We start from the raw sequence: 115343 nt of genomic DNA, 5'->3' as shown, positions 1-115343 counted from the left end.
AGTTTAGCTTTCTCAAGCGGCCGTTGTTTTTGCTTCGGTGCTTTGGCAACCACAGGACGCTTGCGTGCCTCCGCCTTTTTCGACGGTCCTGCATTCGCTGCCTCCGCTCCCTGCCTTTGGCGACCTTGGCGACCAGCTCGTCGAGCCGTTTCAGCTCTTCCTCGTCGAGATTTTCGATGCGATGAAACGGTTCTCGGCATGGATGCCCAGGCTCTTTTGGCTGAAGCCCACCCGGAGATCAGAAAAGCGTGGTTCTGGCCGACCGCTTGGAAAGAAGTAAGTCAGCACGGTCCCACAGCATCGTCACTGTTTTTGGCGGGAGTGGCGCAAAGCAAAAGACTTTAGCCCTGCAAAGGACGCTGCGATCAATCTGAAAAGCATTCCTTCTTCGATCGACGTCGCTTATCCTTCCTCGCGGACGCTGCTGCCGACTTTAATGGTCCTGCCTATGCTCGAGAAGAATACCGAGATCGCCGTTCCACTTTTTGTTCCTGCTTCTTTGCGTGGTTGCGCAACCTTTCAATGTCCCGCCTGATTTGCATAATGAAATGGTTGCACTCGCGGCTGACACATTTCTTTTTGGTCCGATGTTCCGAAGCCTTCGTTCGCTTCGGCAATGGATTACTCACACCACTGTCGAATGGCGTGTCTATTGGGGGAAAAGCGTGAATAAAATTCATTTAGCAAGAAGATCAATAATAATATTGTCTGTCGCTTATTTTATTTCTTTTTACTGCCTTCACAGGCAAGCAGCATATTACGAAAGCGTAAACGAAGAACTTTCCGATATTATTCGGTTTCGTGGCCCTTTGGCAGGAATGCTATTGATATCTCCACAGGTTTATCCGCTGATGATACTTGCTGGATTCTTGCTTCTCTTGAGGAATAGGGATGATGTAGTAAAGCAGCTAATGTGTATCTGGTCGGTAGTATTTGTACTTGGCTCAGCGTGGACCGCTCTGGTCATCTATTTAATTGAAAACGGCTAAATTTCAAAGGAGATATACCATGGCAGACCCGACATCGCTGTTCACACGGGAAACGACAGACTTTATCGTACGGAATGCATCTGAAGCCAATACCGCAGCTTTGTCCGTCAGCGTCGAGGTCAAGACCGGCAGCCGGCGTATCCTTGATTAACTCTATTCGCCGTTGGCCGAGATCGTATCTGAAGCGATGCAGGAGCGATGAGGCCTGTGTCCGACGAGTTCACGGTTCGCTGACCGGATTCAGCCGCTGACGCAGTGACGCCTGCCGCCCAAAATACGAGATCAACAATGACAACAGAGGTTCTAGTGAAGAAAGCATTTATTCTGTCGGTTGCCACGATGTGCGTCAGTGCAGCGTTGGCCAGTTGCACGACCACCGGTCCGGATGGATTGTCGCGTCATCAAAAAAATATCACCGTGGCAAGCGGTGAGCGCACCAAGCTTGGTGTCGCCTTCAGCCTCAATCCTGACTGCAGCGCCAAAGCAGTACCAGAGGTCCGCATCCGCGAGGCCCCGAAGCATGGCAAAGTGGAGAGCCTGCGCGAACTCGCGTTCCCCAATGGCAAGGGCGAATATAAGAAGTGCAATGGCACAAAGGTACTTTCGACGGTAGGGTACTACACGTCTGACAGGGGCTTTGTCGGCAAGGACAGAATTGTTGTTCGCACATCCGATAAAAACGGCCATGTCGATGAAGGTGTGCTGAATATCACTGTTGTGGAATAGTCATGCTGCGATGGTAGCCGGCATCGTGATCTCATGACGCCGCCTGGCCAATAACCAAACTTCGATACTGTGAGAACTCCCGTGAACATGCGACACGGGATTTTCATTGTTCGGCCCTCCTTCTCCTTGCTGGGGGACATGCCCAAGCTCATCAAGAGGGAGAATACCTCCGCATTGTGATCGCAGGCAGTCGGTAAGCCCATAAAAAATAACCGACCGATCTCTATCTCTGCTTCACCGGCTTGGCCGAAACCCGTCGTTTGCGCGCCTCCGCCTTTTTCGACGGCGCCGCATTTGCTGCTTCGGTTGACTCCTCTGTCCTGCAAGCCTCGCTCTCGCCCCTGCCCTTTGCGGCCTTGGCGACCAGCTGGTCGAGACGTTTCAGCTCCTCCTCGTCGAGATTCTCGATGCCGATGAAACGGTTCTCGGCATGGCTGGTCAGGATGATTTCGTTGAGCTTGGCCTGAATCGCCCGTGTGTCGCGCGTCTGGGCGTTCTGCAGCACGAAGACCATCAGGAAAGTGACGATCGTCGTGCCGGTATTGATGACCAGCTGCCAGGTTTCCGAATAATCGAAGAAGGGGCCGAGTGCCGCCCAGATGACGACGGCGATCAGCGCCAGGATGAAGATGACGGGTTTGCCCGCCCATTCCGATACTTTTGTTGCGAAGTGGGCAAACAGATGCTTCATCATCACCTCAAAGATCCTCCCGCAAAGTCCCGAGAGCATAATGTCGACGACATCATGCTCTCGGCTAAACAAACTCCGAGGCAAGTTCGAGGTTCCCAGGGATCTCAGATTCCCCCAGGGATCCGAGATTCCCGGGGGCGGGATTCCCCGCAGGCAGGGCCGTGGTTACACGGTGGCTTCCCGCGCAATAAGCTTGCGATAGAGATGCCAGGTCGCATGACCGAGGATCGGGATGACGAGCGCAAGCCCGGCAAAGACCGGGATCGTGCCGATGACGAGCAGCGCGGCGACGATCAGGCCCCAGAGCAGCACCGGCACCGGATTGAGAATAGTCGCGCGGATCGACGCCGTGACGGCAGCGACCGCCCCGACATCGCGGTCGAGCAGCAGCGGAAAGGTGATGACGGTCATCGCCAGCACGACGAGAGCAAAGACGAAGCCGATGAGATTGCCCCAGATGATCAACTGCATGCCCTCTGACGTGCCGAAGACCTGGCGGAAAAAGTCCGCCATGCTGCGCGGAAAGACCTCGCCGAGCAGATTGCTGTAGAGCGTCTGCGCCGTCACCAGCCAGACGACGAAGAGGCCGCAGAGCATCAGTCCGACCGCCACGATCGCTGGCAGCGCCGGCGAATGGCGCACGTCGAGCGCATGCTTCCATGAGGTGTCGAGGCCGGCCTCGCGCCGGCGACTGATCTCATAGAGGCCAATCGCCGCGATCGGGCCAATCAGCACGAAACCTGCCATCAGCGGGAAGACCATCGGCAAAAGATTGGCGCCCGAGGTCCACAGCGTCAGGAAGACGCCGGCGATCGGGTACATCAGGCACAGGAACACATAGTGGGACGGTTTCTCCATGAAATCGTCGTATCCGCGCTTCAGCGCGTCGAAGACGTCGGCGATACCGATGCGATTGACGACGGGCCGCGCTAAGCTTTCGCCAGCACCCGTCATGACGTGAAATGCCGCCATGGCTTTCTCCTCCTCAGCCGAGACCTGATCGGCGGCGGACAGCATCGGCGGACAAGCCGATACGAATTCCGCAACCGGCACTGGAGGAATATAGCAACTTTCAGGGCCTGTGTCGCTCCCTCCCTTGACATCCCCCTCTTGACATCTTGGACCAGCTTTCTCACATCGGCGGCATCATGAAAGCCTCAGACGCAGATATCCTCATCATCCCCGGTTACACCAACTCCGGCCCGAGCCATTGGCAGAGCCGCTGGGAGGCAAAACTCAGCACGGCGCGCCGCGTCGAACAGGCCGAATGGACAAAGCCGGTCCGCGAGGATTGGATCGCCCGCATCGCCGAGGAAGTGAACGCCTCGACCCGCCCGGTCGTTCTCGTCGCCCATTCGCTGGGCGTGCCCTCGGTGATCCATGCCATCCCGCATTTCCGCAACCGGGTGGCGGGCGCTTTCCTCGTCGCCCCGCCCGATGTCGCCAATCCCGACATCCGCCCGAAACACCTGATGACCTTCGGCCCCTATCCGCGCGATCCGCTGCCCTTCCCGTCGATAACCGTGGCCAGCCGCAACGATCCGTTCGGCACCTACGAGCATGCCGACGATGTCGCCAGCAGCTGGGGCTCCTTCCTCGTCGATGCCGGCGAGGCCGGCCATATCAATGCCGATTCCGGTCACGGCCCCTGGCCCGAAGGCACCATGGTCCTTGCCCAGTTCCTCGGCCGGCTCTCCGCCTGATTGCGGAAAAGACGCCGCCTCGCTTGTTGAGCAGGTGCTTTCTAAGTCTTTCTTAATGGAATGACAGCAGACTGCGCCGAGGTGAGATAAGCGAGAATGCCCGTGAAGAAAGCCCATACAGAGGCCGGCGATCCGCATGGCGATGCCGCAGCGGTTGAGGCAGGCATCGGCAATGGGGCAACCGACGATTCCGACCTGGCCGAGCGGGAGAGCCGCTGGAACCATGCGCTCGTCGGCTCGGGCCTCGGCGTATGGGATCACAACTACCGTCTCGACCGGAAATATTACTCGCCGACGTGGAAAACCATGCGCGGCATGGCGCCCGACGAGGAAGCCGCTGGCGATTACGACGCCTGGCTGCAGCTCGTCCATCCCGACGATCGCGATTTCGTCGTCCATGCAATCGACCGGCAGAACGCCGGCGATCCAAACTTCCAGATCTTCGAATATCGCGAGCGCCATAAGGATGGCCACTGGGTCTGGATCGAGTGTCGCGGCGCCTGCGTCGAATGGGACGAGAACGGCGTGCCGACGCGTATCATCGGCACGGATACGGATATCACCGCCCGCAAGGAAGCAGAGGAGACGCTGTCGCGTTTGTCGCGCCGGCTCGATCTGGCGCTGGAGATTTCCCGCATCGGCGTTTTCGAGGCCGATATCGAGCATGATGTCGTCGAATGGGACGACCGCCTCATTGCCATTTACGGACTGCAGGGCGCCTCGCGCCAGATTGCCAGCGACGCCTGGGCGAAAAGCCTGCATCCCGACGACCGCGAGCGCGTGCTTGGCTTGTCCGACCGCAGCGTCGAGAGTGGAAGCGATTTCCAGCAGGAATACCGCATCATTCGCGGCGACGGAGCCGAACGCGTCATCCGCGCCCGCTCGGCCTTCTTCGTCGACGGCAACGGCCACCGCAAGCTGATCGGCGCCAACTGGGACGTCACCGAGGAAGTCGCGCTCCGCAACGAGCTGCGGCGCGCCAAGGATCTGGCGGAAGCCCGCAACCGCGAGCTCGAAGCCGCCAAGGAGAGTATCGAGCACCTGGCGCTGCACGATTATCTCACCGGCCTGCCGAACCGCCGCTATCTCGACAAGATGCTGGGCGAGCGCTCGGCCGAATGCCGGGCAAAGGGCCTGGCGCTGGCGATCCTGCATATCGATCTCGACCGCTTCAAGCAGATCAACGACACGCTCGGCCACCGGGCTGGCGACGCCATGCTGCAGCATGCCGCAAGCGTGCTGAGGAATTCCGTCCGCGCCGCCGATTTCGTCGCCCGCATCGGCGGCGATGAATTCGTCATCCTCTGCGCCGTCGATCCAGCGTCGAAGAAGATCGCCGGCCTTGCCGAACGTGTTATCCGCGAATTGCGCAAACCCGTCAGATATGAGGGGCACGATTGCCGTTTCGGCGCCAGCATCGGCATCGCCATCGATAGCGGACCGACGCTCGACGCCAAGCAGATGCTGCTCGACGCCGATATCGCGCTGTATCGGGCCAAGGGCCTGGGTCGCAACCGCTTCGAATTCTTCTCGGCCGCTGCCCGCCGCGACATCATCTCCGCCAAGCACCTTGCCGACGAGATCCTGATCGGCCTCGAACGCAATGAATTCGTGCCCTTCTATCAGCTGCAGTTCGATGCCCGCACGCTCGATGTCGCAGGTGTCGAAACGCTTGCACGCTGGCAGCATCCGGTGCACGGGCTGCTGACGCCCGATCGCTTCCTCGATATCGCCGAGGATCTCGACGTCGTCTCGACCATCGACGCCCTCATCTTGGAGCGCGCCATTGCCGACCGTAAGACGTGGGTGAAGGACGGGCTGCCGATCCCGAAGGTATCGGTCAACGTCTCCGCCAGGCGGCTCGCCGATCCCGATCTCGGCAAGAAGCTCCGCGCCTTGAAGATCGAGCCCGGCACGTTCTCCTTCGAGCTGCTGGAATCGATCTCGCTCGACGATTGCGACGAGGCGGTGGTCGCCAACCTGAAAAAGCTGCGCAAGCTCGGCATCGACATTCAGATCGACGATTTCGGCACCGGCCATGCCTCGATCGTAAGCCTGCTGCGCTTGAGCCCGAAGACGCTGAAGATCGACCGCGAGCTGATCCGCATGCTGCCGCAATCGGCCGAGCAGCGCAAACTCGTCGGCTCGATCATCGATATCGGTCGCTCGCTGAACATCCTGGTCATCGCCGAGGGCGTCGAGACGGCGGAGCATATCCGCATCCTCGAAGAACTCGACTGTGACACGCTGCAGGGCTTCGCGCTCGCCCGGCCGATGCCGGCCATGCAGATCCCCTCCTTCATCCGCTCCGGCAGCTGGCGCCACGGGCAAATCGCCGCTCGCGCCTTGCAGGCGCAGCTTCGTCGCGCGCTGCGAAGCAGAGCCGCCAAATAAAAACCTGCATAAGCGGCTCGCCATTTCGCCTTCATTCCACCGTAGAGGAAAAAGCGCTAAACTCGTCTTGCGAATTCATTCGATTCTCTTGGCGGTATTCCGTAAAATCGGAAACCGGGCCGCGAAATCCGGAAACCAGGGAAGGAGCGACAGGCGGATTGTGAAACCCTCTCTTTTCCTTTAAGGGGACGCCACGAGATCGATCCACTCGCGCTATCCCAAGAGCGCCAACAACAGAGAATGACCACGATGAACCGTCGCCGCCGTATTTACGAGGGCAAGGCAAAGATTCTGTATGAGGGCCCGGAACCGGGCACTTTGATCCAGTTCTTCAAGGACGATGCCACTGCCTTCAACAAGAAGAAGCACGAAGTCATCGATGGCAAGGGCGTCCTCAACAACCGCATCTGCGAATATATTTTCAGCCATCTGAACAAGATCGGCATCCCCACTCATTTCATCCGCCGGCTGAACATGCGCGAGCAGTTGATCAAGGAAGTGGAGATGATCCCGCTGGAGATCGTCGTGCGCAATGTCGCGGCCGGTTCTCTCGCCAAGCGCCTCGGCATCGACGAAGGCGTCGTGCTGCCGCGCTCGATCATCGAATTCTACTACAAGTCCGACGCGCTCGACGATCCGATGGTCTCCGAAGAGCACATCACCGCCTTCGGCTGGGCAAACCCCGCCGAACTCGATGACATCATGGCGCTTGCCATCCGCGTCAACGACTTCATGACCGGCCTCTTCCTCGGCGTCGGCATCCAGCTCGTCGATTTCAAGATCGAATGCGGCCGCCTCTTCGAAGGCGATATGATGCGCATCATCCTCGCCGACGAAATCTCGCCGGACAGCTGCCGGCTCTGGGATATCGAAACCCACGAGAAGATGGACAAGGACCGCTTCCGCCGTGACCTCGGCGGATTGCTCGAAGCCTATTCCGAAGTCGCGCGCCGTCTCGGCATCATCAATGAAAACGAGCCCGTGCGCGGCACCGGCCCGGTTCTCGTCAAGTAAGGTAGGAAAGACAAAGTGATCAAGGCTCGTGTCACCGTCACGCTGAAAAACGGCGTTCTCGATCCGCAGGGCAAGGCTATCGAGGGTGCGCTTGGCGCCCTCGGCTTCTCGGGCGTCGGCCATATAAGACAGGGCAAGGTCTTCGACCTGGAGCTGGAAGGCGCCGATAAGGGCAAGGCCGAGGCCGACCTCAAGGCCATGTGCGAAAAACTGCTCGCCAACACGGTGATCGAGAATTACGCAATCGCGATCGACTGATGATCACAGACCCGTCGTCTGGCGGACTTTGAGGATTTGGCGTCATGATGAAAGCAAAGCTGGAGACGGAAGTCTCGAAATATATGAGCTATGTTTTGCGTCATGCGCCGGAAGCTGCGGGCTTGACGCTTGATAGCGAGGGTTGGGTCTCGTTCGACGAGCTCGAAAAAGCGTTGGCGTCGAAATATGACGTTTCCCGCGCCGAGATCATCGAGATTGTCGAAAACAATCCAAAGAAGCGCTTCACGCTCTCCGATAACAGAATTCGCGCAAACCAAGGTCATAGCATCGACGTCGATCTCGCATTGAATCCGGTCGAGCCGCCAGCGGCTCTTTTTCACGGCACGTCTTTGACGAGCTGGCAGTCGATCGAGCGCGAAGGCTTGAAGAAGATGCAACGGCACCACGTTCATCTGTCGGCAGATGTCGAAACGGCGAAAATCGTCGCAGTGCGCCGCAAGGGTGAACATATCATTCTGCGTGTCGACGCGGCTCGCATGTTTTCAGAGGGTCATTCTTTCTTTGTCTCCGACAATGGAGTATGGCTCGCAGAAAGCGTTCCAGTTCAATATCTTTCGCGAAACGCAGGGACCCCATGAAATCAGCCGTCGTTCAACTTCCGGGCCTCAACCGCGACCGCGACATGATCGCCGCCTTGACCAAGATCTCCGGCCAGCCGCCGGTGACGATCTGGCAGACGGAAACCGAGATCCCCGATGTCGACCTGATCGTCATTCCCGGCGGCTTTTCCTATGGCGACTATCTGCGCTGCGGCGCGATCGCAGCCCGCATGCCGGTCATGCAGGCGATCATCGACAAGGCTTCAAAGGGCGTGAAAGTCCTCGGCGTTTGCAACGGCTTCCAGATCCTCGTCGAGGCCGGCCTGCTGCCCGGCGCGCTGATGCGCAATTCCTCGCTGAAATTCGTCTGCCGCGAGATCAGGCTCGAAGTCGTCAATGCCGAGACGGATTTCACCCGCGCCTATGCGCAGGGCCAGGTCATTCGCTGCCCGGTCGCCCATCATGACGGCAATTATTTCGCCGACGAAGGAACGCTGGCCGCGATCGAAGGCAATGGCCAGGTGGTGTTCCGTTATGCCGAGGGCACCAACCCGAACGGCTCGATCAATGATATCGCCGCCGTCGTGAACGAAAAGGGCAACGTGCTCGGCATGATGCCGCATCCCGAGAACCTGATCGAGGCCGCCCATGGCGGATCGGACGGCCGTGGCCTGTTTGCCTCGGCGCTCGACGTCATCGCCGCCTGAGCCCTGCACGTCGTCCAAAACCGCGCGGCGGTCTTGGGCAACGGCATGCACCCGAAAATCCTTCCGTCCGGATCTGGAGCAAGATTGATGCGCCTTCGCCTCGCAAACGCCGCCCTGTTGACCGCTCTCGCAGCCATGCTCGCAGCTTGCCAGACGCCGGCACCGACGGCAGGCCCGAACCGCGGCGCGCTGCCGACGATGGAACGGGTGGCGCTCGGCGCCAATGCCTGCTGGTTCAAATCGGGTGATCCGGCCTTTGCTGCTTACAAGCTCGCGCCGGAGCTCAATTCCTTCTCCGGCCGGCCGCGGATCCTGCTGGTCCACAAGGGCAGCCCGGAAAGCCGGCCGCTGCTCGTCGTTCAGGCCGAGGGAAGCCCGTCGCGCCTGCAGGCCTTCGGGCCGATGATGCAGGAGCCCGTCGCCGGCCGCATCACCACCGACGTCAATCGCTGGTCGGCAGGCAACAAGGCCTGCAGCTGATCGACCCGGTCAGTTTCGAAGGCACGTTTCAGTCCCAAAAGAACGACTTGCTGACTTCGCGCGCCGCGTCGGACTGTGACACTCCGATATCCTTGAGTTCGGTCGCCGTCAGGCCTCTCAGCGCGCGCCGGCCTTCCCGCTTTTGATGCCAGAGAAGAATGGCCGCCCAGATTCGCTCCAAACGCGTCGTCGCCACGGCGGGTGCGTCGGGGAGGATGATCTGCCTTCTATCTTCAAAGGAGACAATCGGTACAATCGGCATTTTGATCTCAGGTAAGGCAGACATTCCAGGAATCCTCTCGGCTTGCCATTGGAATTGACTCATACGCTTGACCGATACAATGTGCCAATATATACAATTGTCACCATGACAAATTGGCTTCCCGATATTTCCCGCGGTTCTGGGCCGGTCTATCTCCGGCTTGCCGACAGCATCGAATCCGCCATAGCAAGCGGCGCCCTTCCCGCCGGCAGCAAGCTGCCGCCGCAGCGCAACCTTGCTTACGATATTGGCGTGACGATCGGCACGATCGGCCGCGCCTATGCGCTGGTGCATGAGCGCGGCCTGGTCGCCGGCGAAGTGGGGCGCGGCACCTATGTGCTGAACCGTTCCGAAACGCCGCCCGGGGAACAGATCGATCCGCTGACCGTCTCGCTCGGCGGCACTCGCGTCCAGGATGCGCCTGCCAACAAGATCCGTTTCGACACCACAGCCGCGCCCGATCTCGGCCAGGGCAAGATCATCGCTGGCATCCTCGCCGAGATCGGCGAGCAGCATCTCTCGGAAATCTCCTCCTATTCCCGAAGTTTCCCGCGCAACTGGTTCGAGGCCGGCCGCCGCTGGCTTGCCCGTAGCGGCTGGACGCCGGAGGTCGAAAACATCGTGCCGACGCTCGGCGCCCATGCGGCAGCAATCGCCGTCATCGCCGCCGTCTCGGCGCCGGGCGACAAGATCGTCTTCGAGGATCTCACCTATACCCAGGTCAGCCGCAGCGCCCGCCTTCTCGGCCGCCGCACGCTGACCGTCGATTCCGATGAGCTGGGCGTGATCCCCGAGGATTTCGAGCGGCTCTGCCAGCAGCAGCATCCGAAGATCGCCTTCCTGATGCCGACCGTCCACAATCCGACGCTGGCAATCATGCCCTATGAGCGGCGCGCGGCAATCGCCGCAATCGCCAGGAAACACAGCGTCTGGCTGATCGAGGACGACCTCTACGGCGGCATGGCCGACGACGATACGCCGCTGCTCGCCTCGATCGCGCCCGACCGCACCTTCCTCGTCAACGGCCTGTCGAAATCGGTCGCCGCCGGCGTGCGCGGCGGCTGGGTCGCCTGCCCGCCGCATTTTGCCCAGCGCATCAGGGTGACGCATAGGATGATCACCGGCGGCCTGCCCTTCATCCTGGCGGAGACCTGTGCGCGCCTCGTCGAAAGCGGCACGGCGCACGAGATCCGCAAAGAGAGCGTCAAAGAACTTTCCAGGCGCGTCCAGCTCGCCCGCGAGCAGTTGCAGGGTTTCGATTTCGAATCGCACCTCCACGCGCCCTTCCTCTGGCTGAAACTGCCGGAGCCCTGGATGTCAGGCACCTTCAAGAACGCCGCCTACCGCGACGGTGTGCTCGTCGACGATGAGGACGAGTTCAAGGCGGCCCGCGGCGAGAAAGCCTATCACCGCGTTCGCATCGGTTTGTCCTCGCCGAAGACGGGGCAGGAACTGATCTCGGGCCTGATGATCCTGCGCCGGCTGCTGGAAAATGGCGGATCCGCCTATGACGGCGAAATATGACGTGTTGCAAATACACGTCATAATTCGGAAAAAACGCCGGAGTCTATTCGGAGCGCTTTAGCGACTCAACCTCCGTGTTACCTCTTTGTTGTTCCCGTCTGATGCGAATCAAAGGACAGCAAATGAGGGTCGACTTCGGAAGGATCGCGTTGCGTTTTTTGAGTATAGCATCAGTGGCAGCGGCAGCCGCCGTCTCGGTTGCGGGCTCTGCAATTGCCGGCGAGCAGATATTCGATGAATTGCGGTTCGGCGTCTCGACCTCGGTGCAGTCGGGCCATTCCAGGGAAGACGGCGTCTTTCCGGAGATTACCGCTCTCTTCGATCCCTTCGGCTACGACACGGCGGTCGGCTGGCAGCAACAGCTGCTGCACCCACGTGTCCATCTCGGCACCTCGATCGGCACGTTGGGCGAGGCTACCCAGTTCTTCACCGGCTTCACCTGGACGGTCGATTTCACGAGAAGCTCTTTGCCGAAGCCAGCTTCGGTGGCGTCATCCATACCGGCGATCTCGAAGGCGATGATGACGGTCCGGAACTCGGCTGTCGTGTTCTCTTCCACGAATATGTGGGGGCCGGCTATCGTTTCAACGCCCACTGGAATGTCATGGCCCAGATCGCCCATTCCTCGCATGCCAATCTCTGCGACGGGCCGAACGACGGCATGACACGCGCCGGTCTGCAGATCGGCTACAAATTCTAGCCGCGACCACTTTTCATCGTGAGGAAGAAGTTGGCTGCCCGCTGTTGACGGCGGGCATTTTCCTGTCGCGCGCCGTCCCTACATAGGCTAAAGAGCGGAAAACGCGCAACGGCAGGGACTTTCGAGAGCTCATGACCATTCCAAACACCATCCCGATCACGCCGGAACTCATCGCGGGCCATGGCCTGAAGCCCGACGAGTACCAGCGTATTCTGGATCTGATCGGCCGCGAACCGACCTTCACCGAGCTCGGTATCTTCTCGGCCATGTGGAACGAGCACTGCTCCTACAAATCCTCGAAGAAATGGTTGCGCACCCTGCCGACCAAGGGGCCGCGTGTCATCCAGGGCCCGGGCGAAAATGCCGGCGTCGTTGACATCGATGACGGCGATTGCGCCGTCTTCAAGATGGAGAGCCACAACCACCCCTCCTATATCGAGCCTTATCAGGGCGCTGCGACCGGCGTCGGCGGCATCCTGCGCGACGTCTTCACCATGGGTGCGCGCCCGATCGCCGCAATGAACGCGCTGCGCTTCGGCGAGCCGGATCATCCGAAGACCCGCCATCTCGTCTCCGGCGTCGTTTCCGGCGTCGGCGGCTACGGCAATTCCTTCGGCGTGCCGACGGTCGGCGGCGAAGTCGAGTTCGACGCTCGCTACAACGGCAACATCCTCGTCAACGCCTTTGCCGCCGGTGTTGCGAAGTCCAACGCCATCTTCCTGTCCGAAGCCAAGGGCGTCGGTCTTCCGGTCGTCTATCTCGGCGCCAAGACCGGCCGCGACGGCGTCGGCGGCGCGACGATGGCATCGGCCGAATTCGACGAATCGATCGAAGAGAAGCGCCCGACCGTTCAAGTCGGCGACCCCTTCACCGAGAAGTGCCTGTTGGAAGCCTGCCTCGAGCTGATGCAGACCGGTGCCGTCATCGCCATTCAGGATATGGGTGCGGCCGGCCTCACCTGCTCGGCCGTCGAAATGGGCGCCAAGGGCGATCTCGGTATCCTGCTCGAGCTCGACAAGGTGCCGGTGCGCGAAGAGAGAATGACGGCCTACGAAATGATGCTGTCGGAAAGCCAGGAGCGCATGCTCATGGTGCTGCAGCCGGAGAAGGAAGAGGAAGCCAAGGCGATCTTCGTCAAGTGGGGCCTCGATTTTGCCATCGTCGGCTGGACGACCGACGATCTGCGCTTCCGCGTCATGCATCAGGGCGAGGAAGTCGCCAACCTGCCGATCAAGGATCTCGGCGACCAGGCGCCGGAATATGACCGCCCCTGGCGCGAATCCGGCAAGCACGCCCCCCTGCCCGCCAATCTCGTCGCCGCACCCGAAGATTACGGCCAGGCGCTGCTGCAACTCGTCGGCTCCGCCAACCAGTCGAGCCGCCGCTGGGTCTATGAGCAATACGACACGCTGATCCAGGGCAATTCGCTGCAGCTTCCGGGCGGCGATGCCGGCGTCGTGCGTGTCGACGGCCATCCCTCCAAGGCGCTCGCCTTCTCCTCCGACGTCACTCCGCGTTATGTCGAGGCGGATCCCTTCGAAGGCGGCAAGCAGGCGGTCGCCGAATGCTGGCGCAACATCACCGCGACAGGCGCCGAACCGCTCGCCGCCACCGACAATCTGAACTTCGGCAATCCCGAAAAGCCCGAGATCATGGGCCAGTTCGTTCAGGCGGTGAAGGGCATCGGCGAAGCCTGCCGCGCGCTCGACTTCCCGATCGTCTCCGGCAACGTTTCGCTCTACAACGAGACAAACGGCGTCGCCATCCTGCCGACCCCGACGATCGCAGGCGTCGGCCTGCTGCCGGACTGGCGCAAGATGGCCCGCATCGGCGCTGCCAATGATGGCGATAAGGTGATCATGATCGGCGTCGACGGCAGCCATCTCGGCCAGTCCGTCTATCTCCGTGACGTGCTCGGCAGTGCCGAAGGCCCGGCGCCGGAGGTCGATCTGTTCGCCGAGCGCCGCAACGGCGATTTCGTCCGCTCCGTCATACGCAACGGCCAGGCGACGGCCTGCCACGACATTTCCTCAGGCGGCCTTGCGGTGGCGCTCGCCGAAATGGCGATGGCCTCGGGCAAAGGCCTGACGATCGATCTGAGCGAAGGCAAGGGTGCACCGCATGCGCTGCTCTTCGGCGAGGATCAGGCGCGCTACGTCCTGACGTTGCCTGCCGATGTTGCCGATTTCGTCTGCGTCAATGCAGAAGGTGGCGGCGTTCCCTTCCGCCGTCTCGGCACGGTCTGGGGAACGGCGCTCGTCGTCGGCGATCTCATCTCGCTGCCGATTCAGCAATTGCGCGATGCCCATGAATCGTGGTTCCCTGATTTTATGGAAGGCCGCGGCGAACTTGCTGCGGAATGATGCGCAAGGAGTAACGATCATGGCCATGAAACCCGGCGATATCGAAGACATGATCAAGGCTGGGATTCCCGGTGCCAAGGTGACGATCCGCGATCTGGCAGGCGACGGCGATCACTACGCCGCCGAAGTCGTCGCCGAAGCCTTCCGCGGCAAGAGCCGCGTGCAGCAGCACCAGATGGTCTACGAGGCGCTGAAGGGCAATATGGGCGGCGTACTGCATGCTCTGGCCCTGCAGACCTCCGCGCCGGAATAGAGCCCGACGCAATCCGGATGACGATGCCCGGCCCTCAGCCGGGCATTCTCTTTTCGTCGGGATCGGCAAAGACCGAGGCCGGCATCGGCCCGGATGTCAGCAGCGTGAAGTCGAAGGGCGCCTGCAGATCGAGCCCAAGGACATATTGCCGGTGGACGCGCAGCTGGTCCTTGCGGATCTTGCGGTAGTGCTCTCGCGTCAGCATCTGCTTGACGCGGATCAGGATCATCTTCGCTTGAGGCGCATCCGCATGGCCGGAGACGGCAACGACCGGCACCTTGTAGAAATTGATCGAATCCGTCAGGCACTGCACGTCGAGCCAGGAAATCTCGGGACAGCGGGCGATCAGCCCGACGCGGGCGCGAAGCAGCGTTGCCGATGACATGAGCGCACATTGCAGGATGGCGCTGCCGAGCGTGGCGAAGACCACGCGCTTGCCCTTGAATATCTGCGGCTCCCTTTCCAGCAATATGCCGATGACATGGGCGGCGACGCTCGATCCCATGCTGTGCGAGGAGATCACATATTCGTCCGCCTCTTCCTCAAGCGCCTTACGCACGGCAATGGCCTGGTCTTCCAGCCAGTCGTTGAAATCGGCCCGGTCCATGCGGCCGAGCGCCACGGCCATTTCCCAATCGGCAAAGAGATGCAGCGTATGGAAGCGTTCGGAAAACGGCAGGAAGGCGAAGATGAAGAAACAGAGCGCCAGCGGTCCGCTCCAGAGCATGTGCCACGGCGAAAAGCTAAGAGCATAGGGCAGGATGGCGATCTGCGCCGTCAGCGCGATTGCCAGTGCCGTCAGCAGGAACGGGAAGAGGAAGAACAGGCCGAAGCGCCAGGCATGGCGGAAATATCCCCGCGTCCCGCCTTCCAGCATGATCTCGGCGCAGCTTCGGAAGCCTGCCATGATCTGGCTCAGCGTGTTCCCGGCACGCAGCCTGCGCACCAGTGTATCGTGATCGACCATATGGATCCGGCTCTTCGTCTGCCAGCCGGGGGAACCGGTCCCTGCCTCGGGCGCCGCTACCCTCTCAGCCGTCCTGACCTCGAAACTGACCGGATTGCTCCCCTCGTCCACTGGCCCCGTCTCGACCGAATAGCCCCAGACGGCGGCACTCTGCCTGGCCGAACGCTCGTAGCGTGCCCTGTGGGCAACGCCGTCAAGCGGCTCGAAGCCCGGGAAATGCAGGACGACCCGCTTCTCGATCAATTCCATTCCACTCTTCCGGCCGGGCGAATGGCCGGCATGTTGCTGCGATCCGGCTGCTGCGCCGCTGATATCGGCAAAAAGCAGCTATGGTCTCGAAGCCGTCTTGCTAACCGAACTCTTCCGGAATTCAATAGCATCCATGTCGTTTCCATCACGAACGGAGGGGTTTTGTGGCCGACCTAGTCAAAGAATTGATATCAGGCGTCGTCAACACCGTGCTGCAGGAGATCCTGAAGAAAACCACCGGCCGCGCCACGACGAAGCGCAAGAGGCGCAAGACACGCCCCGCCGCGACGACGACAGCTGCGCGCAAGGCGACCTCGGCCAAGCCCAAGCCCGCCCGCAAACAGGTCAGCAAGCGCCGCACCGCCGCCGGCCGCAGCCGCCAGCGTCGCAGCTGAGACGAGCGGCAAAGTCTCCGACCGTAACGCGACGGCAACAATCCTCAGCGAGGCCCTGCCCGAATTGGTCTTTTTTTGGTTCGGGCGGCTGGAATTCCTGGTGTCGCATGCTATCTAAAGGCAACGATTGAAACGGTGGGCCTTTAACCCGCCTGTTGAAAGGATTAGGTCCCATGAGCGGCATTCACGAATTCATCGACAACGAAATCAAGACCAACGACGTCGTCCTCTTCATGAAGGGCACGCCGCAGTTTCCGCAGTGCGGTTTCTCCGGCCAGGTCGTGCAGATTCTCGATTACATCGGCGTCGACTACAAGGGCGTCAACGTGCTCGCCGATTCGGAAATCCGCCAGGGCATCAAGGAATATTCCAACTGGCCGACGATCCCGCAGCTCTATGTAAAGGGCGAGTTCGTCGGCGGTTGCGACATCGTCCGGGAAATGTTCCAGGCTGGTGAACTGCAGCAGCATCTCCAGGAAAACGGCATCGCGGTGCGCGCCGCCTCCTGACCGGTCACCGGACGTCCGCCCGGTTTCCAAATCTGTTTCTTGAGTTCGAGGCGCTGCGGCCAGCAGCGCCTTGACCTGTTTATGGGAATTTCATTGTGACAGATTCTTCACAAGCCGTGTCCGCGGGCCGCCTGCCCATGGGCAGGCGAGAATTCATCGCGCTCGCGGCCTTCCTGATGGCCATTAACTCGCTGGCGATCGATATCATGCTCCCGGCCCTGCAGCAGATCGGCGCGAGCCTCGGCGTCGAGAGCGAGAACCACCGGCAATTCGTCGTCTCCTCTTATCTGCTCGGCTTCGGCTGCGCGCAGCTTTTCTACGGACCGCTTTCCGATCGCTTCGGCCGCCGCACACCGCTGTTGTTCGGCCTCGTCGTCTATATCGTTTCGGCCATCGGCATCGTCTTCGTTCCCTCCTTCGCCGGCCTGCTGGTGCTGCGATTCGTCCAGGGCATCGGCTCGGCGGCCACCCGCGTTATCACCATCTCCATCGTCCGCGATATCTATGGCGGACGGCAGATGGCCGAAGTCATGTCGCTGATCATGATGGTCTTCATGATCGTGCCGGTTATTGCGCCCGGCGCCGGCCAGATCGTCATTTTCTTCGGCAACTGGCACCTGATCTTCCTCTTCATCGCCACCATGGCGACTGGTATCGCCGTCTGGGCCTATCTACGCCTGCCGGAAACCCTGCATCCCGCCAATGTCAGGCCCTTCACCGCCCGCTCGATCTTCGGCGCCTTCAAGCTGGTGCTGACCAACCGCGTCGCGCTCTGCTACACCATTGCCAGCACCTTCATCTTCGGCGCGCTGTTCGGCTTCATCAATTCGGCCCAGCAGGTCTATGTCGGCATTTACGATCTCGGCGTCTATTTCCCCTTCGCCTTCGCCGGCGTGGCGATCTTCATGTCGCTGTCGTCCTTCTTCAATTCGCGCTTCGTCGGCAAGCTCGGCATGCGCCGCCTGTCGCATGGCTCGCTGCTCGGCTTCATCGCCATCAACACCATCTGGCTGATCGTCCAGATGGCCAGCACCGAGCCGATGCCCTTCGCTCTGTTCATCTCCTTCTTCGGCCTTTCCATGTTCCAGTTCGGCTGGATCGGCTCGAACTTCAATTCGCTCGCCATGGAGCCGCTCGGCCACGTCGCCGGCACCGCCTCCTCGGTCCTCGGCTTCATGAGCACGGTCGGCGGCGCCCTCATCGGCGCCGGCATCGGCCAAGCTTTCGACGGCACAGCACTGCCGATGGTCGCCGGTTATTTCGTCGTATCGATCATCGGGCTCGTCTTCGTGCTGATCGCCGAAAAGGGGCGCCTCTTCCAATCGCAGAACCCGGCCGTCTGAACGGCCAACCTCCTCCGCATCCGGGATTTCCATCACATGACGCCGCCGCATAAACCGCACCAGGAAAACCAGGGCTCCCGCCGCATCGGCATGGGCTTTGGCGAATTCGTCGTCACCATTGCCATCATGACTGCCAGCGTCGCCATGGCGATCGACAGCATGCTGCCGGCATTGCCCAATATCGGCCATTCCCTCGGCGTCACCAATACCAACGACGCGCAGCTGATCATCGGCGTGTTCTTCTTAGGATTCGGCGTCTCGCAGATATTCTTCGGCAGCCTTTCGGATACGTTCGGCCGCCGCAACATCCTGCTCGGCGGATTGGCCTGCTACATTGTCGGGATGTTTGCTGCAGCCGCAACCGGCAGCTTCGAAATGCTGCTCGTCATGCGTTTCGTTCAGGGTGTGGGCGGTGCTGCGGTGCGCATCACCACCATGGCCATGGTACGCGACTGCTTCGGTGGCCGCGAAATGGCCCGTGTCATGTCCTATGTGATGATCGTCTTCATGATCGTGCCGATCGTTGCCCCTTCCGTCGGCCAACTCATCATCCTCTATGCCAACTGGCACTGGATCTTCATCCTGCTCGGGATCATCGCTACCATCCTATTCGTCTGGGCTTTCCTCCGGCTGAAGGAATCGCTGCCGCCGGAAGAGCGGCTGCCGCTGTCGGTCGCCTCCGTCGTGGACGGCTTCAAGACCGTGCTCACCAACCGCATCACCTGCGGCTACATGATCGGCCTCACCATGTTCACCGGCGTCATCAGCGCCTATGTGATCTCCGTGCAGCAGGTCTTCGGCGAGGTCTACGGCCTTGGCGACTGGCTGCCGATCGCCTTTGCGGCCACCGCCGGCGGCATCGCCGTCGCCAATTTCGCCAATGGATTCTTCGTGCGCAAATTCGGCATGCGCCGCATCTCGCACGCTGCCCTGCTGATCTTCACGGCGCTGTCGGCTGTCGGCTTTTTCTATTCGCTGGCCGGCAAACCTGATTTCGCCATCGCCTACGGCATCTTCACCATCGTGCTGATGATGTTTGCCCTGATCGCTACCAACTTCACCGCGATCAGCCTCGAGCCGATGGGCAATCTCGCCGGCACGGCGACCGCCATCACCGGCTTCGTCTCGACGACGGCCGGCGCCATCCTCGGCGGCCTGGTCGGCCAGATGTTCAATGGCACGGTGCAGCCGCTCTTCGGCGGCTTCGCGTTTTTCGGCGCGGTGACGATCGCAGCCACCCTTTGGGCCGAAAACGGCAAGCTCTTCACCCACCCCGGCGACAGCCCGCAGCTCGATCCGGGTGCTGCCCACTTCTGAAATGGGAAATCTGTCGGAGCGGTTGATCCCCGGCGACATTGCATTAGATGGCAACTCGGCACGTTCCTAAATCTGGATGCCGCTGGAAGAAGGAGCCTGGTTTTGGATGCAGGATATCAACGTCTCCCGCCGCCATTGCAGGGCGAGATATTTCAAGTCAAACCGGATGCCGGCACTGGCGTTGTTGTACTCGGCGGCTCCAGTGGCCGCGTCGATGTGGCCCGCGCCAGATTGTTTGCGAGCCAGGGGGCAACGGTCATAGCGCTTCGCTGGTTCGGCGGCGAAGGCCAGATGCCAGGCATTTGCGAGGTGCCGCTGGAAACCTTCTTCGCTGCCACTGATTATTTGATCGAACTCGGTTGCAAACGCATCGTCCTAGTGGGGACATCGAAAGGCGCCGAAGCTGCACTGCTCACGGCCGTATACGATCCGCGCATCAGCTCGGTCGTCGCGATGAGCCCTTCGTCAGTCGTCTGGGGAAATATTGGTCCGGGGCTTGATGGCATCAGCTGGCCGGAACGCTCCTCGTGGTCATTGCGAGGCGCACCGCTTCCTTTTGTTTCGTCGGATCCAGAATGGGTGCGAGAATACAGAGACGAGCTGGTCGCCTATCGGGGCCTGTTCGAACGATGCCTTCAGGTGCACGAATCTGAGATCGACGCAGCGGCTATCCCTTTGGAGAGAACGAATGCCGAAATTCTGCTCGTAGCAGGATGCGATGACGCGCTCTGGCCATCAGACAAATTTGCCGCATCACTTGTTCGGCGGCGCGCAGGTTTTGGTTTTTCCACCCAGCTTGTGTTGGGAGAAGATGCGGGCCATCGCATTCTGCTGCCGGGCGAAACCACTTCCCGATCATCGCTGCGCGCTCATGGTGGAGGTGACGAGGCCGACGCCAAATTGGGACGACTCGCATGGGGACATATTCTTGAGATGCTATAGCGTGAGCGCTGCAGTGATTTGATCGATGGTTCAATCCATTGGATTGGCGCGGCAGTGCGCGAAAGGCACCCTCGATGGACGACCGAATTCTGATCAGGCCTTACGCGCCAGGCGACGTGGATGCGACGATTGAAATTTTTCTGCGCGCCATTCGAGAGGTCGCGTCGAAAGACTACTCACCCGCGGAGATCCAGGCTTGGGCAAAGGTGGAAGATCGCGGACTATGGGCAGAGCGAAGGATAAGCAGGCCTGCCTGGATCGCAGAATTTGACGAAGAGCCTGTCGGGTTTTCTGACCTGACCGGCGACGGATGCCTGGACATGATGTTTGTGCACCCCGAGTTTCAGGGGCTTGGAATAGCAAGCCGGCTATTGAGCAGAGTCGAAGACGAAGCCCCGAAGCTGGGGTTTAGCCGAATCTATACCGAAGCCAGCCGAACCGCCCGACCGTTTTTTGAGCGCAAAGGGTTCCGCGTCATAACGAAGCAAATCGTCGAGAAGCGTGGGCAAGGCCTGGAAAACTTTCTCATGGAAAAGCTCTACCAGTAATATGCGGCAGGTCGAGCGGTTGTTCAGACCGTGAACACCTCACGCCGCAGTACCTCCCAGGAGGCCTTGTCGGGGGTAATTAGCAGCCCGCCATCGAGATGATGCGGCAGGTAGGCCGAGCCGTCGAAGCGCGCCGCATAGGCGCCTGCCTCCTGCGCGATCAACGTACCGGCAAGGTGATCCCAAGGCATCAGCTTGTTGTACATGAGGTAATGCACATGGCCGCCGGCAAAGGTGCGGTATTCGTGGGCCGCACAGCGGTAATTGGTGAGGAAGCGTACCTTGGCGAGATTGCCGAGCACTTCGGCGCGCTTCTCCTTCGGCAGGTAGCCGGTGGAGGCCATGCCGACCATATGCTCCAGTCCCACGGGAGCTGCCACCGAGAGCCGCTCGGCGCCGCCATCCGGCCGCCGCAGCCAGGCGCCGCCGCCCTTTTCGGCCATCACCCAGTCGTCGCCCATCGGATCGTAGATGATGCCGGCAACCGTCTCGCCGCCGGAGATAACGGACGCCATGACGCCGAAGGCCGGGATGCCGGCGGCAAAATTGAACGTGCCGTCGACCGGATCGACGACGATCGCGAGATCGGCATGTTCGAGGCTGCCGAGCAAATCAGGATCGGCCGCGACCGATTCTTCGCCAAGGAACAGTGCGCTCGGCCAGAGTTGCGCAGCTTCCGCCTTGATCATCCGTTCCGCCTGCTCATCGGCCTCGGTGACGAGATCGGTCGCCTCGCTCTTGGCGCGCACGTCGTCCTGGCCGAGCCGGCGAAAGCGCGGCAGGATCTCCGCCTTTGCTGCACGGCGCAGTAGATCGGCAAGAACGGTCACGTCAACAGTCGAAGTCATCTCAAATCCTCACGCTTAGGTCTCCCAGGAGAACCTTAATCAGATGCCGACGATCTCGCGCCGGATAAGCTGCCAGCTCTCCTTGTCGGGTGCGGAGATGATTCCGCCCGCCGTCTCGCCGGGGCGATAGGGCGTGCCGTCGAATTTCGCTGTATGGCCGCCGGCCTCCTGATGCGCGAGCACGCCAGCCAGATGATCCCAGGGCATCAGCTTCGCATGGCCGATGAAATGCATCTTGCCGGAGGCGACCATCCAGTATTCGTAGGCCGAGCAGTTGAAGGCAAAGGTCATCCGGATCTTTGCCATGTTGGCGCAAATGCGCGCACGATCCGGGTCATCCATATGGCCCCATGAGAGGCCGCCAACCATCTGGTTCAATGTCGTGGCTTCGGCGACCTTCAGCTTTGTCGACTGCCCGTCCCGGCGTGTCAGCATAGTGCCCGCGCCTTTGATCGCCGTCACCGTGTCACCGAGAACGGGATCGTGAATGATGCCGGCGACCGTCTCGCCCTTGATCGTCACCGCTAGCATCGTCCCGAAGACGGGCAGCCCGGAGGCGAAATTGAACGTCCCGTCGACAGGGTCAATGACGAAGGCGAGTTCGGCATCGGCAAGTGCCGGCACGACGGACCGGTCGACGTCATAAGCCTCCTCGCCGACGACGAGCGCTGTAGGAAAGCGCTCTCTCAGCGCCGCGGTAATCCGGTGTTCGGCAAGCAGGTCCGCCTGGGTCACCAGATCGATTGCCGAAGTCTTCTCCGAAACATCGGCAGCGCCGAGATTACGGAAGCGCGGCATGATCTCGGCGCGCGCCGCCTCCCGGACGCAATCGCCGAGAAAGAGAATATCCTGGTCTGAAATAGTCATGCGAAATCCTGTCCGTCATACATTGAGCAGCCTGCTTAGCCGGCTTTTCATGAAGGATCGGTGACACCAAGGGTGGAAAAATCGAAGAGTTTCGGATCGAGCAGATGCGATGGGTTCACATGCGACAGCGCCCGCAGCATCGTATCCTTGCGGCCCGGCATGCGCCGTTCGATATCGGTGAGCATGTCCTTCATTGCGTTGCGCTGCAGCCCGTCCTGCGAGCCGCAGAGATCGCATGGGATGATGGGAAACTGCATGGCGACGGCAAACTTCGCGAGATCGTCCTCAGCGGCATAGGCAAGCGGCCGAAGCACCATCAGATCGCCCTCGTCGTTCAGAAGCTTCGCCGGCATCGAGGCGAGCCGGCCGCCATGGAAGAAATTCATGAAGAAGGTTTCGAGAATGTCCTCGCGGTGGTGGCCGAGCACCAGCGCATCGCAGCCCTCTTCCCGCGCGACGCGATAGAGATTGCCGCGGCGCAGCCGCGAACAGAGCGAGCAATAGGTCGCCCCCTCCGGCAACTTTTCCTTCACGATCGAATAGGTATCGCGATACTCGATCCGGTGCCGAACGCCGATCTTCGTCAAATAGTCCGGCAGCACGTGCTTCGGGAAATTCGGCTGCCCCTGGTCGAGATTGCAGGCGATGAGCTCGACCGGCAGCAGACCGCGCCATTTGAGATCGAGCAGCAGCGCCAGCAGCCCATAGGAATCCTTGCCGCCGGAAAGGCCGACCAGCCAGCGCTTCTGGCCCTTCAGCATGTCGAAATCGTCGAAGGCCTGGCGCACCTGCCGCAGCAGCCGCTTGCGCAGCTTGTTGAAGGAGACGGAACGCGGCGCATCGGCAAACAGCGCATGACCGCCGGTGTCGGCCTCGCTAATCTCCAACTCGTCGGCGATATTGGCTGCGATATTCATTGCTTCGTCCTACAGAAATTCCACACTTGCTCTAGCAGAAAGCCGCCTGGCAACACAGCGTCAATCGCCGAAAACCGACCAGCCGGTGCGCGCTGCGAGCATTTCCAGCGCCGCGGCGCCGAGCTGTGAATTGCCGACCTTGTTCAGCCCCGGCGACCAGACGGCGATCGAGGCAATGCCCGGCGCCACGGCGAAGATGCCGCCGCCGACGCCACTCTTGCCGGGCAGGCCAACATGATAGGCAAAATCGCCCGAGCCATCGTAATGGCCGCAGGTCAGCATCAGCGCATTGATGCGCCGCGCCCGCTTCGGCGAGACCACCGAATGGCCGGTCGTCGGATTGCTGCCGCGCGCCGCCAGGAACAGCCCGGCGCGGGCGAGCTGCTCGCAGCTCATCGACAAGGCGCATTGATGGAAATAAACGCCGAGCACGTGGTCGACGGGATGATCGAGATTGCGGTAGGCGCGCATGAAATTGGCAAGCGCGAAATTGCGGTATCCTGTCTGCGTTTCCGAGCGCGCCACCTTGTCGTCGATGGTGATCGACTCGTCATCGGCGAGATAACGCACGAAACGCAGCAGCTCGCCGATTGCCTCACGCGGCGCATGGCCGGCCATGACGACGTCGCTGACGGCGATGGCGCCGGCATTGATGAAGGGATTGCGGGGGATGCCGCCCTCGTGCTCGAGCTGGACGATCGAGTTGAAAGCCGATCCGGAGGGTTCGCGTCCGACGCGCTTCCACAGCCCCTCGCCGACCTTGCCGAGCGCCAGCGTCAGCATGAAGACTTTCGATATGCTCTGGATCGAGAAGGCGGTATCGGCATTGCCGACGCGATAGACTTTGCCGTCGACGGTGACGATCGCCATGCCGAACTGCTGCGGATCGACCTTGGCGAGCTCGGGAATATAGTCCGCGACCTTGCCCTCGCCGATCCGCGGCTGGATATCGGCGTAGATGCTATCGAGGGTCGCCTGCAAATCTGCCATTGCTTCTCTCCAGATCGCAAAAAAGCCGCTCGAAAGAGCGGCTTTCCGTATAGCGACGCATGCTGTTGTCTCGCAATCGGTTTCGACTGCGAGACGAATGCATTAACGCGAATAGAATTCGACGACCAGATGCGGTTCCATGACGACCGGGAACGGAACGTCGCTGAGCGTCGGGACGCGGCCGAAGGTTGCGACCATCTTGTTATGATCGACTTCGATATAGTCGGGAACGTCGCGCTCTGCGAGGCTGACGGCTTCCAGAACGATCACCAGCTGCTTCGACTTTTCGCGAACTTCGATGACGTCGCCGGCCTTGCAGCGGTAGGAACCGATGTTGACGCGCACGCCGTTGACCGAGACGTGGCCATGGTTGACGAACTGACGGGCAGCAAAGACCGTCGGAACGAACTTGGCGCGATAGACGATTGCGTCGAGGCGCGATTCCAGGAGGCCGATCAGGTTTTCAGAGGTGTCGCCCTTGCGGCGATCGGCCTCGGCGAAGATCGCGCGGAACTGCTTTTCGCGCAGGTCGCCGTAGTAACCCTTGAGCTTCTGCTTGGCGCGCAGCTGCACACCGAAGTCCGAAAGCTTGCCCTTGCGGCGCTGGCCGTGCTGGCCCGGGCCGTATTCGCGGCGGTTCACCGGCGACTTCGGACGGCCCCAGATGTTTTCGCCCATACGGCGGTCAATTTTGTACTTGGACGATTCGCGCTTGCTCATCGTATTTCCTTTCAAAGGTTTATGACGGTTTGTTGCCAAACCGCACGAAGGAAACACGCCCTCCTCTGGTCTCTACCAAGACCTGACAGGATGTTCCGGTTAGCGAACAGAAACGATCCACGGGACATGTCAAATGAAACACCGGGCATTGCTGCCCGGTGCTTGCGGCGGTCTTTAGAGGGCCGTCATGAAAATGTCAACAGCGGCTTGGCGTTGAGAAGCATGGTATTTGTCGCTATATTGCTGAAACGCCTTGGAGCAGCCAATGAAAACGACACTCGCGATAGATGACGACGTTCTCGACGCAGCCAGAGAGATAGCAGAACGCCAGGAGAAAAATCTTGGCGAAGTTATTTCCGACCTCGCCCGAAGATCACTGGAGATGCAACAGCTGGCACCTCGGCGTAACGGCGTGCCTCTTATCAAGAGAAAGCCCACAGGTCGAACGATTACGCCCGAATTCGTCAATGAACTCCGTGATGAATATCCGTGACGTTTCTTCTTGACGTCAATGTCCTGATTGCCCTTTTTGACCCCGACCATCTTTATCATGAACCTGCGCACAGATGGTTCCGCTCCCTTGACCGCGACAGTTGGGCGACCTGTCCGCTGACCGAGAACGGTGTCGCTCGCATTCTCGGCAATCCAAACTACCCGGATTCGCCTGGTTCTCCGGCGGAGGTTCTGTCCTTTCTGGCTGATTTTGCAAAATTGACCAATCATGTGTTTTGGCCGGACGATATTAGCTTGGTCACCAGCGATCTCATTGATCGAACAGCGTCATTCTCACCCAAGCAATTGAGCGACATCTATCTCCTTGCATTGGCGAAGGCACATGGTGGAAAGCTTGCGACCTTCGACCGTCGAATAGACACGGCTTCCGTGATCGACGGGACTGAAACGCTTTATCTCATTGAAATATAGTCGCCTATTCCGCCGCCAGCGGTTGGTCGCCCGTATCGGGCGCGTTGGCGTCGCCCGGCGCCGTCTGGCAGTCCATATCAGGGAAAGCGACGATACGCTTGCCGGAAAAATCGGCGTGCACGACGATGATGCCCTGCTCCTCGAAATAGCCGAGCAGGCGCCGCGCGCGGCGGGCGGAATGGGTGCCGTAGGCGCGGGCGATGCGGGCGTCCGACGGGCACGGCTCGCCGCAGACGGCGGCCTTGGCAAGCATCAGGAAGACTCCCTGCAGGTCGTCGGTGACACCTGAAGACAGCGACAGCGCCGTCGCCCAGGCATCGGTCGCGGCCGTTGCCGCATCGACGCCGGAACGCGAGATCGCCACGCGCCGGCGGAAATCCGGCAGCGCGATCGGCGGCCCCGGCACCCGGCGCATGCGGAGCCTTACCAGAAAATCCTGGTAGAGCACCGAATCGGTGCGGAAGGCGGATGCCGGATCGTCCAGTATCTCGGCCAGCGCGCCGGCAAGGCGCTCTTCCCGCTCCTCGGCGGAGACTTCCGCCTGGCTCGCCCTCGCCTCGGCTGGTACGGCCGATGCAGCCGGCGTCGAGCGCGAGAGTTCGGCCAGAATATCGGTCGTCGGCCGCGGTGCCGGCGCGGCGCGGCGCACCAGCGGGCGCTGGAATTCCTCCGGATCGGGCGTGAAGATCAGGTCTTCGACATCTTGCGGCGCATCCGGCAGCGGCATCAGCTTCGGGCTGGAAGAGCGCGCCGAGGTCTCCACCGCGCCGATCTGGATCGGCAGCGGCCGGCGCGACAGCGCAGGCCCGAGGGCAACGAAATTGCCGCGCTTCAGGTCGCGGAACATCTCGGCCTGGCGCCGGTCCATGCCGAGCAGGTCGGCAGCGCGCGCCATGTCGATATCGAGGAAGGTCCGGCCCATTAGGAAGTTCGAGGCCTCGGCCGCGACGTTCTTGGCGAGCTTGGCAAGCCGCTGCGTCGCGATCACGCCGGCAAGGCCGCGTTTACGCCCGCGGCACATCAGATTGGTCATCGCGCCGAGCGACATCTTGCGCGCATCTTCCGAGACATCGCCACCGACCGACGGCGCAAACATCTGCGCCTCGTCGACCACGACGAGAACCGGATACCAGTATTCGCGATCGGCGTCGAACATGCCGTTGAGGAAGGCGGCTGCAGCGCGCATCTGGTCTTCGAGATCGAGGCCTTCGAGCGTCAGTACGCAGGAAACGCGATGCTGGCGAATGCGGTTGGCGATGCCGGCAAGCTCCGCCTCGGTCCGCTCGCCGTCGACCACGACGTGGCCGAATCTGTCGCTGAGCGTGACGAAATCACCCTCTGGATCGATGATGACCTGCTGCACCCATTGCGCCGATTGCTCGAGCAGACGGCGGAGAAGATGCGATTTGCCGGAGCCGGAATTGCCCTGAACGAGTAGACGTGTCGCCAGCAGCTCCTCGATATCGAGCGTCGCCGGAGCGCCGGACGCCAGTCCCATATCGATGCCAACCTGCACGTCCAATTCCCCTTACAAATTCCCGGCCCGTCTCTAGCAGATTCGCAGGCATTGTTGTCGTCAAACCTTTAAGAACCCACAGGAAAGCCAGCCCAGGGAAATAAGGCTTCACACCGCCTCGCGCTCGACGAGGTCGCCCGCCATGTCCTTCTGCGTCGGAATCAGCAAACGTGTGCAGAGCAGGCTGACGAAAAGCGGCACCAGCAAGACCGCAAGCCCCGCGCGCAAGCCCAGGAGTTCGCCGAGAAAGCCGATGATCGGCGGCCCGATGAGAAAACCGGTCAGGGCTGCGAAGGAGAGCGTCGCAACGCTTGAAGCGGGCGGGCGATCAGTCAGCGAAGCGACGGCCGTCACCGCAAGCGGAAACCCAACCGAGACACCGACACCGACTGCGGCAAAGCCGAGTAGCGCAAGCGGCGTCGCCGGTGCAAGGAGAACGACGAGCATGCCGGCAAGCGAGGCGATGCCGCAGCCACGGGCAATGGCAACCGCGCCGAAACGGCTTTTCATGTAATCACCGCTGAAGCGCCCCGCCGCAACCATGAAAGCGAAAACCGAATAACCGAGGCCGGTTTGCGCGCCTTCCGCATTCATGACATCGCGGAGGTAGACCGCCGACCAATCCGCGATCGCACCTTCGGTCATCGTCACGCCGAAGACGAAGGCGCAGATCCCGAGCAGAGCAAGACTGGGCAGCTTGAAGCCGGTCATTGCCTGCGAATTCTCCGCATGGTGACTTTCCGGCAATTTCGGCAGGCGCAGGCTGGCAATCAGCGCAGCCGGCAGGACGACGAGCGCCGTGATCAGAATCGACCAGTGCGGCGAAAGCCCGATGGCTATGGCACCAACGCCGATCAGGCTGCCGGCCATGATGCCGAAGCTCCAGAAGCCGTGGCAGCGGCTCATGATGATCAGCCCCGTCGCCTTCTCCGTCACATCGGCCTCGACATTCATGCCGAGTTCCACCGTCGAAAGCGCGACCCCAACGACAATCAAGGCGAAGAATAGAAGCATGGCGCTGGGCGCGAAGGCTGGAAGCGAAACCACGGCAAGAAAGAAGATGAAACCATAGATGATCGCCATGCGCCCGCCGATGCGCGAGACGAGGCGGCCGGCAAACGGAAGGGTGATCAGCGTGCCGATCGGCAATCCCAGAAGTGCGACGGCGAGATCGGCGGTGCCGAGTTCAAGCTTCGCCTGGATATCAGGAATGCGCGGCAACCAGGCGCCAAAGGCTATCGGCTGCAGAAAGAAGATCAGCATGACAAGTCTTTGCAGCGGCACGGCGCATCCCTATGTCCTGAGCGGCAAACACCCGCCCGCGATTCCCCGCGGAGATCTTGCGCGATGACATCGGTGAAATAAAGCGCGCAGTGCCTTATCGCGTGCTGAGACCGAAACCCTGCATCAGTCGGCGTGTCGCAAAGTCGGGATTGCCGGATGTAAAGACGGCAAAGTCGAAATTGTCGGGGTGAACGGCATCGGCGATCTGCGGAACGAGTGTGCGCGCCCGCCGGGCAATGGCTTCTGCCGGATCCAGCCAGTCCACCGGCCAAGGCGCCAGTCTGCGGAAGAGATTGGCCATGAAGGGATAGTGCGTGCAGGCGAGCACGACGATATCGGTCCTCTGACTGTCCTTCTCGACGAAGCATTGGTCGATTTCGGCAAGCACGGCGTCGTCGGAGACGGCATCACCGCGAATATAGGCCTCCGCCATGCGCGCAAGGTTCTCCGAGCCGACGAGGCGGACATGACATTGCTGGGCGAAGGACTGGATGAGATCGCGCGTATAGGCGCGCTTGACCGTGCCCGGCGTCGCAAGCACCGAGACCAGGCCGGAGCGCGTGCGCTCCGCCGCCGGTTTGATCGCCGGCACAGTGCCGACGAAGGTCATCTGAGGAAAGGCGGCGCGCAGGTCGGCACCAACAAGCGTGAAGGCGGTGTTGCAGGCGATGATACAGACCTCGGGGTCGTGCTCCTCGAGCAGCCGGCCGAAAAGCCCGATCACCCGCTCCTTCAGCGCCTGTTCCTCCCAGCCGCCATAGGGAAAGCCGGCATCGTCGGCAACATAGATGAAGCCGCGTTCCGGCATCAGCACGCGCGCCTCGCGCAAGACGGTCAGCCCGCCGATGCCGGAATCGAAGACGAGGACGGGTTTCAGCTCATGCGTCGGCACTGTCATCTGGCGGTATTTCCTTGGTCGCGGTCGGGAACCGGCCGCCGCGCGGGCTCTTGCGCGAGAATCGGTCAAGGGAAGAGATGACGCCGCGCAACACGCTGATTTCCTGCTCCGTGAAAGCCCGGCGGGATAAGACAGCGCGCAGATTGTCGACCATTTTCGGCTTTTTCCCGGCAGGATGGAAATAGCCGCGCGCATCGAGCGCTTCTTCCAGCTGGTCGAACAGGCCGAACAGTTGATCCTTGGTCGAAGGTGTTTGCCCCATCGCCTGGAAGGGCACGGCGCCGAGATCCTCCATGCCGGATTTCATCCATTCATAGGACATCAGCAGCACCGCCTGGGCGATGTTCAGCGAAGCAAAGGCCGGATTGACGGGAAAGGTGACGATCTCGTCGGCAAGCGCCACTTCCTCATTGGTCAGCCCCCAGCGCTCGCGCCCGAAGAGGATGCCGGTGCCCTCGCCGGCGCGGAACCTCGCCCGAAGCGTTTCGGCGGCGATGACGGGCGAGCGCACCGGCTTATAGCCATCGCGCTCGCGTGCCGTCGTCGCATAGACGAAATTGAGGTCGGCGACCGCCTGTTCCAGCGTGTCGTAGACTTTGGTTGCCTCGATGACGTGATCGGCCTTGGAGGCGGTCGCCAGGGCTTTCTCGTTCGGCCAGCCGTCACGCGGATTGACGAGGCGGAGTTCTGCAAGGCCGAAATTCGCCATGGCGCGCGCCACCATGCCGATATTCTCGCCCATCTGCGGCTCGACCAGAATAATGGCCGGGCCCTCGGCCAGAAGTTGACGCTCGCTGTTCGTGCCTGCCATGGTCTTATCCCTGTTTCGAGCGCGCAATAGCCTCGCCCGCTGCAAACGGCAAGACGTCTGCGTCAGGATAGAGCCTTTCCAGCGCCGAACCGATCATTTCGAGCCCCGGCCTCGCGCCTTCGCGCGACAGCGGCAGGTGCCGGCCTGTCATCCGCGACGCCTTGCGCTCGATGAAGAAACAGGTCGAGCCGCGCGGGGCCGCATCCTTCATCAGCGCCAGATCCGACGCGATCAGCTTCTTCAGATCGTCGGCTGTCGCCGGCGCTGCGGAACTCTTCGCCAGGATGCGCGCCCAATAGGTGCAGGAGAGGAAGATCGCCAGCGTCTGGCGGATCTGGCCCGGCCGCGTCACCACCGACCAGGACGAGCCGAGCGGCCGGGCGGCCACCGTCACGTCGCGGTAGCAGGCATCGATCTTCTGCGACAGCGTAATCAGCGCAAAACCGCTCTTGCCCTCGCCGATCGCGATCAACAACTCGTCCAGCGCCTGGAACCAGCGGGCGAGTGCCGCATCGAGCGCGCCGCGCGTTCGGGCCGGGAAAACGAGGAAGGCGACCGCCGTTCCGGCCACCGCGCCGATCATGGTCTCGCCGATGCGCAGCTTCAAGAGATCGAGCGTCAGCACCCCAGTCATGCCGTAGACCAGGCAAAGCACGATCGAGATGAAGAAGGTCATTGTCGCATAGGAAACCTGGAGGAAATAGAAGGCGAGGAAGATGCAGACAGCGGCGACCGGAATGGCGATATCAGGCTCTCCCGAAATCAGCGTCGCCAGCACGAGGCCGATCGCAATACCGAATACCGTGCCGAGCGAGCGCGACAGCGCCTTCATCGCCGTGTCACCGCGCGAATTGGTGTTGGTGAAGACGAGGAAGGCAGCAAGCACCGCCCAGAACCAGCGCTCGCGCGACAAGAGCAGGCCGAAGCCCATGGCGAGCGCCGAGGCGAGCGTGATCTGCAGCGCCGAGCGCAGCAGCGGATTGGCGAATGAAAAGTCGATCTTCTCAGGCTGCGCCGTGTCCTTGACGGCATCGATGCCGGCAAAGCCGGAAGCCTGCCCCTCGCCAATCGCCTGCGTCAATTGCTGCCGCGCCTCGCCGAGCCAGAGCAGCGCCCGCACGGTTTCGCCTTGCGGCTCGTCCTTGATGGCTTCGGCCATCCCCTCATAGGTGGCGAGCTCCGCCTTGTCGGCCTCTATCACGGCATGGACGAGCGCAAAGGGCGGCAGGCTCTGGAAGCTCACCACGATCGCGCTCTCGGCGGCGAGATGCGCATCGAAGAGCCGGATCGCGAGTTCCGCGGCGGGATTGGAAGCACCGTCGAAGACGCCGGCCGCGGGCCGCGGGATGAAGGTCTCGGCCATCAGCACCACTTCCTTCAGCCGGTCTTCCAGCTGGCGCAGCTCCTGCCGGTCGGCCTCGCCGATATGACCGCTGCCGGCAAGGGTGGCGAGCTTGAAGAGGATCTGGTTGATGCGCCCCCTGACGCTTTCGAGCGAGCGCAACAGATCGCGCCGCCAATCGTCGGGCAGAAGCACCGCCCTCACCATATGGCCGACCAGCACCGCGACGACGGGGCCGGCCGCCACATCAGGCAGCTCGGCAAGCGAAGGCTGGAAATAGGCCCCCATGAAATAGGAGGTGAAGGCGAACATGCCGATCGCAAAGCCGCGCGGCCCGAACACGCGGCCCGCCGATGCGAGCGCGATCACCACCAGGAAGACGAGATCGGAGAGAAAACGGCGATCCTCGAGCCCCGCCGCAATGCCGACGACGGCAAGGCTCGCGACACAGCCGAAAAGCCGCGTCACCAGCTGGCGCGAATTGCCCTTGTCGCGCACCGCCACCCCGCCCTCGATCGACAGCACGATGCCGAGACCGAAGGCCGCCGTCGGCAGCGGTACGATCAACATCTGGATGGCGAATAGGATGGCGAAGGAGAGGACGATCGTCAGCGTCACCCGCGAAGCCATGCGCAGGCGCGAAAGCGCCGGATCGTCGGCAAGCAGCCAGTCGCGGAACTGAAAACCGGAAAACAAATGCAAGAGCCCCTCCTGCCGCAGAAGGATCGACAGATACCGCCGCAAGAACGGAAATCAAACCGCCCGAGAGCGAATCTCGATGCTCTCGAATGTCGCGCGCCTATTGGCCCTTGGCAATCAGCGCCATCGTCGTCTTCAGGGAATCGCGCGCCTGCGTTTCGATATTCTCGGTGACGATATCGTCGATGACGGGCTTTCCGCCTTCCTCGACCACCTCGAAACGAACGGTCGTATAGTCCTTGGCATCGGGCGCATGCGAGCAGGCGGATTTCTTGAAGCGCACGGTCACCTCGGCCACGCCGTCGACCACAGGCGCTGCCACCATCGTCAGATCCTCCAGCGGGCAGGCATCCTGGCCGTTGACGATGACGTCGTAGTCGAAGGGCGATATGCCGTCGTCGTCGACGGCGGGAAACTGCGCCGCCGCCTGGTATTTCGCGACGAAGTCGCGGCTGTAAAGATGGTCGAGCCGGCTCGCGTCGAAGATGTCGGTCCAGTCGCTGTTGTTGTCGGCCCAGTTGCTCCTGGTCGCGTCCATGATCTCCTTCACGGGAGCGATGATGTCGGCGGCGTGGCTGATGCCTGAAAAGGCAATAAGGCTTGCGATAACAACGGCGATTGTCTTCATGGTCGGATGTCCGGAGCGGCAGATCGAGGCGGACACTAACCAAATTCCGGCACTTGGCAATGGCGGCAAAAACGCATTGTCGTACCCCTTGCAGCTTTGCGTTCCCAGTTCACAATGCTATAGCGCTCCGGATCATATCACCCACCCGGGACGCCCGTCCCCATTGAAGCTCGAACGAGGCAGATACATGAACAAGATCAAGGTCGCCAATCCCGTCGCCGATCTCGACGGCGATGAAATGACGCGCATCATCTGGCAGCTCATCAAGGATAAGCTGATCCATCCGTATCTCGACCTCGACATCGACTATTTCGACCTCTCGGTCGAAAACCGCGACGCCACCAACGACCAGGTCACCGTCGATGCCGCCAACGCCATCAAGAAGTACGGCGTCGGCATCAAGTGCGCGACGATCACGCCGGATGAAGCCCGCGTCAAGGAATTCAACCTCAAGGAAATGTGGAAGAGCCCGAACGGCACGATCCGCAACATCCTCGGCGGCGTTATCTTCCGCGAGCCGATCATCTGCAAGAATGTGCCGCGCCTGGTTCCCGGCTGGACCAAGCCGATCGTCGTCGGCCGCCACGCCTTCGGCGACCAGTACCGCGCCACCGATTTCAAGTTCCCCGGCAAGGGCAAGCTGACGATCAAGTTCGTCGGCGAGGACGGCACCGTCATCGAGAAGGAAGTCTTCAACGCACCGGGCGCCGGCGTTGCCATGGCCATGTACAACCTCGACGAATCGATCCGCGAATTTGCCCGCGCTTCGATGATGTACGGCCTGATGCGCAAGTGGCCGGTCTATCTGTCGACCAAGAACACCATCCTCAAGGCCTATGACGGCCGCTTCAAAGACATCTTCGAGGAAGTCTACGAGACCGAATTCAAGGATCAGTTCAAGGAAGCAAACATCACCTACGAACACCGCCTGATCGACGACATGGTCGCTTCGGCGCTCAAGTGGTCCGGCGGCTACGTCTGGGCCTGCAAGAACTATGACGGCGACGTCCAGTCCGACACGGTCGCTCAAGGCTTCGGTTCGCTCGGCCTGATGACCTCGGTTCTGCTGACGCCCGACGGCAAGACGGTCGAAGCTGAAGCCGCTCACGGCACGGTCACCCGTCACTACCGCCAGCATCAGAAGGGCCAGGAAACCTCGACGAACTCGATCGCCTCGATCTTCGCCTGGACCCGCGGCCTGGCGCACCGCGCCAAGCTCGACGACAATGCCGAGCTCGCCCGCTTCGCCGCAACGCTCGAAAAAGTCTGCGTCGACACCGTCGAATCCGGTTTCATGACCAAGGACCTGGCGCTGCTGATCGGCCCCGACCAGCCGTGGCTCTCGACCACCGCCTTCCTCGACAAGATCGACCAGAACCTGCAGAAGGCCATGGCGTAAGCCGGCCTTTCCAAGATAACATCGAAGCGGCGGGGATTTCCCCGCCGTTTTCATTTTGGGAGAATGAACCGATGACGGCCATCCTGCGACCGCTTGAGCCCTCGGACCGCGCCGCTTGGGAACCCCTATGGGAGGCCTATCAGCGCTTCTACGAAGTGGTCATCCCGCTCGGAACCACGGCTCTCACCTGGGCTCGCTTCCACGATCCTGACGAACCGATGCACGCGCTCGGCGCCTTTGACGAAGATGGTCGTCTCGTCGGCATCGTCCATGCCGTCTTTCACCGCTCCTGCTGGCTGCCGCAATGGACCTGCTACCTGCAGGATCTCTATGTCGACAACAGCCAGCGCGGGCTCGGCACCGGTGCCGCATGATCGAGGCCGTCGCCGACCTCGCCCGCGCAAATGACGCAGGCAGGCTCTATTGGATGACCCACGAGACAAATGCAACGGCCCGCCGGCTCTATGACAGGATCGCCGAGCGCTCCGGTTTCATCCAGTATCGCAAGCCGCTCTGACGATTGGGGCTTGCAGGCAGACATCGCTGCCCTATTGATTCCGTGGGACGGAAAAACGGGAACACGAGGAGGACGTCATGACCGAAGAATTGGTATTCTATACGAACCCGATGTCGCGCGGCCGCATCGCGCGCTGGATGCTGGAGGAGATCGGCCAGCCCTATCGCACCGAATTCCTGACCTTCGGCGAAACCATGAAGGCGCCGGAATATCTCGCGGTCAATCCGATGGGCAAGGTGCCGGCAATCCGCCACGGCGACACCATCGTCACCGAATGCGCGGCGATCTGCGCCTATCTGGCCGAGACCTTCCCCGAAAAGGCGCTGGCGCCGAGGCCGGAGGAGCGCGCCCGCTATTACCGCTGGATGTTTTTTGCCGCCGGTCCGCTCGAATCGGCGGTGACGATGAAGGCTCTCGGCTTCGAAATTCCGAAGGAACGCCTGCGCATGGCCGGCTGCGGCAGTTTCGGCGACGTCATGAACACACTCGAGAAAGCCGTCTCTGCTTCGACCTACATCACCGGCGAGCGTTTCACCGCCGCCGACGTCTATGTCGGCTCCCATATCGGCTGGGGCATCGGCTTCGGCGGCATCGAAAGACGCCAGGCATTCCTCGACTATGTCGGCCGCATCAGCGAGCGCGAGGCCTACAAGCGGGCAAACGCCCTTGATGACGAAGCCATCAAGACCATGCAGGCCGCTTGAAAATTCCAGGCCGCGGAAGGGCGCCTGACCGTCCAGGGACGCGGCAGATCCGCCGCGCCCCCGATCGACGACTTTAGACAAGCGGCATGTGAATATCCGTCAGAAGCTCGGTCGGCGGCACCTCGCGCGGATTGTTGAGATATTCCTCGAACATGACCCTGTCCTTCAGCTGCCGGCCGGATTTCGGCAGCCATTCGGCAAAGAGCCACTGATAGGACTTGGACATGTCGGCATACGGACCCCTGTGGCGCAGCACCGCATAATTGCCGCCGTCGATCGTGCGCCGCTCGAAGGGTGACGCCGCCGGCACTTCGGCAGCGCCGGTGACGCAGGCGATCGAGCGCAGCTTTTCCTCCGGCACAAGATCGGGATCGTCGAGATAGACGCCAATCATCCGCATGTCGGGCTTGGCGAGGCCGCGGGCGTAAAGCGTGCCGAACAGCGTCTCGAAGGCCTTGTCGATCTGCATGTAGGAACCGGTATGGGCAACGCCGATCAACTCGATCGGCCCGATCTCGCGTATGGTAACGTCTAACATGGCTTTGGTCTTTCCGTTAGGTGAGGGCTCATAGGCTGTGTGGCTTCCCTCTTTCCGATAGCGGGCCGGCGGCATGCCGTAGACCGACTTGAAGATACGATTGAAGGATTGGAGATTGGGATAGCCTGATCGCTTCGCAATTTCGCTGACGGCAAGCTCCGTGCGGACGATCTCGCCCGCCGCGCGATGCAACCTGAGCCGCTTGACGGTGGCCGCCAGCGTCTCGCCGTAAATCGCCCGGTAGATCCTGTGCCAGTGATAGCTCGACATGCAGGCAATCTCGGCAAGGCGCTCCATATCCAGCTCCTCGTCGAGGTGGTCGTGAATATAGGCCGAAACCCGTCTCAGACGGTTTTCATAAAGTGCCCATGCCGTGTCGCCATTCATGTCGGAACCTCGTGCAAATCGATCGGCTTGAGAGAACCATAGTCCGATTTGACAAATCCTGCTGACTTGCTGGCTCCGGAGCACCAAAGTTCAAGAGAGCCTCATTCTGAGGCGCCCCACAGGGGCCTCGAAGGACGAGGTGGATGCTCCGGCATCACCCCAACCTCCCTCATTCCTGTGCTCGTCACAGGAATCCAGTGCGCCCAAGTCCTTGGGCGCGAAAGACTTTTTCTTTAGGTATTGATTCATTCACGGCGCGGACGCGCCGTGGCCGGATTCCTGTGACAAGCACAGGAATGAGGGAGGTTGGGGTGACGTAACCGGCAGTTCAGCCGGCAAGTGCCACGGCAACCGCCTCGATCGCTTCATCGGCCTTCGATCCGTCGGGGCCGCCGGCCTGCGCCATGTCGGGGCGGCCGCCGCCGCCCTTGCCGCCGAGGGCGGCAGATGCGATGCGGACGAGATCGACGGCGCTGTAGCGCTGCACGAGATCCGGTGTCACCGCCACGACGGCACTTGCCTTGCCGTCGCCGGACACGCCGACGAGCGCAACGACGCCGGAGCCGATGCTGGTCTTGCCGTCATCGGCAAGCCCCTTCAAATCCTTGGGATCGACGCCCGAAATCGCCTTGCCGAGGAACTTGACGCCGGCGACTTCGCGCACGGCATCGACCGAGCCGCCCTGCCCGCCGCCCATGGCAAGTTTGCGCTTGGCGTCAGCCAGTTCCTTTTCGAGCTTGCGGCGCTCGTCCATCAGCGCTTCGACACGCGACAGCACTTCGCCCGGTTGCACCTTCAGCGAGGCGGCAAGCGTCTTCACGCGTTCGTCCTGTTCGGCCAGATATTCGCGCGCCGATTCGCCGGTGACGGCCTCGATACGGCGAACGCCGGCGCCGACGGCGCTTTCGCCGAGAACGCGGATCAGGCCGATCTGGCCGGTGGCCCCGACATGCGTGCCGCCGCAGAGTTCGATCGAATAGGGCTTGCCGGCCTTGGCGCCGCGCACGCCCTCGCCCATCGCCACGACCCGGACTTCATCGCCATATTTCTCACCGAACAGCGCCATCGCGCCTTCGGCGATCGCATCGTCGACGCTCATCAGCCTCGTGGTAACCGGCGAATTCTGCAGCACGATCTCGTTTGCCATATCCTCGACGATCCTCAGCTCCTCGGTCGACATCGGCTTCGGATGCGAAACGTCGAAACGCAGGCGCTCGGGCGCGACCAGCGAACCCTTTTGCGCCACATGGGTGCCGAGCACTTCGCGCAGCGCCTCGTGCAGCAGGTGGGTCGCAGAATGGTTGGCGCGCAGCCGCGAACGGCGGGCATGATCGACCGTCAGCACGACCGCATCGCCGTCCTTGAACACGCCGTCGATGACAGTCCCCTGATGCACGAACAGGCCTTCGCCTCTCTTCTGCGTATCTGAAATCTCGATCCTGCCGTGGTCGGACGAAATCACGCCGGTATCGCCCATCTGGCCGCCGGATTCGCCGTAGAACGGCGTCTGGCTGACGACGATCTGCACCTTGTCACCGGCCTTGGCCTCGGTCGAAACCGCGCCCTCTTTGACGATCGCCTGCACGACGCCTTCAGCCGTTTCAGTGTCGTAGCCCAGGAATTCGGTCGCACCGTGTTTTTCCCTAAGCTCGAACCAGACGGTTTCCGTGGCCTTCTCGCCGGAACCGGCCCAGTGCGAGCGGGCTTCGGCCTTCTGGCGCTGCATCGCATCGGTGAAGCCGGAGATGTCGACGCCGATCTCACGGGCGCGCAGTGCGTCCTGCGTCAGATCGAGCGGGAAGCCGTAGGTGTCGTAGAGCTTGAAGGCGGTCTCACCATCCAGCATATCGCCCTTGGAAAGATCCGTCGTCGCGTCCGACAGAAGCGACAGGCCGCGTTCCAGCGTCTTGCGGAAGCGGTTTTCCTCCAGCTTCAGCGTTTCTGAGATCAGCGCCTCGGCGCGCACCAGTTCCGGATAGGCGCGGCCCATCTGCTGCACCAGCGTCGGCAGCAGCTTGTAGACCAGCGGTTCCTTGGCGCCGAGCAGCTGCGCATGGCGCATGGCGCGGCGCATGATGCGGCGCAGCACATAACCGCGGCCCTCATTCGACGGAAGCACGCCGTCGGCGATTAGGAAGGCCGAGGAGCGCAGGTGGTCGGCGATGACGCGGTGGCTGGCGCTGCCTTCCGCCTTGACGCCCATCGTGTCCTCGATGGTGCCGATCAGCGTGCGGAAGAGATCGGTGTCGAACACGCTCTGAACGCCCTGCAGAATGCAGGCCATGCGCTCCAGCCCCATGCCGGTATCGATCGACGGGCGGGGCAGCGGGTTGCGAACGCCAGGTGCGGTCTGCTCGAACTGCATGAAGACAAGGTTCCAGAATTCCAGGAACCGGTCGCCATCTTCCTCCGGTGAGCCCGGAGGGCCGCCCCAAACATTCTCCCCCTGGTCGATGAAGATTTCCGAGCACGGGCCGCAGGGGCCGGTATCGCCCATCTGCCAGAAATTGTCAGAGGTCGAGATGCGGATGATCTTGTCGTCGGAAAAGCCGGCGATCTTCTTCCACAGCGTCGCAGCTTCCTCGTCCTCGGAATAGACGGTCACCAGCAGGCGGTTCTTCGGAAGATCGAAGCCCTCGGTGACGAGCTTCCATGCAAGCTCGATCGCATTCTCCTTGAAATAGTCGCCGAAGGAGAAGTTGCCGAGCATCTCGAAGAAGGTCAGGTGGCGTGCAGTATAGCCGACATTGTCGAGGTCGTTGTGCTTGCCGCCGGCGCGCACGCATTTCTGCGAAGTCGTCGCCGTCGAATAGGGACGCTTTTCGAGGCCGGTGAAGACGTTCTTGAATTGCACCATGCCGGCATTGGTAAACATCAGCGTCGGGTCGTTGCGCGGCACGAGCGGGCTCGACGGAACGATCTCATGGCCGTTCTTCTTGAAATAGTCGAGGAAGGTCGACCGGATATCGTTCACACCGCTCATGCTATGCCCTTCAATGCTGCCGGAGGCAGGTAAATTAAATTCATCGGCTTTTAACGTTCGCCTCCGCCACTGTCCAGCAGACAAACAAAACCGGCCGCATTCTCATCAGGAATGCGGCCGGTTGGAATTGTCCGATGAGTTCAAGCGCGAAAATTACATTTCCGCAGCGGCATCGCCATCACCGTCATCCGGGTCCGGTCCGCCGTTCTGCAGGAAGCGGTCGGCGATCAGGCCAGCATTCTGGCGCAGCGACAGTTCGATCTCGCGGGCGAGGTCCGGATTGTCGCGCAGGAAAGTCTTGGCGTTTTCGCGGCCCTGGCCGAGACGCTGGCTGTTATAGGAGAACCAGGCGCCAGATTTTTCGACGATGCCGGCCTTGACGCCGAGATCGACCAGTTCGCCGGTCTTGGAAACACCCTCGCCATACATGATGTCGAACTCGACCTGCTTGAAGGGCGGCGCCATCTTGTTCTTGACGACCTTGACGCGGGTCTGGTTGCCGATCACCTCTTCGCGCTCCTTGACCGCGCCGATGCGGCGGATGTCGAGGCGCACGGAGGCATAGAATTTCAGCGCATTGCCGCCGGTCGTCGTTTCCGGCGAACCGAACATAACGCCGATCTTCATGCGGATCTGGTTGATGAAGATAACCATGGTGTTCGACTTGGAGATCGAAGCGGTGAGCTTGCGCAGCGCCTGGCTCATCAGGCGCGCCTGAAGGCCGGGAAGGCTATCGCCCATCTCGCCTTCGATTTCGGCGCGTGGCGTCAGTGCGGCGACCGAGTCGACGACGAGAACGTCGACGGCGCCGGAGCGCACCAGCGTATCGGTGATTTCGAGCGCCTGCTCGCCCGTATCGGGCTGCGAGATCAGAAGGTTCTGCAGGTCGACGCCAAGCTTGCGGGCATAGACGGGATCGAGCGCATGTTCGGCATCGACGAAGGCGCAGATGCCACCCTTCTTCTGCGCTTCGGCAATCGTCTGCAATGCAAGCGTCGTCTTACCGGAGCTTTCCGGCCCGTAGATCTCGATGATGCGGCCCCTCGGCAGGCCACCAACGCCGAGTGCAATATCGAGGCCAAGCGAGCCGGTCGAGATCGTCTCGATCTCGACAACATTCTCGTTGGAGCCGAGTTTCATGATCGAGCCCTTGCCGAACGACCGCTCTATCTGTGAGAGTGCCGCTTCAAGCGCCTTGCTTTTGTCCACCGATTTGTCCTCTACCAGCCGCAATGAATTCTGAGACATCCGATCCACCTTTAGGTTATTGAAGCCGCTCAAGCAATGTCGAGTTTGTACCCTATTTGTTCCATTCTCGCAATAGGCTATCAAACAGTTGAAAGAAAAAGGTAAAACGACACGTGTTCTGCATTTGTTTTATCAATGAAAAGCAACGACTTAGGCCAAAAGTGCCGACTCGGCCGCGGCAGGGCGCACCATATCGATTCGTCCTTCGGGCATCGGGAGAGCGGATCGGATGAAGAAAAAGATTCTTGTTCTCGGCGGTGCCCATATCGACCGGCGTGGCCGCATCTCGGGCGAGACAGCGCCTGGCGCCAGCAATCCCGGCACCTGGTTCGAGGAGCCGGGCGGCGGTGGCTTCAATGCGGCGCGCAACCTCGCAAGGCTCGGTTTTCAGGTGACGATGATCTCGCCGCGCGGCGGCGATCCGATGGGCGAGACGGTCGGAGAAGCTGCCGATTTCGCCGGCATTGACGACCGGCCCTTCGTCTTCCTCGACCGCAAGACGCCGAGCTACACGGCGATCATCGAGAAGGACGGCAATCTGGTGATCGCCCTTGCCGACATGGATCTTTACCGCTTCTTCGTCCCGCGGCGTCTCTCCATCCGCTGGGTGCGGGAGGCCTTCGGCGCCCATGATTTCGTTCTCTTCGACGCCAACCTGCCGGAAGAGACGATCGCGGCGATCGTCGCAAAGGCACATTCGCTAGGCAAGCCCGTTGCGGCAATCGCCATCTCGCCGGCCAAAGTCGTCAGGCTGAAGCCCTGCATCGGGGATATCGACTACCTGTTCCTGAATGAGGCTGAAGCGGCCGCCCTTGCCGGCGAGCAGCCGGAAGACGCCGCCGGCTGGCTACCTTTGCTGAACGAGATCGGTATCAGGAACGCCGTCGTCACCCGCGGCCGGCGTGAGCTCGTCGCGCTTTGCGAGGGCCGCGCCGTGACGCTGCAGCCGCCGATTGCCGACACCGTCGCCGATGTTACGGGTGCCGGCGATTCTCTTGCGGCTGGCACACTCGCTGCCTTGATATCAGGCCTGCCGCTCGAAGAAGCCGTCCGCCACGGCACTGCGGCCGCCATACTGACCGTGCAGTCGCGGCACGCCGTCAACGAAAATCTGACGCCCGATCTGCTGGATGAGGTGCTTGCCCTTGTTCCCAAGGTCAGAATTCTGCATTGAAGCGGCTAATTAAATAGTTGAGCATGATGTCGTCTGAAAACAGCTCACCCTTTTCGGCAACATGCTCTGTCGATCACAGGACAAGACCATGACCAAGCCCATCTCCCCTCTTCTGCCGATCGCCTATTCGAAGGAAGTCGCCAGCGCCAAGCAGCGCGGCGCGCCGCTGGTGGCGCTGGAATCGACGATCATCACCCACGGCATGCCCTATCCCGGCAATATCGAGATGGCCCGCAGCGTCGAGGCGATCATCCGCGAACAGGGTGCGGTGCCGGCAACGATCGCCGTCATTCACGGCACGCTGCACATCGGTCTTGAAGCCGCGGAACTGGAGCAACTCGCCAAGGCGACCGAAGTGATGAAGGTGTCGCGCGCCGATCTCGCCTTCGCCATCGCCGAGCGCCGCACCGGCGCCACCACGGTCGCGGCGACGATGATCGCGGCGGCGCGCGCCGGCATTCGTGTCTTTGCCACAGGCGGCATCGGCGGCGTGCATCGTGGCGCCGAGGAAAGCTTCGATATCTCAGCCGACCTCGAGGAACTGGCGCGCACCGGCGTCATCGTCGTCTGCGCCGGCGCCAAGGCGATCCTCGACATTCCGAAGACGCTGGAAGTGCTGGAAACCCGCGGCGTGCCTGTCGTCACGTATGAGAGCGAGGAATTCCCCGCCTTCTGGTCGCGCTCCTCGGGCATCCGCAGCCCGCTGTCACTGAACAGCCCTGCCGCAATCGCCAATTTCCAGACGGTGCGCGAGCAGCTCGGCATCGACGGCGGCATGCTCGTCGCCAACCCCGTGCCCGAGGCCGACGAGATCGCGCGCGAGGAGATGGAAATCTATATCGAGCGGGCGCTCGACAGCGCCGAGCGCGACGAAGTCACCGGCAAGGCGGTCACACCCTATCTTCTATCGACCATCTTCGACCTGACCGATGGTCAGAGCCTGAAGACCAACATCGCGCTCGTCGAGAACAACGCGCGGCTTGCTGCTGAGATTGCGGTGGCGCTGGGTGAATGAGGATTGACGGGGCTGGACGGAATCGCCTTATCAGATAGGTGGTGCCGTTCCAGCCCCCTCTGCCCTGCCGGGCATCTCCCCCACAGGTGGAGAGATGACAAGCGGCGAAATCTTCCCGCCACATCAACGTCTCGCTGCATTACAAAGGATACTTGGTTGGGGAAGCCGGTGCGCCCAGGCGATCTCCCCACCCGTGGGGGAGATGCCCCGGCAGGGCAGAGGGGGGCTTGCACGGCACAACGCTCGCCCTCCAGTCTCACTTCTCCCTCACCCGTCCAACGTCTCCTTCACCACAACAGCGAGCTGCTTCAGCGAAAACGGCTTCGGCAGGAAACCGAATTTCGCCTCCGGCGGCAGGTTGCGGGCAAAGGCATCTTCTGCATAACCGGAAACGAAGATGAATTTCATGTCGGGATAGGTCTTGCGCAGCTCGCGCAGCAGCGTCGGGCCGTCCATTTCGGGCATGACGACGTCGGAAACGACGATATCGACCTTGCCGTCGAGTTCTTCCAGGATGCTGAGCGCCTCGACGCCCGAGCCCGCCTCGTGCACGGTGTAGCCGCGCGTTTCCAGCATACGCTTGCCGCCGCGGCGCACCGCCTCCTCGTCCTCGACGAGAAGGATGACGGCCGATCCCGTCAGGTCCTCTGGCTGCTGCGGCGATACCGGCAGCGGTACCACTTCGGCCCCGGCGATGGCGCCGTCGATCGAGCCTGCTTCGGCGGCCACTGCCGGCTCTGGGATGTGGCGCGGCAGGAAGACCCGGAAGGTCGTGCCTTTGCCGACTTCGGATTCCGGCTGGATATAGCCCCCAGACTGCTTGACGATGCCATAGACCATGGCGAGGCCAAGTCCCGTGCCCTTGCCGACATCCTTGGTGGTGAAGAAGGGCTCGAAGATCTTGTCCATGATCTCGGGCGCGATGCCGGTGCCGTTATCGGCGACTTCGACAAGCACCATATCCTCGGCCGGCATGTAGGAGTAATTGAAGGCCGAGACCTCGGCGGCGGTCAGATTGCGAGTGCGCAGTGTCAGCGTGCCACCCTCGGGCATCGCGTCGCGCGCATTGACGCAGAGATTGATCAACACTTGCTCGAACTGCGAAAGGTCGGTTTTGACAGGCCAGAGGTCGCGGCCATATTGCACGTCGAGCTTGACATTGGTGCCGGAAAGCAGCCGGTCGACCAGCATGCGCAGGTCGCCGACGACATCGGTAAGGTTCAGCACCGAGGGCCGCATCGTCTGCTTGCGCGAGAAGGCGAGCAGCTGGCGCACCAGCACAGCGGCGCGGTTGGCGTTGCGTTTGATCTCTATCAGGTCGGCGAAACTGGCATCGGCCGGCCGCGCCTGCAGCAGCAGATGGTCGGAGGAAAGCAGGATCGCCGTCAGCACGTTGTTGAAATCATGCGCGATACCGCCGGCGAGCGTTCCCACAGCATTCATCTTCTGCGTCTGCGCCATCTGCGCTTCCAGCGCCTTCTGCTCGGTCACCTCGACGGCATAGACGATCGCTGCCTCCTCGGGCGCCTCGTCGCTCTGGTCGATGACGGCATTGACATAGAAGCGGAAATAGCGCGCCTCGTCGGTCGGTGTGCGGGTGTCGAGGGGCGCAATGTCGCCTTGCCGATCCTTGGCCGCCGCTAGCGCCGCGGCCAGCTGTGGCCGGTCGCTCTCCTGCACGATGGTTTCAAGATGCGGCGCCTTTTCGAGATCGTCGCGCGAGACGACGCCGGAGAACATCTTCAGGAACGGCGCGTTGGTTCGCAGGATGCGCCCGTTGCCGTCGACCGAGGCGATCGCCATCGGCGTATTGTTGAAGAAGCGGGTGAAGCGCATGGCGGCGGCCGAAGCGGACTGGCCGCCAGCATCGCTCTTTTCACGCGCCAGCACGATCGTCCGGCTTTCGCCGGGTGCGCCGTCGCGCATCGAGGTGACGCTGTGGATGATCTGCACCGGCAGGCTCTGGCCATTGCTCTTGCGCAGGTCGAGATCGAGCGTCACGGTCTTCTTCAGGCCGGGTTCGGCCTGCACCGACTGAATCAGCGCCAGCCCCTCGCCCGCCACGACGTCGCCGATCGTCATCGAGCCCGGCACGAACTTGGTGAGGTCGAGGCCCAGCCACTCGGCAAGCGTCGCATTCAGGTAGAAGATCTCGCCCTTCCTGCCGGCGGAAAAGAAGCCGGCCGGCGCATGGTCGAGATAGTCGATCGCGTTCTGCAATTCCTTGAAGAAGCGCTCCTGGTCGTCGCGCTCAGTGGTGATGTCGGTGATCTGCCAGATCTGCAGCGGCTTGCCGCCGTTTTCCTCCGGCTGCAGCAGCCGCGCCTTCAGCCGGTACCAATGGGCGCCGGAGCTGTTGCTGCCAGGCCCGACGGCGCGCAGAAGGCGGAATTCCTCGCGGCCTTCCTTGCCTTCGCGCAGGCCGTTGACCAGCCTGTAGAGCGCCTCGTTGGATTCGCGGTGGCGCGACAGCAGCGTTTCCAGCGTCTGCACCTCGGTCGCCTTGCGCGCGCCGGTCAGCGCGCCATAGGCGGCATTGGCATAGATGATCCGGCCTTTTTCGTCGGTGATCAGCGTACCGTCGGGATGGCTGTTGAGGAAGGCGCGCGCCAGGCTGTCGGACTGGTGCTGCGGCATCACTTCGATGAAGCCGATGACCGAAGACACCAGGAAGAAGATGCCGACCATGGCGAGCACGCCGAGACCGCCAAGCACCACCTCATTGTCGAGCGACTTTTTGAAGAAGACGAAGGCGCCGGCAGCCGCGATCAGCACGAGCGCCAGCAGAAGAATGCGCAAGACCGTGCCAGAACGCCCCCCACGATCCACAAGCGGTGCGTTATAGTCGTCGGCCTGACGCGGTTTCGTCATGTATTCCTCACATAAGCCCTCCCGCTTCGTAGCACGAACACGAAGCAGGAATCAGGCACTCTTTCCTTCTTAGCAATTTGCCGCGCCGGCAAAAACACCGCTAGCCGGCAAGACTGCTTGAATTCACAGGCAACAGCGCCATCTGCCCCAGAAGCCCAACGCTGCCACCCGTCCGCAAGGTCGCCCGGGTGCCAGGCAGCGGAACACGAAATCGCGTACTCCCGTCACTGGACAGCACCGGCGGCCCTTGCCTAAGGAACGGAAAAGTCGTCAATATGTGCCGAATGCGAAATGGAGTGAGTGACTATGTTGGATGATGTTGTCGGAGCTTATGGCAGCCGTTTCCTGCTTGCCGCCGGTGGCGTCGGTCTGGCGCTTCTCCTGCTCATCATCGTGCTCTGGGTGATCCGCAGCCGGGCGCCCTCTCCCTTCGTGCGCGGCGGCCGCAACCGCCAACCACGCCTGCAGGTGCTGGATGCCGCAGCCGTCGATGCCCGTCGCCGGCTGGTGCTGGTGCGCCGCGACGATGTCGAGCACCTGATCATGATCGGCGGCCCAAGCGATATCGTCATCGAAAGCCGCATCCTGCCGGCAGCGGCCGAACAGCCGGACAGCGCCAACCGCCCGCAGCCCGTCGAGCCGCGTCCGATATCCGTCGCGCGGCCGGAAACACCGCCGGTCTCGCCAGCGCGCCCGCCGGTCGCACCCCGTGTCGAGCCGGCCGCCGAGCCCACTTTCTCTGCGCCGGTTTCGCCAGAGCCGCGCCCGCGCCCAGAACCGTTGGCCCAACCGCCGGCCCCGCCGGCCGTGGCACCGCCGGTGGTCACGAGCCCTCTTCCGGCAGAGCCCGTGACAGCTCCGCTGTCGGCCGAACGCGACAATCCTCTGCGTGCCGTCCCGCCCCAGCCGCGCCCGCTGGAGCGTCCCGCCGCCCCCCCAGCCGCGCAGCCCGGACCGTTTCACGATGCCTCAAGTGCCGCCGAGATCCTCGATGCCGCCCGCCAGCGCGTGTTGCCTCAACAGCGAATCGAACCCGAGGTCTCCGCCCCGCCTGCCCGGGACATGCCGGCGGCCGCACGCGCCGCACCTGCAACGGCCGAAGACGAGGCGGCTGCGCAGTCGGCAGCGGCGACCCGTCAAGATTTCCAGCGGGTGCTGGAAGAGGAAATGTCGAACAATCTGACGGCCGAACGCATCGTGCCGGCGCCGGCAAACCAGGCACCCCGGCCCGGAACGCCGCAACCCGGAAACCTGCCGCGCCGCGATCCGGAAATGGCCCCGATCACCGGCGCCGATACCGATCTGCAAAAGGAAGTCGCCCGCATCTTCGGCGAGATGAGCGTCAACCGCGACAAGTGATCGGGTGCGACAAGTGACCGGGGCGCGACAAGTGAGCGGAAACGCACGTCCGACCTTCCTTCATCACCAAGTTGCATAAAAGCCGCAATGCGGCGACTTTCAGTTCCCGATGCGTCAGGGACTCCATCTTGTGCTGATAATTTGTTATCGCTCCGGTTGAAGAGCGTTGGCGCATCGAGGTCATACTTTGCCTAAGTAAATACCGGTCTCACTCCAGTTTCACCCGTACTGCCGGACAGCGACACGCTGACGGCGTATGAACATGTTCATCGGGTGGTGGCGAGAGACCGGTTTGGCATTGTTGACATGTGCCATGTGCAGCTCCGCTGTCTCAGCTCTTCCGCCGCCCAGAACATCGCCACACCGCGCCCGCAAGGGCTTTCTCACGCATCATCCTGGTGGACTTCCGAACGGAAGACCAACACGATATGTGCAATACCCTTCGGGTCCGATGGACCATTCTGCCGAAAACAGCGCCCCAGCCCTGGATTGTATGCAGCGGCTGCGGGGGCCTCAGAGCTTTCCGATGCAGTGACAAGATCCGGCTCAACGCCAATGGCCGCAAGCTCGATGCCTGGCTTATCTACAAATGCTCGACCTGCGAAAAGACGTGGAACCGTCCGATCTTCGAGCGTCGGAATGTTCGCGACATCGATCCCGCAGTCCTCGAGGCGTTGCAGTCCAACGATCCGGATTGGATCCGGGCAGAAGCGTTCAACCTCGAGGCTCTCAGGCGCAAGTCGCAGCGTGTCGACGAGTTTGCCGAATTTGAAATCGCAAAAGAGATGCAGCAGGAAATTGCCAATTGGACGAGACTGGAAATCGAACTGATGGTCCCGGTTCCAACAAGCATGCGCCTCGACCGCCTGCTGGCGTCCGAGTTGCAAGTTTCACGCACCCGGCTACAGGCTCTTCACGATGGTGGCATGCTGCGGACGGATTCGAATCGAGCCGACGTTTTGCGGCGGCGGATCAAGAACGGCACCAGGGTTGCAGTCGACGTCACCGCCGAGACCGGCCGGGAGCAATGGTGGAGGTCTGTGGCGACCGGAAGCTCACCGTAATTATAAAAAGCGCCGCGATCTGATCGCGGCGCCTATTTTGCTCTCATGCCTGCATGAAAACTCTCATTCGTCGCGATAGACCTTTTCGCGGCGTTCGTGACGTTCCTGCGCCTCGATCGACAGTGTCGCGATCGGGCGGGCGTCGAGACGCTTGAGGCCGATCGGTTCGCCGGTTTCCTCGCAATAGCCGTAGGTGCCGTCGTCGATGCGCTGCATTGCCGCGTCGATCTTCGAAATCAGCTTTCTCTGCCGATCACGGGCGCGAAGTTCGATCGCCCGATCTGTTTCCGACGACGCCCGGTCGGCGAGGTCGGGATGGTTTGCGCTTTCCTCGGCCAGATGGTCGAGTGTCTCACGCGCTTCTCTAAGGATATCATTTCTCCATGCAACCAGCTTGGCCCTGAAATAGGCACGCTGGTTTACGTTCATGAACTCTTCCTCTTCCGAGGGAACGTAATTGCTAAGATCGATCTTCTCACTCAACGCGATTCTCCTGAAGAACATCTCATCTGGCCGGGTGTATATCCCAAGCGCTAGTCGCGATTCAAGCCAAATACGACAGGTAAACAGATTTTTAAATCTGTTACAATTTTCGGCTAACGATCTATTTTGTCATGGTTATTCCGGCCGCCGTTTTTTGCTTCGCCTTCAAAACGCCGTGTTGTCAGCCACGTTTTAGGCATTTGCGGCCTAGCTGGCGATTGACGGCGACCAACCGCAACCGCTACTGAAAAGACCCGCCCGATCCTGGATTTGCCCATGACCGTACCGCTGCCTCCGCCCAACCGCATCTATCTCCTGCGTCATGCCGAGGCCGCCTGGGCCGAACCCGGACAGCGCGATTTCGACCGTCCGCTGAACGAAAAGGGCTTTGGGGATGCAGAGATCATCGCCGATAAGGCCGCCGACAAGGGCTACCGTCCCGATCTTCTGATCAGTTCGACGGCGCTGCGCTGCCGCGATACCGCCGGCGCCGTCCACCGGGCGATGGGCGTCACGCTCGACGTGCGGTATGTCGATGCGCTCTACAACGCCACGGTCGATACCTATCTCGAGATCGTCGATGCGCAGGATGAGGCGGCCGTCATGCTGGTCGGTCACAATCCGACCATGGAGCAGGTGCTGGAGGCGCTGATCGGTCACGAGGCGATGGCAAGCGCCCTTCCCGGCGGCTTCCCGACGGCAGGCCTTGCCGTCGTCGATTACGACGCTTCCGTCGCCGTCTGGCGCCTCGCCGATTTCGTGGTTGTCTGAAGACTTTCGCGCCGCTTCTTTTGCGGGCGGCGTACCTTTCCTATATTGCCGGCAGTCACCAACCGGAATCGCGCCTTGCCGCCACGCCTGACATCTTTTGCCGATGACGCCCGCATCGCCTTCGACAATCTCGCCGATCGGGCGAGCGGCCTTGTCAATCCGACCGTACGGCTCGGCGTCACCGGCCTCTCCCGCTCCGGCAAGACGGTCTTCATCTCCTCGCTGGTCCATAATCTGTTGAATGGCGGCCGCCTGCCGCTGTTCGAGCCGGTCCAATCTGGCCGCGTCTCGGCGGTACGGCTGGAGCCGCAGCCCGACGATGCCGTGCCGCGCTTCCAATACGAGGACCATATCCGCGCGCTGGTGAAGGACCGTATCTGGCCGGATTCGACCCGCGCCATATCCGAACTGCGCATCACACTGGATTATCAGAGCGCCAGCGGCTGGAACCGGCTGTTTTCGCCCGGCCGCCTGTCGATCGATATCGTCGATTATCCCGGCGAATGGCTGCTCGACCTGCCGCTGCTCGGCAAGGATTATCGCACATTCAGCGAGGAGACGATCGCGCTTGCCGAAACCGGCATCCGCTCCGAGCTGTCACGGGAATGGCTGGCGCTGACGCGCGCCACCGATATCCAGGCCGGCGCCGACGAGATGGTCACCCGCGACCTCGCCACCGCCTTTGCCGCTTATCTCAAGGCCTGCAAGGCCGACGAACGCTCGCTTTCCACCCTACCGCCTGGCCGCCTGCTTCTGCCCGGCGATCTCGACGGGTCGCCAGCATTGACCTTCGCGCCGCTGGCTCTGCCGCCGGACGGCCGTCACAGCCGCGGCTCGCTCTGGACGATGATGGAACGGCGCTACGAGGCCTACAAATCGGTGGTCGTCAAACCCTTCTTCCGCGAGCATTTCGCCCGGCTCGACCGGCAGATCGTCCTGGTCGATGCGCTGCAGGCGATGAACCGCGGCCCTGAAGCCGTGCAGGATCTGGAACGCGCGCTGACCGATGTGCTCGCCTGTTTCCGCCCCGGCACCAATTCGCTGCTCTCCTCCCTGCTCGGGCGCCGCATCGACCGCGTGCTGGTCGCCGCCACCAAGGCCGATCATCTCCATCATGAAAGCCACGACCGGCTCGATGCGCTGACCCGCCGCCTGGTGGATCGCGCTATCGACCGCATCGGCATGGCCGGCGCCGGCATCGACGTCATGGCGCTTGCCTCCGTGCGCGCCACCCGCGAGGCGACCGTCAAGCGTGACGGCCATGAATTGCCGGTCATCGTCGGCACGCCGATGGAGGGCGAAACCATCGCCGGCGAGCGTTTCGACGGTGAGAGAAAGACCGCGATCTTCCCCGGTGACCTGCCGGAGGATCCCGAAAGCCTGTTCGACCGCATCGCCTCGGGTGTAACAGGCCTGCAGCTGCCCGATGTCAACGTCGTCAGGTTCCGCCCGCCGCATCTCGAAGAAACCGGTGGCGGCATCAAGCTGTCGGTGCCGCATATCCGCCTCGACCGCGCCATGCAGTTCCTGTTCGGAGACCGTCTCGCATGAGCAAGCCCCCGTCCGATCCGCCGCGCCGCGCGCCCGCCGCCTTCATCTATGAGGACGAAGCCACCGAGCGGCGTGACAACGGCCGGCAAGGAGGTGAGCGGCGCAAGCCGGAAAGCTTCTCGGAGAATATCGTCGTGACGCCGGATGAGGACGATCCCTTCCTCAATCCCGACAAGGATCTGAGCGCGGTCCCCGTTGCAGCGCCGCGCAAGCGCCGGACCTCCTTCGGCAAGATCGCCGCCGGCGCCTTGGGCATCCTGCTGTCGCTCGCCATCGGCCTCTGGACCGATAGCCTGATCCGCGATCTCTTCGCCCGCGCCGACTGGTTGGGCTATGCCGCCCTTGCCGTGCTCGCAGTCGGCATCCTCGCCGTACTGGCCCTCGTCATCCGCGAGACCATCGGCATGATGCGCCTTGCCGCCGTCCAGACGATCAAGGCCGAGGCAGACGCGGCGATGCTCGAAACCCGACCAGTGAAGGCGCGCGCCGTCGTCGCACGCCTTACCACGCTCCTTTCCGCCAATCCGGAGACGGCGAAGGGCCGCGCGACGCTGAAGGCGACCGAGGGCGAGGTCATCGATCCCCCGCATCTGATCGCGCTAGCCGAGCGGGAACTGCTCGCTCCGCTCGACCGCAAGGCCCGCGCCCTGATCGTCAACGCCTCGAAGCGCGTCTCGATCGTCACCGCCGTCAGCCCGCGCGCGGTAGTTGACCTGCTCTACGTGCTCTATGAGGCCGTGCGCCTCATCCGCGCCATGGCCGAGCTTTACGGCGGCCGGCCCGGCACGCTCGGCATGTTCCGTCTGTTGCGTGACGTGCTGGCGCATCTCGCCGTCACCGGCTCGATTGCCGTTGGCGACAGCCTCGTCCAGCAGGTGCTTGGCCATGGACTGGCCTCGAAGCTTTCGGCACGACTGGGCGAAGGCGTCATCAACGGCCTGATGACCGCCCGCATCGGAATCGCGGCAATGGATCTCTGCCGTCCGCTCGCCTTCCGCGCCCTGAAGCGGCCGGGAATCGGCGATTTCATCGGCGATCTCACCCCCTCCATGTCGCCGCGCGGCAACAATCCTTGAACGAAGCAGCGAATAACCAGATTTCGCTTGCCCTAACGTAATACTGAAGAAATTTCAGTCGATTCAAGGCTCTAGTGACGATGTTTTAAAATCAATGCCGCGCAAAAGCCCTGTATCGCCTTGCATTTCGGCACAATCGAAAGAAAGGATTAACCATTCTTCGGCAAAACTTGCAGCCAGTTCGTGAGTGGTGTTTGCCAAGGAAAATCCATGTATTCGCGCAAGTTTCTCATCGTATGCGGCTTGGCCGCCGCGGCATTGTCTCCCGTCGCAGATGTCGCACCGGCAGCCACCGCTGCAACCCGTGACAAGGCCTTCTTCGATTCCGTCGCCGGCTCCTGGAAGGGCCCCGGCGAAATCGTCGCCGGCAAGTACAAGGGCACGAAATTCACCTGCAACCTGATCGGTGAGCCCACCGGCGACAGCAGCGCCGGCATCAAGCTCGACGGCACCTGCCGCGTCGGCGTCTTCAAGCAGCCGATGACCGCCGTCATCTCGCAGTCGGGCTCGAGCTACAAGGGCAAGTTCCTCGACGGCGCCGCCGGCAAGGGCCTTGACGTCGTCTCCGGCGCCGTCAGCGAGGATACCGTCGTTGTCGGCATCAACCGCGCCAAGCTGAATGGTGCGATGATTGCCCGCGTGCGCGACGACAAGACGATGAACGTCACCGTTTCGGTCAAGGTCGAAAGCCAGATGATCCCGGTGATCGGCCTGACACTGACCCGCCAGGTCGACGAGATGGCCGTCGGTTCCATCCAGTAGACAAACCGCACAGCGGATTTTCCTGAAGCGGCGGGTCTCCCGCCGTTTTCCGTTTCAGTTTCCCTGCTTCAGGCGCTCAGCCACCAGTCGCGACTGTCGTCGGCGATCTCAATGCCGGTCACCTCGGCATCATCAAGCCAGTCACTGACCGCCCTGCCCCTGACCAGAAGACCCGGCGCGATATCGGCAAGCGGCATCAGCACGAAACCGCGATCGGTCATGCGCGGATGCGGCAGTTCCAGCCGCGGCGCATCCTGGATCACGTCGCCATAGGTCAGCACGTCGATATCGAGCGTGCGCGGACCCCAGCGCTCGATGCGCTCGCGTTTCATCTCCCGTTCGATCGACAGGCAGACATCGAGCAAAGCCTCGGGCTCCAGCCTGGTCTCGACGGCAGCGCAGGCATTGAAGAAGAACGATTGGTCGGTCTTGCCCCAGGGCGGCGTGCGATAGAGCCGCGAGACCGCCGTAACCCGGCAGTCGTCCCGTCCGTCCAGCCTCTGCAGTGCCGCAGCCATCGCCTTCACAGGGTCGCCGATATTGCCGCCGAGACCGAGTGTGGCGGATTGCAATGCGACCTCAGGCAAAGTGTTCAACGCTCACCTGCACGAAATCGAGCACGCCGGGCACCGGTGCGTTCGGCTTGCGCACCGTGATCTTCGCCCGCCGGATCTGCGGGAATGTCTCGCAGAGCCCCTTGGCGATATCGAGCGCCAGGGACTCGATCAGGTAGCGCCGCTTGCCGGTGACGATCTGCTCGATCACGGTGAAGGCGATGCCGTAATTGACGGTATCGTTGATCGAATCGCTTTCCAGCGCCTCGCCGGCGACGACATCGAGCTCGGCATCGACGAAGAAGCGCTGGCCGAGGAATTCCTCCTCGTCATGCACGCCGTGGCGCGCGAAGAAGGCGCAGTTCTGCAGCGTGATCGTGTAGGTGGTCATGTCGGCCGCTTCCTCTCGAATTCCTGGCGCGCATTGAGCATAGCATCGGCGATCTCGAGCGCGTCCCTGTTGATTGCGACATTGTGCACGCGGAAAACCGCAGCCCCTTGAAGCCTGAGCAGCGCGCTGGTCGCAGCCGTCGCCGCATCCCGCCCCTCGGCCTCACGCCCCGTCACCGTACCGAGGAAGCGCTTGCGCGACGTGCCGGCGAGCAGCGGCAGGCCGAAGCGGGAAAGTTCGGAAAACCGCGCCATCAGCTCCAGATTCTCCTCCGCCGTCTCCTTGGCGAAGCCGAAACCCGGATCGAGCACGATGCGGTCGCGGCTGACGCCTGATGCAGCGGCGATCGCAAGCGACCGTTCGAGGAAATGCACCTGATCGGCAATCACATCGACGAGTTTTACCCTGTCGCGGCCGGTATGCATGATGCAGAGCCCGGCTCCGGTCACCGCAGAAATATCAGCGATATCGGGCTCCTTCTGCAGCCCGAAGACGTCGTTGACGATATGGGCGCCGGCACTGATGGCAAGCCGCGCCGTCTCGGCGCGATAAGTGTCGATCGAGATCAGCGCCTGGGTGCGCCCGCGCAGTGCCTCGATGACGGGCAGCACGCGCGCCTGCTCCTCGGAAGGGCTGACGGTTGCTGCGTTCGGCCGGGTCGATTCGCCGCCGATATCGATAATGCCGGCCCCCTCGCTCACCGCCCGCAACGCCTGTTCGACCGCCGCATCGACGGTTTCAAAGCGTCCGCCGTCGGAAAAGGAGTCCGGCGTCACATTGATGATCGCCATGATCACCGAACGACGGCCGAGTTCGATCTCCCGGCCATGGCCGACACGCCATATGCTGCCTTCGAGCCCTGTCACCAGACTTATCCCATTGATGACGAAAAAAGCGCCATCTGATATTGCGCTTGGGGTGGCTATGCCCCAAGCTCCTGTCGATTTCAACACGGGTTGCGTTCAGAATGCCGCTTGCAGTGCGTTATATGGTCGTTCCTATCGCCTTTTCCATTGCTCTTTCCCTCTGCGGCCCGTCGGCAGCCGAAGTGATCGCATCGAAAAGCTATTCCTATTTCGACATTCGCGGCAAAACTGCGGATGAGCTCGACCGCGAACTCAGCCGGCGCGGCCCGACGGCGAGCGGTTCCTCGGCACGCCATCCCGGCGCTACGAAGATCCGCTTCGGCGGCGAGGCAACCTATATTCAGAATAACGGGCGCTGCCGCGTCGGCAACGTCAAGGTCACGGTCCACACCCAGATCATCCTGCCGCGCTGGAGCAGCCGCAAGGGCGCCAGCAAGGAGCTGTCGATGATCTGGGACGCGCTGTCGAGCGATATCAAGCGCCACGAGGAGCGCCATGCCGAGATCGCCCGCGACCAGGCCCGCGCCATGGAGCGCGCCATCCGGGCGCTGCCGCGGCAGCGCAGCTGCGAAGCGATGCAGGAACTCGTCTCCGACAAATCAGCTCGCGGTATAGAGGAGCACGACCGGCAGCAGGCGCGATTCGACCGGGTCGAGGCGGTCAATTTCCAGAAGCGCATGCTGAGGCTGCTGAACAATCGAATCAACGGCCGAGCCGGCGCAAAATAAGGCTTTTTCAGTCGGGTTGCGAGCGGAAAACCTTAGCCGCGCAACGAAACTTGTGCGAAACTTGCACCCTCCCCAGCGATTGAATGGTCATTTTTCATCCTGGCAGACTCAACCGGACGCGTTAATATGAACACATTCGAAAGTTCAGCTACGGCATCTGCACTTTCATCGCTGGGTTCTCCTGGCGCGTTCCGAAGCCGCGGATGTTCCTCCCTCATCCGTAGGTAATGCGCCCGCCTCGCCTCGCTCGCTCTAGCGCGCGAGGCGTCTTTTTTTGGTATCGAATTTTTCGACGACGTTTCAAGCGCAGCGCGCTTCAGGCCTGGCGTTCCGGCACGTGCACCACGAGCCCGTCATAGACAGCCTTCATCCGGATCTGACAGGACAGCCGCGAGGTCGGGCGCACATCGAAGGCGAAGTCGAGCATGTCCTCTTCCATCGCTTCGGGCTGGCCGACCTTTTCCGTCCACTCCTCGTCGACATAGACATGACAGGTCGCGCAGGCGCAGGCGCCGCCGCATTCGGCCTCGATGCCGGGCACCGAATTGCGCACGGCATTCTCCATCACGGTGGAGCCTTGGTCGACGTCGAGGTCGAAGCGCGTGCCGTCGAAGGCGACGATGGTAAGTTTGGGCATCAGGACTATTTCCGGTCTTCAGGTGGGTGGGCGGATTTTCTTCCGACAATTCGACGCATCAGTCAATATTGGGGAAATTCGCCACAGCCTCGCAGATCGGGCCTTCGCCCGCCGTCTTCAAAGCGTCATCAGGGACGTCGCAAAAAGACCCGCGGTTCCGCAATGGAACAACGGGCCTCGTTCGAACGCTATCCTATGCACGTCGCCCAAAAGTACGCAGCGGTTTTGGGACAACGACATGCGTCAGATAAAAACTTGGAGATCAGCCGCGGCAGAGCTTCAGGATGAAATTCTCGGCGTCGATGACGGCGGCACCGAGCGCTGCCGTCGCGCCGGCATCGCCGCCGTTTTCCTCGACGGCTTCCGCCGTCTGCGATACGCGGAACGCGCCGACCGAGCTTGCCGCGCCCTTCAGCCGATGCGCGGCTGCGCCGATACGGATGGTTTCGCCGCTGGCAATATCCTGCAGGCATGCGCGGGCTTGGCGCGCAAACATCTGAAGGACTTCGAGTTCCAGCGTCTTATCGCCCATCGTCTGCTTTGCGAGATGGACCAGATCGATCGGCCGGACCTTGGAGGGACACGGTCCCTTTGCATTATCCGGCGCCTCGAATACGATGTTCAATGCTGCCATCTGGGCTGCCATTGCCAATTCTCCCGTCTCTGTCGTCCGCAGTTGCAACAGTTCTGCGACAGGAGGGTGGCCATCACGTTAAATTCCGGCACACTCAGGGCGGAAATCTCGCCATATGGTTAACATCCGTTAAATATCCCTAAACTATTGGCTTTTAAGCCGCGCCTGGGATTCAAAGGTGTTAACAACGGGTTAACGCGCCATGAATCTCAAGCCTTCATTAATTGTGTGAAGAGCCCAGATGTGTCACTACGATACTGGTGGAGCGGGTTTATGGTGCGCGCCTTTGCCGAGCGAGTGGATAATGGTAGTGTTTTGATACCTTCCGTTTGAAAAAGCGGCTATCTACTCTGAAATGACATGCTTATCCGTCCTTCGTTGGGATGGAAGGCTGGAACGGCAAAGTTGTTCCCGGGTGAGGCGGAAGCCCAGGATGCGCGGTTGGGCCGGCTGACAGTAACGAGGCATACCCGAATGGCGAACAACAAATATAACGAGTCGATTGAGGACAAGGCGTTCAAGGCATTGGACGAGGCGCTCCAGATCGACTTTAGCAAGGATAACGTACCGTCTCGCCGCGGCGACGCGCCCCAGGCCCCGGAGGCTAATGTGTCTGATCCAGTAAATGCGCGTAACCAGCAGGCCCAGGAAGAAGCGCAGCGCCGCAGCCGCCGCGGTGCCGCCGGCGAACAGACTTCCAGGGGTCCGGCCTTCGCGCCCGCCAACGATGCCAGCCGCAATACGCCCGCCTCGATCCTGAAATCCTTTGACGGCGCCTCCAGCCGCTCCGCGGTGCGCACCGCCACCCTGTTTTCCGTGCTTTGGGTCATGGCCGGCCTCGGCCTGATGTCGCTGCTTTATGCTCCGCAGATCTGGCAGATCCGTTCGCTCGCCGATCTCGTCGCCCTGCCCGGCGTCATCGCCGGCCTCGTCGGCATCATCATTCCCGTGATGATGTTCTATGCGTTCGCCATCATGATCTCCCGCGCCCAGGACATGCGCAACGCCGCCCGCTCCATGGCAGAGGTGGCATTGCGCCTGGCAGAGCCGGAAACCATCGCCTCCGAGCGCATCATGACCGTCGGCCAGGCCGTGCGCCGTGAGGTCTCGGCCATGAATGAAGGCATCGAGCGCACCATCGCGCGTGCCTCCGAGCTGGAAACGCTCGTCCATTCCGAAGTCAATGCGCTTGAACGTTCTTATGCCGACAACGAGTTGCGCGTTCGCGGCCTCGTCCACGAACTCGGCTCCGAGCGCGAGGCGATCGTCAACCATGCCGATCGTATCCGCACCTCGATCGGCAGCGTGCACGACCAGTTGAAGGAAGAGCTGTCGCTTGCGACCGAAGAGATCGCGGTGCGGCTTGCCACATCGGGCGAAGCCTTCGCCTCGCTGATCGATACGCGCGCCGCCACGATCCTGGAAAAGTCGGACAGCGCCCTTCAGTCGATGGGCAGCCTGCTCGCAGCCAAGACCGATACCCTGCTCCAGACACTGAACGCATCGGGTTTTGCGCTGGCCACCGAATTCGACAACCGCCTCGAAGCCCTCTCCGTCAATCTCAACGACCATGGCGAAAGACTGCTCAGCCAGTTCGAGACGCGCGCCTCGACCATGGACAGCAGCACCGAAAAGCTGAATGCGGCGCTGAACGAGCGCACGCACCAGCTCAACGAGATCCTGATTGCGCGCACCCGCGAGATCAATGAGAGCCTGACGTCAGGCGAACGCACCATCGGCGGCACGCTCGACGACGTGCTGTCGAAGCTGAACAGCGCGCTCGACGAAAAGGGCGCAAGCTTCCGCCAGAGCCTGCAGACCACCGCCGATGACGCCGTCATGGATCTCGACGTGCGCTCCGGCTTCTTCGAGGAGCGGCTGCAGACGACTGTCGCCCAGCTGTCGACCGCCTTCGATGAACGCGTCGCCGAATTCACCAGCGCCTTCGACAAACGCACCGGCTCGCTCGACACCAAGCTGATGGAGAGCCTCGCCCGTATCAACGAGACGCTGACCGGCGGCTCGGATTCGATCGACGGCATTCTGAATTCCGGCATCGACCGGCTCGGTTCGTCGATGAGCGACCAGTCGCTGGCGCTCGCTACCACGCTCGCCACCGGCCACGAAGTGCTGGAAAGCACGCTCGGCAACCGGGCGGACGAAATCACCTCGGCACTCACCAGCCGCACCGGCGAGCTGACCTCGGCGCTGCAGAGCGCGACCTCGGAAATCGCGCTGGCGCTTGCGACCGGCACCTCCGAGCTGCAGAACAACCTTCAGACACGCTCGGCCGAATTCCGCGACACGCTGCGTACCACCACCACCGATCTGACGACGGCCGTTGCCGCTGGCACCGAGCAGGTCACCTCTGCCTTCGGCGGTCGCGCCGAGGAGCTGAGCGGCGTCCTTACCGCCCGTGCGGCCGAAATCAGCGAGGCGCTTGGCACGGCCCACGGCCGTATCGACAGCGTCATGGCAGAGCGCGGCGGCGCATTGCTCGAGGCGCTGACCACCCATCACGGCCGCTTCGAGGAAGCGCTGACGACCCGCTCCGACGCCATCATCAATGCCGTCTCCGGCACCCATGACCGTCTCGCCGAGACGCTCGACGAAAAGGCGATGGCGCTGGCCATCTCTCTGAACGAGAGCCAGGCCCGCATCGAGGACACGCTCGAGACCCGATCCGAAGCTCTGTTGAACGCCGTCTCCGGCACCCATGATCGCCTCTCCGAGACGCTCGACGAGAAGGCGATGGCGCTCGCCATTTCGCTCAGCGAAAACCAGGCCCGCATCGAGGACACGCTGGAGACGCGTTCCGAAGCCTTCCTCAACGCCGTGTCTGGCACGCATGATCGCCTGTCGGAAACGCTGGACAGCAAGGCGGCGGCCCTTACGACCTCGCTCGACGAGCGCCATGCCCGCATCGAGGATGCGCTTGGAACGCGCGCCGAGGCACTGCTGAACACTGTATCCGGCACGCGCGACCGTCTTGCCGAGACGCTCGACGAGAAGGCCATGGCGCTCGCGATGTCCTTGAACGAGAGCCAGGCCCGTATCGAGGAGACGCTCGAAACCCGCTCCGCCGCCCTGCTGAACGCCGTCTCCGGCACCCATGACCGTCTCTCGGAGACTCTGGACGGCAAGGCGGCAGCTTTTGCCACCTCGCTGAGCGAAGGCCATGCCCGTATCGAGAATACGCTCGAAACCCGCTCCGCAGCGCTGCTGAACGCCGTTTCCGGCACCCATGATCGCCTCTCCGAGACGCTGGACGAAAAGGCGATGGCCCTCGCCATCTCGCTCAACGAAACCCAGACGCGTATCGAAGACACGCTGGAAACCCGCTCGGCAGCGCTGCTGAATGCGGTCTCCGGCACCCATGACCGTCTGTCCGAGACGCTGGACGAGAAGGCGATGACGCTCGCCATCTCGCTCAATGAGAGCCAGTCGCGAATCGAAGACACGCTGGAAGCACGCTCTGAAGCCTTCCTCAAGGCCGTGTCCGGCACGCACGACCGTCTCTCGGAAACGCTCGACGAAAAGGCGACGGCGATCGCCGCCTCCCTGAACGAGGGCCAGAGCCGCCTGCAGGACACGCTGGAGAGCCGCTCGGAATCCTTACTCAATGCGGTCTCCGCCACTCACGACCGCCTGTCCGAGACACTCGACGATCGGGCGATGGCGCTTGCCATCTCGCTGAACGAGAGCCAGAGCCGTCTCGAGGAGACGCTGACAACAGGCGCCGAGGCGATCACCAATGCGGTTTCCGGCACGCATGTCGGCCTGAACGGAGTGCTCGACCAGAAGGCCGCCGCCCTCGCCGCCTCGCTAACCGAAGGCCAGGCTCGCCTCGAGGAAGCCTTGGGCCACCGCACCGCCGCGATCATCGGCGCCGTAACGGCAACCCACGATCGGCTCACCGATACGCTCGATGAAAAGACCATGGCGCTCGCCATTTCGCTCGACGATAACCAGAGCCGCTTCGACAGTGTGCTCGAAGCCCGCAGCAACGCCATCATGGAGGCCGTCTCCGGTGCCGAAGCCCGAGTCGCCGGCGCCTTCTCCGACAAGACCGATGCAATCCGCACCGCCTATACTGACAATCAGCAGCGGCTCGAAAATGCGCTTTCCGAACATAGCGCCGCCCTCTCAGGCGTTCTCGATACCGGCGGCGCCCGCTTCGAGGATCTCGTCGGCGGCTTGACCGGCCGCATCGAAGGCCGTCTGACCGATGCACATACACGGCTCGGAGGCCTCGCCGACGAGGCCGCAGCGCGCATCGAGGGCGGGCTCGCCTCTGCCCATGAGCGCATCCGCACGACGCTCGAAGACCGCGCCAACGCCATCGATCTATCGCTGAACCAGGCCCATGCGCTGATCAGCGATACGCTGGCCGAACAGGCGACCAGCATCGGCACCTCGGTGGCGACAAGCGTCGGCATGCTCGAATTGTCGCTGGAGCACCGTGAAGCGGCGATCCGCCAGGCGATCGATGCCGGCGCCCAGACATTGGAAGATCGCATGCATGCCGGCGCCGGCCAGATCGCCGGCCGCTTCCAGGAGGCGGCAAATGCGATTTCAAGTTCCACCCAGAATTTCTCCGCCCATCTCGATCGGTCGGTCGAAAGCCTGACGGGCCGTTTTGAAGAAACCGGATCGCGCGTGGAATCCGGTCTTGCGGCGATCGAGACCCGCATCCGCGACGGCGTCGGCGGCGTTGCCGAAAAGGTCGAAGCGGCCAGCGGCCAGCTGTCCGGCGTGCTTGCCGACGGCGTCTCCCGTATCGGCGCGCTCAGCGACCATGCCACGCAGCGCATCTCGGCAACGCTCGAAGGCAGTGCTGCAAACCTCACTCAGGCGATCGACAGCCGCACCGCCAATCTGGCCGAGACGCTGGACAGCCGCACCACCAGCTTGACAGGCGCCATCGAGGGTCGCACCGCGAGCCTCGGCGAAACCCTCGACCGCGGCAACGAACGCATCGAGGAACGCCTCTCCACCATGGACCGTGCGTTGACCGTCGGCCTCGAGGCCGTCAACCGCACCATCGAAGGCAAGGCCGCCGGTCTCGCCTCGACGCTGCGCAGTGCGGTTGCCGACGCGGCTCAAGGAATGGAAGGCGAAGCGACGAGAACCACCGAACTGCTTGGCAAGACTGGCCAGCAATTCGCCGAGGATCTCAATGCGAAAAGCGACGAATTCACCCGCACCATGGATGAGCGCTCGTCACAGATCGTCACCCGCGTCGCCGAAGCTCAGAACCGGCTGGCAAGCCAGGCCGCTGCCGTTGCCCAGACCTTCTCGGAAGCCGGCAACGCAATCGTCAACAAGGTCGCCGAGGCCGAGACCATCGTCGGCACGCAGGTCAATGCCATCTCCAAGGTACTGTCGGATGCCGGCCAGTCTCTGGAGACACGCGGCAATGCCATCCGCTCGACCCTGTCGGGCGCCGGCACCGAGATTTCCGCCACCATGGCGGATGTCGACCGGGCGCTCGAAGCCCGCAGCAGCGCCATCCGCTCTAATCTTGAGGAGCGTGCCCGCGAGATCGATACGACGTTCTCCGAGATCGACCGGGCGCTCGAAGCGCGCGGCAACTCGATCCGCTCGACGCTCGAGGAGCGCACCCGCGACCTCAACTCGATGCTCGCAGGCCGTTCGGTCGAATTGACGCGCATTCTCGACGAGACGGCCCGCCCGATCATCGACCGCTACACCGATGCCGGCGAGCAGGCCGCCGCCCGCATCACCGCCGCGGCCAACCTCAGCGCCGACCGTCTGCGCGCCGAAAACGAAGCGCTCGCCAGCGCCGTTGCCGCGCGCACCGAGAATGTCGCCAATGCCGTCAGCGCCATCGAGAACAGCCTGGTCGGCAACGTCAACGGCCTCGTCGAGCGCATGTCGGAAAGCAGCGCGGCGATGGCGATGATGATGAACCGCGCCGCCGAGCAGCTGACCAGCGTCGATGGCCGCCTCGGCGATACCACCACGCGCTTTGCCGACTCCGCCACCAAGGCCGCCGAAATGGTCTCCGCCTCGACCAGGCTTCTCGAAGGCAAGGTCGATCGCCTCTCCGACATTTCGGGCCAGACGCTGGCGCAGGTCGGCGGCATCATCGGCCGCTTCGACGAACACTCCAAGGTTCTGACCCAGGCCTCGCAGCTTCTCGGCGCCGCCCAGTCCAACCTCGCCTCGACGCTCGAAGAGCGCGAGAGCGCTCTGCAGACGCTCTCGGTCGGCCTCGTCTCGCGCTCCGCAGAGATCGAAAAGACCATGCAAGGCCTCGGCAGCATGATCGAGACCGTGTTCGAGCGGGCAGAGCAGCGCTCCAGCCAGGTCACCGGCAATTTGCGCCAGGGCGTGCAATCCTCCTTCGCCGATATCGGCCGCATTCTCACCGAAACCGAGAAGCGCGCCCAGGAAGCGGCAGAGACGATGCGCGAGGCGATCACCCGCGCCGGCGACGACGCCAATACGACGATCGACGGCACCTTCGCCAATGTCGAGCGCCGGTCCGGCGATCTCTCCAATCGCATTCGCGGCGGTCTGACCGCCTCGCTGTCTGAAGTCGAGCGCATGCTCGGCGAAGCCGGCCGCGCCTCCGACGGCGCCGCCCAGCACATGCGCGAAGCGCTGCGCGAGGCGATCGATGATGCCGTCGGCCGCTTCTCCGGCGCCACCGAGGATATCCGCCGCTCCGCCGCCGACATCCGCAGCGAGCTCGACGCCACCCGCGCCGAGTTGAAGCGCGGCGCCTTCGATCTTCCCGAGGAAGCCAAGGAAAGCGCCTCGGCCATGCGCCGGGCCGTCGCCGAGCAGATCAAGGCGCTGCAGGATATCTCCCAGCTCGTCGGCCGCTCCAGCCAGCAGCTCGAGATCTCCGAGCCCGTCGCCCGCACACTCGCGCAGGTGCAGCCGGCCCCGCGTCCTGCCCAGCCGGTCGCGGCCCAGCCGCCGCAGCCGGCAGCACCGCCGCCGATCGAAGCGACAGGTCTGCGCGGAACGATCGCACCGTCTGCGCCGGCTGCCGCCCCCCAGCGCGCCGCGCCGCAGCCTGCCCCCAATCGACAGGAAACAGGGCGCCAGGAAACAGGCCGCCCGGAAACAGGTCGCCAAGAGCCGGCTCGTCCGGAAAGCGGCGGCTGGATCAGCGATCTCCTGCGCGGCGCATCGCGTGAGGAGGCCGCCGACGAGGCGGCTGCCCGCGCTCCGGCCCGCCCAGCGGAAACTGCTGCACCGACCGCGCGCAGCAACGACAGCCGCAATCCGCGCCACGTCGTCGAATCGCTGAACTCGCTCTCGGTCGATATCGCCCGCGCCATCGACCACGACGCCTCAGTCGATCTCTGGCGCCGTTATCAGCGCGGCGAGCGCGACGTCTTCACCCGCCGCCTCTACACGCTGAAGGGCCAGCAGACCTTCGACGAGATCAAACGCAAATACGACCGCGAACCGGAGTTCCGCACCGCCGTCGACCGCTACATCGGTGATTTCGAAAAGCTGCTCGCCGACGTCGCCCGCACCGACCCGAACCGGACGGTGACGCAGTCCTACCTCACCTCGGATACGGGCAAGGTCTACACCATGCTCGCTCATGCAGCAGGCAGGCTCGGCTGAGGCTAATGTGTGAAAACCGGAGCCGCCACGCGGCTCCGGCCTGACAGCTGACAAAGTCGGCCAACTCCTCTTTCGTCATGCTCGGGAGCACGGACGCCGCGGCATACCTTCTTCTCCCCAACGGGGAGAAGTGCCGGAGCGACAGCGAGGCGATGAGGGGGTGAGCGGCAAAGCCGCGAATGCACTGAGCGCAAGCGAAGAGCAATGAATGGCGTGCCGTGTGCCCCCTCATCCGACCCTGCGGGCCACCTTCTCCCCGCTGGGGAGAAGAAGGAGCAAGCCGCGCCGGCCCCGGCTTCCCGTATACTACCGATCGGCCGCTATGTTCCAGTTGTAGATACAGCGGTCGAGGCCGATGGCGATCTCAAGCACGAGAACATCGTGCTCGACGGCCGCTCCCTTCCTGGGCTGCGACCGGTAGCGCTGCGGAAAATCCGTGCGTCGCGAGATCGAGCAGACCTCCATCCACTTGTCACCATTGTCGACCTCGATATCCATCGTCACCTCGGAATAGGCCGGCAGCCGGTCGGAGGGTACGATCCGCGTCGGCAGATGGATCAGCGATGCGATCATGCGGCGGACCGGCTCGAGGCAGGCGGCGTGATAGTCGTTGCCGCTGTCGGCCGTGAAGGCGCATTGGAATTCGAGCTGCCAGAATTCCTTCAGCCGCATGTGTTTGGTCGGCTGTTCCTGCTCGCGACGATAGGATCTGCCGGCCTGCCAGACGCAAAGCGGCAGGCGTGTCTTCGAATGATTGCCGAGAATATGCTGCATATAGATATAGGTTGAGGGCGTGGTCTCCGGTCTCAGCACCAGCGCGGTATCGCTGGTGGAGAGCTGTTCCTGGATCCAGATATCGGCGTTCGAATAGGCGCTTGAAACCAGCGAGCGCGGCATCAGCGCCGGCGCCTCGACCCTCCTGACATCCCAGGCCGGATTGACGGATCTGAGAAAACTGCGGACCTCTTGCGAGAAGAAGCCGATCATATGATCGCGCAGATAGATCTCGCGCTCCTCCCAATGGACGAGCGAATTGACATGATAAATATTGAGCACGGTGCCTATCTCCCTGGCAACCTTGATTGACGTGGTGAGGGGCTTTACGTCCAGCAGCGCGCCGGACGCCTAGCGCCCTGACGTCACAACAGGACGCGAAGACCTCGTCCGCCAAAAGCGCGCACGATCGCGACCTGCGGGCAGGTGCGGTCATGACGGGAGAAAGGCGCGCGCTTCATGTTCATGGTGCATTTTCTACGTGCCGTACGCATCATTGTCAAAACCGAAGAGGGCGAGACAAAAGGAATCAGCTGTGGATGATCCTTTTTTTATTGCCCGCTGTCCTTCATTCCGTCACAAACTTTTCTGATCCGCTCATATTCAAACAGAACGGCTCACTCCGCCATCCAAACGACAGAGACAGCAACATTAATGACCAAGACGACATCCCGGCTCCTTGCCACCGCGCTCTCTTCCTTTTTCCTGGTGGGTGCTTTCACTCTGGCTCAGGCAGGCCAGGCAAGCTTCGTCGTGGATGTCCAGTCCGGCCAGGTCCTCGAAGGTTCCAACCAGGACGACCTGAACTATCCGGCGTCGCTGACCAAGATGATGACGCTCTATCTCGCCTTTGAGGCCCTGCATGACGGACGCCTCAACTGGGACCAGAAGCTCACCATGTCGGAAAATGCTGAGAGCAAGGAGCCCTTCAAGCTCGCTGTCGGCGCCGGCCGCAAGGTGACGCTGCGCGAAGCGGTCGAAGGAATTGTCGTGCTCTCCGCCAATGATGCGGCTGTGGCGATCGCCGAGCAGCTTGGCGGCACCGAACAGGTTTTCGCCAAGGCGATGACCGACAAGGCACGCCAGCTCGGCATGAAGGATACGGTCTTCAAGAATCCGTCGGGCCTTCCCGATCCGGAGCAGGTCACCACGGCGCGGGACATGGCGACACTCGGCGTTTCGCTGATGCGGGACTTCCCCGAGGAGTTCAAGCTCTTCTCCATGCGCGGCTTCCAGTTCCGCGGCATGAAGCTGCGCGGCCACAACAACCTCATGTATCGCTATGACGGCGTCGACGGCATCAAGACCGGCTACACCGACGCATCGGGCTACAATGTCGTGACGTCGGCGCTGAAGGATGGCCGCCGCGTGGTCGGCGTCGTCATGGGCGAAAAGACCGCGAGCATACGCGACGATAAGATGGCAAGCTTGCTGGACAGCACCCTGTCGCCGTCATCGACTGCTACCGCTTCAACGACACCGGGCAGCCAGCCGGGCGCGACGATGACGGATTCGCAACCGACGAAATAAGCGCAGATGCATGTCGCCTGAAACTGTGCAGCGTTTCAGATAGCGACATGCATGGGCAGAGACTACCGACAGGTTTTCGCTGCCGGTTATCTGAAGGCGACCTCCAGGGCGAATATCTTTCAAAAGTCGGTAAGGCTACGCATTGAGGTGCCGGCCTGGAAACACCGGATCAGATTGAGCGCAGCGTCCAGGTGACGATCTCGGAGGCAACCGTGGAGAAGGCGCGGTCGAGGCCTTTGACGAAGCCGTCATTGTCGCCGCCGGCCGGCACCATGGCGCGGAACACCTTCTGGGCGCGCACCGAGCCGTTGCGATCATTGAGTATCTTGGCGGAAATTTCGACCACCGCCTGGTTGCCGATCGAAGCGTCGATCTCGAAGGCGCGGATATCGGTGACGATCTGGTAATCGATCGCCAGCCCCTGCCCCGGCATGCCGACGCCGCCGACCTTGCCGGAATTCTCGAAGGCTTCCACCAGCTTCGACTGCACTATGCGCGGCAGCTTGTCGCCCCACTGCGCCTTTGAGAGATACTGGATTTCCGAAGGCGAAACACGGATGACGATCTGCTCGCTGTCGAGCGACCTTAGCGCCGTCGGGCTGGCGATCAGGATCTGGCGGGATTTGGCGGCGGGTCCGCTGCCGTCGACGGCGGCGGGCAGGTCATAGGTGTCGTTCTTGGCCGCGGTGCCGCACCCCGAAAGGATCAGCGCCGTCAGCGGCAGCGCGATCACCGTTCCCCTGATCCAAGAACGGCGCGACAACAGATGCGATGCGACCATATTAGGCTACCCCTGATTTCCCAGTTAACGCCGCGTCCGGCCGTCATATTGCTTCACCGTGTCCCCGCCGAAGATCAGGCGTTGCGGATTGCGGTCGAAGTTGGTGATCGTATCGTTCAGATTGCTCACGGTTCCGCGCATGTCGTTGACGAGAGTCTGCACGTCGCGCAAGCCGCCGCTCGAAAATTTCTGCAGATTGTCGGCAATCGGCCCAATGCGCGAATTCAGGTTGTCGGCGACCTTCTTGAAGGATTCCAGCGTATTGCGCGCTTCAGTGAACAGCGATTGCGTATTGTCGGTGCCGAGCAGCGCATCGACCTTGATGAGAATGCCGTCGATGCGGGTCGAGGCCGAATTCAGCTTGTTGGAAAGCTGCGACACGTCCTGGATCGTCTGGTCTATATCTTTCTGGCGCGCCGAAACCGTGTTGGCGACATCGCGGATCGAGGCGACGGCAGCGCGCGCATCCTTGGTCGCCTGCGCGATATCGTCGACGGAACCCTTCACCTTCGCCGGGTCGATCTGGGCAACGAGCGTATCGACGCGATCGAGTGTCGCCTGTGCCTGCTTGCCGAAATCGTTGAAGGTTGTGGCCGTCTGGTCGAACTTCTGGATCGTGCCCCTGAGGTCGCCCGAGGCATCGGCGACATTGGCGGTAATCTTCTCGGCATTGGAGACGATGTTGTCGATCTTCTGCGCATCGACCGCCTTGACCAGCGATTCGACCGCTTGAAGCGTCGAATCGACACGACCGGAGACCGCCTTCACCGTATCGGAGAGCTGGCCGACGCTTTGCAGGAAGGCGTCGATATTGCCGGAATTCTTGGCAAGCGCATCGGAGAACGTCTCGGCATTCTTGAAAGTCTCGGTCAGCGGCCCGCGCGAATCTTCGATGAAACCCTGAAGTTCGCCGACCGCGTCGTTGGCACGATCGAGGATCTTGTCGGCGGTCGCCAGAAGATTGGTGACACTCGACTGGTCGGCGACGATGACGGCGCGTTTGTTATTGTCGATCGCATGCTGGAGGATGCTTTCCTCGCCCTTGCGACCGCCCGAGAGTTCGATATAGGCAGCCCCGGTCAAACCCTGGATTTCAAGGGCGGCCTTGGTGGAGGGGTAGATCGGCGCATCGGTACGCACCTGAGTGAAGGCCAGCGAATATTGCGGATCGTCGGCATCGATCGACAGCGTCTGCACCGAGCCGATCTGGATACCGTTGAAGCGCACCGGCGAGCCGACGCTGAGGCCGTTCGCCGATCCTGGAATCCGAACGATCAGTTCCGTCATCGGGCCGCCGCGACCATACTCGGCCATCCAGTAAACGAAGCCGAAGGCAGCCGCGATCACCAGCACCGTGAAAAAACCGACAATCGTGTAATTGGCTTTGGTTTCCATCTTATCCGGTCACTTCCCGCTGCTGCCGTGCCGCGCGCCATTGTCCTGCGGCACGATCGACCGCGCCCGCTTACCTTTGAAGTAGGCCTGCACCCACGGATCGTCATAGGCCAGCATGTCGTCGATCGTACCTTCCACCATTACCCGTTTCTTTCCGAGCACGGCAATACGGTCGCAGACCGAAAACAGGCTATCGAGGTCATGCGTCACCATATACACGGTCAGTCCCAGACTATCGCGCAGATTGGCGATCAATTCGTCGAATTCGGCCGCACCGATCGGGTCGAGACCGGAGGTCGGCTCGTCCAGGAAGACGAGTTCCGGATCGAGTGACAGCGCGCGGGCAAGGGCTGCGCGCTTGATCATGCCGCCGGACAGTTCGGATGGATATTTGTCGGCAGCATCGGCTGCAAGCCCGACCATGCGGATCTTCAGATGCGCCAGCTCGTCCATCAGCGAGGTCGGCAGGTCGAGATATTCCCGCATCGGCACCTGGATGTTTTCCTTGACCGTCAGCGACGAGAACAGTGCTCCCTGCTGGAACAGCACGCCGAGCCGCATGTCGAGGGCGTTGCGCTGCGGTTCGTCGAGCTCGTCGAAATCCTGGCCGAGGATCTTGATCGTGCCGGAGCGGCGCGGCAGCAGCCGAAGCACCGTGCGCATCAGCACCGATTTACCGGTGCCCGAAGCGCCGACGAAACCGAGGATCTCGCCGCGATAGATATTGAGGTTGAGATTGTCGAGCACGACCTTGGAGCCGAAGCCGACGGTGACGTCGCGCGCCGACAGTACGATGTCCCTTTCGTCCTTGTCTTCCGTATCGATCGGTTTCTCGTCCACGCGGTCCGCCATGCTAAAAGTCGATCGCTGCATAGAACATCGCAAAAAGCCCGTCCATCAGGATGACGACGAAAATCGCCTTCACCACCGCGGCCGTCACATGCTGGCCGAGCGATTCCGCACTACCGCCGACCTTCAGCCCCTCGACGGCGGCGACGATGCCGATGACCAGCGCCATGAACGGCGCCTTGATCATACCTGAGAGCACCGTCGACAGGGTCACCGCTTCGTGCAGGCGCGACAGGAAGTTGGCGAAGGTGATGCCGGAATAGCCCCAGGCGACAGCGGCAGCTCCGCCCAACGAAGCGAAATTCGCCAGCACCGTCAAAAGCGGCAGCGCAATGGTCAGCGCCACCAGCCGCGGAAAGATCAGCACGCCGATCGGATTCAGGCCCATCACCTTCAGCGCGTCGATCTCCTCGCGCATCTTCATCGAGCCGATTTCCGCGGTGATCGCGCTGCCCGACCGGCCGGCGATCATGATCGAGGTCAGAAGCACGCCGATTTCGCGCAATTGCAGGATGCCGACGAGATCGACGACGAAGACCTCAGCACCGAAGTAGCGCAGCTGGAAGGCGCCCTGCTGGGCGATGATCGCCCCGATCAGGAAAGACATCAGCAAGATGATCGGAACGGCGCGAACGCCCATATGGTCGATCTGGTTGACGATCGAGGCCGGCGAAACACCACTGCCGCGGCCGAACTTCATCTGCGCGCCGCGCACCGCTGAGCCGAGGATATACATGGCGGCGGCGAAATTGTCCCAGACCTCGTAGGTCATTTTGCCGACCGGCGCGAAGATGCGCGTGGCAAGCGAGACTTTCTCCGTCTGTTCCGGCTCGGGCTTTGCCGGCTCCTCGGAAAACATCTCCAGCATTTCGTCGATATGCGAGTTGGTGCCTTCGAAGCGAACCGCCCTCCCGCCGGCCTCTTCTTGTTTCTTCAGCCGGCACAGCAGCCAGATGCCGGCTGTGTCGATCTCCGATATGTCCGAAAGGTCTACCGTCAGGTCGCCGGTCTTCTTCTGCAGGAGCTTTTCGAAATCGCGCAGCACCAGATGGATGTAGGCGCTGCGCCAATTGCCCTGAAGACGCACACGCTGTCCCGAGCCATCAGCCTGGTCGTCCACTTGCAGTGAGGCGGCGTTGCGATTCTCGGCGTTCAAGATACTTGTGTCTTTCAAGGCTTACAGCGACATTGCCGAATCGCGAAGCAGATCGTTCGCCCGGCGCGTCAATATACAGAAGCACCGTGCAATTTCCATGCTTGCAGGAGAGCAATAATGCCGCGCACCCTCGATATCCAGATGAATTCCTTTCCAATTGCCGGGACCTTCACCATCTCGCGCGGGGCAAAGACCGAAGCCGAGGTCATCACCTGCACGCTTGTCGAAGAGGGTACGCAGGGGCTTGGCGAATGCGTGCCCTACCGCCGCTACGGCGAGACCATGGAGAGTGTTTTCGCCCAGATCGAGGCGGCGCGACCGCTGATCGAGGCCGGCATTTCGCGCCATGACCTGCTGTCGGCCATGCCGCCGGGAGCGGCCCGCAACGCCGTCGACTGCGCCCTCTGGGACCTCGAGGCGAAGCAGACAGGAGACAGCGTCGCCGCCCGCCTCGGCCTTTCCGCTCCGCAACCGCTCACCACCGCTTACACCATCTCGCTCGGTGAGCCGGAGGTGATGGCTGCACAGGCGCGCGAACATGCCGGCCGCGCCCTGCTCAAGGTCAAGGTCGGCACCGGCGACGATGAAAGCCGCATCCGCGCGGTCCGCGCCGCCGCACCCGATGCCGCCATCATCCTCGACGCCAATGAAGGCTGGCCGGAAGCGGTGCTGGAACATCATCTCCATATCGCCGCCGAGGCGGGTGTGGCCCTCGTTGAGCAGCCGCTGCCGGCCGGCCGCGATGGGCTGCTCGCCGAAATCCGTCGCCCGCTCCTCGTCTGCGCCGATGAGAGCGTCCACCACACCGGCGATCTCGCAAGCCTTGCCGACCGCTACGACGCGATCAACATCAAGCTCGACAAGACCGGCGGCCTGACGGAAGCGCTGTCGATGAAGGCCGAGGCCGAACGGCTTGGATTCAGCATCATGATCGGCTGCATGGTCGGCACCTCGCTTGCCATGGCGCCCGCCGTTCTGCTCGCCCAGAATGCCGATTTCGTCGATCTCGATGGTCCGCTACTACTTGCCCGCGACCGCGAACCCGGCCTGCGTTACGCCGCTTCCCTGGTCTTTCCGCCCGAAACTAGCCTTTGGGGCTGAAGGTAATAGGCGAAGATAACGAGGCCGAGGCCGGCGAACGCCACCACGGCCATGACGTAATAGCTGACGACGCCGAGCCAGGCGTAGAGATAACCCGACGCCAGGGTCATCAGCGCCATCGCCATGCCGACATAGAAGAAATAGGCGCCCTGTGCCGAGGATTCCTGCGTCTCCTGCACCGTCGCCACGATCCGCCGCTGAACGCCGGTATGCACGAAGGCGTAGGTGAAGCCGTGGAAACATTGCAGCAGGAAGAAACCGGCAAAGCCCGTATTCATCGGAAACAGGATCCAGCGGCAGACGCTGACGGCGCAGCCGAAGCGGATCAGCGTCCAGGCGTCGAAGCGACGGCTGAGGCGCTTCGACAGGAAGAACACCGTCACTTCCGAAGCGACGCCGGCGCTCCAGAGCAGGCCGACCTCGGTGCCGGAAAAGCCGAGGTGATGCCAATAGATCGAGGAGAAGGCGTTGAGCACCGCATGGCTCGATTGCTGGATGGCAACGCCAATCAAGAGTAGCAGCAGGTGCGGCTCACGCAGGCCGCTGCCGGTGGTGGCCGGAAGATCGATCGGCTGGCCCCGCCGCCGCGTCGGCCCGATGCGCGGGCAGAAGATCGCCATGACCACGGTCATGATAAAGCCGAACATCATGATCGGCAGCACCATCCCCCCGCCCCACTGGTTGATGAGTTCGCCGCCAACCAGCGTCGAAACGATGAAAGCAATCGAGCCCCAGACCCGCATCGATCCGTAATCGAGTCCCCAGCGGCGCACGCCCGATATGACGATCGATTCGACGACCGGCACATAGGGCGCGAAGGTGGCGCCCTGCAGCGTAAAGACGATGAAGACAGGCCAGAAAGTCGTCGTCCAGTAGAGTGCTATCGCCGTCAGCAGCGACAAGCCGCCTGACCAGAGCAGCACGTCGGCGCGCTCCTTCATCCGGTCGGCGATCATGGCGACAACGGGCGCTACCAGCACGCGCACCACCATAGGAACGGCCAGGATGACACCGATTTCGTGATCGCTGAAGCTGTGGCCCGCAAGCCAGACGGGGAAGAACGGCAGGACAATGCCGTTGACGAGCAGCGGCGCGCAATAGGAAAGCGCGCTGAGCAGCCGGAAGCGCGGCGGCGCTCCCTCACCCGTCGGAGAATTTTGAGCGGGAATCATGGGTGGACCTGAAGGAAACTGGTCGTTGTCCTAACACACCACCCCGGAGGCGACTATTGCGAGAAATAGCCGTTCTGAAACGTTTTAGAAAATAAATAGGGCCTGTCGCCTGACGGTGACGGCTAAATTCCTACTGTAAAATTTCAAAGTGCGACGGCGTCCTTTGCGCGTCTGAAAAGACGCGCGGCGCTGTAAAGCGCGGCGCCAAAATCAGGCGGCCTGCGGGGCCAGCTCACCCTCGTCACGCATTTCGATGGCGGCAAGCGCCGGCACGCTGCTGGCGAGCGAACGCCAGGTGATCAGTTCGAAGGTGCCGTCCTCGTGTTCGGCAACCGCCGTGCAGCTTTCGACCCAATCACCGGTGTTGATGTAACGGATACCGTCCATATCCTGGATGATGGCATGATGGATATGTCCGCAGATCACCCCATCGGCGCCGTTTTTGCGGGCTTCCTCAGCCACGACGCGCTCGAATTCGCCGATGAAATTGACGGCATGCTTGACCTGCAGCTTCGCCCAGGCCGAAAACGACCAGTAAGGCATGCCGAGCCGGCGGCGCACCGCCGCCAGGATGATGTTGATGCGGATCGCCGTGTCATAGGCCCAGTCGCCGAGATAGGCGAGCAGTCGGGCGTTGCGGACCACGACGTCGAACTCGTCGCCGTGCAGGATGAGGTATTTCTTGCCGTCGGCGCCGTCATGCATCATACGCTCGACGACCTCGATGCCGCCGAAATGCATGCCCGGGAAGGCACGCAGGAATTCGTCGTGATTGCCGGGAATATAGACGACGCGCGTGCCCTTGCGCGCCTTGCGCAACAGCTTCTGGACAACGTCGTTGCAGACCTGCGGCCAGTACCAGCTGCGCTTCAGGCGCCAGCCGTCGACAATGTCGCCGACGAGCACGATCGTATCGGCCTCGTGGTGGCGCAGGAAATCCAGCAGGAAGTCGGCCTTCGCGGCCTTCGAGCCGAGATGGACATCGGAAATGAAGAGCGTGCGGAAATGTCTGGGTTCCATCATGTCTTTCACGAGCTGCCGCTCATGTCCCATCTTTCATCTAGCCTTCCAAAATCAGACTCGTGTTTCAGGAAGATGACAAGCTGGGGAAAAGCCCTGCAAACCTGTTCATTCAACGCGGGCCGGAGGCCCGTCGCCACGCGGGCAGTATGCCCGTCGCCGCCAGGTCCGGCGACAAGGTTGCCCTGTGCATTCAGGGCGTTCATGATGGCGCCGATTCCATATCCGACAATGCGGGATGGCTGATGCGTCTCTTTCTCGTTCGCCACGGCGAATCCCTCGGCAACATCAACGAACAGGCCTACCGCCAATTCGGCGATCACAACGTGCCGCTGACGCAGTGGGGCCATCGGCAGGCACTGGAGGCAGGCGGCGTGATCGCGTCCTATCTCAAGGCATTGCCGAGCGCGGGTTTCGGCAAGCTGCATATCTGGTATTCGCCCTTTCTGAGGACCCGGCAGAGCAAGGATGCGCTGCTCGAAGCACTGCCGGAAAGTTTTGTCGGCGATATCAGGGAAGACTATCTGCTGCGCGAGCAGGATTTCGGTCTCTTCACCGAAATCTACGACCACGCCGAACAGAAGCAGAAGTTTCCCGACGAGTTCGAAAAATGGGCGAGGCTGCGCAGCAACAGCGGCAAGTTCTACGCACGGCCGCCGGATGGCGAAAGCCGGGCGGATGTGGCCCAGCGGGTGCGCCTGTTCCTGCAGACCGTCATGCACGACGCCGAAAATGGCGACCACAACGTCGTGATCGTCGGTCATGGCGTCACCAACCGGGCGGTCGAAATGAACTTCCTGCACCGCCCTGTCGAGTGGTTCGAGCGCTCCGACAATCCCGGAAACGCCGATATCACGCTGATCGAGGGGACGCGCTCGCAATACGAGTCGATCCTCCTGCATCAGGCGGCCGACCGGCAACCGGGACAGGAAGGCGAACTGCGCGATGCCTATGGCGCCGACGTGACGATCACGCCGAAGCCGACCGCATAATTCCTTAAATCGGACCGGCGCAAAGGTGTGGCGAGTTGCGCAAGGCAACCCGCCAACTCTTCACCTCAGCTCGGCGATGTTACCGGCGCGGGCTCCTGCCCGGCCGGCGTCTCCTCATTCACTGTCTCCGGCCGCTTCGTCCTCAAGAGACGCAGCACGAAGACGAAGAAGACGGGAACGAAGAAGATCGCCAGCACCGTCGCCGAAATCATGCCGCCAAGCACGCCCGTGCCGATGGCATTCTGGCTCGCCGCACTTGGCCCGGTGGCGATCGCGAGCGGCACCACGCCCAAAGTGAAGGCGAGCGAGGTCATGATGATCGGCCGGAAGCGCAGACGGGCGCCTTCGATCGCGGCATCCATCAGCGATTTGCCCTCGGCAAAACCGTCCTTGGCGAATTCGACGATCAGGATGGCGTTCTTCGCCGACAGCCCGATGATCGCGATCAGGCCGACCTTGAAGTAGATGTCGTTGGACATGTCGCGGCTCATCACCGCGAGCACGCAGCCGATGACGCCAAGCGGCACGACCAGCATCACCGACAACGGGATGGACCAACTCTCGTAAAGCCCCGACAGCAGCAAGAAGACGAAAAGGATGCTGAGACCGAACAGGAACGGCGCTTGCGATCCCGATCTCAGCTCTTCCAGCGACTGGCCGGTCCATTCGAAGCCGAAGCCGTCGGGAAGTTCCGAGGCCAGCCGCTCCATTTCGGTAATCGCCGCCCCCGACGAATATCCCGGCGCCGGAGCGCCGGAGATACGCACGGAAGGGTAGCCGTTATAGCCGACGATCTGCGCCGGTCCCTTCTGCCATTCGGCGACGGCGAAGGATGATAGCGGCACCATGCCGCCGCCCGCATTGCGGACATTGAGCTTCATCAGGTCTTCCGCCTGAAGTCTGCTCTTGTCCTGCGCCTGCACGATGACGCGCTGCATGCGGCCCGAATTCGGGAAGTCGTTGACATAGCTCGAACCGAGATTGGCGGTGATCGTGCTATTGATGTCGGCGAAGGCGACACCGAAGGTATTTGCTTTTTCGCGATCGATAACCAGCACGAGCTGGGCCGAGTCAGGCATGCCTTCCGGGCGGATACCGGCGATGATGGGGTTCTGCGATGACTTGCCGATCAGCATTCCCGCCGCCTCTGTCAGTGCCGCCTGGCCTTTCGCCCCGCGATCCTGAAGGCGGAAGGTGAAGCCGTTGGTCGTGCCGAAACCTTCGATCGGCGGCGGCGACAACGCGAAGGATGTGGCGTCCTTCAGCCCAAACAGCTGCATGTTGGCGCGGTTGGAGATTTCCTGTACCGAATTGCCGGCGCCGCGTTCGGCCCAGTCCTTAAGCGTGACGAACACCAGGGCGGCGTTCGGTCCCTGCCCCGAGAAGCTGAAGCCCTGGATCGCGACGACGTTGGCAACAGCCGGCTCCTTCTTGAAGATCGCTTCGATGCTTTCAAGCGAGGCCACCGTGCGATTGCGGCTCGCCTCCGGCGGTCCCTGCACGTCGACGATCAGGAAGCCCTGATCCTCATCCGGCACGAAGCTGCTCGGCAGGTTGACGAAGAGGTAGCCAAGGCCGATGAGCAGCGCGACATAGACGGCCATCACCCGCCATGAGCGCTTGGCCAATCCTTCGACGGTGCGGGCATAACGGCCGGTCAGCCGGTCGAAGTTGCGGTTGAACCAGCCGGCGATGCCCTTCTTCTCGTGATGACCCTTGATCGGCTTCAGGAAAGTGGCGCATAGCGCCGGGGTCAGCGACAGCGCCAGGAAGGCCGAAAACAGGATGGATACGACCATGGTCAGGCTGAACTGACGGTAGATGATGCCTGTCGAGCCCGGGAAGAACGCCATTGGCACGAAGACGCAGGAGAGAACCAGCGTAATCCCGAGGATCGCGCCGGTGATCTGTCGCATCGCCTTCTTGGTCGCTTCCTTCGGCGACAGCCCTTCCACCGCCATCAGCCGCTCGACGTTTTCCACCACCACGATGGCGTCGTCGACGAGAATGCCGATGGCAAGCACCATCGCGAACATCGTCAGCACGTTGATCGAGAAGCCGGCGGCATACATGACAGCCAGCGTCCCGAGCAGCGCGACGGGCACGACGAGCGTCGGAATGATGGTGTAGCGGAAGCTCTGCAAGAAGATGAGCATGACGATGAAGACGAGCGCGACGGCTTCTGCAAGCGTATGCGCCACCTTCTCGATCGATGCCGAGACGAACGGGCTGGTATCATAGGGAACGGAATATTCGACGCCATCAGGGAAGAAGCGTGACAGCTCCTCCATCTTCGCCTTGACCAGATTGGAGGTGTTGACGGCATTGCCCGTCGATGACAGCTGGATGGCGATGGCCGCACTCGGCTGCCCGTTCAAGCGGGTGGAGAAGCTGTAGCTCTCGCTGCCCTCTTCGATGCGCGCGACGTCGCGCAGCCTGACGTTCGATCCGTCGGCATTGGCGCGCAGCACGATGTCTCCGAACTCCTTAATGTCGGTCAGTTGCCCCTTGACCAGCACCGTCGCCGTCAGGTCCTGCGAGATCGGATTGGGTGCTGCGCCGATCTGGCCCGCCGCCACCTGGGCATTCTGCGCCGAGATCGCCGCGCTGATGTCGGACGCGGTGAGGCTCAGACCGACCATCTTGTCGGGATCGATCCAGATGCGCATCGCCCGCTGCGAAGCAAACAGCTGCGCGCGGCCGACGCCCTCGAGACGGCGCAGTTCGCCGATGACGTTTCGGTTGAGATAATCGCCGAGCGCCACCTCGTCGGTCTTCCCGTCCGTCGAGGTCAGCGAGATGAACATCAGGAAGCCTGAGGACGCCTCCTCGACGGTGATGCCCTGATCCTTGACGGATTGCGGCAGCCGCGGTTCGACGCGGCGGATGGCATTCTGAACGTCGACGGAAGCCTGGTCGATATCGGTGCCCGCGGCAAAGGTCGCGGTGATCGTCATTGCGCCCGATGTATCGGAGGTCGACTCGAAATAGGAAAGGTGCTCGACCCCGTTCAGCTCTTCCTCGATCTGGCGGGTGACGCCCTGATAGATATCCTGCGGCGATGCCCCGGGATAGCTGGTGGTGATGCTGAGCTGCGGCGGCGCGACCTTGGGGTATTGCGCGACCGGCAGGAACGGCAGCGCGATCAGGCCGGCTATGGAGATGAAGATCGCAAAGACCCAGGCAAGGATCGGGCGATCGATAAAGAAACGTGCCATCGACTTTACTCCGGCTTCTTGGCGTCACCGGACGCGAGCTGGCCATCCCGCCACTCTTCCGGCGCGACCTTTGCGCCCGGCTGCAGTTTCTGGCTGCCGTCGACAACGAGACGCTCACCTGATGACAGGCCGCTTTCGACCACCCATTCATTGCCGAAGGATTGACCGAGCTCCACGTCACGCGGCTGTGCTACGTCTCCCTCCTGGACGACATAGACCTGCGCCTTGCCGTCGGCCGTGCGGATGACGGCGCGCTGCGGGATGAGGATTGCCTTCTCACGGACGGCCTGTTCGATGCGGACCCTGATGTAAAGACCCGGCAGCAGATCGCCCTTCGGATTGGGAAATTCACCGCGAAGGGTGACCTGGCCCGTCGTCGCATCGACGCTGGCACTGCTGAAGAGCAGCTTACCGGCTTCGCCATAGACCGTGCCGTCATCGAAGACGAGCTTGATGTCGGCCTTGCCTGGTTCGGTCGATGTGAGGCTGCCGTTCTCGACCGCCCGCTTCAGCGCCAGCAGGTCTCCGGAAGATTGCGTGAAGTCGGCATAGACGGGGTCGATCTGCTGGATCATGGCCAGCGCGTCGCCGGCGTCGGCCGTCACCAGCGCGCCTTCCGTCACCAGCGCGCCGCCGATGATGCCCGATATCGGCGCCCGAACTTCGGTATAGCCGAGATTGATCTTCGCTTCGTCGAGTGCGGCCTGCGCCAGCGCGACATCGGCATCGGCCTGGGCAAGGGCGACGGCTGCCGCATCGTATTCGATACCGCTGGCGACATCGCGATCGCGCAACGACTTCTGCCGCTCCAGTTGCTGGCGGGCATTCAGCTGCGTCGCCCTGGCGCGGTCAAGGCTTGCTTCCGCACTGGCCACGCGGACCCGGAACAATGCTGGGTCGATCCGATAGAGCACATCGCCTTGATGAACGAGGCTGCCCTGCTCGAAGATCCGCTGTTGCAGGATGCCGGAAACCCTGGCCCGCACTTCGGAAACGCGCGTTGCGGCAATGCGGCCGGGCAGTTCGCTGACCACAGGAACCGGGCGGCTGCTAAGCGTCAGGACACTGACGGCGGCAGGCGGCATCGCCCCGCCTTCCTGAGCGGAAGCCGGCAGGCCTGCACTGAGAAGCAGCGCCAAGGTCAGCGCGTAACGCAATGATTTCGTATGAAGAAGCATGGTCATCAGCCTTCCAGGTGGCCCCAATGTCGTCCAAAAAAGCACAGCCCGCCGACATGACGTTCGGCGGGCCTCTGAGCCGACAGATAGTCGATATTTTTCCGCTTTGCAAGATACCTACCGGTTGGTATGATAGCCTTATCACGTTCAGCGTGCCCATGGAACCGCGATCCCGGGAGTGATACTGATCGTCACGAAGCTCATCTCGAACACGAGTCATGCATTGGTAGATAGCCCCCGCAACAGAAAGAAACAGCCGGATGTCGTGCGGCAGGCTCTTCTCGATTGCGCCACCAAGCTGGCGCTCGAGCATGGTCTGGCCGCCGTCAGCCTGCAGGCTGTCGCCAGCGCAGCCGGCGTGACCAAGGGAGGTCTGTTTCACCACTTCCCCAATAAGCAGGCGCTTATAGAGGCCGTGTTCGACGGCATGATGGAAAACCTCGACCGCGAGATCGACGAGGAACTGGAAAGGGACAAGGGTGGCCACGGCACATTCACCCGCGCCTATGTCCGCACGCTGTTTTCCGACCGCGCCCTCAACAACAGCCCATGGTCGGCGCAAACCATGACCGTGCTTGCCGACCCCTACTCCAAGAGCCTCTGGCACAGATGGATGAATGACCGGCTTGTCAGGCACGCCGAAACCGACGCCGGAATGCGGCTCGAGATCGTTCGCCTGGCGGCGGATGGAGCCTGGCTTGCCCATGTTCTGAGACCGGACGACCATGCCGGCTCCGACGACACGGTTCTGCTGAAGGAATTGATCCAACTCACCGAGGGCTGACAAATGAACAACTTGTGACCGGTCGAAGACATCGCGCTTCGAACGCCCGGACATCATGCCGCCGCGCGTTAAGCAAACGCGCAGCGCAGGTTCCAATGCCCTGGTTTCACCCCCATGCCCATCAGGCAGCCCGCACAGCCGCCGTGGGTTTGACGTTCTGGTTCATCCGGAACAGATTGTTCGGATCGTAACGCCGCTTGATTTCGGCAAGGCGACCGTAATTGGCGCCGTAGGCGGTCTCGACGCGATCGCCTTCGTCTTCGGGCATGAAGTTGATGTAAGCGGTGCCGACAGAATGCGGCTTGGTAGCCTCGAAGAGCTCCCGCGCCCAGCCGATGCAGCTTCCGTCCATCCCGGCCTCCCGCCAGCGCGCATGCACATTCATGACGAAATGCGAGCTGCGTTGCGGAAATGCGGTGGCCTCGGTGGGCACACGCCCGGCAGCACCGCCGACATGGCCGATGAAGATCTCGCATTCCGGTCCGGGCAGCTTGCGCACGGCCTTGAGCAGCACATCGATCGCCGCATCCGAGAGCGAGGCGAAATCCTGGCTCTTCCAGTAATTGCGTGCACCGGGCGTGAGCAGCGGGTCGAATGCCTGCTGCCAGCCGGTAAACGGCACCGGGCCAACGACGTCGGCAATCGGATTTCCGATGGCGCGCAATCTGGCCGCCGCCTTTTCGCCCGCAGCGATGTCTCCGCAATAGCACATGGCGAGCACGACGATCTCCTTGCCGTGCCATTCGGCCGGAAGGAACGGCAGCGGCGGTGCCTGCCGCATCACCACCCAGCAAGTCAGCTCATCGGGCGCCGCGTCGAGCGCCTGCCGATATTCCCTCAGCACCTTCTCCGCATCGGCGAAGGGGTGCACGACCAGCCCGGCGAGCACCTCCGGATTGAGCGGGTTGAGTTTGAATTCAAAGGAAGTGACGACACCGAAATTGCCGCCGCCGCCGCGCAACGCCCAGAAGAGATCTGGCTTTTCCGTCTCGCTTGCCTTGACCAGCTCGCCGTCGGCCGTCACCACATCGACCGAGAGCAGATTGTCGAGCGTTAGGCCGAATTTGCGGGTCAGCCAGCCGAAACCGCCGCCGAGCGTCAGGCCGGCGATGCCGGTGGTGGAATTGATGCCGGTCGGCAACACCAGCCCGAAGGCTAGCGTCTCCTTGTCGACATCTGCAAGTGTTGCGCCCGGCTCGATCCTGGCGCGCCGCGTTTGCGGATCGACCCGCACCGATTTCATCGGCGACAGGTCGATAACGACGCCGCCCTCGCAGACGGCATTGCCGGCAATGCCGTGCCCGCCGCCGCGAACTGAAACGAGCAGATTGTTGTCGCGTGCAAAGCGCACCGCCCGCACGACATCGGCGGCACCGGCACAGCGCGCGATAAGCCCGGGCCGGCGATCGATCATCGCATTCCAGATCGCCCGCGCCTCGTTGTAATCCATATCCTTGCTGGTCAGGAGACTGCCGCGAAATCCGGCGGCAAAGGCATCGATGGCCACGTCATTGACCATCTTCTGACCCCTTTGCAGGGTCGTCAGGTTCAAATTGTCCATGATTTCCTCCATGCGACCGGCGCCCCGCACCGTCGCGGCGGCATCCTGCTCCTGTTGAGGTCGTCAAACAAGTTTCCCCAAAAGGATTAGCTAGCTGCAGCCGCATGACGACCGCTGGCATCAGGGTCGAGTGGTTGCGCGTGTGATACCCCCTCTGCCCTGCCGGGCATCTCCTCCACAAGGAGGGAGATTGGATGGACGCAACGATTTCCCCAAACAACGACGCATTGCCAACCTCTGCCGGCAGAAAGGGACTGACGATCCAACGTCCTGCCGATCTCCCTCCTTGTGGGGGAGATGCCCGGCAGGGCAGAGGGGGGTGCCACACAGTATACCCCGCCCACCTCACGAAAACTTCGCCGTTCCCCCATTTCCATACTGTCCCCCGTAGCCGATTGATGTATGGAGGAAACTCCAAAAAGACGTGCACGGAGGCGGCGATGGATCACCCGGAAAAATCGAAGACGGAAAAGAACCTGACGAGCGGCGATCTCGACGAACAGGCGCTTTTCTTCCACCGCTATCCTCGCCCCGGCAAGCTTGAGATCCAGGCGACAAAGCCGCTCGGCAACCAGCGCGACCTGGCGCTTGCCTATTCGCCCGGCGTTGCCGCCCCTTGCCTTGCCATCCGCGACAATCCCGAAATGGCGGCAGAATATACCTCGCGCGCCAATCTCGTCGCCGTCATCTCCAACGGCACCGCCGTGCTTGGCCTCGGCAATATCGGCCCGCTTGCCTCCAAACCGGTCATGGAGGGCAAAGCCGTACTCTTCAAGAAATTCGCCGGCATCGACGTCTTCGATATCGAGATCGACGCGGCAAGCGTCGACCAGATGGTCTCGACCATCGCCTCGCTGGAGCCGACCTTCGGCGGCATCAACCTCGAAGACATCAAGGCGCCGGAATGTTTCGACGTCGAGCGGCGCCTGCGCGAAAAGATGAAGATCCCCGTCTTCCACGACGATCAGCATGGCACGGCGATTATCGTCGCCGCCGCGATCCTGAACGGGCTGGAGCTCGCCGGCAAGAACATCGCCGACATCAAGATCGTCGCCTCCGGAGCCGGTGCTGCCGCCCTTGCCTGCCTCAACCTGCTTGTCATTCTCGGGGCAAAACGCGAAAACATCTGGGTCCACGATCTCGAAGGCCTCGTCTATGAGGGCCGCATCGAGCTGATGGATGAATGGAAATCCATCTATGCCCAGAAGAGCGAGACGCGCACGCTCGCCGAAAATATCGGCGGCGCCGACGTCTTCCTCGGCCTTTCCGCCGCCGGCGTGTTGAAGCCGGAGCTGCTGGCGCAGATGGCCGACAAGCCGCTGATCATGGCGCTCGCCAATCCGACGCCCGAGATCATGCCCGATCTCGCCCGCGCTGCCCGCCCCGACGCGATGATCTGCACCGGCCGCTCGGATTTCGCCAATCAGGTCAACAACGTCCTCTGCTTCCCCTATATCTTCCGCGGCGCTCTCGATTGCGGCGCCGAGACGATCAATGAGGAAATGAAGATGGCGGCCGTGCGCGCCATCGCAGCCCTTGCCCGCGAAGAGCCGTCCGACGTCGCCGCCCGCGCCTATTCCGGTGAGACTCCCGTCTTCGGCCCTGACTATCTCATCCCCTCGCCCTTCGATCCGCGCCTGATCCTGCGCATCGCACCTGCAGTCGCCAAGGCCGCCGAACAGAGCGGCGTGGCACGCCGCCCGATCCAGGATTTCGACGCCTATCTCGACCAGCTGAACCGCTTCGTCTTCCGCTCCGGCTTCGTCATGAAGCCGATCTTCACCGCCGCCAAGGCCGCCGAGCGCAAGCGCGTCATCTTTTCCGAAGGCGAGGACGAGCGCGTGCTGCGCGCCGCCCAGGTGCTGCTCGAAGAAGGCCTTGCCGAACCGATCCTGATCGGCCGCCCGCAAGTCATCGAGACGCGCCTGAAGCGCTACGGCCTGCGCATCCGCCCGCTGCAGGATTTCGAGGTCATCAATCCGGAAGACGATCCGCGCTTCCGCGAATATGTCGATCTCTATTTCTCCCTCGTCGGCCGCCGCGGCGTCATCCCGGAAGCGGCCCGCACGATCGTGCGCACCAACACCACCGTCATCGGCGCGCTGGCGCTGAGGCGCGGCGAGGCCGATGCGCTGATCTGCGGCCTCGAAGGCCGCTACGAGAAGCACCTGCGCGACGTCCGCCAGATCATCGGCAAGCGCAAGAATGTCCGCGATTTCTCCGCACTCAGCCTGATGATTTCGCAGCGCGGCGCCACCTTCTTCACCGACACCTACGTCACCTTCAATCCGACCGCCGAGGAGGTCGCCGAGGCGACGGTGCTGGCGGCCGAGGAAATCCGCCGTTTCGGCCTCACGCCGCGTGCCGCCCTTGTCTCGCATTCCAATTTCGGCTCGCGTGAATCCGAAAGCGCCACGAAGATGCGCAACGCCCTGCAGCTCGTGCGCGACGCTGCGCCCGACCTTGAGGTCGATGGTGAGATGCACGGAGAAAGCGCCATCACCGAAGCGCTGCGCAAGCGCGTCATGCCGGACACGACGCTGCACGATGAGGCGAACCTCCTGGTCTTCCCGAACCTCGATGCCGCCAACATCACCCTCGGCGTCGTGAAGTCGATGACCGACGGCCTGCATGTCGGCCCGATCCTGCTCGGCACGGCGCTACCCGCCCATATCCTCGCCCCCTCGGTTACCTCCCGCGGCGTCGTCAATATGGCTGCACTCGCCGTCGTCGAGGCATCGCAGCCGGCATAAGCCGGCTCCTAATTTCGTCATGCTCAGGCTTGTCCAGGGCATCTGCAACCGGTTGATATAAAACAGTTATCGGGCGCCTTGTAACGAAAGGCGTCCTTTATCCGCAAGCGCATCCGCTCGCTGATTACCGGCGATGCCGAAATGGCCTTTGCACCAGGCAATAGTCACCAGACCGTTCTGAGATAGCTGAAGGTCAACCGCTTTCCAGAGTTCCGCATTGGCGATCGTTCGGCTTCGGCCATTGCCATTCGGGCTGCTTTTCTTCCAGCCATTGTTCTTCCAGATATGTCGCCGGCTGTTGCAGCCTTTGACGGCGTAGATGGAATCCGACCAGATGGTCGCAGGTTCGCCTGTTGTTTGGCTATTGATCCATATTGCCGCGTTGAGGACAGCGGCCAATTCCATCGAATTATTGGCGGAATCTTCGACGCCGCCGAATCCGGAGGCGATCTCCACGGCATCGCGATAGACGACAAAAGCCCAGCCCCCTTGCCCGGAACCGGGCTCATGACAACCGTCGACAAAGACGTGGAGGCCGCGCTCGGCTCCCGTTATTCCGCCCGTTGTCGTAAGGGAGTGAAGCTCCTTGGAAATGCCCGTCATTTTGCGTCTTCTCGCTTTCGCTACGCCCGCCGCGCAGACCAGCGCGATTTTCGACGACCCTGCCCGCCGAAGCGGACATTGGAATTGCACCTCATTCGTCGTGTCAACCATTGACGATCGTGACGTCAGCGGTGCCTATTGCCGACGGGAACTGTCGGGGCAACGTGGGTCATGGACAATCCGTTAAGCAGTGCCGGTCGGCACGATCGAACCGAAACCGTTCGTCGTATTCTCAAGGTCAATCATGCCGGCGAGTTCGGCGCAATTCGCATCTACGGGGCACAAATCTGGATGGCCCGCCGGCTGTTTCCGGACATCGTGCCGGCGCTTTGTGACATGCGGGACGACGAGATCAAGCATTGCCGCCTGTTTCGAGAGGCAATGCCTGCCAGGGAAGCCAAGCCATGCCGCATCATGGCATTCTGGAGCCTCGGAGGTTATCTGCTCGGTTTCCTGACGGCCCTCGGTGGGCGCAACATGATCTGGATCTGTACCGAGGCGGTTGAGAGTACGGTTCACCGTCATCTGGAAGATCAATTGGCTTTCCTGGAAAGCCGCGATCCACAGCTTCATGGCCTTATTGCCTCGATTCAGGAAGAGGAATTGGCTCACCTTAGGGAAGCCAAGAAAAACCAGACAAGGCGCGGCGTCAGCCACGCACTGCTTCTGCCTGTCGTCGCCGCGCTTACCGACCTGATGATCTGGCTCTCGACATGGGGAGACTCAAGCTGGATGCGCGCCGAAATGGCGCGCTCCAGATAGGTCTAGCACGAAGCTGTCCCGGCCTCCCCTTATGGAAGATTGCCCGCATTCGCTGGATAAGATCGCAAAAATGCGCTAGGAATTTCTCCAAGCTTATTAAGAGAAACACGTTAAGAGACAACGCGCGGCGATCGAGGCCGCAATCGACCGATCGATTCTTTGCTCATTCCGGGACGACGCCGTGAAACGCCGAAACCTGTCTCTTGCCCTTCTCCTTGCCTTTGCGGCGCCTGCCGCCGCGCAAAGCAGCGCCGTCTGTGAGGACCTGCGCGGCCGCCTTGCCGACCTGCCGCGATCGATCGGCAATAACAACGGCCCGGAAGCCCGCCAATATTCCAGTGCCATGGCCGAACAGAACCTCGAGCTGCGCAAGGTTCGCAACGAGCTGCGCAGCAATGGCTGCACCTCAGGCAGCATGGTCGTGATCGGCGGCGAGAATGCCGATTATTGCGCCGAGCTCTCGCAGTCCGAAGCCCGCATGATCGACAATATCCGCTATCTCCAGGACCGCCGCAATGAACTGGCCGGCCAGAACGGTGCCGCTGACGGCGCGCGCCGCGAACTGATCGCCGCTCTCGACCGCAACGGCTGCAACAGCGAGAATTTCTACGCGCCTGGCGATCGCAGCGCCGCCGACCCCGCCCCAAGCGTCGAGGAACAGGCGATGCGCACCGATACCTTCATTCCGCTCGGCGGTGAAGAGGTCGATCCGCGTTACGGCCTGCCGCGGGCCGAGATGCTCTCGCCGGTCAGCACCATGTGCGTGCGCAGCTGCGACGGCGGTTTCTTCCCGATCAGCTCGAACGCCACGTCGGTCGATTTCGGCCGCGACGCCCAGACCTGCGCCAAGATGTGCCCGGGCATCGAGACCGAATTGTTCTATCGCGACGTGACGAGCACCGAAGCCTCGAACATGATCTCTGTCGCAACAGGCACGCCCTATAGCGCCATGAAGAACGCCTTTGCCTATAAGAACCGCACGCCCGGGGAAAAGTCCTCCTGCGCCTGCAATCTCACCGCCTATTACGAGGAGATGCGCGGCAAGCAGGCGGTGAGCGAATCGCCGCAGCAGGGCTCGATCACCACCATCCGCACCAATTCCCCGGCGAAGGATGCCGCAGCCGCCGCACCGCAACCATCCGTTCCCGAGCGCCCCTATGATCCGACGCAGAACCGCGTCCGTCAGGTCGGCCCGCAATTTCTGGCCGGCGATCAGGGCTCGATCGACCTCGCCAACCCGGCAACCCCCGGCCCGCAGCCGCAACAGCAGCAGTGATTGAACAGCTGGGACGGCGGTGGCGCAGCCATAGCGACGTTGTGCCAGGGTGCATGAGATGCGGCGATGTCACGTGAACGTTCGGCGGGATGTGAATGCGGGTCGCTTGAGCATGGTCAGTAGGTCGTACGGCCGCCGCTCAGGTCGAACGTCGATGCGGTCGTGAAGGAATTCTCTTCGGAGAGCAGCCAGACGACCATGGAAGCGATCTCACCAAGTTCGACGAAACGGTCGCGCGGGATGCGGACGCGCATATATTCGATAAACTCAGGTGTCAGCCCGTCCAAAATAGGTGTCCTTGCTGTGGTCGGCGTGACTGCGTTGACTGCGATGCCGGTCTTGGCGAGTTCCTTGCCAAGAGACTTCGTGAAGCCGAGGACACCGGCTTTCGCTGCGCTGTAGGCGGCGATGTTCGGATTTCCTTCCTTGCCGGCAACCGAGGAGATGTTCACGATCCGCCCGTAGTCGCGCTTCAACATGACCGGAACGACGTGCCGGCAACAATTGAAGGTTCCGGTGAGGCAGACATCGACTACGTCTTTCCACTCGCTGACATCGTATTCGATCGTGGGCTTTACCGGACCGGTAATCCCGGCGGAATTGACGAGCCCGTCGATACGGCCAAAAATCTCTTCGGTCGTCGCCGCCGCGTTTTTCACTGATACGGGATCTGCGACGTTGACGCCGAAAGCGACCGTGCCAGATCCGAGAGCGGAAGCGCTGTCCTTCGCCATGTTTTCGTTCAGGTCCCAGATGGCCACCTTGCCACCAGACTGGATGACGCGCTCTGCGATAGCGTAGCCGATGCCGCGCGCACCGCCTGTGATCACGATGATGCGTTCCTTCAAGTCGATCATGTTCATTAGGCCGTTATCCTCCGATTGAGCCGCCGATAGCCGAATATCCAATTCCGGGATTTCGCCTTCAGCGTATCGATATGAAGGTCAGGAATAAAGATATCTCGGCCTCGCTCGGCGTAGGCAATACCGACATCGGTTTGCTCACCTTGGCTGTCAATGGCGTCACTGTGCGATTGAGGCCATGCTCCACCGCACTGCCCTTAAGCATGTCGCGCAAAAGTGTGCAGCGGTTTAGCGACAACGACATGTGGAAAACAAAGACCTAAAGCGCAAGGAGCGAATCTGAAAGATCGCGACGCGCTTTAGGTGTTCAGTCCCCATCCATCATGAAAGACGAGTTCTTCGAGCGGCAGCCGCTGCCGCCAACCTTTGACGGACAGCTCCGGCTCGTCATAGAGCCGGTCGACGAAACCGGCACAGAGCCAGGCGACCACCTCGATATGCTCGGGTATGCCGAGAATAGTTTTCAGATCGCCTTCGCGAAAAATGCTGACCCAACCGATGCCGACCCCTTCCGCCCGCGCCGCCAGCCAGAGATTCTGGATGGCGCAGACGGTCGAGTATGAATCCATCTTCGAATTGTGGGTGCGCCCCAGCACCACGCTGCCGCTGCGGGTGGGATCGCAGGTCACGCATATGCCGAGCGGCGCCTCCACGATACCTTCGAGCTTGAGGGCGCGGTAGGCCCGCTGCCGCTCGCCGTCAAACATCAGCGACGCCTCCTCATTGGCGCTCGCAAAGGCGTCCCGGACGCGCGCCCGCACAGCGGCACTTTTCACCAGAATGAAATTCCACGGCTGCATGAAGCCGACGGAGGGCGCATGATGGGCGGCCGTCAGCAGGCGCTGCACAACATCGTCAGGCAAGGGATCGGGGCGGAACTGGCTGCGAACGTCGCGCCGCGTCATGATCGCGTGATAGACGGCCTCGCGTTCGGCCAAGGAAAAACCGGACGCCGCCGAAAGGGCATCCTCATCAAAGGGTCGCATCGTCAAATCCCCAACAACGCGACCGCCCCGCCGTCCACGCGGATCGGTCTATCTTGCCAGGCCGGTCTTCTGACTCGGCGTCATCCGTCTGCCGCAGCCTTCCCGGCAAAAAGCCAGTGGCGTGATGAAGCGGCAAGCGTCGGCCTTACAGCGTTGGGCACGTTCCGGTCTTGCACCGGATTCCCGATTCTCCCGCCGAGACAGCGGGCACCTGACGCCGCATCTATTTCAGGAAAGTGCGGTGGCGGCAAGCCGCGAGCAGGCGGCGATCAAGCAGAGCCTATAACTATTCTTCTTTTGTTTTCACAAAGGTTTGAGGTAGGAGAAGACGCCGCAGCTTGCTCCCCCTTCTCCCCAGCGGGGAGAAGGTGGCCTCGAAGAGGTCGGATGAGGGGGCCGCCCGGCAGAACGTTTGTTGTTGTGCTGAGCGAAAGCGAAGGGCAATGAATGCTGTGCTGTGTGGCCCCCTCATCCGCCTGCCGGCACCTTCTCCCCGCTGGGGAGAAGAGACAAGTGGCGCCGCCGCATTCCCAAATAGCCGGCGGAAGAAACAGGTAGCACCCCAACCCCGCGTCGGTTTGAAGCGGCGCAGCAAGCCCTTTCACCGATAGTTCCTTTGGCCTTATCGCCACCGAAGGCGTATGGACTGAGACAGTCCATCGCAGCCCGTGCCCCGCCTCACACCCATGATCCTTGCGGTCGCCCTGTTCATGGAACAGATGGATTCGACCGTGATCGCCACCAGCCTGCCGGCAATCGCCGCCGATATCGGTACCTCGCCGATCGCGCTGAAGCTCGCCGTCACCAGCTATCTCGTGGCGCTGGCGATCTTCATTCCGATCAGCGGCTGGATGTCCGATCGTTTCGGCGCGCGCAACATTTTCCGCATGGCGATCTTCGTTTTCATGATCGGCTCGATCGCCTGCGCCTTTTCCAACTCGATCACAGCCTTCGTCATCTCACGCCTGATCCAGGGCGCCGGCGGCTCGATGATGACGCCGGTCAGCCGCCTGCTGCTGGTCAGGGGAACGCCGCGCCACGAACTCGTCGATGCCATGGCCTGGCTCACCATTCCCGCTTTGATCGGCCCGATCATGGGTCCGCCGATCGGCGGATTCCTCACCACCTATCTCACCTGGCACTGGATTTTCTGGATCAACGTCCCGATCGGCGTGCTCGGCATCATCCTCGTCACGCGGTTCCTACCGACGGTCGAGCCGCGCAGTCCGCGACCGACGGACTTCCCGGGCTTCTTCCTGTGCGGCCTCGGCTTCTCCGGCTTCGTCTTCGGCCTGGCGGTGATCAGCCTGCCGGCCGTGCCCGTCATCTACGGTTACGTCACGGTTGCCATCGGCATCCTTGCCGGCCTCCTTTACCTCCTGCATGCCCGCCGCGCGCCCTATCCGCTTCTCGACCCGAAGATGTTCCGTTACCCGATGTTCCGGGCGGCGATCCTCGGCGCCTCGAATTTCCGCATGGGGCTCGGCGCCCTGCCTTTCCTGATGCCATTGATGCTGCAGCTCGGCTTCGGCCTGACGCCGCTGCAATCGGGCTCGGTCACCTTCGTCAGCGCGCTCGGCTCCATGGGCTCGAAATTCGCCGCCTCGCGCACCTTCAACGCCTTCGGCTTCCGCACCGTGATATCAATCACTACTTTGCTGGCGGCGATCTTCCTCGGCATCAACGGGCTGTTCACCGCCGAAACGCCGCTGTTCCTGATCATGGCCTGCCTGCTGATCGGCGGCCTGTTCCGCTCCATGGCTTTCTCGGGCGTTAACGCCATGGCCTTCGGCGATGTCGACGACGCCGACAGCAGCCAGGCAACCGCGATCAATGCCGTTGCCCAGCGTATCTCCATGGCGATGGGTGTAGCGATCGCCGGCGGCATCCTCGAAATTTCGAGCAGCTTCCACGGCGGCAGGCTGCTGGTCTCTGATTTCCACATCGCCTTCTTCAGCGTCTCGGCGATTTCGGCGCTGGCCTGCATCACCTTCCTGCGCCTGCCGCGCGATGCCGGCGCGGAACTGACGGCGCGCGGCCGCAAGCGCCGGCATGCCGAGCCCGAAGAGGCCGTGGCGGAAAATAGCTGATCTCCCTGGCACGTTGGAAGCGCTCCTCCCACCGCGGTGCGCAAGGCTCGGCACCGGCGGAAGCAATGGCGAATGGCACGCGTGTGCTCCAGCATCCCATTCTACTTTATAATTTATTCACACATCAAATACACACTGCGTTTGCGCGTTTTGGGTCGCTATCAGGACATGGGCATGAGCGCTCGTGATGTGACCGTCAGCGTCGATGCCCGTATTGAGACGCCGGTCGGGAACATGTCCGACTGAGCCGCAATTCTAGGCCGCCGCGGAATGTTCCAATTTTTGAAAACGATGCCTCTGACAGCCAAGCTGGCGGCGATTATCGTTGCCGTCAACCTCTGCGGCATTTCCGCCTTAGCCACCTATACCTGGATGTACGAAACCCGGGCGTTGATCGATGGCGCCAAGGCGAATTGGTCCAAGGATGCGGAGCAGTTTGCATCTCTGGCTGCGGGCGGCGTGAAATGGGGGAAGGCGAATGCCGTTCGCGAAGCTTATTCGCTCTACCGCGACGACCCCTCGCTTGATCTTGTACAGTTTGCCGCATTCAACGCGGAACCAGCCGCCGTCGATACGTGGACACGCGACGGCATCAACGGCTTGCCTGCACCTGCCGATCTGGCGAAGCGTCTCAGCGCAAAGCCGGAAAGGACGACTGTCGATGATAGCGGAACATCCGCAGGCGTGGTCACGATCATCGCGCCGCTTCCGCTGGACAAGTCAGGGAAGGCCGCCGGTTACATCGTCACGAATTGGTCTGTCGAAAAAATCGCTTCCCAAGTCAGGCAGAAGGTTCTCATTTCGCTGCTCACGCAGTCCGTGATCACCGCCTTGGCGGTCATAGCCTTCCTTCTCGCCATGCGCAGCCTCGTTGGCCGGCCCATCAGGATCCTCAGCGAGAGAATCAGCGCACTGCAGAAAGGCGATCTGGCCTCTCCCGTCACCTACAAGGAAAATGGCGACGAGATCGGCTTTCTGGCGCGCGCGTTGGAAGTTTTCCGTCATGAAGCGATAGCGAAGGTCGAACGAGAGCAGGCCGCCGCCGAGCAGAGCGCGTCGCTCGACGCCGAACGGGCGCGCAACGCATTGTTCACGGAAGAGGCCAGCAACACCCAGCGGCTGGTCATGACCGCTCTTGCAAACTCATTGGAAAAGCTTGCCGCAGGCGACTTCTCGATACACCTGGCCGATCTCGGTCCCGAATTCGATAAATTGCGGCAGGATTTCAACAACATGGTCGAAGCGGTCGCAGCCGCGCTGACAGAGATCAAGACCGCCTCCGTCGCGGTTGAAGGCGGGTCAAGCGAGCTGGCATCCTCCGCCGATCAACTCGCCAAGCGGACCGAGCAACAGGCGGCAGCATTGGAACAGACCGCCGCCGCACTGGATGAGGTGACCACGACAGTCCGAACATCGTCGCAGCGGGCCGAAAACGCCGGCAAACTGGTCGAGGAAACCAAGCGGAGCGCTCATGTCTCGGCAACGGTGGTGCGTGATGCAATCGGGGCGATGGACCGTATTCAGACCTCGTCGAGCCAGATCGGCCGCATCATCGGCGTCATCGATGAAATCGCGTTCCAGACAAACCTATTGGCGCTGAATGCCGGCGTCGAGGCGGCGCGCGCCGGCGAAGCCGGCAAGGGTTTTGCGGTTGTCGCGCAGGAGGTGCGTGAACTCGCCCAGCGGTCAGCAAATGCGGCAAAGGAAATCAAGAACCTGATCAACGTATCCGGCCAGGAAGTTGCCGCGGGCGTCGGGTTGGTGAATGAAACCGGCGACGCCCTGCTGAAGATCGAGGAGCAGATCAACCGCATCAGCGACAGTATCGCTTCCATCGTCCAGTCCTATCGCGAACAGGCGACGGGTCTGCAGGAAATCAACGGCGCGATCAACCAGATGGATCAGGCGACGCAGCAGAACGCGGCGATGGTCGAGGAAACGAACGCGGCCTGCCAGGAATTGCTGCAGCAGGGACGCGTTCTGCAGGACTCGGCCGGCAGGTTCGTCGTCGGCGCGTCTACGGCCAGCCAGACCAAACCCGTTCAACCCGCCCGCCAATCTCGTCCCGAACCCAGAGCCCTCGTACAGCGGCACGCAGGAAATGCTGCCGTTGCCGCTGCTCCCGGCGCCTGGGAGGAGTTCTGACCTCATCTTCGTCCAATAAGCCTTAGTTCTCAGCAACCGATAATCAGGAAGGAAACAGTTATGAAGAAAATCGTGCCCGCATTTCTTTTGGCCTGCACCGCATTTGCCGTGCCCATGGGCGTATCCATGGCACAGGATGCTCAGCTTGCCCCGATTTCCGACTACGTGACGAGCGACGTCAAGCCCTGGCTCAACGACCCTGCCATCATCGAGGCTGTCAAGGCGCAGAACACTGCCAACGCCAATCTCAGCGCAGCCGATGTCGACGCCCTCGACAAGAAGTGGCGTGCCGAAGTCGATGGCTCCGACCACTCGATGATCGACGGCGTGCTCAACAATGCCCTGTCGAAATTCCTTCAGGGAAAGAAGGAAGCTTCCGGCGGCAAGATCACCGAGATCTTCGTCATGGATGCAAAGGGCCTGGACGTCGGTCAAAGCGACATCACATCCGACTACTGGCAGGGCGACGAGGCCAAGTTCCAGAAGTCCTTCGGCGCCGGCAAGGACGCCGTCTTCGTCGATGAGATCGAAAAGGATGAGTCGACCCAGACGCTGCAGTCGCAGGCAAGCGTCACGATATCAGACGACAAGGGAACACCGATCGGCGCCATCACCGTCGGCGTGAACGTCGACGCTCTCTGATCTCAGGAACGACATTCGAAAGCAATGAAAACGCATATCGCCCGGAGCATGCACGGTTCGGGCGATATGCATAAGCAAAGACTTGCGAGACGTCGCATGAGCGAGATCGAGTGCGGCGTGCGTTCCTCGGGGGTATGTGCCCCGCAAGAAGGTCAGCTTTTCAGGCAGCAAATTCTACGTGACAATGCCTGGTCTTGGCGCTACACACGCCTCATGTCGATCACGTCAACCTACGCCTCGGGATTTTATTGGTACCGCTGCTCCCAGCGGATGCGGGTCCATGCGTAACTGAATTCGACGCGACGACAACCCGAACAGCCGCTAGTCTACCTGGCGGCTTTTTTGTGCCGCACGGTATGACCAACAGGAGCCTTACCGTGTCTGATACCATTGATGATCTGCGCATCGTCGAGATCACGCCCCTCACCAAGCCTGTCGATATCATTGCGGAAATCCACCGCAATACTGCTGTCACCGAGACCGTGACCAGCAATCGTGATGCGATCCATAAAATTCTCCAGGGCGAGGACGACCGCCTGATCGTCGTCATCGGCCCCTGCTCCATCCACGACCCTGCCGCCGCCAGGGAATACGCCGCACGGCTGGAAGAGCAGCGACGTCGCTTCGCCGGCGATCTCGAAATCGTCATGCGCGTCTATTTCGAAAAGCCCCGCACGACCGTCGGCTGGAAGGGACTGATGAACGACCCGCACCTCGACGGCAGCTACCGCATCGAGGAAGGGTTGAGGATTGCGAGACGCCTGCTGCTCGATATCAATGCGATGGGTCTTCCGGCCGGCTGCGAATTTCTCGACACGATCACGCCGCAATATATTGCCGATCTCGTCAGTTGGGGTGCGATCGGCGCGCGCACGACCGAAAGCCAGGTCCACCGGCAGCTTGCCTCCGGCCTTTCCTGCCCGATCGGCTTCAAGAACGGCACCGACGGCGGCGCACGCGTGGCGCTGGATGCCATCCTTACCGCCTCGCAGCCGCATCACTTCCCGGCGGTGACCAAGGACGGCCAGGCGGCAATCGCCTCGACGACCGGCAATGAGGACTGCCACATCATTCTGCGCGGCGGCAAGCGGCCGAACTATGAAGCGGCCGACGTCGAAGCGGTCATCGGCGAAGCCGTCAAGCTCGGCGTCGCCCCGCGCATCCTCATCGATGCCAGCCATGCCAACAGCGGCAAGCACCCGATGAACCAGCCGCTCGTCGTCAAATCCGTGGCCGCGCAGATTGCCGCCGGCAACAGCGACATCAAGGGCATGATGATCGAAAGCAACCTCGTCGCCGGCCGCCAGGACCTCGTTCCCGGCAAGCCGCTGGTCTATGGCCAGTCTATCACCGACGGCTGCATCGACTGGGCGATGTCTGTCGCGGTGCTGGAAGACCTGGCAAAATCCGCCCGCGAGCGCCGCCAGACCCGCGCTTAGGCCGCCGGGAAATAGCGGACATAGGCGAATTCTTCGCCGTCAGGTGACCAGCAGGGCACATTGATCGTGCCCTGCCCGCCAAAAAGCTCGAACAGCGTCTTCAGATTGCCGCCGTCCATGTCCATCAGCCGCAACCGTACGTCGAGGTCGCGCGGATGGTCGAATACCGACGGGTCGTAGGACAGGAGCAGCACCATGTCGTTGTTGGGCGACGGATGGGCGAACCAGTTGCCGTAATCGTCTGATGTCACCTGCTGGAGACCCGTGCCGTCGGGATGGACGCGCCAGATCTGCATCAGCCCGGTGCGGCTGGAATTGAAATAGATCCATTGGCCGTCGGCGGAATAGTCCGGTCCGTCATTGCGGCCCTCGCCATGCGTCAGCCGCGTCTCGGCGCCGCCGTCGACGGAGATGGTGTAGATATCGAACAGGTCGTCGCGGATGCCGCAATAGGCGAGCTGGCGCCCGTCCGGCGACCAGCCATGCCAGTAGGATGGCAGGTTCTCGGTGATCAGCCGCGGCGTGCCGCCTTCGATCGGCAGGATATAGATCGCCGACTTGCCGAATTCGGTCTTGTCGGAAATGACGATCTCAGTGCCATCGGGCGAAATGCCGTGATCATTGTTGCAGTTGACGGCAAAGCCCGTATCGACCTTGACCACCTCGCCGCCATCGAGCGGCAGGCGATAGAGCAGCCCGTCGCCGTTCAAGAGCAGGGTGGAACCATCCGGCGAGAAGTTCGGCGCCTCCACCAGCTTGTCCGTCTGCCAGACCTCGCGGCCCCTGCCCGTCCTGACATTGTAGATCTCAACCGAGCTGCGCATGATTCCTCCCAAAAATCCTACAGCGCCGCGCGTCTTTCCAGACGCGCAAAGGACGCTGTAGCGCTTTGAACTGATGCCGTCAGCGATCTCGATTGCGTCAGCGATCTCGATTGCGTCAGCGATCCCGGAAACGGTTGGTGATCGGATAACGCCGGTCGCGGCCGAAATTCTTCTTGGTGATCTTCACGCCGGGCGCCGATTGCCGGCGCTTATATTCGGCGAGATAGAGCAGGTGCTCGACCCGGTGGACGGTCGCGACATCATGGCCGCGCGCGACGATCTCTTCGACCGCCATTTCCTTTTCCACCAGGCATTCGAGGATATCGTCGAGAACGGGATAGGGTGGCAGCGAATCCTGGTCCTTCTGATCGGGACGCAGCTCGGCCGACGGCGCCTTGTCGATGATATTCTGCGGGATCACCTCGCCCGACGGCCCCAGCGCACCCGGCGGCACGTTTTCGTTACGCCAGCGGGAAATCGCATAGACCTGCATCTTGTAGAGGTCCTTGATCGGATTGAAGCCGCCGTTCATGTCGCCGTAGAGCGTGGCGTAACCGACCGACATTTCCGACTTGTTGCCCGTCGTCACCACCATCGAGCCAAACTTGTTGGAGATCGCCATCAGGATGACGCCGCGCGCCCGGCTCTGCAGGTTCTCCTCGGTGATGCCGCTCTCCGTGCCTTCGAAAAGGCTGGCGAGCGCGCTGCTAAAACCCGTCACCGGCTGTTCGATCGGCACGATATCGTAGCGGCAGCCGAGCGCCTTGGCGCAATCGGCCGCATCCTTCAGCGAATCCTCGGACGTGTATCGATAAGGCAGCATGACGGTGCGCACCCGCTCCTCACCCAGTGCATCGACGGCAATTGCCGCACAGATTGCCGAGTCGATGCCGCCGGAAAGGCCGAGCACCACGGTCTTGAAGCCGTTCTTGTTGACGTAGTCGCGGAAGCCGAGCAGGCAGGCGCGGTAATCGGCTTCCTCGCGCTCAGGGATATGCGCCATCGGCCCTTCGGCGCAATGCCAGCCGCTGTCGCCGCGCTTCCATGTCGTCACTGCAAGCGCCGTTTCGAACTGGCTCATCTGGAAGGCGAGCGACCTATCGGCATTGAAGCCGAAGCTTGCGCCGTCGAAGACCAGTTCGTCCTGGCCGCCGAGCTGGGCGGCATAGATCAGCGGCAGGCCGGTCTCGATCACCTGCTTCAGCACCACCTGATGGCGGATATCGACCTTGCCGCGATAATAGGGCGAACCATTCGGCGACAGCAGGATCTCGGCCCCGCTTTCGGCCAGCGTCTCGCAGACGCCGAGATCGCCCCAGATATCCTCGCAGATCGGAATGCCGATGCGCACGCCGCGGAAATTCACCGGCCCCGGCATGGCGCCCTGGTCGAAGACCCGCTTCTCGTCGAACTCGCCATAGTTCGGCAGGTCGATCTTGTCGCGCACCGCAATCACCTTGCCGCCGTCGAGCACCGCGACCGAATTGTAGCGCCCGGTCTTGTCCTGCCGGGGAAAGCCGATGATCACGCCCGGTCCGCCATCGGCGGTATCGGCGGCCAGGTTTTCGACCGCCTTCCAGCAGGCGCGGATGAAGGCGGGTTTCAGCACCAGGTCCTCCGGCGGATAACCGGAGATGAAAAGCTCGGTCAGGACGAGCAGATGCGCGCCCTCCCGTCCCGCGTCAATACGCGCCTCGCGCGCCTTGGCGAGATTGCCGGCAACATCGCCGACCGTCGGGTTGAGCTGGCCGATGGCGATGCGGAAGATATCAGAAAGAGCGTTTTCCTGTGTCATGTCATTTATTTAGCCTGCACCTTTCGCGACCGCAACACGTTCGCGCCGAAAGCGGCGTCTGGCGGTGACGAAATTTTTATGAACGGATCGTGCATGGCGCCCCGCGGCGGCGATACGCATTGCAATTTACCTCCGGAGCGGAATACTGGCGCCGAAAGCGACCGCATCGAAAAACGGGTATCGGAAACAGGCCATGTCTAATCTTTCGGACTTCGTGCACCATCATTTCGACAAACCGGCCAACGAACTCGGCGACGTCGAAAAGCGCGTGCTGGCGAAAGCGCACGAACGCAAGGTCATCTCGACCGACGTCAACGCCGCGTTCTCAGCCGACGCCTCCTTCGGCGAGCGCATCGCCGACAGCATCGCCCGCATCGGCGGTTCCTGGTCCTTCATCATCGCCTTCTTCGTTTTCCTGGTCGCCTGGACGGTGATCAACACCATCATTCTGGTGAGCGGCGCCTTCGACCCCTATCCCTTCGTCTTCCTGAACCTGATCCTGTCGATGCTCGCCGCCATCCAGGCGCCGATCATCATGATGTCGCAAAACCGCCAGGCCGAGCGCGACCGCTTCGAAGCCGCCAAGGATTATGAGGTCAATCTCAAGGCCGAACTCGAAGTGCTCTCCCTGCACCAGAAGATCGACATGCGCGTGCTGACCGAGCTGACGGCGTTGCGCGAGGACGTGGCCCGCCTCAGCGCCGAACTCGCTGCTAAAGGCTAAACCGGATTCACCGCATATTGCGGCAAGCCGTCCGATATCTCGTAGAAATCGCCCTTGTCGGCGCAGTAGATATGATGGCCGAAGGCAAGGCCGCTCGGCGTGTCGAAGGCGCCCGCCATGACCGAAATCTCCGCCGATCCGTCCGCCTGCCAGAACAGCGCGGAGCCGCAATTCGAGCAGAAGCCGCGCTGCGCCTCCTCGCTCGACCGGTACCAGCGGACCGCCTCAGTGCCATCAACCGAAAGAGCCGCGCGGGCCACGTTGACCGCGGCATAATAAAACCCGGTCTGCCGGCGGCACTGCGAGCAATGGCAGCCGACGACTGGTCCTGGCCTCGCCGTCGTTGAAAATCGCACGGCGCCGCAGAGGCAGCCGCCTGTATGCCGTTCGGTAATGATCGCTCTCCCGTTTATGACCGAACGTTGCCGCCGATCACTTGCGTCGTCAAATCCATTCCGCTCAACAAAATCATCAGAAATTTTGAGGATCGTCATACTTGGCCGGCGCGATCACCCGTGTTGCTTGTAGGCAACACCCGCCAACCTCCTCCCATCGCCGCATTGAATCGATGGCGGTTGTCGGCGATACTAACGGCTCAATTCAATCTCGGGAGACTGACATGAGAGCGACCCTGTCCGAACAGAAAGGAATAATCCCCCACAAGGACATTCAGCTTCATGAACATTTCGTTCTCCCGCGCGAGGAAAAGCTCGCGACGCCATAACGCCTTCCTGAACCTTTTCCGCGACGATCCCGCCGCCGACCGCGAGCGGCGTTGGTCGCGTATGCGCAAATTCCTCTCCTACTACCGTCCGCACCTGCCTTTGCTGCTGGCGGATCTGCTTTGCGCCATCCTGGTCGCCGGCACGGCGGTCGCCCTGCCGCTCTGCGCCAACATCGTCACGAGCCGGCTGCTGGCTCTGCCCGACGCGCCGCAGGCCTTCGCACAGATCCTTGCGATGGGCGGCGTCATGCTGGCCGTTCTGGCGGTCCAGATCGTCGCCATCTTCTTCGTCGATTATCGCGGCCACGTGATGGGCGCGCGCATCGAAGCGACGGTGCGGCAGGAACTCTTCGAGCACTGCCAGAAGCTCTCGTTCAGCTTCTACGACCGCCAGCGCACCGGCCAGCTGATGAGCCGCATCACCAATGACAGCCTGTGGCTGGGCGAGCTCTTTCACCACGGCCCCGAGGATCTTTCCATCGCCGTGCTGAAATATGGCGGCGCCATGTTGGTGCTGTTCTTCATCGATCCGCCATTGGCGGCTCTCATCCTGCTACTCACTCCGGCGGCAGTCGCCTATGCGCTCTATTTCAACCGGCACATGAACCGCGCGCTCGAAGCCAGCAAACGGCAGATCGCCGCCGTCAACGAGCGCGTCGAGGATGCGCTTGCGGGCATCCGCGTCGTCCAATCCTTTGCCAACGAGGCGCTGGAGAAGGAACGCTTCGCCGAGCAGAACCGGCGCTTCCTGCAAAGCCGCGCCGAGGGCTACCGCAGCGAGGCCTGGTTTTCGGTCGGGACCGAAACCTTCGCCCAGCTCGTCACCATATTGGTGATCATCGTCGGCGGCCTGCGCATCCTGGCGGCGGAACTGACCGTCCCCGACATGCTGACCTTCCTGCTCTGCGTCGCCGTGCTGGTCGATCCCGTGCAGCGGCTGGCGAATTTCGTGCGCCTCTGGCAGGAGGGTTACACCGGCTTCGTCAGGGCCATGGAGATCCTGGAGATAGCCCCGGATATCACCGATCGACCGGCCGCCCGTCCGATGCCGGCGCCAAGGGGTGAAATCAGCTTCACCGATGTCGCCTTCGGCTATGAGGCCGACGGTCCACGCGTGCTCGGAAAGCTGTCGCTCACCATCGCGCCCGGGGAGTTCGTTGCCCTGGTCGGCCCTTCAGGGGTCGGCAAGAGCACGCTTTGCGCGCTGATACCGCGTTTCTACGATGTCGAAGCTGGGGCGATCCAGATCGATGGCACCGATATCCGCGAGGTGACGCTGACCTCGCTTCGGCGCCATGTCGGGGTGGTGCAGCAGGATGTCTACCTCTTTGCCGGTACGGTGGCGGAAAACCTGCGTTATGGCCGCCCCGACGCCAGCGATGCCGAGCTGGAAGCGGCCGCGCGCGCCGCCAATGCGCACGACTTCATCATCGCCCTGCCCCAGGGCTATGACACCGATATCGGTCAACGCGGCGTCAAACTCTCGGGCGGCCAGCGCCAGCGCATCACCATCGCCCGCGCCTTCCTCAAGAATCCGGAGATCCTGATCTTCGATGAGGCGACCAGCGCGCTCGACAACGAGAGCGAACGGGCCGTGCAGCAGGCGCTGCTCAGCCTGGCAAACGGCCGAACCACCCTGGTCATCGCCCACCGTCTGTCGACCGTCCGCCATGCCGACCGCATCCTGGTCCTGACGGCCGATGGCATCGTCGAACAGGGCACCCATGACGAGCTCATGGCGCAAGACGGCGTCTACGCCAATCTGCACAGCGTCCAGGCCAGCATCTGAGCGTCTGGTGCGCCTCCACTGCAATAAAAAAGCCCGGCATCGCCGGGCTTTTCTTCACTCATTTGAGGCTACTGCATAATTCCTTAAAGCGGAATCGATTTAAGGAATTATGCAGCAATCCAAAGTGCTACAGCGTCCTTTGCGCGTCTTTTCAGACGCGCGGCGGTGTTGTCTCAGCCGTTGGCGACCATCCGCTTTTCGTCGCGGCCGCCCTTCATCCGCTCGGCAAGCAGGAAGGCGAGCTCGAGCGCCTGGTCGGCGTTGAGGCGCGGATCGCAATGGGTGTGATAGCGATCCTGCAGGTCTTCTGCGGAGACCGCACGGGCGCCGCCGGTGCACTCGGTCACGTCCTTGCCGGTCATCTCGATATGGATGCCGCCGGGATGCGAGCCTTCGGCACGGTGGATCTGGAAGAAGCTTTCGACTTCCGACAGGATCCGCTCGAAGGGACGGGTTTTGTAGTTGTTGAGCGTGATCGTGTTGCCGTGCATCGGATCGCAGGACCAGACGACCTTGCGGCCCTCGCGCTCGACGGCGCGAATGAGCTTCGGCAGGCTGTCGGCGACTTTCTCATGGCCGAAGCGGCAGATCAGCGTCAGGCGCCCGGCCTCGTTGGCAGGATTCAGGATGTCGATCAATTGCAGCAGGTCGTCGGCCTGCAGCGACGGGCCGCATTTCAGGCCGATCGGGTTCTTGATGCCGCGGCAATATTCGACATGCGCATGGTCGGCCTGGCGCGTGCGGTCGCCGATCCAGATCATATGGCCGGACGTTGCATACCAGTCGCCCGAAGTGGAGTCGACGCGGGTCAGCGCCTCCTCGTAGCCGAGCAGCAGCGCCTCGTGGCTGGTGAAGAAATCGGTCTCGCGCAGGCTCGGATGGTTTTCCGAGGTGATGCCGATCGCCTTCATGAAATCCATGGTTTCGCTGATGCGGTCGGCAAGCTTCCGGTAGCGCTCGCCCTGCGGGCTGTCCTTGACGAAGCCGAGCATCCACTGGTGGACGTTTTCGAGATTGGCGTAACCGCCCATCGCAAAGGCGCGCAGCAGGTTCAGCGTCGCAGCCGACTGGCGATAGGCCATGGCCTGGCGTTCCGGATTCGGAATGCGCGACTCCTCGGTGAACTCGATGCCGTTGATGATGTCGCCGCGATAGGCCGGCAGCGTCACGTCGCCCTGCTTCTCGACATTCGACGAACGCGGCTTGGCGAACTGGCCGGCGATGCGGCCGACCTTGACGACCGGCAGCTGCGCGCCAAAGGTCAGCACCACAGCCATCTGCAGGAAGGCGCGGAAGAAGTCGCGGATATTGTCGGCGCCGTGTTCGGCGAAGCTCTCGGCGCAGTCGCCGCCCTGCAGCAGGAAACCGTTGCCTTCGGCGACATTGGCGAGATGCTTCTTCAGACGGCGCGCCTCGCCTGCAAAAACAAGCGGCGGATAGCTGGCGAGCGTGGCTTCCGTTGCCGCCAAAGCGGCTGCGTCGGGATATTCGGGAACCTGCAGGATCGGTTTTTGCCGCCAGCTGCTCGGGGTCCAATTGTCTGCCATCTCACTCACCTGTTCTCACATCCATACCTCAGGATGCCCTCAATATGCGGCGGCTTATAGACCTTTAGGTCAGGCTTGCAAAGACCATTCGCCGAGAGTTGTCGCCTCGCCGCCGCCGCCCGCCCTGCTCTGGTTAAACCAGCATATACCATGTCGATTTTCCCATATTTTAGACTTTCAATGTAGAACGGAAAAGAGTTTCAACTTCGGGGACATGGCATGGCGATCCTTCCGCCCGGTTTCATATCGGACCGCTCGGGCAATTTCGGCATTATGACGGCACTGCTGATGGTACCGCTCGCCGGCGCGGCCGGCATGGCGGTGGATCTCGCCCACGCGCTGAGCCTGAGGACGCAGCTTTTCGCCGCCGCCGATGCCGCCGCCGTCGGCGCGATCTCTGAAAAATCCGCCGCCGTCGCCGCCGCGATGAAGATGAGTGGCGACGGCACGATCTCGCTCGGCAAGGACGATGCCCGTAGCATTTTTACGTCGCAGATGTCCGGCGAGCTGACCGACATTCATGTTGATCTTGGCATCGCCGTCACCAAGACCGCCAACAAGGTGAATTCGCTGGTCTCCTTCAGCGCCACCGTGCCCACCACCTTCATGCGCATCCTCGGCCGGGACATCGTCACGATCTCCGGCACGGCCACGGCCGAATACCAGACCGCCGCCTTCATGGATTTTTACATCCTGCTCGACAACACCCCTTCGATGGGCGTCGGCGCCACCGCAGCCGACGTCGAGACCATGGAAAAGAACACCAAAGACACCTGCGCCTTTGCCTGCCACGAAACCGAAAACAAAAACAATTATTACAAACTCGCCAAGAAGCTCGGCGTCAGCATGCGCATCGACGTCGTTCGCCAGGCGACCAAGGAGCTGACCCAGACCGCCGAGATCACGCGCGTTTCCGACAACCAGTTCCGCATGGGCGTCTATACCTTCGGCACCAAAGCCGAGGACGCCAAGCTGACCACGATATCCGAACCGACCGACCATCTCGACGAGGTCCGCGGTTACACCGACGCCGTCGATCTGATGACCATTCCGAGACAGGGCTTCAACAACGACCAGCAGACGAGCTTCGATAGCGCGCTAGACCAGATGAACACCATCATCCCCGTACCCGGCGACGGCAGCACGTCGACAACGCCGCAGAAGGTCTTGTTCTTCGTCTCGGACGGCGTTGGTGACAGCGAGAAGCCGAAAGGCTGCACGAAGAAACTCACCGGCAACCGCTGCCAAGAGCCCATCGACACCTCTTTCTGCAAGCCGTTGAAAGATAAGGGCGTCAGGATCGCGGTGCTCTACACTACCTACCTGCCGCTACCGAATAACAAGTGGTACAAAGACTGGATCAGGCCCTTCCAGAACGAGATCCCCACGAGGATGCAGGAATGCGCCTCGCCCGGCCTTTATTTCGAGGTGTCGCTGACCGAAGGCATCGCCGAAGCGATGAAAGAGCTCTTCCTCAAGGTCATCCGCGCGCCGCGCATCACCAGCTAAGAGGGCTCAAAGCCGTTTGCCGTCGCGGATCCGATAGCTCGGCGCATACATGGTGACGAGCTCTTCGGCCGCCGTCGGGTGCAGCGCCATCGTCCGGTCGAAATCGTCCTTGGTGCAGCCGGCCTTCAGCGTGATGCCAAGCAACTGCGCCATCTCGCCGGCATCGTGGCCGAGGATATGGGCGCCGACCACCTTGCGGCTCGCCGCATCGACGATCAGCTTCATGATCATCCGCTCGGCCCGCCCGGAAAGCGTGGCCTTCAGCGGCCGGAACTGGGCGCGGTAGACCTCGAGTTCGGAATAACGCTTGCCCGCCTCCTCTTCCGAAAGACCGACAGTGCCGATCTCAGGCTGCGAGAAGACGGCGGTCGGGATCAGCTCGTAGTCCGGCCGGGTCGGATTGTTCTTGTACTCGGTCTCGATGAAGCACATCGCCTCGTGGATCGCCACCGGCGTCAGCTGTACCCGATTGGTGACATCGCCGAGCGCATAGATGTTTTCGACATTGGTGCGGGAATATTCGTCGACGATAACGGCGCCGCGTTCGTCGACGGCGACACCGGCCGCCTCGAGGCCGAGGCCTTGCGTGTTCGGATCGCGCCCGAGCGCCAGCATGACGACGCCGGCTTGCAGCGTGCCATTGTTCAGCGTCTCCAGAATGAGCCCGTCCTCATCCTTCGACACCTTCTGCAGCGTGTCGTGGCAAAGGATGCGGATGCCCTTGGCGACCATCGCCTCGTGCAGTCCGCGCCTCAGGTCCTCGTCAAAGCGCGACAGGATCTCGGCGCCGCGATAGATCAGCGTCGTCTCGACACCGAGGCCATGGAAGATATTGGCGAATTCGACAGCGATATAGCCGCCGCCTGATATCACGATCGATTTCGGCAGTTCTTCAAGATGAAAGGCCTCGTTGGAGGAGATGCAGAGCTCGTGACCGGGAAGTGCTGCATGCGGATTCGGCCGTCCGCCGGTGGCGATGACGATCGTCTTTGCCGTCACCGTCTGTCCGGTCTTCAGCAGCAGGACCGTATGGGCATCGACGAGTTCCGCGCGCGTTTCCAGGATCTCGGCATTGGCGCCGGCGAGACCCTTCTTGTAGAGACCTTCAAGTCGGGCGATTTCAACATCCTTGGCTGCCACCAGCTTCTTCCAGTCGAAGCTGCTTTCGCCGACCGTCCAACCGAAGCCCGCCGCATCCTCGAAATGCTCGTGGAACTGCGAAGCATAAACTAAGAGCTTCTTCGGCACGCAGCCGCGGATGACGCAGGTGCCGCCGTAGCGATACTCCTCGGCGATCGCCACTTTCTTGCCGAGCGATGCGGCGACACGGGCGCCGCGCACGCCTCCGGAACCGCCGCCGATGACGAAGAGGTCGTAGTCGTAGGAAGACATGAGGAGCTCCGGAAGGGAATCGCAGGAAGGATGTTCCTGATATAGGGGCGATCGTCATGAAAACAAAAGCCCGCTCCTGCGTCATCCCGTTCCCATCGCCGAATCTTCATTGTAAAGGGCTGACCCCAGTCACCGTCTGCGGTTGACCCAGTCACCGTCTTCGGTTGACCAGTCACCGTTTACGGTTGACCCGGTCGGCCGAGGCTGGCAGGCAATCCATGGGATGGAAAAGAATGGCGGAGCAAAAGATGGATCAAACTCTCTTCAGCAACCTGTGCAAGGCTGGCAAATTCAAGGAAGCGCTCGGCCTCGCCATTCAAGGCCATGAGAATGAAAAATACACGCCGAGCCGCTTCTCGATCGACAAGAAGACGAGGCTGCCGATCTTCTATCGTGGCAACAAGCGCGTAGAGCCGGATGAGACGGGTGAATGGCAACTTGCAAAGAACCCGAACCCATAGGGGCTGAAATGCGGCGCATATGCGATGCCAATTGCATATGCTTAGCGATTGGCGCTGTCAGCGGGTAATCCGGAAATCCGTCGGGTTCCTCTCAAGCTGCGTTGCTTCCGTCTCGACGCTCGAAACAGACGCCCCCGCTGGCCCGCGCCTGAAACCCTCGATCATCGTCGAGATGGCGCTGTCGGGTCCTGCGATCACAGCGACGACGGCCCCGTCCTCTTCATTGCGAACCCAGCCCGTCAAACCGAGCCGTACGGCCTCATCGCGCGTCCAATAGCGAAAACCCACACCCTGGACCTTGCCGGATATCCGCACTCGGACGGCCCTACCGTGATCGGACATGTCTGCAGTCACCTGAAGCCTCGCCGGCAGCATTTTCCGCATCATAGCAAAAAAGCCCGGACGATGCCGGGCTTTCGCAAATTTGATGGGGCAGCCTTACTGCTGGGCAGCCGGTGCCGGAGCCGGAGCGGTCGGGCTGTCGGTTGCCGGCGGCGGCGCCTTGATGACCTTGGAAAGCTCGGCGTTGCTCTGCTTTTCCAGGTCGCGGGAAATGCCCTGCGCCCAGATGTCGGCAGCCTTCGCCGTCTCGCGCGAGGCGACCGGGCCATCGCGCAGCAGCTTCTTGCCGACGTCGGAATTATAGAAGTCGGCGATCGCCTTCAGCTCGTCGACGGTAAAGGTCTTGGCATAGGTGAGTGCCGCCTCCTTCTCCAGATCGCCGCGGCGCGGCGCCAGCGCCAGTGCCTGCGCGTCGACCGTCGACGAAATGATGTCCTGGTAGTTCGGCGAATCCTGGATCAGGCCGGCCTTAAGACGCTCGGCGAGACCGGGCAGGATGTTGTCGAACTGGGCAGTGGCGCCAATGGCGTCGATCGCCGCGCGAGACGCCTTCAGCTGGTCCTCGGAGACTTCCTGCGCCTTGACGGCGGAGCCGAAGGCAAGCCCGGAAAGAACGACGGTCGCAGCGGCGAGACGGCCAAGACCTGCAATGTTCATCATGAGTATATGCTCCTGTTATCTGTTTGCCTGCAGCGTGCGCGCACCCGCAGGACCGGCAATGATCGCAAGTGCCGCCATATTGATAAAGAGCCCGTGTTCAACGACGCCGGGTATGGAATTCAGCTCGCTCGAAAGCGCCTCTGCATCAGGAATGCGGCCAAAAGATGCATCGATGATGTGATGGCCGCCATCCGTGGTAAACTCTCCGTCACCCGACTGGCGCAGGTCGAGTTCACCGGAAAGACCAAGCCGGGCCGCGACCTTTTCGATCGCGATCCGCGTCGAGACGAGCCCGAACGGATTGACCTCGATCGGCAGCGCGAAGGCGCCGAGCGTTTCCACCAGCTTGCTCTCGTCGGCAATGACGATCATTCGCTCGGAGGCGGCCGCGACGATCTTTTCGCGCAGCAGCGCGCCGCCGCCGCCCTTGATCAGCCTGAGCGCCTGATCGACCTCGTCGGCGCCATCGATCGTCAGGTCGAGTGCCGGCAGTTCGTCGAGCGACTTCAGCGGCACGCCGAGTTCGACGCAGAGCCGCGCGGTTCGTTCGGACGTCGGAACACCTTCGACCCTGAAGCCGCCCGCGACCTTCTCCGCCAGCAGGCGAACGAATTCTTCCGCCGTGCTGCCGGTACCTATCCCGAGACGCATCCCGCTTTCCACATGGGCGAGTGCAGCCTCGGCGGCCTTGATCTTCATTTCGCGGGCATCCATGCGCCGCCAGCTCCGATTATTGCGTTGGATGTGCTGTTTACACGGCTCGCCTGGCAAACGAAAGTCAAAATCATCACGGAAAATGAAAAGCCGAAACAGAGGCCTGCAGCCCTCCCGGCCATCGCCGGACGTTGCTTTCCGCCGCATGATCGCCTACCTCAGGACGATCCATCGCTCCTCAAGACGACCATCGCTCAAAGAGACATGCCCTTGACCCCTGCTCCCGCTCACCCGGCGCTCGTCGTCTTCGATCTCGACGGCACCCTTCTCGATACCCATGTGGATCTGGTCGAGAGCCTGAACCATACAATCGCGGCCCTTGACCTCGAACCGGTCAGCTATGACGACCTCACCCATCTCGTCGGCCAGGGCGCCCGCGTGATGATCGAGCGCGCCTGCCGGCTGCGCGGCCATCCGCTCGAAAGCGACGCCTTGCCACCGCTGGTCGAGCGTTTCGTCGCCCATTATGCCGGCAATATGCCCGGCCGGACCGAACCCTATCCGGGCCTGGTTGCCGCGATGGACCGGCTGAAATCTCAGGGTTACCGCCTCGCCGTCTGCACCAACAAGATGGAAAGCCTGGCGCTCGGCCTGCTCGGCAAGCTCGACCTCACCCGATATTTCGACGCCATCACCGGCGGCGACAGCTTCGAATACCGCAAGCCCGACGCCCGCCACCTCACCGGCACCATCGAACGCGCCGGCGGCGACATCACCCGCACCGTGATGATCGGTGACAGCGTCAACGATATCGCGGTCGCAAGAAACGCCGGCGTACCCTCGATCGCCGTGCCTTTCGGTTATTCCGATGTGCCGGTGAGCACGCTTAATCCCGACCGCATCATCACCCATTTCGATGAGTTGACACCGGAGCTGGTGGAGAGGCTGTTGCGGGAATATGTGGAGAAGGTTGCCGTCTGAGGCTTGTCGATCAGGCCGATGTCTTTGCGACCGCGGCCCCCTCATCCGACCCTTCGGACCACCTTCTCCCCGCTGGGGAGAAGAGAGGAGCCAGCGGCACGGCTGCAACCGCATGAACTGCTTGATCAGGAGCGAGGCGTCGCCGCAACGTCCCTTCTACCCAGCGGGGAGAAGGTGCCGGCAGGCGGATGAGGGGCCATACGGTGCGCCCTCTCCTCGTATTTCTTGCACGCAGACACCCCAAAACAAACCGGGCGGCCCGAAGACCGCCCGTTCGCATAAACAATCAAATCCGATATCAGATCTGCGCCCCACGCGCCTTGCTCGTCGCATCAAAAGCCTTGTCGACATAGGCATCGCGGCCATAGACGTCGTCGAAATATTCCACCACGCCTTCCTTGTTCGGCCAGGCGGTGAAGTAGGAGACGTAGACCGGGATCTTCTGCGGCACGCGGACCGCATGGTTCTGCCCGCTGGCGATCTGCTTGGCGATGTCGTCGGTCGTCGTGCCGAGCACGGCGGCCGCCATCGCGCGCGGATCGGCAAGGCGCACGCAACCGTGGCTCAGCGCCCGCATGTCGCGCTTGAAGAAGCTCTTCGACGGCGTGTCGTGCATGTAGATCGCGTGGCTGTTCGGGAACAGGATCTTCAGTTCGCCGAGCGCATTGTCGCTGCTCGGCGGCTGGCGCACCGAAACATTATTGGTCGAGCCGTACCAGTCGACACTCGACGAGGCGACGGCGTGGCCGTTCACCTCGACCTCATAACCGAGCTGGTCGAGATAGTTCGGATCCGAGCGCAGCTTCGGCAGCATCTCGTTGATGATGATCGACTGCGGTACGCCCCAGAAAGGGTTGAACTCGACCGTCTCGATTTCGTCGTCGAAGAAATAGGTCTGGTTGTTCTTGCCGCCGACCACCACGCGCATCGACAGCTGTTCCTTGCCGTCATTGTGGTAGTAGACCATGTAGGCCGGCTGGTTGATCATGACGTAGCGGGAACCGAGATCCTCTGGAAGCCAGCGCGCCTGTTCCATGGCGACGATGAGCTTGTCGATCTTCGAGGCATTGGTATCGCCGCCGGTCATGGCACGCACTGTCGCCTGGCCGATGACGCCATCGGGCTTCAGCCCACGCTCTTTCTGGAAATCCTCGACCAGCGAGACGATATCAGGCGAATAGTCGATGCTGTCGGCGTAAGCAGCAAGCGTTGCCGCATGGTCGGTCCTCAGCGTTTCGGAACCGTGCTTGCCGATCGCCTTGATGATATTGGCGATCTCCGGCGAGCTGTCGCCAGGCCTCAGCAGCCTGTCGAGCGAAACGACGATTCGCTCCTCATTGCCGCCATCGGCGGCGCGAAGCTTGGCAAGCTCCGCCTTCAGCGCCTGGAACTGTGAACTATCGGGCGAGCGACTGGCGATATAGGCGCCGACATCTGGGCTCAGGCGGGCAAGCTTCAGCACCGGGGCCAGATTGACCATCTTGCGCTGGAAGTCGTGATAGCCGGAGATCTTGTTCGGATCGATGCGGCCGCGCACCGTGTCCTGCACGAAGGCGAGCACCTTGGCGGAGAGATCGAGCTCGAACTGTGTCAGCGCCCGGTCGCGGAAGGTGGGATCGGGATTGGCCGGGTCGATATCAGGCGTCTGGACGGCGTAATCCGCCGGGTCGAGGCCAACGAGGGCCGCATCGGCAAGTGCCAGCATCGCCGACTTAGCGCGGTCGTTGATCTGGTTGCCCTCGACCCAGACGAGCGGATTGCGGCTGTCGCCGTAATAGGCTTCGAGCGCCTTTGCGACGTCAGCATTGGCGCGGACCTTGGCCTGCGCCAGGAAACGGCGCTGCACGGCCGGCTCAGCGCTGGCATCACCGCTGCCCGAAACATCGGCAACCGCGCCGGTTACGACCGGATCGGCGAACCTGCCGGTATCGACGAACTGCAGCGTTTCGGTTTTATAGGTGTAATAGCGCGGACCGCTCACCTTCGGCAGCGGCGCTTCCGGGTCGAGCCCGCCGAGCGATCCGCCAACGCCGCCCCGCTGGCCTACGCGGCCGGGCGGCATCTGGTCCATGAAGATAGTGCTCTGGGTCCGCTGCCTGTCGCCGCGCAGCATATCCATCAATGTGTAAGCATGCGCGGGAACGGTGCTCATCACTGCCACGCCGCAGGAAATTGCCAACGCGGATGCCGCGCTTTTAAAAACGAAGGTCATATATATTCCAGTCCCGGTGTCATGCTGTTCTCAGCTCAAATCCCGCGAAACTCAAGCAGCGTAGGGCCTCATTGATCAGAAACCGGCCTGCGCCGCCAGCGCCGGCGGACTCAATTCTGTGTGACGGAGATCCTGCACGGCGCCGCCCAGCAGTTCACACAAAATTATGAAATTATTAGTTAATTTTTTACCGAATTTTTGCCAGCAGACCAGTGCGGCGAAAACGCCAGGACGCATAAAATTTCCAAAGTGGCCTAAAAGGCACGCCGAAAAGCCCGCGCAAACATGACTGCCGATTTCAATATTTCGCACGGCGTCCAGTTTTCTTGTCGGACTTTCCAACCTATAAGACCTCATCTTTCGAAAATGCCCGAAAACAGCATGTAAAGGGAAGGCAAGGCTGATGACCGCAACCCGCACCGAAACCGATACTTTTGGCCCGATCGACGTCGCTGCCGACCGATATTGGGGCGCCCAGGCCGAGCGTTCGCTCGGCAATTTCAAGATCGGCTGGGAAAAGCAGCCGCTGTCGATCGTGCGTGCGCTCGGCATCGTCAAGCAGGCCGCCGCCCGCGCCAACATGGCGCTCGACCAGCTCGACCCGGCCCTCGGCAAGGCGATCGTCGAAGCTGCGCAGGAAGTGATCGACGGCAAGCTGAACGACCATTTTCCGCTTGTGGTCTGGCAGACCGGTTCTGGCACACAGTCGAACATGAACGCCAATGAAGTGATCTCCAATCGTGCGATAGAAATGCTCGGCGGCGTCATGGGTTCCAAGAAGCCGGTGCATCCGAACGATCACGTCAACATGAGCCAGTCGTCGAACGACACCTATCCGACGGCCATGCACATCGCCTGCGCCGAGCAGATCGCCCATCACCTGCTGCCGGCCCTGAAGCACCTGCATGCCGCTCTCGACATGAAGGTCACCGAATTCAGCCACATCATCAAGATCGGCCGCACCCACACCCAGGATGCGACGCCGCTGACGCTCGGCCAGGAATTTTCGGGTTATGCCGCCCAGGTCGGCTCCGCCATCAAGCGCATCGAGATGACCCTGCCTGGTCTCTGCGAACTCGCCCAGGGCGGTACTGCCGTCGGCACCGGCCTCAATGCGCCGGTGGGTTTTGCCGAAAAGGTCGCCGAAGAGATCGCCGCCATCACAGGCATGCCTTTCGTCACTGCGCCGAACAAGTTCGAGGCGCTCGCCTCGCATGACAGCATGGTCTTTTCCCACGGCGCCATCAATGCGGCAGCCGCCGCCCTCTTCAAGATTGCCAACGATATCCGCCTGCTCGGTTCCGGCCCGCGCGCCGGCTTGGGCGAGCTTGCACTGCCGGAAAACGAGCCCGGCTCCTCGATCATGCCCGGCAAGGTCAATCCGACCCAATGCGAGGCGCTGACGCAGGTCTGCATCCATACCTTCGGCAACAACGCGGCTCTGACCTTCGCCGACAGCCAGGGCCATTTCGAACTCAACGTCTACAATCCGATGATGGCCTATAATTTCCTGCAGTCGGTCCAGCTCCTCGCCGACGCCGCCGTCTCCTTCACCGACAATTGCGTCGTCGGCATCGAGGCGCGCGAGGACAATATCAAGGCCGGCCTCGAACGCTCGCTGATGCTGGTAACCGCCCTCGCCCCGAAGATCGGCTACGACGCGGCCGCCAAAATCGCCAAAACTGCCCACAAGAACGGCACGACGCTGAAGGAAGAGGCGCTTGCCAGCGGTCTGGTGACGTCGGAAGAATATGATGCGATTGTGCGTCCGGAGACGATGATCGGACCGAAGTAGGAAGGTCGCATAGGCCACAGCCCCTCATCCGGCTGCCGCCACCTTCTCCCCGCTCGCAGGGAGAAGGGGATATGCCGCAACGCCTCGACTCCCCCCGGCCTATAGCAAGGCAAACAGCGAAAAATTGTCCATCACGACAGAATTGCCCATGAAGTCGAAACGGATTTCTTCGATGTCTTCGAGATTGACCTCGAGAGTGGGGCCGGTGACCTCGAGTTCCTGCTGATAGACGATCTGGCCGTCGTTCAGCGCGGTGAGCGTCAGGTGAAAGGGCGCTGCCGACAATTCGGCAATCGAAACGCTCTGAAAGGTGAATTCCCCGCCATCGAGCATTTTCAAGCTTACGGGCGCAGAACCCGGCGATAGAACGGTATCGCTGAAACCGTCCTCGGTGATGGCGTTGACGCCCGGGATCGTGTCGTAGACGATGCCGTTCAGAAGCGTCACCTCGTGGCTGCCATTCACCGAGAGCGCAAAGTTGCGATAGTCAGGCAGAGAGAAATTATCGGCCCTCGATAAGACGCCCAGATCGTCGAAATCCAGGATTTCGTGGTATTTTTCGCCTTCGTTGACGCCGTCGATCGCAAGGGTCAGCACGCCGAGGTCCGTGCCTCCTGAGCCATCGGACATCTTGAAGCTCAGCTTCTCGATGAGCTGATCGTATTTCGTTAAATTTTTCACGACGTCGAGCGTGTAGTCCAGCTCGTACTCGAAGTGACCGTCAGGTTTCAGTTTGAAGGTTCCGTATTCGCCCCTTATGATCGTTTCGTGGTCAGGCCCATGTTTGGCGTCGACACGCACGCCATTGACGAAGCGAACATACATGTCCGCTCCCTCTGGATCGCTGGAGAGGCGCAGCAGATTCCCACGGATCCAATTGTCTTCGAAAAAAACGAGAAGGTCGTCGACAGCAGTTGGCTTTGCATTTGTCATTGGAAGCCCCGGCAGGTTAACGCTGCCGGGAATATGTACTGGCCTCGAACAGAAGGCAACTTGAAGTCGTCTTTTTGTCGGACCGATTTCGACGGTTCGCCTCATCCGCCGCGCGTGGTCCTGATTGCTTTTGCCCCGCGGCGGATTTAGACCGGTTCCAATCTAGCGACGCCCTACCAGAAAGGTCACTTCGATGGCTGACGATCTCTTCCCCCTCGGCAAGGATACCACCCCCTATCGCAAGCTCAGCGGCGACCATGTCTCGGTCGACACGTTCAAGGGCCAGGAAATCCTGACCGTCGAGCCCGAAGGCATTCGTCTGCTTGCCGAAACCGCCTTTGCCGACATCAACCATCTGCTGCGCCCCGGCCATCTGAAGCAGCTCGCCTCGATCCTCGACGATCCGGAGGCGACCGACAATGACCGCTTCGTCGCCTATGACCTGCTGAAGAACGCCAACATCGCCGCCGGCGGCGTGCTGCCCATGTGCCAGGATACCGGCACCGCGATCATCATGGGCAAGAAGGGCCGCAGGGTCTGGACCGAAGGTGAAGATACGGCGGCGCTGGCGCGCGGCGTCATGGATGCCTATGAGAAGAAGAACCTGCGTTACTCGCAGCTCGCCCCCATCAAGATGTTCGAGGAAAGGAACACCAAGAACAACCTGCCGGCCCAGATCGACATCTACGAGGAAGGCACCGACGCCTATGAATTCCTCTTCGTCGCCAAGGGCGGCGGCTCGGCCAACAAGACCTTCCTCTACCAGGGCACCCCCTCGCTCCTGACCCATGACAGGATGATCGACTTCCTCAAGGAGAAGATCCTGACGTTAGGGACGGCAGCCTGTCCTCCCTACCATCTGGCGATCGTCATCGGCGGCACCTCGGCCGAGATGAACCTCAAAACCGTGAAGCTCGCCTCCACCCGCTATCTCGACGAGCTGCCGACCGAAGGTTCCGAGAGCGGCCACGCTTTTCGCGACATCGAGATGGAGAAGGAAATCCATAAGCTGACCCAGCAGATGGGCGTCGGCGCCCAGTTCGGCGGCAAGTATTTCTGTCATGACGTGCGTGTCATCCGCCTGCCCCGCCATGGTGCTTCGCTGCCGATCGGCCTCGGCGTCTCCTGTTCCGCCGACCGTCAGGCCAAGGGCCGCATCACCCGCGACGGCATCTTCGTCGAGCAGCTCGAAACCGATCCGTCGAAATACATGCCCGAGATCGACGAGGCGAAACTGTCGGAATCGACGGTGCGCATTGATCTCAAC

At 61.9% G+C, this 115343-nt stretch carries 100 protein-coding genes, 3 pseudogenes and 1 riboswitch (2 of these 104 running past the window's edge); of the genes and pseudogenes, 52 read left to right on the top strand and 51 right to left on the bottom strand.

All coding sequences use genetic code 11. The annotated features are described in order from the left end of the window. Positions 1-201 (bottom strand): annotated as a pseudogene (locus B5P46_RS35000) (low affinity iron permease family protein) (its annotated part extends 4 nt beyond the left edge of the window); the annotation flags it as partial. Between the two features lie 807 nt (positions 202-1008). Between B5P46_RS35000 and B5P46_RS35290 the strand changes: the two are divergent. Both B5P46_RS35290 and B5P46_RS21740 read left to right on the top strand, forming a co-directional pair. Continuing rightward, positions 1009-1140 carry a hypothetical protein gene (locus B5P46_RS35290; RefSeq protein ID WP_281023489.1) on the top strand — a complete coding sequence of 44 codons (132 nt, stop codon included), beginning with the start codon at positions 1009-1011 and terminating at the stop codon, positions 1138-1140. Positions 1141-1277: 137 nt separating this feature from the next. Further along, positions 1278-1715 (top strand): hypothetical protein, encoded by a 438-nt coding sequence (locus tag B5P46_RS21740; RefSeq protein ID WP_245456207.1) that lies wholly within the window; start codon positions 1278-1280, stop codon positions 1713-1715. Between the two features lie 223 nt (positions 1716-1938). Here B5P46_RS21740 and B5P46_RS21735 read toward each other — a convergent pair whose 3' ends face one another. Both B5P46_RS21735 and B5P46_RS21730 read right to left on the bottom strand, forming a co-directional pair. Then, on the bottom strand, positions 1939-2406 hold the full coding sequence (locus tag B5P46_RS21735) for a low affinity iron permease family protein (protein ID WP_129420556.1): 468 nt from the start codon (positions 2404-2406) through the stop codon (positions 1939-1941). 165 nt (positions 2407-2571) lie between these two features. Further along, positions 2572-3378 (bottom strand): DUF2189 domain-containing protein, encoded by an 807-nt coding sequence (locus tag B5P46_RS21730; protein WP_129420502.1) that lies wholly within the window; start codon positions 3376-3378, stop codon positions 2572-2574. 176 nt (positions 3379-3554) lie between these two features. On the opposite strand from B5P46_RS21730, the gene B5P46_RS21725 reads away from it, so the two are divergent. The 7 genes from B5P46_RS21725 to B5P46_RS21695 all read left to right on the top strand — a co-directional run bounded on the left by B5P46_RS21725 (position 3555) and on the right by B5P46_RS21695 (position 9522). After that, the gene (locus B5P46_RS21725) at positions 3555-4109 is read left to right on the top strand and encodes an RBBP9/YdeN family alpha/beta hydrolase (RefSeq protein WP_129420501.1); all 555 of its coding nucleotides are present in this window, start codon (positions 3555-3557) and stop codon (positions 4107-4109) included. A gap of 96 nt (positions 4110-4205) precedes the next feature. Beyond that, positions 4206-6503 carry a bifunctional diguanylate cyclase/phosphodiesterase gene (locus B5P46_RS21720; protein ID WP_129420500.1) on the top strand — a complete coding sequence of 766 codons (2298 nt, stop codon included), beginning with the start codon at positions 4206-4208 and terminating at the stop codon, positions 6501-6503. A gap of 249 nt (positions 6504-6752) precedes the next feature. Then, complete coding sequence (gene purC / locus B5P46_RS21715) at positions 6753-7517, top strand: phosphoribosylaminoimidazolesuccinocarboxamide synthase (RefSeq protein ID WP_003540062.1); 765 nt, start codon at positions 6753-6755, stop codon at positions 7515-7517. A gap of 15 nt (positions 7518-7532) precedes the next feature. Continuing rightward, positions 7533-7775 (top strand): phosphoribosylformylglycinamidine synthase subunit PurS, encoded by a 243-nt coding sequence (purS, locus tag B5P46_RS21710; protein ID WP_018072257.1) that lies wholly within the window; start codon positions 7533-7535, stop codon positions 7773-7775. Positions 7776-7819: 44 nt separating this feature from the next. Beyond that, a complete protein-coding gene (locus B5P46_RS21705; protein ID WP_129420499.1) occupies positions 7820-8374 on the top strand; it encodes an RNA 2'-phosphotransferase in 555 nt (184 codons plus the stop codon). Next, positions 8371-9042 carry a phosphoribosylformylglycinamidine synthase subunit PurQ gene (purQ, locus tag B5P46_RS21700; RefSeq protein ID WP_129420498.1) on the top strand — a complete coding sequence of 224 codons (672 nt, stop codon included), beginning with the start codon at positions 8371-8373 and terminating at the stop codon, positions 9040-9042. The genes B5P46_RS21705 and purQ overlap by 4 nt, the downstream gene beginning before the upstream one ends. An 87-nt stretch (positions 9043-9129) precedes the next feature. Next, positions 9130-9522, top strand: coding sequence for a hypothetical protein (locus B5P46_RS21695; RefSeq protein WP_129420497.1), 393 nt, complete (start codon positions 9130-9132; stop codon positions 9520-9522). Positions 9523-9550: 28 nt separating this feature from the next. Here the strand turns inward: B5P46_RS21695 and B5P46_RS21690 are convergent, their stop codons facing one another. After that, the gene (locus B5P46_RS21690) at positions 9551-9808 is read right to left on the bottom strand and encodes a DUF1127 domain-containing protein (RefSeq protein ID WP_129420496.1); all 258 of its coding nucleotides are present in this window, start codon (positions 9806-9808) and stop codon (positions 9551-9553) included. Positions 9809-9889: 81 nt separating this feature from the next. On the opposite strand from B5P46_RS21690, the gene B5P46_RS21685 reads away from it, so the two are divergent. The 4 genes and pseudogenes from B5P46_RS21685 to B5P46_RS21670 all read left to right on the top strand — a co-directional run bounded on the left by B5P46_RS21685 (position 9890) and on the right by B5P46_RS21670 (position 14624). Next, positions 9890-11308 (top strand): PLP-dependent aminotransferase family protein, encoded by a 1419-nt coding sequence (locus B5P46_RS21685; protein ID WP_129420495.1) that lies wholly within the window; start codon positions 9890-9892, stop codon positions 11306-11308. A gap of 122 nt (positions 11309-11430) precedes the next feature. Continuing rightward, positions 11431-12008: pseudogene (locus B5P46_RS21680) on the top strand (acyloxyacyl hydrolase). A 131-nt stretch (positions 12009-12139) separates the two neighbouring features. Next, a complete protein-coding gene (purL, locus tag B5P46_RS21675; protein ID WP_129420494.1) occupies positions 12140-14371 on the top strand; it encodes a phosphoribosylformylglycinamidine synthase subunit PurL in 2232 nt (743 codons plus the stop codon). 19 nt (positions 14372-14390) lie between these two features. Beyond that, positions 14391-14624: a BolA/IbaG family iron-sulfur metabolism protein gene (locus tag B5P46_RS21670; protein ID WP_003540079.1), complete on the top strand. Its 234-nt coding sequence runs from the start codon at positions 14391-14393 to the stop codon at positions 14622-14624. Positions 14625-14658: 34 nt separating this feature from the next. On the opposite strand, the gene B5P46_RS21665 is transcribed toward B5P46_RS21670, so the two are convergent. After that, positions 14659-15840, bottom strand: coding sequence for a hypothetical protein (locus tag B5P46_RS21665; protein WP_129420493.1), 1182 nt, complete (start codon positions 15838-15840; stop codon positions 14659-14661). Between the two features lie 164 nt (positions 15841-16004). Between B5P46_RS21665 and B5P46_RS21660 the strand changes: the two genes are divergently transcribed. The 6 genes from B5P46_RS21660 to B5P46_RS21635 all read left to right on the top strand — a co-directional run bounded on the left by B5P46_RS21660 (position 16005) and on the right by B5P46_RS21635 (position 20894). After that, a complete protein-coding gene (locus B5P46_RS21660; protein WP_129420492.1) occupies positions 16005-16235 on the top strand; it encodes a hypothetical protein in 231 nt (76 codons plus the stop codon). Positions 16236-16408: 173 nt separating this feature from the next. After that, positions 16409-16744: a Grx4 family monothiol glutaredoxin gene (grxD, locus tag B5P46_RS21655; RefSeq protein ID WP_003540084.1), complete on the top strand. Its 336-nt coding sequence runs from the start codon at positions 16409-16411 to the stop codon at positions 16742-16744. Positions 16745-16881: 137 nt separating this feature from the next. Further along, positions 16882-18087 (top strand): multidrug effflux MFS transporter, encoded by a 1206-nt coding sequence (locus B5P46_RS21650; protein WP_129420491.1) that lies wholly within the window; start codon positions 16882-16884, stop codon positions 18085-18087. Between the two features lie 36 nt (positions 18088-18123). After that, positions 18124-19404: a multidrug effflux MFS transporter gene (locus B5P46_RS21645; protein WP_129420490.1), complete on the top strand. Its 1281-nt coding sequence runs from the start codon at positions 18124-18126 to the stop codon at positions 19402-19404. A 102-nt stretch (positions 19405-19506) separates the two neighbouring features. After that, the gene (locus B5P46_RS21640) at positions 19507-20346 is read left to right on the top strand and encodes an alpha/beta hydrolase (RefSeq protein ID WP_129420489.1); all 840 of its coding nucleotides are present in this window, start codon (positions 19507-19509) and stop codon (positions 20344-20346) included. A 74-nt stretch (positions 20347-20420) separates the two neighbouring features. Continuing rightward, positions 20421-20894, top strand: coding sequence for a GNAT family N-acetyltransferase (locus B5P46_RS21635; RefSeq protein WP_129420488.1), 474 nt, complete (start codon positions 20421-20423; stop codon positions 20892-20894). A 23-nt stretch (positions 20895-20917) separates the two neighbouring features. Here B5P46_RS21635 and B5P46_RS21630 read toward each other — a convergent pair whose 3' ends face one another. The 5 genes from B5P46_RS21630 to rpsD all read right to left on the bottom strand — a co-directional run bounded on the left by B5P46_RS21630 (position 20918) and on the right by rpsD (position 25236). Continuing rightward, entirely contained in the window at positions 20918-21742 is an 825-nt protein-coding gene (locus B5P46_RS21630; RefSeq protein ID WP_129420487.1) for an inositol monophosphatase family protein, read from the bottom strand. A 39-nt stretch (positions 21743-21781) separates the two neighbouring features. Further along, positions 21782-22609, bottom strand: coding sequence for an inositol monophosphatase family protein (locus tag B5P46_RS21625; protein ID WP_129420486.1), 828 nt, complete (start codon positions 22607-22609; stop codon positions 21782-21784). A gap of 47 nt (positions 22610-22656) precedes the next feature. Next, entirely contained in the window at positions 22657-23526 is an 870-nt protein-coding gene (gene ttcA / locus B5P46_RS21620) for a tRNA 2-thiocytidine(32) synthetase TtcA (protein WP_129420485.1), read from the bottom strand. A 60-nt stretch (positions 23527-23586) separates the two neighbouring features. Further along, a complete protein-coding gene (locus B5P46_RS21615) occupies positions 23587-24516 on the bottom strand; it encodes a glutaminase (protein WP_017994212.1) in 930 nt (309 codons plus the stop codon). Between the two features lie 102 nt (positions 24517-24618). Beyond that, positions 24619-25236 (bottom strand): 30S ribosomal protein S4, encoded by a 618-nt coding sequence (gene rpsD / locus B5P46_RS21610; protein ID WP_003540107.1) that lies wholly within the window; start codon positions 25234-25236, stop codon positions 24619-24621. 265 nt (positions 25237-25501) lie between these two features. Between rpsD and B5P46_RS21605 the strand changes: the two genes are divergently transcribed. Together B5P46_RS21605 and B5P46_RS21600 are read left to right on the top strand one after the other, a co-directional pair. Continuing rightward, positions 25502-25729 carry a hypothetical protein gene (locus tag B5P46_RS21605; RefSeq protein ID WP_017988477.1) on the top strand — a complete coding sequence of 76 codons (228 nt, stop codon included), beginning with the start codon at positions 25502-25504 and terminating at the stop codon, positions 25727-25729. After that, complete coding sequence (locus B5P46_RS21600) at positions 25726-26160, top strand: TA system VapC family ribonuclease toxin (RefSeq protein ID WP_129420484.1); 435 nt, start codon at positions 25726-25728, stop codon at positions 26158-26160. Before B5P46_RS21605 ends, B5P46_RS21600 begins: the two co-directional genes overlap by 4 nt. A gap of 4 nt (positions 26161-26164) precedes the next feature. Here B5P46_RS21600 and B5P46_RS21595 read toward each other — a convergent pair whose 3' ends face one another. The 6 genes from B5P46_RS21595 to B5P46_RS21570 all read right to left on the bottom strand — a co-directional run bounded on the left by B5P46_RS21595 (position 26165) and on the right by B5P46_RS21570 (position 33338). After that, positions 26165-27676 (bottom strand): ATP-binding protein, encoded by a 1512-nt coding sequence (locus tag B5P46_RS21595; protein ID WP_129420483.1) that lies wholly within the window; start codon positions 27674-27676, stop codon positions 26165-26167. A 108-nt stretch (positions 27677-27784) separates the two neighbouring features. Then, positions 27785-28960 carry an MFS transporter gene (locus tag B5P46_RS21590; RefSeq protein ID WP_129420482.1) on the bottom strand — a complete coding sequence of 392 codons (1176 nt, stop codon included), beginning with the start codon at positions 28958-28960 and terminating at the stop codon, positions 27785-27787. 94 nt (positions 28961-29054) lie between these two features. After that, the gene (gene murI / locus B5P46_RS21585; protein ID WP_129420481.1) at positions 29055-29858 is read right to left on the bottom strand and encodes a glutamate racemase; all 804 of its coding nucleotides are present in this window, start codon (positions 29856-29858) and stop codon (positions 29055-29057) included. Beyond that, entirely contained in the window at positions 29839-30669 is an 831-nt protein-coding gene (locus tag B5P46_RS21580) for an RNA methyltransferase (RefSeq protein WP_129420480.1), read from the bottom strand. The genes murI and B5P46_RS21580 overlap by 20 nt, the downstream gene beginning before the upstream one ends. A gap of 4 nt (positions 30670-30673) precedes the next feature. Then, positions 30674-32713 (bottom strand): FUSC family protein, encoded by a 2040-nt coding sequence (locus tag B5P46_RS21575; protein WP_129420479.1) that lies wholly within the window; start codon positions 32711-32713, stop codon positions 30674-30676. A 97-nt stretch (positions 32714-32810) separates the two neighbouring features. Further along, positions 32811-33338 (bottom strand): hypothetical protein, encoded by a 528-nt coding sequence (locus B5P46_RS21570; RefSeq protein WP_129420478.1) that lies wholly within the window; start codon positions 33336-33338, stop codon positions 32811-32813. Between the two features lie 187 nt (positions 33339-33525). Between B5P46_RS21570 and B5P46_RS21565 the strand changes: the two genes are divergently transcribed. The 3 genes and pseudogenes from B5P46_RS21565 (at position 33526) to B5P46_RS21555 (ending at position 35958) form a co-directional block, all read left to right on the top strand. Beyond that, positions 33526-34737, top strand: coding sequence for an NADP-dependent isocitrate dehydrogenase (locus B5P46_RS21565; protein WP_094085842.1), 1212 nt, complete (start codon positions 33526-33528; stop codon positions 34735-34737). 71 nt (positions 34738-34808) lie between these two features. Next, positions 34809-35254 (top strand): annotated as a pseudogene (locus B5P46_RS21560) (GNAT family N-acetyltransferase). A gap of 77 nt (positions 35255-35331) precedes the next feature. Continuing rightward, positions 35332-35958: a glutathione S-transferase family protein gene (locus tag B5P46_RS21555; RefSeq protein ID WP_077978289.1), complete on the top strand. Its 627-nt coding sequence runs from the start codon at positions 35332-35334 to the stop codon at positions 35956-35958. A gap of 73 nt (positions 35959-36031) precedes the next feature. Here the strand turns inward: B5P46_RS21555 and B5P46_RS21550 are convergent, their stop codons facing one another. The 3 genes from B5P46_RS21550 to recA all read right to left on the bottom strand — a co-directional run bounded on the left by B5P46_RS21550 (position 36032) and on the right by recA (position 41114). Continuing rightward, on the bottom strand, positions 36032-36883 hold the full coding sequence (locus B5P46_RS21550) for an AraC family transcriptional regulator (protein WP_129420477.1): 852 nt from the start codon (positions 36881-36883) through the stop codon (positions 36032-36034). A 328-nt stretch (positions 36884-37211) separates the two neighbouring features. Further along, complete coding sequence (alaS, locus tag B5P46_RS21545; RefSeq protein WP_129420476.1) at positions 37212-39866, bottom strand: alanine--tRNA ligase; 2655 nt, start codon at positions 39864-39866, stop codon at positions 37212-37214. A 153-nt stretch (positions 39867-40019) separates the two neighbouring features. Then, positions 40020-41114 (bottom strand): recombinase RecA, encoded by a 1095-nt coding sequence (gene recA, locus B5P46_RS21540; RefSeq protein ID WP_026230491.1) that lies wholly within the window; start codon positions 41112-41114, stop codon positions 40020-40022. A 229-nt stretch (positions 41115-41343) separates the two neighbouring features. Here recA and B5P46_RS21535 point away from each other — a divergent pair, with 229 nt between their 5' ends. After that, a complete protein-coding gene (locus B5P46_RS21535) occupies positions 41344-42288 on the top strand; it encodes a carbohydrate kinase family protein (protein ID WP_129420475.1) in 945 nt (314 codons plus the stop codon). A gap of 88 nt (positions 42289-42376) precedes the next feature. Continuing rightward, a complete protein-coding gene (locus tag B5P46_RS21530) occupies positions 42377-43303 on the top strand; it encodes a pseudouridine-5'-phosphate glycosidase (RefSeq protein WP_026236929.1) in 927 nt (308 codons plus the stop codon). Positions 43304-43570: 267 nt separating this feature from the next. Here the strand turns inward: B5P46_RS21530 and cckA are convergent, their stop codons facing one another. Continuing rightward, a complete protein-coding gene (gene cckA / locus B5P46_RS21525; RefSeq protein WP_027667701.1) occupies positions 43571-46174 on the bottom strand; it encodes a cell cycle histidine kinase CckA in 2604 nt (867 codons plus the stop codon). 300 nt (positions 46175-46474) lie between these two features. Here cckA and B5P46_RS21520 point away from each other — a divergent pair, with 300 nt between their 5' ends. Next, a complete protein-coding gene (locus B5P46_RS21520; protein ID WP_129420474.1) occupies positions 46475-47533 on the top strand; it encodes a flagellar biosynthetic protein FliO in 1059 nt (352 codons plus the stop codon). A 428-nt stretch (positions 47534-47961) separates the two neighbouring features. Beyond that, positions 47962-48597, top strand: coding sequence for a DUF1062 domain-containing protein (locus B5P46_RS21515; protein ID WP_164986522.1), 636 nt, complete (start codon positions 47962-47964; stop codon positions 48595-48597). A gap of 63 nt (positions 48598-48660) precedes the next feature. On the opposite strand, the gene dksA is transcribed toward B5P46_RS21515, so the two are convergent. Continuing rightward, positions 48661-49080: an RNA polymerase-binding protein DksA gene (gene dksA / locus B5P46_RS21510; protein ID WP_003559816.1), complete on the bottom strand. Its 420-nt coding sequence runs from the start codon at positions 49078-49080 to the stop codon at positions 48661-48663. Positions 49081-49356: 276 nt separating this feature from the next. On the opposite strand from dksA, the gene B5P46_RS21505 reads away from it, so the two are divergent. From B5P46_RS21505 to B5P46_RS21495, 3 genes are all read left to right on the top strand, one after another. Then, complete coding sequence (locus tag B5P46_RS21505) at positions 49357-49851, top strand: SixA phosphatase family protein (RefSeq protein WP_129420472.1); 495 nt, start codon at positions 49357-49359, stop codon at positions 49849-49851. Positions 49852-49926: 75 nt separating this feature from the next. Further along, positions 49927-51402, top strand: a complete 1476-nt coding sequence (locus B5P46_RS21500) for a YcjX family protein (protein ID WP_129420471.1) — start codon at positions 49927-49929, stop codon at positions 51400-51402. Beyond that, positions 51399-52478 (top strand): YcjF family protein, encoded by a 1080-nt coding sequence (locus B5P46_RS21495; RefSeq protein WP_129420470.1) that lies wholly within the window; start codon positions 51399-51401, stop codon positions 52476-52478. Before B5P46_RS21500 ends, B5P46_RS21495 begins: the two co-directional genes overlap by 4 nt. Positions 52479-52541: 63 nt before the next feature. Here the strand turns inward: B5P46_RS21495 and B5P46_RS34530 are convergent, their stop codons facing one another. Next, positions 52542-52679 (bottom strand): hypothetical protein, encoded by a 138-nt coding sequence (locus B5P46_RS34530; RefSeq protein WP_164986521.1) that lies wholly within the window; start codon positions 52677-52679, stop codon positions 52542-52544. A 9-nt stretch (positions 52680-52688) separates the two neighbouring features. Between B5P46_RS34530 and B5P46_RS21490 the strand changes: the two genes are divergently transcribed. Continuing rightward, positions 52689-53240, top strand: coding sequence for a hypothetical protein (locus B5P46_RS21490; RefSeq protein ID WP_003540146.1), 552 nt, complete (start codon positions 52689-52691; stop codon positions 53238-53240). A gap of 68 nt (positions 53241-53308) precedes the next feature. Here the strand turns inward: B5P46_RS21490 and folK are convergent, their stop codons facing one another. The 3 genes from folK to folP are packed head-to-tail and all read right to left on the bottom strand — an operon-like array spanning position 53309 to position 55051. Beyond that, positions 53309-53827, bottom strand: a complete 519-nt coding sequence (folK, locus tag B5P46_RS21485) for a 2-amino-4-hydroxy-6-hydroxymethyldihydropteridine diphosphokinase (RefSeq protein ID WP_206735385.1) — start codon at positions 53825-53827, stop codon at positions 53309-53311. Next, on the bottom strand, positions 53820-54185 hold the full coding sequence (folB, locus tag B5P46_RS21480) for a dihydroneopterin aldolase (RefSeq protein ID WP_003540148.1): 366 nt from the start codon (positions 54183-54185) through the stop codon (positions 53820-53822). Before folB ends, folK begins: the two co-directional genes overlap by 8 nt. Continuing rightward, positions 54182-55051: a dihydropteroate synthase gene (folP, locus tag B5P46_RS21475; protein WP_129420469.1), complete on the bottom strand. Its 870-nt coding sequence runs from the start codon at positions 55049-55051 to the stop codon at positions 54182-54184. The genes folB and folP overlap by 4 nt, the downstream gene beginning before the upstream one ends. Positions 55052-55152: 101 nt before the next feature. On the opposite strand from folP, the gene B5P46_RS21470 reads away from it, so the two are divergent. Further along, positions 55153-55779, top strand: coding sequence for a DUF922 domain-containing Zn-dependent protease (locus B5P46_RS21470; RefSeq protein WP_129420468.1), 627 nt, complete (start codon positions 55153-55155; stop codon positions 55777-55779). A gap of 316 nt (positions 55780-56095) precedes the next feature. Here the strand turns inward: B5P46_RS21470 and B5P46_RS21465 are convergent, their stop codons facing one another. Next, complete coding sequence (locus tag B5P46_RS21465; protein WP_003540151.1) at positions 56096-56416, bottom strand: 2Fe-2S iron-sulfur cluster-binding protein; 321 nt, start codon at positions 56414-56416, stop codon at positions 56096-56098. A 262-nt stretch (positions 56417-56678) separates the two neighbouring features. Beyond that, the gene (locus B5P46_RS21460) at positions 56679-57062 is read right to left on the bottom strand and encodes an Hpt domain-containing protein (RefSeq protein ID WP_003540152.1); all 384 of its coding nucleotides are present in this window, start codon (positions 57060-57062) and stop codon (positions 56679-56681) included. A 462-nt stretch (positions 57063-57524) separates the two neighbouring features. Between B5P46_RS21460 and B5P46_RS21455 the strand changes: the two genes are divergently transcribed. Continuing rightward, on the top strand, positions 57525-64664 hold the full coding sequence (locus tag B5P46_RS21455; RefSeq protein ID WP_129420467.1) for a hypothetical protein: 7140 nt from the start codon (positions 57525-57527) through the stop codon (positions 64662-64664). 306 nt (positions 64665-64970) lie between these two features. Here B5P46_RS21455 and B5P46_RS21450 read toward each other — a convergent pair whose 3' ends face one another. Then, the gene (locus B5P46_RS21450; RefSeq protein ID WP_129420466.1) at positions 64971-65720 is read right to left on the bottom strand and encodes an aminoacyl--tRNA ligase-related protein; all 750 of its coding nucleotides are present in this window, start codon (positions 65718-65720) and stop codon (positions 64971-64973) included. A 372-nt stretch (positions 65721-66092) separates the two neighbouring features. On the opposite strand from B5P46_RS21450, the gene B5P46_RS21445 reads away from it, so the two are divergent. Further along, positions 66093-66968: a D-alanyl-D-alanine carboxypeptidase family protein gene (locus B5P46_RS21445; RefSeq protein WP_129420465.1), complete on the top strand. Its 876-nt coding sequence runs from the start codon at positions 66093-66095 to the stop codon at positions 66966-66968. A 169-nt stretch (positions 66969-67137) separates the two neighbouring features. Here the strand turns inward: B5P46_RS21445 and B5P46_RS21440 are convergent, their stop codons facing one another. From B5P46_RS21440 to B5P46_RS21425, 4 genes are read right to left on the bottom strand one after another with little or no spacing between them, the layout of a single operon-like run. Continuing rightward, on the bottom strand, positions 67138-67749 hold the full coding sequence (locus B5P46_RS21440) for an ABC-type transport auxiliary lipoprotein family protein (protein WP_129420464.1): 612 nt from the start codon (positions 67747-67749) through the stop codon (positions 67138-67140). A gap of 24 nt (positions 67750-67773) precedes the next feature. Then, entirely contained in the window at positions 67774-69144 is a 1371-nt protein-coding gene (locus B5P46_RS21435; protein WP_129420463.1) for an MlaD family protein, read from the bottom strand. 9 nt (positions 69145-69153) lie between these two features. Beyond that, the gene (locus B5P46_RS21430) at positions 69154-69996 is read right to left on the bottom strand and encodes an ABC transporter ATP-binding protein (protein WP_129420462.1); all 843 of its coding nucleotides are present in this window, start codon (positions 69994-69996) and stop codon (positions 69154-69156) included. 1 nt (position 69997) lies between these two features. After that, positions 69998-71167 carry an ABC transporter permease gene (locus B5P46_RS21425; protein ID WP_206735383.1) on the bottom strand — a complete coding sequence of 390 codons (1170 nt, stop codon included), beginning with the start codon at positions 71165-71167 and terminating at the stop codon, positions 69998-70000. A gap of 99 nt (positions 71168-71266) precedes the next feature. On the opposite strand from B5P46_RS21425, the gene dgcA reads away from it, so the two are divergent. Beyond that, positions 71267-72250 (top strand): N-acetyl-D-Glu racemase DgcA, encoded by a 984-nt coding sequence (gene dgcA / locus B5P46_RS21420; protein WP_129420460.1) that lies wholly within the window; start codon positions 71267-71269, stop codon positions 72248-72250. Here the strand turns inward: dgcA and B5P46_RS21415 are convergent. Together B5P46_RS21415 and B5P46_RS21410 are read right to left on the bottom strand one after the other, a co-directional pair. Further along, complete coding sequence (locus B5P46_RS21415; RefSeq protein ID WP_129420459.1) at positions 72202-73422, bottom strand: MFS transporter; 1221 nt, start codon at positions 73420-73422, stop codon at positions 72202-72204. The two genes, dgcA and B5P46_RS21415, sit on opposite strands and share 49 nt — an antisense overlap. Before the next feature lie 210 nt (positions 73423-73632). Further along, positions 73633-74475: a UDP-2,3-diacylglucosamine diphosphatase gene (locus B5P46_RS21410; RefSeq protein ID WP_129420458.1), complete on the bottom strand. Its 843-nt coding sequence runs from the start codon at positions 74473-74475 to the stop codon at positions 73633-73635. Positions 74476-74687: 212 nt separating this feature from the next. Between B5P46_RS21410 and B5P46_RS21405 the strand changes: the two genes are divergently transcribed. Further along, positions 74688-75434 carry a histidine phosphatase family protein gene (locus tag B5P46_RS21405; protein WP_129420554.1) on the top strand — a complete coding sequence of 249 codons (747 nt, stop codon included), beginning with the start codon at positions 74688-74690 and terminating at the stop codon, positions 75432-75434. A 65-nt stretch (positions 75435-75499) separates the two neighbouring features. On the opposite strand, the gene B5P46_RS21400 is transcribed toward B5P46_RS21405, so the two are convergent. Continuing rightward, the gene (locus tag B5P46_RS21400) at positions 75500-78652 is read right to left on the bottom strand and encodes an efflux RND transporter permease subunit (protein ID WP_129420457.1); all 3153 of its coding nucleotides are present in this window, start codon (positions 78650-78652) and stop codon (positions 75500-75502) included. Between the two features lie 5 nt (positions 78653-78657). Further along, the gene (locus tag B5P46_RS21395) at positions 78658-79836 is read right to left on the bottom strand and encodes an efflux RND transporter periplasmic adaptor subunit (RefSeq protein ID WP_206735382.1); all 1179 of its coding nucleotides are present in this window, start codon (positions 79834-79836) and stop codon (positions 78658-78660) included. A 217-nt stretch (positions 79837-80053) separates the two neighbouring features. Here B5P46_RS21395 and B5P46_RS21390 point away from each other — a divergent pair, with 217 nt between their 5' ends. After that, the gene (locus B5P46_RS21390) at positions 80054-80614 is read left to right on the top strand and encodes a TetR/AcrR family transcriptional regulator (RefSeq protein ID WP_129420456.1); all 561 of its coding nucleotides are present in this window, start codon (positions 80054-80056) and stop codon (positions 80612-80614) included. Between the two features lie 121 nt (positions 80615-80735). On the opposite strand, the gene B5P46_RS21385 is transcribed toward B5P46_RS21390, so the two are convergent. Continuing rightward, on the bottom strand, positions 80736-82175 hold the full coding sequence (locus B5P46_RS21385) for an FAD-binding oxidoreductase (RefSeq protein WP_129420455.1): 1440 nt from the start codon (positions 82173-82175) through the stop codon (positions 80736-80738). A 440-nt stretch (positions 82176-82615) separates the two neighbouring features. Here B5P46_RS21385 and B5P46_RS21375 point away from each other — a divergent pair, with 440 nt between their 5' ends. Continuing rightward, entirely contained in the window at positions 82616-84928 is a 2313-nt protein-coding gene (locus tag B5P46_RS21375; protein ID WP_129420454.1) for an NADP-dependent malic enzyme, read from the top strand. A 66-nt stretch (positions 84929-84994) separates the two neighbouring features. Here B5P46_RS21375 and B5P46_RS21370 read toward each other — a convergent pair whose 3' ends face one another. Further along, positions 84995-85531, bottom strand: a complete 537-nt coding sequence (locus B5P46_RS21370) for a ribonuclease H family protein (protein ID WP_129420453.1) — start codon at positions 85529-85531, stop codon at positions 84995-84997. A 171-nt stretch (positions 85532-85702) separates the two neighbouring features. Between B5P46_RS21370 and B5P46_RS21365 the strand changes: the two genes are divergently transcribed. Together B5P46_RS21365 and B5P46_RS21360 are read left to right on the top strand one after the other, a co-directional pair. Continuing rightward, positions 85703-86293 (top strand): demethoxyubiquinone hydroxylase family protein, encoded by a 591-nt coding sequence (locus B5P46_RS21365; RefSeq protein ID WP_129420452.1) that lies wholly within the window; start codon positions 85703-85705, stop codon positions 86291-86293. Between the two features lie 181 nt (positions 86294-86474). Continuing rightward, positions 86475-87569: a DUF2865 domain-containing protein gene (locus B5P46_RS21360; RefSeq protein ID WP_129420451.1), complete on the top strand. Its 1095-nt coding sequence runs from the start codon at positions 86475-86477 to the stop codon at positions 87567-87569. A 116-nt stretch (positions 87570-87685) separates the two neighbouring features. On the opposite strand, the gene B5P46_RS21355 is transcribed toward B5P46_RS21360, so the two are convergent. Then, positions 87686-88432 (bottom strand): SDR family NAD(P)-dependent oxidoreductase, encoded by a 747-nt coding sequence (locus B5P46_RS21355; RefSeq protein ID WP_129420450.1) that lies wholly within the window; start codon positions 88430-88432, stop codon positions 87686-87688. A 299-nt stretch (positions 88433-88731) separates the two neighbouring features. Continuing rightward, positions 88732-89418 carry a 5,6-dimethylbenzimidazole synthase gene (gene bluB, locus B5P46_RS21350; protein WP_129420449.1) on the bottom strand — a complete coding sequence of 229 codons (687 nt, stop codon included), beginning with the start codon at positions 89416-89418 and terminating at the stop codon, positions 88732-88734. A gap of 42 nt (positions 89419-89460) precedes the next feature. Next, a riboswitch (cobalamin riboswitch) is annotated at positions 89461-89648 on the bottom strand. A gap of 456 nt (positions 89649-90104) precedes the next feature. On the opposite strand from bluB, the gene B5P46_RS21345 reads away from it, so the two are divergent. The 4 genes from B5P46_RS21345 (at position 90105) to B5P46_RS21330 (ending at position 95734) form a co-directional block, all read left to right on the top strand. Further along, positions 90105-91508: an MFS transporter gene (locus B5P46_RS21345; RefSeq protein WP_129420448.1), complete on the top strand. Its 1404-nt coding sequence runs from the start codon at positions 90105-90107 to the stop codon at positions 91506-91508. 270 nt (positions 91509-91778) lie between these two features. After that, on the top strand, positions 91779-93653 hold the full coding sequence (locus tag B5P46_RS21340; RefSeq protein ID WP_129420447.1) for a methyl-accepting chemotaxis protein: 1875 nt from the start codon (positions 91779-91781) through the stop codon (positions 93651-93653). Between the two features lie 60 nt (positions 93654-93713). Continuing rightward, positions 93714-94295, top strand: a complete 582-nt coding sequence (locus B5P46_RS21335) for a hypothetical protein (protein ID WP_129420446.1) — start codon at positions 93714-93716, stop codon at positions 94293-94295. Positions 94296-94672: 377 nt separating this feature from the next. Further along, on the top strand, positions 94673-95734 hold the full coding sequence (locus B5P46_RS21330; protein ID WP_129420445.1) for a 3-deoxy-7-phosphoheptulonate synthase: 1062 nt from the start codon (positions 94673-94675) through the stop codon (positions 95732-95734). Here B5P46_RS21330 and B5P46_RS21325 read toward each other — a convergent pair. Continuing rightward, on the bottom strand, positions 95731-96558 hold the full coding sequence (locus B5P46_RS21325; protein ID WP_129420444.1) for a TolB family protein: 828 nt from the start codon (positions 96556-96558) through the stop codon (positions 95731-95733). The genes B5P46_RS21330 and B5P46_RS21325 overlap by 4 nt on opposite strands. 115 nt (positions 96559-96673) lie before the next feature. Beyond that, positions 96674-98353: an NAD+ synthase gene (locus B5P46_RS21320; protein ID WP_129420443.1), complete on the bottom strand. Its 1680-nt coding sequence runs from the start codon at positions 98351-98353 to the stop codon at positions 96674-96676. Between the two features lie 193 nt (positions 98354-98546). Here B5P46_RS21320 and B5P46_RS21315 point away from each other — a divergent pair, with 193 nt between their 5' ends. Continuing rightward, a complete protein-coding gene (locus B5P46_RS21315) occupies positions 98547-99077 on the top strand; it encodes a DUF1003 domain-containing protein (RefSeq protein ID WP_129420442.1) in 531 nt (176 codons plus the stop codon). Here the strand turns inward: B5P46_RS21315 and B5P46_RS21310 are convergent. Beyond that, on the bottom strand, positions 99074-99472 hold the full coding sequence (locus B5P46_RS21310) for a GFA family protein (protein WP_129420552.1): 399 nt from the start codon (positions 99470-99472) through the stop codon (positions 99074-99076). The two genes, B5P46_RS21315 and B5P46_RS21310, sit on opposite strands and share 4 nt — an antisense overlap. A 282-nt stretch (positions 99473-99754) precedes the next feature. Here B5P46_RS21310 and B5P46_RS21305 point away from each other — a divergent pair, with 282 nt between their 5' ends. Beyond that, a complete protein-coding gene (locus B5P46_RS21305; protein ID WP_129420441.1) occupies positions 99755-101590 on the top strand; it encodes an ABC transporter ATP-binding protein in 1836 nt (611 codons plus the stop codon). A 173-nt stretch (positions 101591-101763) separates the two neighbouring features. Here B5P46_RS21305 and B5P46_RS21300 read toward each other — a convergent pair whose 3' ends face one another. Then, on the bottom strand, positions 101764-103137 hold the full coding sequence (locus B5P46_RS21300; RefSeq protein ID WP_029875504.1) for a class II 3-deoxy-7-phosphoheptulonate synthase: 1374 nt from the start codon (positions 103135-103137) through the stop codon (positions 101764-101766). Positions 103138-103356: 219 nt separating this feature from the next. Here B5P46_RS21300 and B5P46_RS21295 point away from each other — a divergent pair, with 219 nt between their 5' ends. Then, on the top strand, positions 103357-104646 hold the full coding sequence (locus B5P46_RS21295) for a pilus assembly protein TadG-related protein (RefSeq protein WP_129420440.1): 1290 nt from the start codon (positions 103357-103359) through the stop codon (positions 104644-104646). Positions 104647-104652: 6 nt separating this feature from the next. Here B5P46_RS21295 and gor read toward each other — a convergent pair whose 3' ends face one another. Next, complete coding sequence (gor, locus tag B5P46_RS21290; RefSeq protein WP_129420439.1) at positions 104653-106038, bottom strand: glutathione-disulfide reductase; 1386 nt, start codon at positions 106036-106038, stop codon at positions 104653-104655. Between the two features lie 248 nt (positions 106039-106286). Between gor and B5P46_RS21285 the strand changes: the two genes are divergently transcribed. Beyond that, positions 106287-106499: a hypothetical protein gene (locus B5P46_RS21285; protein ID WP_064648318.1), complete on the top strand. Its 213-nt coding sequence runs from the start codon at positions 106287-106289 to the stop codon at positions 106497-106499. 57 nt (positions 106500-106556) lie between these two features. On the opposite strand, the gene B5P46_RS21280 is transcribed toward B5P46_RS21285, so the two are convergent. The 3 genes from B5P46_RS21280 to rpiA all read right to left on the bottom strand — a co-directional run bounded on the left by B5P46_RS21280 (position 106557) and on the right by rpiA (position 108215). Beyond that, positions 106557-106841 carry an acylphosphatase gene (locus B5P46_RS21280; RefSeq protein WP_129420438.1) on the bottom strand — a complete coding sequence of 95 codons (285 nt, stop codon included), beginning with the start codon at positions 106839-106841 and terminating at the stop codon, positions 106557-106559. Between the two features lie 96 nt (positions 106842-106937). Beyond that, entirely contained in the window at positions 106938-107501 is a 564-nt protein-coding gene (locus B5P46_RS21275) for a DUF2059 domain-containing protein (protein WP_129420437.1), read from the bottom strand. Between the two features lie 15 nt (positions 107502-107516). Beyond that, the gene (rpiA, locus tag B5P46_RS21270; RefSeq protein ID WP_003540249.1) at positions 107517-108215 is read right to left on the bottom strand and encodes a ribose-5-phosphate isomerase RpiA; all 699 of its coding nucleotides are present in this window, start codon (positions 108213-108215) and stop codon (positions 107517-107519) included. A 204-nt stretch (positions 108216-108419) separates the two neighbouring features. Here rpiA and B5P46_RS21265 point away from each other — a divergent pair, with 204 nt between their 5' ends. After that, complete coding sequence (locus B5P46_RS21265) at positions 108420-109136, top strand: HAD family hydrolase (RefSeq protein WP_206735381.1); 717 nt, start codon at positions 108420-108422, stop codon at positions 109134-109136. Between the two features lie 298 nt (positions 109137-109434). Here the strand turns inward: B5P46_RS21265 and B5P46_RS21260 are convergent, their stop codons facing one another. Together B5P46_RS21260 and B5P46_RS21255 are read right to left on the bottom strand one after the other, a co-directional pair. Then, a complete protein-coding gene (locus tag B5P46_RS21260) occupies positions 109435-111348 on the bottom strand; it encodes a L,D-transpeptidase family protein (RefSeq protein WP_129420435.1) in 1914 nt (637 codons plus the stop codon). 75 nt (positions 111349-111423) lie between these two features. Continuing rightward, complete coding sequence (locus tag B5P46_RS21255) at positions 111424-111690, bottom strand: hypothetical protein (protein ID WP_129420434.1); 267 nt, start codon at positions 111688-111690, stop codon at positions 111424-111426. Between the two features lie 61 nt (positions 111691-111751). Here B5P46_RS21255 and fumC point away from each other — a divergent pair, with 61 nt between their 5' ends. Next, the gene (fumC, locus tag B5P46_RS21250; RefSeq protein ID WP_129420433.1) at positions 111752-113143 is read left to right on the top strand and encodes a class II fumarate hydratase; all 1392 of its coding nucleotides are present in this window, start codon (positions 111752-111754) and stop codon (positions 113141-113143) included. Positions 113144-113242: 99 nt separating this feature from the next. Here the strand turns inward: fumC and B5P46_RS21245 are convergent, their stop codons facing one another. Beyond that, entirely contained in the window at positions 113243-114076 is an 834-nt protein-coding gene (locus B5P46_RS21245) for a VCBS domain-containing protein (RefSeq protein WP_129420432.1), read from the bottom strand. Positions 114077-114269: 193 nt separating this feature from the next. Here B5P46_RS21245 and B5P46_RS21240 point away from each other — a divergent pair, with 193 nt between their 5' ends. Next, positions 114270-115343, top strand: the 5' portion of a protein-coding gene (locus tag B5P46_RS21240; RefSeq protein WP_129420431.1) for a fumarate hydratase. Its footprint extends 534 nt past the window's final position; 1074 of the gene's 1608 nt are visible here — the first part of the coding sequence; it begins with the start codon at positions 114270-114272; the stop codon falls past the right edge of the window.

Source organism: Rhizobium leguminosarum (genome assembly GCF_004123835.1).
In the GTDB taxonomy this organism is placed as follows: Bacteria; Pseudomonadota; Alphaproteobacteria; order Rhizobiales; family Rhizobiaceae; genus Rhizobium; species Rhizobium leguminosarum_M.
The sequence above is the reverse complement of the archived record's forward strand: the minus strand, read 5'-3'. Positions and strand labels throughout refer to the sequence as shown.

Coding starts and splice junctions, on each gene's coding strand:
- B5P46_RS21670 (WP_003540079.1), top strand. CDS start 14,391: ATGGCCATGAAACCCGGCGATATCGAAGACATGATCAAGGCTGGGATT.
- B5P46_RS21395 (WP_206735382.1), bottom strand. CDS start 79,836: ATGACCATGCTTCTTCATACGAAATCATTGCGTTACGCGCTGACCTTG.
- B5P46_RS21265 (WP_206735381.1), top strand. CDS start 108,420: ATGCCCTTGACCCCTGCTCCCGCTCACCCGGCGCTCGTCGTCTTCGAT.
- B5P46_RS21730 (WP_129420502.1), bottom strand. CDS start 3,378: ATGGCGGCATTTCACGTCATGACGGGTGCTGGCGAAAGCTTAGCGCGG.
- B5P46_RS21445 (WP_129420465.1), top strand. CDS start 66,093: ATGACCAAGACGACATCCCGGCTCCTTGCCACCGCGCTCTCTTCCTTT.
- B5P46_RS21405 (WP_129420554.1), top strand. CDS start 74,688: ATGCGTCTCTTTCTCGTTCGCCACGGCGAATCCCTCGGCAACATCAAC.
- B5P46_RS21570 (WP_129420478.1), bottom strand. CDS start 33,338: ATGAAGACAATCGCCGTTGTTATCGCAAGCCTTATTGCCTTTTCAGGC.
- B5P46_RS21315 (WP_129420442.1), top strand. CDS start 98,547: ATGTCTAATCTTTCGGACTTCGTGCACCATCATTTCGACAAACCGGCC.
- B5P46_RS21345 (WP_129420448.1), top strand. CDS start 90,105: ATGATCCTTGCGGTCGCCCTGTTCATGGAACAGATGGATTCGACCGTG.
- B5P46_RS21725 (WP_129420501.1), top strand. CDS start 3,555: ATGAAAGCCTCAGACGCAGATATCCTCATCATCCCCGGTTACACCAAC.
- B5P46_RS21690 (WP_129420496.1), bottom strand. CDS start 9,808: ATGTCTGCCTTACCTGAGATCAAAATGCCGATTGTACCGATTGTCTCC.
- B5P46_RS21530 (WP_026236929.1), top strand. CDS start 42,377: ATGACCAAGCCCATCTCCCCTCTTCTGCCGATCGCCTATTCGAAGGAA.
- alaS (WP_129420476.1), bottom strand. CDS start 39,866: ATGAGCGGTGTGAACGATATCCGGTCGACCTTCCTCGACTATTTCAAG.
- B5P46_RS21455 (WP_129420467.1), top strand. CDS start 57,525: ATGGCGAACAACAAATATAACGAGTCGATTGAGGACAAGGCGTTCAAG.
- B5P46_RS21705 (WP_129420499.1), top strand. CDS start 7,820: ATGATGAAAGCAAAGCTGGAGACGGAAGTCTCGAAATATATGAGCTAT.
- B5P46_RS21650 (WP_129420491.1), top strand. CDS start 16,882: ATGGGCAGGCGAGAATTCATCGCGCTCGCGGCCTTCCTGATGGCCATT.
- B5P46_RS21415 (WP_129420459.1), bottom strand. CDS start 73,422: ATGATTCCCGCTCAAAATTCTCCGACGGGTGAGGGAGCGCCGCCGCGC.
- B5P46_RS21565 (WP_094085842.1), top strand. CDS start 33,526: ATGAACAAGATCAAGGTCGCCAATCCCGTCGCCGATCTCGACGGCGAT.
- B5P46_RS21295 (WP_129420440.1), top strand. CDS start 103,357: ATGGCGATCCTTCCGCCCGGTTTCATATCGGACCGCTCGGGCAATTTC.
- B5P46_RS21385 (WP_129420455.1), bottom strand. CDS start 82,175: ATGGACAATTTGAACCTGACGACCCTGCAAAGGGGTCAGAAGATGGTC.
- B5P46_RS21370 (WP_129420453.1), bottom strand. CDS start 85,531: ATGACGGGCATTTCCAAGGAGCTTCACTCCCTTACGACAACGGGCGGA.
- purL (WP_129420494.1), top strand. CDS start 12,140: ATGACCATTCCAAACACCATCCCGATCACGCCGGAACTCATCGCGGGC.
- B5P46_RS21685 (WP_129420495.1), top strand. CDS start 9,890: ATGACAAATTGGCTTCCCGATATTTCCCGCGGTTCTGGGCCGGTCTAT.
- B5P46_RS21245 (WP_129420432.1), bottom strand. CDS start 114,076: ATGACAAATGCAAAGCCAACTGCTGTCGACGACCTTCTCGTTTTTTTC.
- B5P46_RS21275 (WP_129420437.1), bottom strand. CDS start 107,501: ATGATGAACATTGCAGGTCTTGGCCGTCTCGCCGCTGCGACCGTCGTT.
- B5P46_RS21645 (WP_129420490.1), top strand. CDS start 18,124: ATGACGCCGCCGCATAAACCGCACCAGGAAAACCAGGGCTCCCGCCGC.
- B5P46_RS21505 (WP_129420472.1), top strand. CDS start 49,357: ATGACCGTACCGCTGCCTCCGCCCAACCGCATCTATCTCCTGCGTCAT.
- B5P46_RS21365 (WP_129420452.1), top strand. CDS start 85,703: ATGGACAATCCGTTAAGCAGTGCCGGTCGGCACGATCGAACCGAAACC.
- B5P46_RS21495 (WP_129420470.1), top strand. CDS start 51,399: ATGAGCAAGCCCCCGTCCGATCCGCCGCGCCGCGCGCCCGCCGCCTTC.
- B5P46_RS21465 (WP_003540151.1), bottom strand. CDS start 56,416: ATGCCCAAACTTACCATCGTCGCCTTCGACGGCACGCGCTTCGACCTC.
- fumC (WP_129420433.1), top strand. CDS start 111,752: ATGACCGCAACCCGCACCGAAACCGATACTTTTGGCCCGATCGACGTC.
- B5P46_RS21440 (WP_129420464.1), bottom strand. CDS start 67,749: ATGGTCGCATCGCATCTGTTGTCGCGCCGTTCTTGGATCAGGGGAACG.
- B5P46_RS21535 (WP_129420475.1), top strand. CDS start 41,344: ATGAAGAAAAAGATTCTTGTTCTCGGCGGTGCCCATATCGACCGGCGT.
- B5P46_RS21740 (WP_245456207.1), top strand. CDS start 1,278: ATGACAACAGAGGTTCTAGTGAAGAAAGCATTTATTCTGTCGGTTGCC.
- B5P46_RS21550 (WP_129420477.1), bottom strand. CDS start 36,883: ATGAATGGCGACACGGCATGGGCACTTTATGAAAACCGTCTGAGACGG.
- B5P46_RS21435 (WP_129420463.1), bottom strand. CDS start 69,144: ATGGAAACCAAAGCCAATTACACGATTGTCGGTTTTTTCACGGTGCTG.
- B5P46_RS21300 (WP_029875504.1), bottom strand. CDS start 103,137: ATGGCAGACAATTGGACCCCGAGCAGCTGGCGGCAAAAACCGATCCTG.
- B5P46_RS21340 (WP_129420447.1), top strand. CDS start 91,779: ATGTTCCAATTTTTGAAAACGATGCCTCTGACAGCCAAGCTGGCGGCG.
- B5P46_RS21515 (WP_164986522.1), top strand. CDS start 47,962: ATGTGCAATACCCTTCGGGTCCGATGGACCATTCTGCCGAAAACAGCG.
- B5P46_RS21490 (WP_003540146.1), top strand. CDS start 52,689: ATGTATTCGCGCAAGTTTCTCATCGTATGCGGCTTGGCCGCCGCGGCA.
- B5P46_RS35290 (WP_281023489.1), top strand. CDS start 1,009: ATGGCAGACCCGACATCGCTGTTCACACGGGAAACGACAGACTTTATC.
- B5P46_RS21625 (WP_129420486.1), bottom strand. CDS start 22,609: ATGACTATTTCAGACCAGGATATTCTCTTTCTCGGCGATTGCGTCCGG.
- B5P46_RS21375 (WP_129420454.1), top strand. CDS start 82,616: ATGGATCACCCGGAAAAATCGAAGACGGAAAAGAACCTGACGAGCGGC.
- rpsD (WP_003540107.1), bottom strand. CDS start 25,236: ATGAGCAAGCGCGAATCGTCCAAGTACAAAATTGACCGCCGTATGGGC.
- B5P46_RS21470 (WP_129420468.1), top strand. CDS start 55,153: ATGCCGCTTGCAGTGCGTTATATGGTCGTTCCTATCGCCTTTTCCATT.
- B5P46_RS21400 (WP_129420457.1), bottom strand. CDS start 78,652: ATGGCACGTTTCTTTATCGATCGCCCGATCCTTGCCTGGGTCTTTGCG.
- B5P46_RS21320 (WP_129420443.1), bottom strand. CDS start 98,353: ATGACACAGGAAAACGCTCTTTCTGATATCTTCCGCATCGCCATCGGC.
- B5P46_RS21555 (WP_077978289.1), top strand. CDS start 35,332: ATGACCGAAGAATTGGTATTCTATACGAACCCGATGTCGCGCGGCCGC.
- B5P46_RS21605 (WP_017988477.1), top strand. CDS start 25,502: ATGAAAACGACACTCGCGATAGATGACGACGTTCTCGACGCAGCCAGA.
- B5P46_RS21410 (WP_129420458.1), bottom strand. CDS start 74,475: ATGGGACATGAGCGGCAGCTCGTGAAAGACATGATGGAACCCAGACAT.
- B5P46_RS21615 (WP_017994212.1), bottom strand. CDS start 24,516: ATGGCAGATTTGCAGGCGACCCTCGATAGCATCTACGCCGATATCCAG.
- B5P46_RS21720 (WP_129420500.1), top strand. CDS start 4,206: ATGCCCGTGAAGAAAGCCCATACAGAGGCCGGCGATCCGCATGGCGAT.
- B5P46_RS21305 (WP_129420441.1), top strand. CDS start 99,755: ATGAACATTTCGTTCTCCCGCGCGAGGAAAAGCTCGCGACGCCATAAC.
- B5P46_RS21635 (WP_129420488.1), top strand. CDS start 20,421: ATGGACGACCGAATTCTGATCAGGCCTTACGCGCCAGGCGACGTGGAT.
- folB (WP_003540148.1), bottom strand. CDS start 54,185: ATGACCACCTACACGATCACGCTGCAGAACTGCGCCTTCTTCGCGCGC.
- purC (WP_003540062.1), top strand. CDS start 6,753: ATGAACCGTCGCCGCCGTATTTACGAGGGCAAGGCAAAGATTCTGTAT.
- B5P46_RS21430 (WP_129420462.1), bottom strand. CDS start 69,996: ATGGCGGACCGCGTGGACGAGAAACCGATCGATACGGAAGACAAGGAC.
- purQ (WP_129420498.1), top strand. CDS start 8,371: ATGAAATCAGCCGTCGTTCAACTTCCGGGCCTCAACCGCGACCGCGAC.
- ttcA (WP_129420485.1), bottom strand. CDS start 23,526: ATGAATATCGCAGCCAATATCGCCGACGAGTTGGAGATTAGCGAGGCC.
- B5P46_RS21630 (WP_129420487.1), bottom strand. CDS start 21,742: ATGACTTCGACTGTTGACGTGACCGTTCTTGCCGATCTACTGCGCCGT.
- cckA (WP_027667701.1), bottom strand. CDS start 46,174: ATGACGAAACCGCGTCAGGCCGACGACTATAACGCACCGCTTGTGGAT.
- B5P46_RS21735 (WP_129420556.1), bottom strand. CDS start 2,406: ATGAAGCATCTGTTTGCCCACTTCGCAACAAAAGTATCGGAATGGGCG.
- recA (WP_026230491.1), bottom strand. CDS start 41,114: ATGTCTCAGAATTCATTGCGGCTGGTAGAGGACAAATCGGTGGACAAA.
- B5P46_RS21285 (WP_064648318.1), top strand. CDS start 106,287: ATGGATCAAACTCTCTTCAGCAACCTGTGCAAGGCTGGCAAATTCAAG.
- gor (WP_129420439.1), bottom strand. CDS start 106,038: ATGTCTTCCTACGACTACGACCTCTTCGTCATCGGCGGCGGTTCCGGA.
- B5P46_RS21335 (WP_129420446.1), top strand. CDS start 93,714: ATGAAGAAAATCGTGCCCGCATTTCTTTTGGCCTGCACCGCATTTGCC.
- B5P46_RS21695 (WP_129420497.1), top strand. CDS start 9,130: ATGCGCCTTCGCCTCGCAAACGCCGCCCTGTTGACCGCTCTCGCAGCC.
- B5P46_RS21260 (WP_129420435.1), bottom strand. CDS start 111,348: ATGACCTTCGTTTTTAAAAGCGCGGCATCCGCGTTGGCAATTTCCTGC.
- B5P46_RS21355 (WP_129420450.1), bottom strand. CDS start 88,432: ATGAACATGATCGACTTGAAGGAACGCATCATCGTGATCACAGGCGGT.
- grxD (WP_003540084.1), top strand. CDS start 16,409: ATGAGCGGCATTCACGAATTCATCGACAACGAAATCAAGACCAACGAC.
- murI (WP_129420481.1), bottom strand. CDS start 29,858: ATGACAGTGCCGACGCATGAGCTGAAACCCGTCCTCGTCTTCGATTCC.
- rpiA (WP_003540249.1), bottom strand. CDS start 108,215: ATGGATGCCCGCGAAATGAAGATCAAGGCCGCCGAGGCTGCACTCGCC.
- B5P46_RS21460 (WP_003540152.1), bottom strand. CDS start 57,062: ATGGCAGCCCAGATGGCAGCATTGAACATCGTATTCGAGGCGCCGGAT.
- B5P46_RS21665 (WP_129420493.1), bottom strand. CDS start 15,840: ATGGAATTGATCGAGAAGCGGGTCGTCCTGCATTTCCCGGGCTTCGAG.
- B5P46_RS21280 (WP_129420438.1), bottom strand. CDS start 106,841: ATGTCCGATCACGGTAGGGCCGTCCGAGTGCGGATATCCGGCAAGGTC.
- dgcA (WP_129420460.1), top strand. CDS start 71,267: ATGCCGCGCACCCTCGATATCCAGATGAATTCCTTTCCAATTGCCGGG.
- bluB (WP_129420449.1), bottom strand. CDS start 89,418: ATGCGACCCTTTGATGAGGATGCCCTTTCGGCGGCGTCCGGTTTTTCC.
- B5P46_RS21325 (WP_129420444.1), bottom strand. CDS start 96,558: ATGCGCAGCTCGGTTGAGATCTACAATGTCAGGACGGGCAGGGGCCGC.
- B5P46_RS21580 (WP_129420480.1), bottom strand. CDS start 30,669: ATGGCAGGCACGAACAGCGAGCGTCAACTTCTGGCCGAGGGCCCGGCC.